Source organism: Pseudarthrobacter sp. DSP2-3-2b1 (genome assembly GCF_049895945.1).
Lineage (GTDB): Bacteria > Actinomycetota > Actinomycetes > Actinomycetales > Micrococcaceae > Arthrobacter.
Genome location: NZ_JAFCTI010000001.1, coordinates 346,029 through 449,104 on the forward strand (window position 1 = coordinate 346,029; position 103,076 = coordinate 449,104).

Sequence of the window (103,076 nt, forward strand, 5' to 3'; positions counted from 1 at the left end):
CACCCAACCTGCCGCCGCTCCTAGCAATGCCCATTATTGAAGACCCTGTCACAACCCATGTGGAGACCAGGACGGCTGCCCTTCACAACGCACTGGCCGTAATCAACTCCAACCAGGATCTGGTCCTGTGCATCCGCATCGGAGCCACGGACATGTCCGGCGCTTTCGGGCTCCGAAGGTCAAGGGACCTGACCATCTATCACGTCAACGTAGTCGCCAACGTCATCGGCGACGTCGTAAATGTCTTCGGCCGGACAGGCAGCAGCTGGGTCATCACCGGACCCGTTTGGGAGCACTTCTCCAACAAAGAGCGGGTCCTGCGGCCCCTCCTGCGCGCGACGCCGTTCAGCACCGTCAATGAGGAGGATTTGCGCCAGCGCCTGCTGCTGGAGAACCTCGATGGGCTGATCCGTGAAATCGAACTTGATCAGGCTAATGGGCTGCTGGGTAAGACCGTCATACACCCAAGCCATGTTCCTGTTGTTCACTCGATGTCGGTGGTCAGCCACGAGGAATACCTGGATGCCACAGACATCCTCGCTGGCCTGTCCGGCGGGGTCCAGTCCTCTTCCTACGGGAACAAGATGAACGAGCACAAGCCGCACCGTTCATGGGCTGAACGGACCCTGCTTCGCGCCAAAGCGTTCGGAGTGGCAAGCCCGGGAATCAGTTTTGCAGAGCTCTTGGAAGCGAGTATGAAATGACAACCACTGAATCCCTCCATACGAATCCCTCCGCAGGATTTGCTGCGTGGGGATTCGCCGTCTCGCCCGGCTCCCTGCCCAGCCTGTTGCCGGTCACGACGCTGGTGGATCTGGCGCTGCGCCGAAATCCCAGGCGGGCCCACCTGCTGGTATCGCGGGTACTGGCAAAACACGTACCCACCGAGCCGGGGATCGTGGCGGCGGCTGGCCTGTTGTTGGGGCTGCTGGTGCGCGACGCACTCAGCCCACTTGCGAAGACCCTCATCAGGGACGCGGCGTCCCGGTTCGAAGATCTGTTGGCCGAGGAACCAACGGCGATGGTGGCGACCGATCGGACAATGGCGATAGCTGATCTCTGCAGGGACTTGCGGGGGCAACCGGCCTGCCCGGACGTGGCCACTATCGGCTATGCCGAGACGGCAACGGGGCTTGGGCAGCTGGTGGCCGACTCCCTGGGCTCGTATTACATCCACTCCACCCGCCATGCGGTGGCTGGCGAAGATGCAGTGCGCCCTTACGCGTCTTTCGAGGAGTCCCACTCGCATGCCACGTCGCACCAGCTGTTCCCCACCCGGCATGCAGCCCTCAGCGGCGCCGAAACGATCATCCTGGTGGACGATGAACTCAGCACCGGGGCAACCATCATTAACACCATCGCAGCCCTTCATGAGGCTGCCCGTCATCGGCATTATGTCGTTGCCTCACTGATTGATCTGCGGCCGGCAGCGGACAGAAAGAGGCTGGACGATCTGGCTTCTGAACTGGATTGCCGGATCACCGTGGTTAGCCTTGCAAACGGCGAGATCGATTTGCCCGACGACCTGCCTGCCAAAGCAACCGCGTTTGTGGGCCAGTTCGCGGCTCCGTCGGTCTCCGCACGCGAAGCTGGGGACGTGTCCGTCATGGACCTCAACGGCATCGCCGGCGGAATCCGGAGTGCACGGTTCGGTAATTTCGCCAGCTTTCAGCCCGACGTGGTCGTTGGCCGGATTGTAGAAGAACTGGCCGCGGTGGTGCCGGCCACTGGCAGCCTGCTGATCTTGGCCACGGAGGAATTCATGGCCCTGCCGTTGGCAACGGCATTCGCTCTAGAGCAAACCCTGCCCGACGTTACCGTCCGATACTCCACGAGTACCCGGTCACCCATCGCCGTAATCGACCGCGAGGGGTATCCGGTTCGGTCAGCGGTGACGTTCAACAGCCATGATGCAACCGCCGATGGTCCCGGCCAGCGGTTTGCATATAACTTCAACCACGCCGGGATGCAGTTTGACAGGGTGGTTGTCATGGCCGAACCCGGAACTGCAGAACACGCATTGACGGGCCCTGGAAGCATTGCAGAAGCTGCGTCCTCGACCGGAGCCACCGTGCAGGTGGTTCTGCTGGGCGCGGAACGGCCCTTCCCCACACGCGGCGAAGGGCCCTCCTTTGGCTCCTACGCGGCGGGCGAAGTGCAGTGGTTGATCAAGGACCTCAGCTTCGCGGAGCTGGAAGCCCCCACAGCTCAACGTGAGGCTGATATCCAGTCAGGCCGGGCCAACTACGCAGAATCCTTGCCCCAGGAATATGAGCCTTCGCGCGAGTACCAGGACCTGTACAACGATGCCCTGTCCAGATCCGCAGCGCGGGTGGCCCACGCCGTCGGAACCGTAACCGAACAAGTGTTGGCGCTCCGGGATCGATCGCCGGTTCTCATATCGCTGGCCCGGGCAGGGACGCCGGTCGGGATACTGATGAAACGCTGGGCCAAGCAGGTTCACGGCCTAGACCTCCCCCATTACACAGCGAGCATCGTGCGGGGCATCGGCATTGACCGGACAGCCCTGAGCTACCTGGCCAGCAACTACCGGCCGGAACAGATCATGTTCGTGGATGGATGGACCGGCAAAGGCGCGATCGCGCGTGAGCTTGCGGCTGCCGTCGAGGACTTTGCCCGCACAGACGGAATACGATTCGGACCAGAGCTTGCGGTGCTGGCAGACCCCGGGCACTGCACGGAGATATTCGGCACCAGGGACGATTTCCTCATTCCTTCGGCCTGCCTGAACTCGACAGTTTCGGGGTTGGTTTCACGGACTGTCTTCAACCGGGACCTCATCTTCCCCAACGATTTCCACGGAGCCAAGTACTACCGGCAGTTGGCGGCAAAGGATGTTTCCACAGCTTTCCTTGACGCCGTGTCCGAGCAGTTCTTAGAGGTCCGCGACGGCGTCGTTACCAAGGCGGAAGAAGCCGCGCCGGACGACGCCGGCCGGCGTATAGCGGACTGGTCGGGGTGGGCTGCCGTGGAGCGAATCAGTAAGGAATTCGGGATCAACAACACAAATCTCGTGAAACCCGGAGTGGGCGAAACGACCCGAGTCCTGTTGCGTCGTGTCCCTTGGAAAGTTTTGGTGAGGTCATCTTCGAGGGAAGATGTGCAGCACGTGCTCCTGCTGGCCAGGCTTCGTGAGGTGCAGGTGGTTTACGTCGACGACCTGCCTTACACGTGCGTGGGTTTGATTCATCCTTTGCAAGGCATTGCGGTACCGGCGGGCATTGACCAGGAAGCGGTGGCACTGTGACAACGTCGGCTAACGGAACCGGGTATTCTGAGTTCACAGTTCCCGGCAGCCCTTCGGTGATGGTGGCGTGCGACCTTGACCGGACCATTATCTACTCTGCCAACTCCATGGCCCTTCAGTGTTCTGACAGTTCTGCGCCGGCACTGGTGGTGGCGGAAGTCTACGAGGGCGTGCCCCTGTCGTTCATGACGCGCGCGGCCTGGGATGTCCTCGAACGCCTCGTCCGCGAGGCCATCTTCGTCCCCGTGACCACACGCACCGTGCAACAGTTTCGCCGCGTGAACATCCCGGGCCGGGACAAGGGCTTCGCGGTAACGACGAACGGGGCAGTCCTCTTACACGACGGAGTCCAGGATCCGGAATGGACCGATCTCATCCAAGACTCTGTTCAGGCCAATTGCGCCCCCTTGCATGAGGTGCAAGATTACGTCCTTGGCGCCACCAAACCGTCGGCGATTCTGCGTGGCCGCGTGGCGGAAGACATCTTCGTGTACTGCATCGTGAATCGCGACGAACTATCCGCAGACTATTTGGAAGACGCATCTGGATGGTGCCAGGAACGCGGATGGACCATTTCGTTGCAGGGAAGAAAGCTCTACTTCGTACCGTCTCCGGTCACTAAAGAGGCTGCATTGGCGGAAATTCGACGCCGGCACCCCGTCGACATGTTGGTGGCGGCTGGAGATTCAAGGCTGGACGCAGGTATTCTGCAGCTCGCCGATTTAGCCATCAGACCGGCCCATGGCGAGTTGAATAATTCCACCTTTCACCTGCCGAATCTGAGGGTAACTTCCTCTTCGGGAATTGTGGCAGGCGAAGAGATCCTCCAGTTCGCCGCCTCAAGGATCCCGGTATGGCGCGAAGCCGTGGTTAGCTGACGACGCTTTATCTAATCCTGAACGGATTCTGCCGCGGATACCTCCTCGAAGATATCCGCGGCAGAACCCCAATTAAGTCGACTACTTCTCGCACGCCTTGCCGTCGGAATCGCCGTCAAGTCCAGGGCGGTAGCCTGGCTGCCCGGCGTAAAGCGGTGCGGCACCTGCTGCTTTGGCCGCTGCACAGTTGGCATAGTAGGCGGCCGCCGGTGCGGGGGCCACCGGTGCCGGGGCCGGGGCTACTTGTGCAGGTGCAGCGGGAACCGGCGTTTGCTTTGCAGCCTGCTGAGCGGCTGCCTGTTCGGCAGCCAACTGCGCGGCAGCCTGATCCGCTGCGGCTTTGTCGGCCGCAGCCTTCTCTGCCGCAGCTGCCTCTGCAGCTACTTTCTCTGCTGCGGCCTTGTCGGCGGCCGCCTTCTCCGCCACCACCCGTTTGGAATCAGCATCGGTCATCCATACGAGTTTCTGATCGCTGCCCGGAGTGCAAATGAAGGTCTTGTCTTTGTAATTTCGAGTCTCCGCTGCTTTAGCGCAGGTCGTGTTTGCAGGATTGCTTGCTGAGGGCGTTGGCGATGGTGTTGGCGTTGGAGTTGCCGAGATCGACTGCTGCGCCGGGCCCACCAACGCAACCTTATTGGCGCTACCTTCGGGTGCTGCAGTTGCACCAACCACCCCTGCGCCAACAATCAGCGCGATGACTCCTGCTGCGGCTACGATGCCTCCCGATTTCCGGTGCGGCAAACCAACCCATGAGCGGCGTTTGAACAGCAGGACATAGAGCCCGGTCAATATAGCGACCAGCCCAATAATGAAAACGGCCATCCCGACTCCGCCTGCGGCGACGAACGGGATCATTACCAGCAGCACCAGCGCAGCAACGATCCAGAAAGACACTGAAGGTTTCCATCGACGTTGTACGTGGTTTGTTGGCATTGCAGTTTTGATCATTTTTCCCCCTTGGAAAATATTTGACAAGGCAACGCAGTAAGCATGGTTGCTGTGCGCGATGGAATGCGGGCCTGAAGTAGACGCAATTCAACAATGAGAGCGCCTACGTCAGAAACGCTATTAAGGCTTCACTCAGTTCTCACAGGCGACACCATCTGAGTCCCGGTCCAACGGTGCTCGGTAGCCTGCCTGGCCTGCGTAGAGCGGTGCGGCGCCTGCGGCTTTGGCTGCTGAACAGTTGGCGTAATAAGCGCTCGCCGGAACTGCCGGAGCAGGAACAGGTACAACGGCAACGGGTGCCTGCACCACGGGTGCAGGAGAGGGCTGAGGTGCCACGGGCGCCGGAGAGGCAACCGCTGGTGCCTTCTCCTTTGTCGGTGCCAGCTGCCCTGAGCAGTCCGTCAGGATTCTGGCCATGGCATCGTTCTCTGCCTGGGTTACCCACAGCCTGTACGTCGCCTTCACCGAAATTTGGCGGGCAACATACTCACACCGGAAGCTCTTGTTCGGTGGCAGCCAGGTGGCGGCGTCGCCATCGCTCTTCTTCATATTGGTGGGACCGTCTGTCGCTTGAAGGTTCAGCGGGTCGTTGGCAAACGCGGTCCGCTCTTCCGTGGTCAGCTGCTGGGCACCTTTTTGCCAGGCATCGCTGAGCGCCACGACGTGGTCGATCTGCACAGCGCTGCTGGTGGCGGAACCGCGGACGAAGTTGATTCTCGCGCCCGTATACGGGTCCGCCAAGATGCCCGATTGCACCTTGCACGGGACGCTATTGGTGTGAATGATGCCTGTCAGATCGCGATTCAAAGTGTCGTTGCGGGTATCGCAGCCGTTGCGGTCCACATCGGCCCAAGCCTGGCCGAACAGCGCACGATCGTAACCGGTCTTCGGCGCCCGGCCCTTGATGGGCAGCGTTGATAGCAGGTCGATCGCCTTGGTAGCAACGGCGGACTGCGCTTCGGCCGCCGTTGGGCGGGCACTCTGTGCCGGGGAGATCGCGGCCTCAGTGACCAGCGGAGCGCCAGTCTCCAGGGCGGTTGGAGCAGACGTCGGCATAGCCGTGGCGGAAACATTTGTGGGGGCAGCCAAAACCGTGCTGTCCGACTGTGCCGGTTGTACGTCCGTCGATGAAGCCGGGGGCAGCGCCACAGCACCGGCGAAAAACAAGGCAAACGCCGTCGCAATCGCTAGCCCGCCGGCTTTCCGCTTCGCCGGCAGCAATGCCCACGACCGGCGCCCGGTTGCAAGAACGTAAAGGCCTGTAAGAGCGGCTGAGACCGCCAGCAACATGAGTGCGCCACCAAGGCCGCCTGTAAGCGCGCCAAAAACGACAAAGAGGACGGTTAGGCCACCGACAATATACGTGGAAGTTCGGGGTTTCCGCGGCGGTTTCGGAGCTGGTTCCGGATCATAAGGCATCGAGCCAAAAGCGCTTTGATAGCTCGAAATTTTTTTCCCCCAAAAAATAAAGGCCCGGCAACTATCCGGGCTTTCGCTCCGTCGACAATTGTTTACACTGACATTCTACTAAGAAAGAAGCCAATGGAATATCAGATTGAGTCCACCTTGGACAATCCTTAGCTTTCCTTGAGCTGATCTTGAGCGCGTCATCCTAGTAATCGCGTCGATGCTTCACAATTCGCTTATTTCGTGGAAAAGAGCGGCTGCTTCCAGTTCTGTGGCATTCTCCAGTCATGGACGCTTTGAACCCAGAACCCCCAGAACCCCTTGACCTCGGTCCTCAAGAGTGGGGGCTGCTTCGAGAATCACACGCTGCCTACACGGCAAAGACCTCACCTGCCTACGACGAAGTCCTTGACCAGGTGTCTGATCGAATTCGTGATCAGGGAAGCATCGGCAAGGCTGACATCGGAGCCCTGCTCTTCTGGAAGCGGCTCCGGGCGGACACGTCATGGGTGCGCGAGCTGATGGCTCTGCAGGATTCGGAAGTCAGAAGAGTCACAGAGCAGGCCGTACTCGCGGCCAACGACTCCTCCTTGCCTGTTCACCGCGCGGCTGCATCAGCCAGAGGTGCCCTGTCACCTCTGCCCGGATTCGCAAAGGGCGACGCCCTCGCTTCGGCTCTGCTGCTCGCAGCGGCACCTCAACGCATGGCAGTATACGACCGGCGCGCCCACAAGGGCTTGGACACATTGGGTTTGCCGCTTAAGAACTCGGCTGGAAGGTTCGGCCGATATATGGAGCTGGTCGAAGCTCTGCGGCAAACCGCCGCACGGCACGGTGACGTTTGGTCCGCCCGAGACGTCGACGTTGCACTCTACTGGCTCGGCGGTAAGCACTCAAAGTAGCTCACCTTAGAGTCAAGACTTCAGCAGCAATGCCCGTTTGTGGCGCTGGAGAACCACGACTACGCCCCGTGCCAGACAGGCCATGGCGGCGGACAGAATCACTGCCCCGCGGTCCCGCGCCGCTCAAGTACCCCTGTTGGGGCTGCCCGGCCCGGTCAAGCTGTTACAGGGATAGGAGCTCAACCTGCCCGAGGTCGAGGTTCCGCTCGAAGCCCGGGTGCGGCTGCCGTAGACAGCGGATGCTTTCCAATAGGGGCAGCCCCTACTCCGATGCTTCTGCAGGAGCCAAGAGCCCTCAATCCTGCGTGCATCGAGAGGGCGCGCCCGACCAAAACCGGACGCGCCCTCCGCATGCACGGAACCCACGAAGTGGGTCAAAGCACCATGTTCAGTCGATCAGCACCGGCTCCTTGGCACCGTCCGAAGCTTCAACAACCGGAGCAACCTTGCGGTTCCGGTGGTGCAGCCAGTTCGCCACCGCCAGAAGTGCCACCAATGCGAACGTGCTCAGGAGCTGGGGACGGGAATCCTCGCCGATGAAGCCCACCGTGAAGATCGCCGCGAGGATGACCAGACCAACCACCGTGAGCCACGGGAAGCCTGGCATCCGCAGGGGAAGTTCCGTTCCCTCGCGGTCGGCACGGAGCCGCAGCGCGAGCTGGGCCAGGAGCGCAGACGTCCACACCAGCAGGCAGGTCGAACCCACAATGTTGAGCAGGACGGGCAGGACCATCTCGGGGAAAGCCAGCTCCAGCACCACCGTGACAACGCCGAAAGCGACGCTGGCCAGGACCGCGACAACCGGGACACGTGCCTTGGACACGGAAGCGAGCAGGCGTGGAGCTTCACCACGCTCCGCGAGGGAGTAAGCCATCCGTGACGCACCGTAGAGGTTGGCGTTCAGGGCGGAGAGCAGCGCTGCCACGGCAACCAGGGTGATGGCGGTGGCTGCGCCGGGCATGCCAGCGGCCTCCAAAACTGCGGCGAACGGGCTCTTCAGCCCCGCCGAACCCACGGGAACAACAGCCGCGATGATGAAGATCGCACCGATGTAGAAGACCAGAATGCGCCACAGCACGGTCCGGACTGCCTTCTTCACGCTGCGGGCAGGCTCCGCGGTCTCAGCTGCCGCCACGGACACAATCTCGGTGCCGCCGAATGCGAACGCCACCACGAACAGTGCCGTGGCGATCCCGGCGAAGCCGTCAGGCGCGAATCCGGCGCCGGTGAAGTTGGAAAGACCCGGCGACTGCACGCCCGGCAGCCAGCCGAAGAGCAGGGCAGCGCCCACCAGAAGGAACGCGACGATTGCCGCCACCTTGAGCAGGGCGAACCAGAACTCGAACTCGCCGAAGTTCTTCACGCTGGTGAGGTTCACAGCGGTGAGCACCACGATGAACACGAAGGCCATCAGCCACACCGGGAGGGCCGGGAAGATGGTGGCCAGCAGGCCTGCGGCACCGAGGGCTTCGGCCGCGATGACCACCACGAGCTGCAGCCACCAGAGCCAGCCCACGGTGGCGCCGGCCACCGGTCCGTAGGCCTTGGCCGTGTAGACGGAGAAGGCGCCGCTGTCAGGATTGGCGGCGGCCATCTCGCCGAGGGCCCACATCACCAGGATGATGAGCGTGCCGGCCACGAGGTAGGAGATCAGCACCGCCGGACCCGCGGCCTGGATGCCAGCGCCGGAGCCGATGAAGAGGCCCGCGCCGATGGCGCTGCCGAGGCCCATCATCGTGAGCTGGCGTGGTTTGAGCGCGGCGCCGAGTGGGCGGGCAGACGTCTTTGTCTGTTGTTCCATGGGTATTCCTCTGGTTGTAGGTGGAACGGATTGGGGATTGAGGGTCAGTCGGTTGTCAGGCTGCGTGGACTTCCAAAACCCGGAGCACGCGGTCGTTGGAGGCGGGGCTGGCAACGGTGACCCGCACGCCATCGCCCGGGTAAGCCCGGACCATAATGCCGGCGCGGTCGAACGCGTCCACCAGGCTCGCCATGAGGTGGTCATCCGCGCGGATCCACAGGAAGTTGCCCTGGCTCGCCTGAAGTTTCCAGCCCTGGGCTTCCAGCTGCGCGGCCATCCGTGCGCGCTCCTGCTTGACGGCGCCAACCCGCGCGTCCATCTCCCCGCCGGCGTCCAGCGACGCGATAGCCGCTTTCTGGGCCAGCGCGCTCACGGCGAAGGGAAGGGCGGTCCGGCGCAGTCCCTCGGCAATGGCCGGCACCGCCACGGCGTATCCCACGCGCAGGCCGGCCAGCCCGTAGGCCTTCGAGAAAGTGCGCAGGATGCAGACATTCGGGTACTCGCGGTAGAGGGCCAGGGAATCGGGGCCGCTGCCTGCTTCGGCGTATTCCACGTAGGCCTCGTCGATCACCACGAGGATGTCGGAGCGGACGGACTGCAGGAATGCCTCGATGCGTTCGTGGCTGATCGGCACGCCGGTGGGGTTATTGGGGGTGCAGAGCAGGATCACCTTGGTGCGTTCGGTGACGGCCGCGGCCATGGCCTCGAGGTCGTGGCCCTCGGCGCTGTCCAGCGGGATGCGGACCGGCCGGGCGCCCGCAAGCTCAACCAGGATGGGGTACGCCTCGAAGGAGCGCCACGCGAAGATCACTTCATCCCCGGCGTCGCACAGCCCGGTGATGATCTGCTGGAGGACGCCCACGCTGCCGGGTCCCACCGCCACCTCACCGGCGGTGACGCCGAGGTGGCCGGCGAGCCGTTCGCGGAGTTCGACGGCGGCACTGTCCGGGTAGCGGTTCATGGTCCCGGCCGCTGCGGCCACCGCAGTGGCTGCAGCCGGAAGTGGCTCGTAGTGGCTTTCATTGCTGGCGAGGGCTGCAATGTCCACGCCGGCGCTGCGCCGGCCCGGGACGTAGGACGGAAGTCCGGCCACGGCGCCACGAAGGGTGGGAAGCGCGGTGTCCGGTGCGGTCAGGAGCTGATCACGGGTCATGAGCAACGATCATGATTGTGACCCGCCCCACAATGCAAGCTAGGCTCAACCCATTGGGACTTCTGCTCAACTTCTACTCTCTGTGGTGAAAATATGACCATCCCCAACCCGCGCACCCTGGATTCCCTCGACGGCAGGATCATCCTTGCCCTGGACAAGGATCCGGAAGCCAGCGCCCTGGCACTGTCCCGGACGCTCGGCGTCGCACGGAACACAGTCCACGCCCGGCTGGCACGGCTCGAACGCAGCGGTGCCCTCCGCTCCTTCAGCCGGCGGCTGGACCCCGCCGCACTCGGCTATGACCTGATGGCCTTCCTCTCACTCTCCATCAGCCAGACGCGCACCGGCGGGGTGGAGGACGGACTGGCCGCCATCCCTGAAGTCATCGAGGTGCACGCCACCACCGGGGACGCGGACCTCATGGCCAAAGTGGTGGCACGCGGCACGGCCGATCTCTACCGCATCACCAACCAGATCCTGGAAATCGCGGGGATCCAGCGGACCAGCACAGCCATTTCCGTACTGGAACTCATGCCGCCCCGCTACGACGGCCTCCTGAACCGGCTCTCGGAGCAGTAATCCCGCTTTTCAGCTAAAGACGGGTGACATGCGCCACAAGTGCGCATATTTTCACTCATGACTGCCTCCTTCTGCCAAATCTCCCAACCAACTTCGACTCTCTTGCCTATCTGCCAGCTGGCGCACAAGATTTCCGCATGACTACTCTCACTGTCTCCGGCCGCGTGGCACAGGTTCTCAGCAGCTACCTCACCGATGTCTTCGGTGTGATGGGCAACGGCAACGTCTACTTCCTGGACGCCGCGGAGCATCTGGGCCTCCGCTTCTCCCCCGTCCGCCACGAAGGCGCCGCCATCGCCGCGGCCGATGCCTACTACCGGACGTCGGGACGCCTCGCCGCGGGCACCACCACCTACGGCCCCGGCTACACCAACGCACTCACCGCCCTCGCCGAGGCAGTCCAGGCGCAGATCCCCGTGGTGCTGGTCACCGGGGACGCCCCGAGCAGCGGCGCCCGGCCACAGGACGTGGACCAGGCGGCCATCGCCTCAGGACTCGGCGCGGCCACCTTCACCGTCACCCGCGACGCCGCGGGCTCCATCACCCGGCAGGCGGTGGAGTATGCACTCACCCGGCGCACCGCCGTCGTGGTTGCCATCCCCTACGACCTCGCGGCCCTCGAGGCCGGGGACGAGGAACTTCCAGCACCGCACGCACCAAAGGTGACGGACGACGTCGACGGCGGCCTTGCGCAGGTAGCGCGCCTGCTCGCCGGGGCCAAGCGGCCGCTGATCCTCGCCGGCCGCGGTGCGCACCTCGCCGGCGCAGGCCCGGAGCTCCGCGAGCTCGCCGACCGCCTCGGCGCACTGACCGCCGGAACCGCCCTGGCGCTCAACCTCCTCAAAGGCGAGGGGTATTTGGGCGTCGCCGGCGGTTTCGGCACCGACACCGCGGCCGGGCTCATGGGCGAGGCCGATGTGGTCCTGGTGGCCGGGGCAAGCCTGAGCCCCTTCACCATGCGGTTCGGGCACCTGCTCGGCCCGGACAGCACCGTCATCCAGATCGATGCAGCCCTGCAGCCGACGCACCCCCGAGTGGACACGTTCGTCAGCGCGGACGTGAAGTCTGCTGCGGGACATCTCCTTCAGTTGCTGGGTGGCGGGGCCTCTCCCGACGCCGGACGCGGATCAGCGTGGCGCGCGGAAGCCCGCAAACGCCTCACCGAGGGGCCGGGCCACGAGGCTGGCTCCGTAGACACGGTGGACGGGCGGCTGGACCCGCGTTCCCTCGCCACGGCCCTGGACGCCGTCCTGCCGGAGCGCCGCACGGTGGTCCAGGACGGCGGGCACTTCGTGGGCTGGGCACCCATGTACTGGAACATCCCGCGGCCCCAGGACCTGGTCATGGTGGGGACCGCCTTCCAGTCCATCGGGCTGGGCCTTGCCAGCGCCGTCGGGGTGGCCCGCGCCGTGGAGGACGGCCGCACCCTGGTGCTGGCGTCCGGCGACGGCGGTTTCCTGATGGGCCTGTCCGACCTCGAATCACTGATCGGGGCGGCGAGCAGCGCCATCGTGGTGATCTACAACGATGCCGCCTACGGAGCCGAAATCCACCAGTACGGCTCCCAGGGCCTAACCGAAAAGCCCATGCTGATCCCGGAAGTGGACTTCAGCGGCGTGGCCCGCGCGCTCGGTGCCGAGTCGGCGATCATCCGCTCATTGGCGGACCTCTCCGCGCTCACGGACTGGATCGACGCCGGCGCCAGGGGAACCTTCGTTGCCGACTGCCGCATCACGTCGAGCGTCCGGGCCCGGTGGCTGAGCGAGTGGATGGAGGCCTCCCGGGCGGCGAAGGCGGCGGTGTCGGTAAGGTAGCTCTCGTCTCTGCTATCCCCTGCTGCGCGGAGCCTTGGGAACTATGTCGGGTCAGGTCCCTGAGAATCTTGGTGATTCCGACGTGACGAGTGATACTCGGCGCGAAGAGAGCTTAGGCGACGGCCGTCGGGTAGTTCCCAGAACGACCACCCGTTTGTGGCCCCTTTTCGTATGTGATGCCCGGCGCCTGAAGGGGTTGAAAACTTCTTTCCGTCATCGGTCAGCAACTCGCCTGTTGCCAAGACCTCGCAGCGACGGTCGGCCCACTGCCCATATCCTGCACGCAGCAGGGTCCCGGCAGGAAGAAGACCGGATGCCACCAACTCTCGCGTGGTGGTCTCGGGAAGCGGTATCGAAGTGCCCGTGCTCACAGTGCCGAGGTGGCCCGCTGGTACTCGCCAGGTGGCGATGAGCGCGTCCACAACATCGGATGTCCGCTCGTCGATTTGCTTCTCGGTCCATCCTGAGACGGACGATTCTCGGATCCTGCGATTCATCAGAAGAACATCATGGCGATCGAGTTTGGCTCTCTTCCCGTTCTCTCCCAGCCACGCTCCATTAGAGACCGCGGAGTTCAAAGACGTCGTTAGAAGCGTAAGGTTTCCCAGCCTGTGAATATGCGACTCACGCTCTAGTTCCTCCGCCAATCCGGCGACAGCCCAGTGCTGGGCCCAACTTTGAGGCATCAAGTGTTCAATGGGAAACCCCGAACGTGGAACGCGAGTTCCAGTCTGTGATGGAGTTGACCCCGTATATCCGCGGTAGTGGTCCTCGACTGCTTCGAGAAACATTCGAAGACGGCCGCGCTTGAAGCGTCGGTATGCGGCATCCGCAGCAAGAGTTGTTCGCAGTTCCTCATCACCGGGCCAGTACGTGCTGGTGGCATTCTGCTTGGTGAGATACCGTTCAATGCGCTGGACGAGCTCCGAGTCAGGAGCACGGCGGTGCATCCTAATAACATCGGCAATCACACGGCCCATGTCACCCAGGGAAAGTCTGAGCAATGCCCGCCTCATAAACCAGCTTTCCAGCATGGCAATGACATTGTCCCGGGTGCCTGGTGAGACCGACGATCCGGGCTCATGAAGCCAAAGCAGAACTGGCTTTAGGGCTTCAATCTCAGCCGCTTGGCTCCGATAGACACACATCTCCACGACGTCAAGGGCGGCATAAGGATCAGCTGCCCTTTCGGTCCAATCCTGATAGTGCCCCGCCTGCTCTTTCACATCCCTCAAGAGCGCGGCGATGGAGGTGCCTGCCTCATGCTCCACAAAGTGTTTGAATCGAGTAAACGTTGATTTGGGACCAATTTCCTCTCCTACTCTGGAGACAAGCCATTGGTTTAGGAATAACGAACTGCGTGAAATCGGATATCGCCCCACACTGATCTCTTTTTCCCAGAACTTCGTGTCAAACGGCCACAGGTCCCTGTACGCCATATGAGTGTCGACGCCTTCAGCTGCGAGACGCTGGAAGACAAAGTTCTTGATCAGATCGGCAGCAGTCAGCGGCGTGCCTCGCGCGTTTAGAGTCTCGAATATCTCTTGGGAATTCTCGTCAGCACGTAAGCCTATGACGACGATCTGCAGCGACTGCGTGAGGACGGTTGCGAGCGCGCCAGCCCTCAGGGCGGCTGCGTCGTCTCCAGCTTCGCCAGTCCATAAAGTAATTTGCTCAGCAAAGTATTGATGAGCCCGGGTGATCAATGACGAAGCATGGGTGAGAGTGCCGTATTCAACGGGAGGATCAGCTAGCATGATTTCGTCGTAGGATGCCCGATCCCGGTTCGTGTGACGCAGTTTGAGCGCAACGTCCTCTCCCTGGACAAATGCAACTGGATTCAGTGTCAGGGCCTCTAGCTGACCAGTGATTTGGTCCAGCCCTCGAGACTCAAAAACAGATGCAGCCGCATCGAACAACAGTTGCAGCGTCGTGAGCCTCTGCTGGCCGTCGATTATCGCCCAAGACTGCATCGAGCCCAGCTGACTGGGCATCGACTGCAACACAACCGCGCCAAGAAAGTGCGTTGGCGACGTGCCCGAGTTCGTAAGTCTCAGTTCGACTAGGCGCCGGACATCCTGCCAGAGCGGAACCCATTGATTCTCCTGCTCCCATACGTAGGGGCGCTGAAACAGGGGCACAACGAGGTGCTGTGGCATCGTGAACACCTCTAGGGGGGTTCGAACGGCGGTGTCCATTTGCGCATCTCCTGTCGCAAGACTTCGTGGGCTTCACACCGGCCGGATCACGCACCGGCCTCACGCCCAATGAGGACGAGCCTATTACCCCCGTGTATCGCGCCATGGCCCCGACACGTCATCCGGCAATCGTAGCCATGGTGATTGACTTATTGCCCAGCCGGGCTTATCCCGACGCAAGGCGAGGACAACCACCCAGCGACGAGCCTTAGGCTTAGGCCGGAGGCCGGCCGAACGAGCGGAGACACTACATGAATAGCGACCTATCTGCTGAACTCAAACTTGGTCACCTGTTTCAGGCTGCCGGGCTGGTGCAGGAGGAAATAATCGTCATCCGCCATACACTCAACGCCGGCGGGTTGGAAACCAGGGCTGATGCTCTGGGACCTGGCCTTCTGCCGTACACCCGCGAACAGGGTCAGAACAACAAGCTTGGTCGAACCCCGCCAAGGATCTGGCTCAACTTCCTTGCAACTTCCGGACGACGCGCGCGCTTCATTACTGCCTTTGAGAACAACGGTGAGGTTCAAGCGGAACGGACGAAGACCTTACGTTTCTTTGACCTGCGTCCTTCGCCGATCTTCTCTGCCATGGCGGACCGTCTCGTTATTGAATGGACCGCCGACACTGTGAACTGGGCGAAGGCTGGAAAGACCGCAAGTCTTATGCCTGTCGTCGAGATTGCCGACCCACAGACCGAACGGTTTCCCGGATTCGATTCACTCCTTATCAGCTACGACGAACTGCAGGCGGTGGTGGCTGATGACCGATACAGCCAATGGCGCACGGCCCTCAGTTCCGTTCAGGGCATTTACCTCATCTCTGATACAAAGACCGGCAAACTCTACGTCGGTAAGGCTGATGGCACGGAACGATTCCTGGGCCGCTGGAGCGAATATGCCCGGAATGGTCACGGCGGGAATGTGGCTCTACGGGAATTGGCCGGGACCGATGCCAGCCACGCGCGTCACTATCAGTTCAGCATCCTGCGGGTTTTCGCACCCAGCGCCATCGGCGCCCAAGTGGATGCCGCCGAAGCGCACTTCAAGAGGGCTCTACTGTCCCGCCAAACGGGCCATAATCGGAACTAGGTGGGTAGCCGTCCCCGGTTTAGTGGCGCAACCTCGAAATGAGCATTTCGCGATGGCGTAAATAGGCGGCAGCGCCGTTGTCGTCGAGAACTGGGATACGAATAACGGGTGGGTGGCTCATTGCAGGAATTACTAGGTCCCGCAATGCATCGTTGTAGGCACGCTGCCGTTGCCTGCCTCGTGGCCCAAAGCCAGTCGCGTCCTTTGCGGCGCGATACTTGTCGCAGTCGGCGCCAACTTGCGGGGAGACTTCGCCGTTGGTTCCCGTTCCGGGCGGCTGACCGGGACGCGTCGAGCGAAAGATCAACGCAAAATTGCCTCAAGAACGAATCGTTCCATCCCCTGAAGAAATAGCATCACGGCAATAGCCGCACTAACAATGGGGAAAAGAATGACTGCAATTGGTCTCGCTGAGGCAACGCACGGTCCCAACGATTCAGGGCCGTTCTACCACGGCACCAGGGCGAACCTGCAGGCCGGAAACCTGTTGGTCCCTGGCAACGCCTCAGGCTTCGAGGCACGGGAGGCGACCACCCATATCTTCGTCACGGCCTCCCTCGATGCGGCCCGGCGGCATGCTGAATTCAGCGCAGGCGAGGGAAGAGGACGGATCTACCGGGTGGAACCCACTGGCCCCTTCGAGAACCATCCCCACCTGAGCGACGAGGGGCTTTCCGGAAATCATGCCCGGTCCTATCGCACGCACGAACCCATCCGGGTGCTGGACGAAGTCCGGGGCTGGCAGACTCACTGCACCGAGGTGCGGGGCTTCGATCCATCCTTCGACTTCATGACCGACCAGCCAGCGAGGCGCAGCCAAGACCCGGACAGTGTCAGTCCGAAGCTCCGGTCGCTCCATCAGGTCCTGTGGACAAAGCGGCTGAACTCAGGTGTGCTTTTCGCCCCCACCATGCCGGCGAATCGTGGCGACGGCTACCTGATCTTCACCGACGCTTCCGGGGCCAGGCATTGGTACGGCAGCGACGCCATCACGAACTCCTACACCCGCTGGTTGCGCCCGAAGGCTCTCGTCGGCGCTATCGCCGGTCTCAACCAGGAGCAGCGGGCCCGTTACCTTAACCCGCCGTACACCATCGGCAGTGCGATGATTTGGCCCGTCAGGTCGAAGGACCGGCCCACCATCAACCAGGCCCGAGGGACCAGGCCGCGGATCGCCGACCGCATGGACCTCACCCTGGAGTGCACCCGGCGTCACTACGCAGGAGAGCCAGAAAGCCCCCTCGCCGATGTCCTCACCGCCTACGCGGACTTCTTCGCGCTCTTCGACGGATTCAAGGAGTTCGTGGACTTTTTCCACTTCCAAGACCTCGTGACGCCCGACTACAGCGAGGTTCTGTTCTTCCTGCCGTTCGACGGCTTCAAGCATCGCGGGACACCGGCCACAACCGAGGAGTACGTGATGTATCGCGAGGCCACGCTGGAGTTCATCGCGAAGCGGGGGCAGCGGATAGCAAAGTGGCTTGAGGACAACGACAACAACACCGACGACGACGGCGAGTAGCGCCGAGAAGAACGGCGACGGCGGCGCTCACGCAAGTGCCGCCGTCGTTCGTATTTGCGTCACATCACCGTCGGCTTCCCCGGCCGCCCCTTGTGCTCCGCACGGGCGCCCGTGGCAGAGCGAGTGGATGGCGCCTCGCGGGCGGCGAAGGCGGCGGTGGCGGCCTGATCCCACCCACGACCCAACACATTTCATATTCATAGCGATACCGCTACAATTTTGACATGCCTCTGAGTATCCCCGAATTGGCGAAGCGCCTCAATCTGAACGACAGCCGCGCCCGGCACCTAGTCCAGTCCGGTCGCATCCGGGGGCAGAGAGTTGGCGGACGATGGCTGGTTGATGAAGCGGACGCATCCCAATATCGGCCCGGGGCACCTGCCGGCCGGCCCCTTTCGCAGCGTAACGCGTGGCTGTTCGCCATGGCCGCCGGCAATGCCCGGGAAGGCGCGGAGTCCGACTTCCTTGTGCACGTTTCTCCAGTTGAAAGGTACCGCCTCAATCAGCGGCTGCAGCGGTGGGAGGACGCAGCCTTCTCCTTCCCACTCCTCCTGTCCTTACTCGCCAACCGGGCCGACAGACTTGAGTTTTCCGCCGGCCCGGGCGACATCCCAGAGTTGAAGCAGGATCCTCGTCTACGGCCATCCGGGGTTTCCCATCCCGAATCGGGCCTGCTCGCAAACTCCGAGCTCGAGGCCTATGTCAGCCGGCGTGACGTGGATGCCTTTGTGAGGGATTGGTTCCTGGTCCTGGCCAAGCCCGGGCAGCGGGCCAACGTTGTTCTGCACGTAGCTGACGAGGTCCCCCATAAGCTTCCGATACTGGTCGTAGCCGCGGATCTGGCTGAACGCCCAGGCGCCCGGGAACAGGAAGCCGCTCGAGAACTTGTCAGGAGCATCCGTGCCGATTGAACTCCCGGCAATGTACGCCGAGCAGCAGGAAGCCTGGCAGGCGGTATTCGAAATCCATTCGCGCATGTCACAAGGCTGGGTCCTGGTGGGCGGACAGGCCGTCTACCTGCACGCAGTTGAACGAAGTGCGCCGATTGTTAGGGCAACAACTGATGCCGATTTTACCCTCGACATCCGCGCCTACCCTAGGATGCTCCACGATTTCACCTCGCTCTTGAAAAAGCTTGACTTCGAATCGGCTGGCGAGTCTATGGAAGGCCACCAGCACCGATGGCTCCGGGGAAAAGCCGTTGTGGATGTCCTGATTCCACGCCATCTGGGGGAACGTGCAGCCGGGCGCATTGGCGTGACAGGCGGGACTACGATCGCGGCTCCTGCCACCCAGCATGCCCTAGACAGGGCGGAAACGGTCGATGTCATAGCAGGGGCGGTCACAGGTCAGGTGAACCGCCCGTCACTACGGCAGCCTGATCGGAAAAGCCGCCGCCCTGAAGATTGTGAATGATGAATTCCGAGAACGGCACATCACTGATTTCCTGACGTTGGCCGCCGTCGTGGGTGCGGGTGACCTGCGGGGCGTCACCTATCAGCCTGCAGAACGCGATCACCTCGCACACATGCTCGGCTACCTGAAAAACACCCCCGAGCATATGGACCTCGTGCCCGAAGGTGCAGACGGCGTGCAGCGCCTCCGGATGTCCCTGGGCTGATTCCGGCATACCCTCTCGAGTCGGCGATCATCCGCTCACTGGCGGACCTTTCCACGCTCACGGACTGGGTCGACGCCGGCGCCAAGGGAACCTTCGTGGCCGACTGCCGACTCACGTCGAGCGTCCGGGCCCGTGGCTGAGCGAATGGATGGAGGTCTCCCGGGCGGCGAAGGCGGCGAAGGCGGTGGCGGTGGCGGTGGCGGGCTAGCTTAGCGCCGGCGCGGAACATCAGCGCAGGTCCTGGCGTTGAAGTGGTATGAACAAACGCCTCCTCATGCCGGCCGTGCTGCTCGTGGCCGCCATGGTGGTGGCCACGGGACTCTACCTGTTCCAGCCGTGGCGGATCTTCACGAGCTCCACTGTGACCGAGGACGTTCCGGCCGCTAAGCAGACCACCACCCCGCCGCCGGGATCCTCGGCTGAGCCTTCCACTGTTGCCGTTCCCCGCGAGGTGGCAACAGGCCAACTCATCAGCCATGAACATGCCAGCAAGGGAAGCGTGAAGATCATCGAACTCGCCGACGGGACCCACATCCTCCGGTTCGAAGGCCTTGATACCTCCGATGGTCCGGACCTGCGGGTATGGCTCACCGATGCCCCGGTGATTGAGGGAATCGCGGGCTGGCACGTCTTCGACGACGGTGGACACCTGGATCTGGGAGCACTCAAAGCCAACAAGGGTGACCAGAACTACGAGATCCCTGCCGGGACGAAACTGGCTGACTACACTTCGGTCAGCATCTGGTGCGCGCGCTTCGCAGTATCGTTTGCCGCCGCAGAGCTAACTGCCTGAGTAGTACTGTCAAGGATGTTGCACCAGTACAGTTCCCAGAGCCTGACCGAAAAGCATCAGCTGTTCCCTGGCTCCCGGTGAACACCCTTGAGCACCACCCCTGAAAGGTATGCACCCATGCGGATACTCGTCGTCGGAGCCGGAGCCACAGGCGGGGCGTTCGGTACTCTTTTGCAGGAAGCCGGACGGGACGTCACGTATCTGGTGAGACCGCGCAAGCAGGAGGTCCTTCGCCGCGACGGGTTGCGCTTCATCTCCCCCACCGCTGACCGGACCCACGCGGTGCAAACCATTACCGCCCCGGATGGGTCGGAGCCCTTCGATCTAATCATCGTCACGGTAAAAGCCACCGCGTTCGAGGGCGTACTCGGTGAGCTGGGCGCTTTCGTCGGACCTGGAACCAGCATCGTTCCCATCCTCAACGGCATGGCCCATGTGGACCGGCTTGAGCAGCAGTACCCGGGACTGGTGCTGGGCGGCCTGGCCCGGATCGTCGCCACACTCGACGGCGATGTGGTCCGCCAGCAGGTGCCCCTCACTTCGCTCACGGTGGGCGGGCTGAACGGAAATTCTGTCCCCACGGAAGTTTCCAAGGCTCTGGACGTGTCCGCCGTCGGCTTCTCGGTAGTTGACGACGTCTTGGGCGCTCTGTGGGATAAATGGGCATTCATCGCTGCCGCGGGGATTGTCAATTGCCTGTTCCGGGCGCCGGTGGGACGGATCATCGAGGCCGGCGGTGAGTCCAGGATTCTGGAGGCCATCAGTGAAACCGAAGCGGTTGCGGCTGCGGCAGGACACCCCGTTTCCGACGCCGCTCATGCACAAGCGCTCGGCATACTCACCGAGCCGGGATCGGCCTTCACGTCCTCTTTGTACCGGGACTTAAGCGCGGGCCTGCCGTCGGAAGCCGAGCACATCCTTGGCGACCTCGCACGCAGGGCCCGGGAGCTCAACGTTCCCACTCCGCTGCTGGACCTCACCCTCATCCAGATCAGGGCCGGCCTGCCGCGCTAACCCGCACCATTGCTGACCGCGGCACTCACGCAAGTGCCGCCGTCGTGCCTCCCCGCCTCACATGACCGTCGGCTTCCCGGGCCGTCCCTTATGCTCTGCCCGCGCGATCTCGAAGCTGCTCTCGAACGGCAGCGAGTCCAGGTCCAGCAGCGGGTTGTTGTCCTGGGTTTCCACCAGCCTGCGGGCGGCTTCCTCCGATTCCACGCTGGGCATGGACCCGGGCAGGTGCCGCCGGGCTGATTCGGGCAGGAACCAGATGGCCACGGCGGCAACCGCGGCCACGGCCATGAGGTAGTACGCAATCGCCATGTCGTCCCCGGTCAGTTCGATGAGGGACGCAATGATGAACGGGGCCGTCCCGCCGAAGATGGCCACCGCCAGGTTGTAGGCGATCCCCATGGCGGAATAACGGTGCTCGGTGGGGAACAGCGCCGGCAGCGCCGAGGCGAGGTTCGGCACCGAGAACGCCACCGGGAAGGCGATCAGGGCCAGGCCCAGCAATGTCATTGGGACGCTGCCCACCGATATCGCCAGGAACGCCGGAACCGCGAGCACCACGGTGCTGGCGGCCCCGATCCACAGCACGGGACGGCGGCCGATCCGGTCCGAGAGCAGCCCGGTGAACGGGATGCACAACGCCATAGCCACCAGAACAGGGATGGTCAGCAGCGTCCCCTCTACCTCGCTGTACCCCTTGTTGCTGGTCAGATACGTGGGCATGTAGGACGTGAGGGCGTAGGCCACCGTGTTGGCGGCCGCCGCCAGGATCATGGCCAGCAGGATGGGCCGCCAGTGCGCCTTCAGGATCCCCACCGGGCCCACCGGCCGGAGATCCTCCCCGGTCTCCGGGTGCTTGGCCGCCACGGCTTCGGCTTCCAGCGTGGCCTTGAAGGCGGCCGACTCCTCGATCTTCATCCGGAAGTACACGGCCACGGCGCCCAGCGGACCGGCCACCAGGAACGGGATCCGCCAGCCCCACGCCTCCATCTGCTCCTGGCCCAGCGTCAGCTGCAGGGCGGACACCACGGCCGCGCCCGCCGCAAAGCCGAGGTAGCTGCCCATGTCCAGGAAGCTGACGTAGAAGCCCCGGCGGCGGTCCGGCGAATGCTCGCACACGAACGTGGTGGCACCCGAGTATTCGCCGCCGGTCGAAAAGCCCTGCACCAGCTTCAGGACCACCAGCAGCACCGCCGCCCAGATGCCCAGCACCGCATACCCCGGAAGGAGGCCGACGGCGAACGTGGCCACGGCCATGAGCATCAGCGTCATGGCCAGCACCTTCTGCCGGCCGATCTTGTCGCCCAGCCAGCCGAAGAAGATGCCACCCAGCGGCCGGGCGATGAACGTGGCGCCGAAGGTTCCCAGGAGGAACAGGTTCTGCACAGCCCTATCCGCTTCAGGCAGGAACACCGGCCCCATGGTGGTGATGAGGTAGCCGAACACGCCGACGTCGTACCACTCCATCGTGTTGCCCACGATGGTTCCGCCCAGCGCCTTCTTCAGCGTGCGGCGGTTGACCACATTGACGTCGGATACCTTCAGCCGCCGCTGCTGCCCTTTATGCTCTGTCATGGCCCGCTCACCGCCCGCATCGCTCGTCAGCTGGGCCGTCGCCGTTCGTTCTTCCGGCCCGGATGACCGGCTTCCGGCGCGCGTGGCCGGTAGGAGCCCAACACTCCGATCATCCTGCCGCTGCCGCGCCGTGGCAACAGGGAATCAGGAGTGGCCTCCGGCGGAACGCATAGTCGCTGTCAGCCGCGCACCTGCAAATGCACCCACACGAGACGGTGATCGCTGCTCGGGAACGGAAAGACGCCGGTCAGCCGCGAGAGCGGGTCAGCCTGCGTGGGCCAGAACACCCCGGAACCGAGCACCGTGGTCTTTCGTGAAGGCAGCACGTAGTCAGCCCGCAGGTTTCCAGGTGCGCCGTCGGCGAAGTCTGCAGTGTCATAGCGCGGGTCACCTTCGTGGGCGGCGTTGGCTCCGCCTTGCAGGGCCGCAGCCTCCACGGCACCATCGGAGGCCGGCAGCGGGTCGGTGATCTGCCTGGAATCCAGGAGCTGGTTGATCGCGGCGTCCACCGAGTCGCCGTCGAGCGGGTCAGCGTTCTGGTCCCCCACGATGACGAACGGTTCGCTCGGCAGGAGCCCGCGCCGCGTACCCTTATCGTCCACGATGTACGCCGATTTGCCCGGGGTGACGTAGTCGGCCCAGAACCGGATCTCGTCGTGGTTGCGGCGGCCATTCCGGTCCTCGGGGCCGTCAAAGGTCGGCGGTGTGGGGTGCGAGGCGAGCACGTGGAGCGTTTCGCGGCCCACCTTCACCGGAACGTCCCAGTGCGACTTGCTTGACAGGCGCACCACCTCGAGCTCCTCCGGGGAAAACCAGTCGGCCGGTTCGGGCGTCGCCGGGTTGTCCGGCAAAAGCGCACCCGGCATGTCCTTCCACAGGAAGTTCTGGAACGTCCTCACGTTCTCCGTGTCGATGGGGTACTTCGACAGGATGGCCATGCCGTACTGGCCATCGAAGGCACCAAAGCCGAAGGCGTCATCGCCGCCGGCCACCTGGCCGTTGTTGTTGAGGTCCAACCCGCTGGGGATCCCGGTGTTCGACGGCGCCACGTAGGCGTAGGGGTAGTCCACGGGATCCGCCCCGCCCTGACCGATGGCTAGGTAGTTCCCGCGGAACAGGTCAGCGGCACGCAGGTTGGGCACGTAGTCAAACTCGTTCAGCAGGACAACATCGGGGTTGGCACGCTGGATGACCTCGGCAACGGTCCGCGCCTGCTGGTCGTTCGGCGTGCCCAGATCGGCCTCAAGTTCGCCCGCGGAAGCACGGTTAAGCGACAGGTTGTAGGTGGCCACCCGCAGGTCAACCGTGTGGTCCTTGTTGGGCTCGGCGGCGGCCGGAGCCCCGCCGAAACCCACGGCGAGGCCGCCGAGAACGGCAGCGGTGGCGGCAGCGGTGAATGGGCGTCTCGTGGACATGGGACTCCTTGGCGGCGAAGCTGTGGCGGGACTGATGACGGTGCGTTCACCCTAAGCCGCCAAGGTGACCAACAGACGTACTCCACGCGAACGGAGAAGGCGCGGCGTACCGTTGGTCACTATGGTGGTGATCTTCCAGCGGCGCATCGTCGAAGGCCTCACCGCGGGCACCGGCAAATGAGCCCCCTCGAGGAAATTCCGCTCGCGCCCGCCGGGCAGTGGTGGCAGTCCGCCGTCATCTATCAGGTCTATCCGCGCTCGTTTGCCGACGGCGACGGGGACGGTGTGGGCGATCTCGCCGGGCTCGCCGCACGGCTGCCGTACATCGCCTCCCTCGGCGTGGACGGCATCTGGATGACCCCGTTCCAGCCCTCCCCCCAACTGGACCAGGGCTACGACGTCAGCGATTACTGCGGCGTGGACCCGCTGTCCGGCACCATGGCGGACTTCGACTCGCTCCTGGAACTCGCCCATTCACTGGGCCTGCGGATCCTGCTCGACGTCGTCCCCAACCACTGCTCCTCGGAGCACCCTTTGTTCCAGGCTGCCTTGGCGGCCGGGCCGGGCTCGCCGGAGCGGGACATGTTCCACTTTGTCCCGGGTCCAAACGGCGGCGTCCCGCCCAACAACTGGCAGAGCGTCTTCGGCGGGCCGGCATGGAGCCGCGCCAACCCCGGATCCTCAACCGACACGGACTGGTACCTGCACCTGTTCTCGGCCGGGCAGCCGGACTGGAACTGGCGCAACCCTGCCGTGGGCGACTACTTCGACGGCGTGCTGCGCTTCTGGTTCGACAAGGGCGTGGACGGTCTCCGGATCGACGTCGCCCACGCCCTGTTCAAGGCCGAGGGCTTGCCGGACTCCCCCTCCACAGGCGGGGTGGTGGACGGGCTGCGGTCCAACCCGCAGGTCTCGGACCAGGAGGAAGTCCACGAGGTCTACCGGAGGTGGCGCGCCCTGGCAGAGAAATATGAGCCGCACCGCCTGCTGGTTGGCGAGGTCAACTTGGAACCGGCCCGCGCCGCGCGCTACACCCGGGCGGACGAGATGCAGCAGGCGTTTGCCTTCGCGTTTGTGAAGCTCGGCTGGGACCCGGGCGCCTGGGCAGACACCGGAAACGAACTCGAGGCCGCCCGGCAGCTGCACGGTGCCACCCCCACCTGGGCGCTCGAGAACCACGACATCGTCCGTTCCGCGACAAGGTTCGGCGGCGGGCCGATCGGCGCCTTGCGTGCCCGCGCCGCCCTGGTGGCACTCCTGGGACTGCCCGGCCCGGCCTACCTGTACCAGGGGCAGGAGCTAACCCTGCCCGAGGTGGACGTTCCGCTTGAAGCCCGGGTGGATCCGATGTGGGCGCGCGGCGGGGTCTGCCGCGACGGCGCCCGCGTGCCGCTGCCGTGGACCGAGGACCCGGCGCTGAACCACGGATTCTCGCTGGCCGAGCCCGCCGCCCAGCCGTGGCTGCCGCAGCCGGCCGGCTGGGGCCGGTACGCCGTCGAACGCCAGCAGCAGGACCGGGAGTCAGGCCTGAACCTGACCAGGACAGCCCTGGAGCTGCGCCGCCAACTGTGGGAGAAGGGTGTTTTCACCGCGGACGACGGCGGCACCTGGCGCGTCGAGGCCGGCGGCCTCCTCCTCTGCGAGCGGAGCCCCCACTTCCTGGTGGCCGTGGCAATGGGAACCGAACCGGCCAGGCTCCCGCCCGGAGCGGTGCTGCTCAGCGCCTCACCATTGGCTGAGGACGGCTGGCTGCAGCCCGACAACGCGGCCTGGGTGCTGCGGGAGTCCTAGGGCTTGCGAACGCCAATCAGTAATTGCCACGACTGGACAGTTACTGAAATCGACAACGCCGGAGCGGAGTAAGTGCAGGTAGGCTGCCTGTGGGGGAATCGAGAGGAACAATCCGCATGACACAGGCAACCGTCACACACTACGAGGTGCTTGGGGTACCAACGACGGCAGACACAGCCGAAATCAAGAAGGCGTACCAGCGCAGGCTCAGGACGTCACACCCGGACACAGGCGGCAGCACAGGGTTATTCCGGCTCGTCCAGGAAGCCTACGATGTCCTCTCGGACCCGGACCGCAGGGCCGCATATGACAGCGCTCCAAAGGGCAGTAATTCCGGGAACGCTGGAGGCGCCAGCGAGGATCGGCCGCAACAGGAACGCCCGCGGTCAGGACAGGATTCCTCACAGCAGAAGCCGAAACCAGCGTTCGCTGATATGGAGCAGGCGCCCGCCCCGCCACGGTGGACGGGTCCGGCAGTGGAGTACCGGCCACCACTTGTTTCGCCGTCAGGCGAACCCCAGAAAATCCGCCGCCCCGCGCCTTCCTGGACACGAACGTGGCGCACCGTTTTGATCGTTTTTGGCAGTGTGGGCACTGTCCCGCCCCTGTTTAGTACCATTTTTTACTTCAGCACCACTCAGTCAAACCCCAACTGGTTGGTCATGGGGCTGACATGTCTTCTGGCCACTGTCCTATCTGCCGGATTTTGGTTCTCGCTCGCCATGCTCCCAAAGTGGTGGACAACCAGGAAGCGCGCTGCACCGCCCACCGTCCTAGCCAGCGAGTATATGAGTGAGGACATCATCAGCCGCACCGTCCATGGTGTACCCGGCCGCAGTCTGTCGGTTGGACGCTTCGGAGAGAGGGCCGAGATCGGCGCAGAAGGCGAACGGCGAACCGCGCAACTCATCACCGGCTCAGTCCTCCACGGAATCCCGGCAGCGCGGCTCATCAACGGCCTTCGCTGGCCGGGCTCTGAACATGCTGACCTCGATCATGCCGTGATTGCCGGAAACAGGATTGCACTGATCGATTCGAAGATGTGGGCGGACGGCGACTATTGGTGGGACAACAAGCAGCTGTTTCGCAATGGCCGCGAGCTTAAAGCCTTTGGGCTGGGAGCAGGTGTCGAGGCCATTCGTGCCGGTTACCAGGGATATGTCGTTGAAGGCTGGGTTGTACTGCACTCGCCATCGGGAAGCCTCACCCAGCCGTCGATCGAGCGTGCTGGCATGTATCCCCTTCCCGGCAGGGCCCCCGTCCGGCTGGTTACTCCACTTGAACTCGTCTCCGAGGTCCATGCCTTCCTGTTGCAGGGCGAAGCCCCCCATGCAGTAGAAGTCCCGGGTTTTGCCGCGCTCGTCCGCTCGATGTTGTAGGGCTTGGTGGGCGCTTAGCCCCAACCTCAGCCGGACCAACGTCGCGGCCCCCGAAGTAGGGCACTTCTCCCCTGTGCCCTGCCCGTCACCGCGACTAGCCTGATCGGCATCAGCGTCCACCGCAGTCAAGGAGCCGTCATGGCCTCTGCAAGTCCTGAACAGGAGGGCGCCGGACCGGGCCTGCTCGTTGACCTCCGCCAGATGGGGTCAGCGCCGCTGGCTGCGGTAGGCGGCAAAGCCCTCAACCTCGGCCGGCTTGCCGCCGCGGACTTCCCGGTGCCTCCGGGATTCTGCCTGACCACAGCCGGCTACCGGGCGGCCGCACCCGCGGAACTGGCCGCCATCGCCGTCCGCCTTGACGGCGGCGGAACGGACGCAGCGGCACTTCCGGACGACGAACGGAACGCCCTCGCACGGCGGGCCCGCGAGGCGATGGCGGCAGCGCCGGTACCGCCCGATGTCGAGGCCGCCCTCCGCGAGGCCTACGCCGCACTGGGCAGCGGGCCCGTGGCGGTACGTTCCTCCGCCACCGCCGAAGACCTGCCCTTCGCCAGCTTCGCCGGGCAGCAGGACTCCTTCATGGACGTGGTGGGCGCCCACGCCGTGGCGGACGCCGTCCGGCGCTGCTGGGCCTCGCTCTGGACAGACCGGGCCGTGGCCTACCGCACCGCGAACGGGATCAGCCACCGCGAGGTGGGCCTCGCCGTCGTCGTTCAACAAATGATCGGCGCCGGCACGGCCGGTGTGCTGTTCACCGCCAACCCGGTGACCGGCACCCGGACCCAGACAGTCATCGATGCCAGCCCCGGGCCAGGCCAGGCGGTGGTGTCCGGTGCCGTGAACCCGGACCATTTCGTGGTGGAGACGGCGTCGGGCCGGATCCTGCAACAGCCGCAGGACCGCGCGCCCAGCCTGACCGGGCCGCAGCTCCAAGAGCTGACCTCCCTGGGTGACGCCGCGCAACGGCTCTTCGGCGCACCCCAGGACGTGGAATGGGTGATCGACGGCGGCGGCAAGGCCTGGCTGACCCAGTCGCGGCCCATCACCACGCTGTACCCGCTGCCGGAGGACGATCCGCTCGGCGGGCAAGCCGGCACGGACAACGCGGGCGCAGGATCAGGCCCGGAAACCCGGATTTACCTCTGCGGCACCCTGCTCCAGGGCCTCACCCGCCCCATCACGCCGATGGGGCTCTCCGTCCTGGGCCGCATGAGGGGCAACAACCGGGGGCCGTGGAGATACGCGTACCCGGGGCTGCGGATGTACGTGGAGCTGACACCGATTCTCCGCAACAAGTCCGGCCGCCAACTACTGGAGAAGGTCCTGCCGCTCGCGGACGGACGGTCAGCAGCCCTCTTGCCTGCGCTGCTGGAAGACCCGCGGTTCAGCGTCGTCCGGCCGCCCCGCAAAAAATCCGGCCGCAACGGCAATACCGCCCCTGCCCGGACGCGGTCCAAGGGTGCTGAAGGCACCCAAGGCCTCGGCCAGTTCTTCGGGCTTCTTCCCGGCATGGCCCGGGCTCTGCTGTGGCCGGACCGGGAACTGAGGCGGGCGCGGCGCTATCAGGACAGCCTTGCAGCCCGGCTGGCCCTCCCCGTGCCGGCCACGGCGGCCAGACGGCTCCAGCACGCCGAGGACATCCTGACCAGCTCCATCAACGGGCTGATCCAGGCCACGCTGCCGGCTCCCGCCCTGGGATACCTGATGCTGGCCGCGGCCCGCGGGCTGCTCCGCGGAATCGTGAAGCCGCGCGAACTTGAGGCGGTCCTGCGCGGGCTCCCGCACAACGTGACCACCATTATGGACCTGGAGCTGTGGCACCTGGCCGTGTTCCTGGGCAAGGATCCGGCGGCCCGCCGGGCGTTCACGGAGCTGAAGCCCGCCGAGCTGACTGACCGCTACAGGGCGGGAACGCTGCCCGGCACCGCCCAGTCCGGGCTGCAGGAGTTCCTGGCAAAGTACGGCCACCGGGCGGTGGCGGAGATCGATCTGGGGATGCCGCGGTGGTCCGCTGAACCGGACCACATCCTCGGCATGATCTCCAACTACCTCCGCGTGGAAGATCCCGAACAGACCCCCGACCGCCAGTTCGCCACCGCCGCCGGCCATGCGGAGGCCAGGATCAGCGAGCTCGTGGAGCGGGCCGGGACAAAGAGCCGGTTACGGGGGCGCCTGGTGGGATTGTGCCTGCACCGGACACGGGAACTCGCCGGCCTCCGGGAACTGCCCAAGTTCTGCATTGTGATGGTGCTGGCGGAGATGCACCGGCAGCTCGAGGAGGTGGGTGCCGAACTGGTCAGGAACGGAACCCTCGACGCCGCCGGCGACGTGTTCTTCCTGGACTTCGACGAACTCCGTGTGGGCCTTCGCGGTGCGGACCTGAAAGGGATCGTCTCCCGCCGCCGTCGGCTGTACGACGTCGAACTCCGGCGGCGGCGCATTCCGCGCCTTCTGCTCTCGGACGGCACAGACGTTGAGGCTGCCGCGGCGCCCCCACCGGCTGCCGCGGACAGTCTGACGGGGACGCCGGCCTCCGCAGGCACCGCCACCGGGAAAGTCAGGGTGATCATGGATCCGGTGGGCGCCCACCTGGAACCAGGGGAAATCCTGGTGGCCCCCTCCACCGATCCCGGCTGGACGCCGCTTTTTATGACGGCGGGTGCACTGGTGATGGAGATGGGCGGCGTCATATCGCACGGAGCGGTGGTGGCCCGCGAATACGGCATCCCCGCAGTGGTGGGTGTTGCGGATGCCACCACAATGCTGCGCGATGGCCAGAGCATCACCGTGGACGGCGCCGCCGGAACCGTCACGTGGTGAGGCCCGCCGCCGTCATCACTGCGCACCGATTCAGGAATACCCCATCGACTGTGATAATCCGGTAGGTATGTCTTCCTTATCCGAATCTTCCACGACGGCATCAGCCGCGGAAGAACGCAGCGCCCGCGTTGCCGTCACCCTCTTTCCCCTACTGATCCTGGCGGGAGGAGCCGTAGCCCTCGCCGCCCCAACAGCCTTCACCGGGATGGCCGCCTGGATCAACCCCCTGCTGGGAATCATCATGTTCGGCATGGGCCTGACGCTGACGCCGCCTGACTTCGCCATTATCGCCAAACGCCCCATCCCGGTGGTGATCGGAGTGGTGGCGCAATATGCCATCATGCCGTTCCTGGGCTGGGCTATCGCCGCGGCGCTGCAGCTGCCGCCGGCACTGGCCGCGGGTGTCATCCTGGTGGGCTGCTGCCCGGGCGGGACGGCCTCCAACGTGGTGTCGTACCTGGCCAAGGGCGACGTCGCCCTGTCCGTGGCGATGACCTCCGTCTCAACGCTCATTGCTCCGTTGCTGACGCCGGTGCTGGCGCTGTGGCTCGCCGGTCAGTACATGCCGGTGGACGCCGGTTCCATGGCGTGGTCCATCGTCCAGATTGTGCTGTTCCCCGTCCTGCTGGGACTTGTCATCCGGCGCTTTGTGCCGGGCCTCGTGGCCAAGGCGCTGCCGGCCCTTCCGTGGATTTCGGTCATCGCCATCACCCTGGTGGTGGTTGCGGTGGTCTCCGGAAGCGCAAAGGCCATCTTCGCCGCGGGACTCCTGGTTCTCGCGGCCGTCATTCTGCACAACGGACTTGGCTACGCCCTCGGCTACGCCGCAGCCCGTCTGTTCAAACTCCCCATTCCAGCCAGGCGCACCACGGCCATTGAGGTGGGCATGCAGAACTCGGGCCTGGCAGCAGGCCTGGCACGGCAGTATCTGACTCCCGAAGCCGCACTTCCCGGCGCGATCTTCTCGGTCTGGCACAACGTCTCCGGTGCCGTCCTGGCCGCCTACTGGCGCCGCAGCAGCACCCCCGTTGCACGCAGCAGTGAGCCGGCTCCGGTAGCGATTACGGAGTAGGAACCCAGCCAGCAGTGGGCTGGAAGAGGCGTGGGGGGGGGGGGGGGGGGGGGGAGGGAGGCGCACCCGCGGGGGGGGCGGGGGACGGGGGTGGGTGTACGGGGGGGCCCGGGTGCGTTACCCCCCGCGGGCGCCACGCCCCTTTTGCGGGTCAACGGCCCTTAGTGCGCCCCCGCCACAGCTGCTGCCTCGACGTCAGCCTCGGCGGCGACGCCGGCGAGCCGGAGCCAGGTGTCCACCACGGTGTCCGGGTTCAGGGACACGGAGTCGATGCCCTGCTCCACCAGCCACTCGGCGAGGTCCGGGTGGTCGCTGGGGCCCTGGCCGCAGATGCCCACGTACTTGCCGCGTGCCTTGCAGGCCGTGATGGCCATGCTGAGGAGCTTCTTGACCGCGGGATCGCGCTCATCGAACCCTGCGGAGACGATCGCCGAGTCCCGGTCCAGGCCCAGAGCCAGCTGGGTCATGTCGTTGGAGCCGATCGAGAAGCCGTCAAAGTGGTCCAGGAACTCGTCGGCCAGCAGCGCGTTGGACGGCAGCTCGCACATCATGACCACTTCCAGGCCGTTCTCGCCGCGGCGCAGGCCGTTCTCGGCGAGGAGGTCAATGACGCCGCGGGCCTCATCCAGGGTCCGCACGAACGGGATCATCAGCTTGACGTTGGTCAGGCCCATCTCGTTGCGGACGAAGGACAGGGCCTCGCACTCGAGGTCGAAGCAGTCGCGGAAGGACGGCTCCAGGTAGCGTGCGGCGCCGCGGAAGCCCAGCATCGGGTTCTCCTCGTGCGGCTCGTACGCCGGCCCGCCCAGGAGGTTGGCGTACTCGTTGGACTTGAAATCGGACATGCGCACAATCACCGGATGCGGTGCGAAGGCCGCGGCGATGGTGGACACCCCTTCGGCCAGGCGCTTGATGTAGTAGTCCCGCGGGCTGGCGTAGGCGGCGATCCGCTCCCGGATCTGCTCCTGGACGTCCGCCGGCTCGGTGTCCAGGTTCAGCAGCGCCTTGGGGTGGATGCCGATCTGCCGGTTGATGATGAACTCGAGCCGGGCCAGCCCCACACCGTGGTTGGGCAGCTGGGCGAACGTGAACGCCTGCTCCGGGGTGCCCACGTTCATCATCACCTTCACGGGCGCATCGGGCATCTTGGTGATCCCGGTTTCCTCCACGGTGAAGTCCAGCAGGCCCGCGTAGATGGTGCCCGTCTCGCCGTCGGCGCAGGAGACTGTGACCTCCACCCCGTCGGACAGTGAGTCCGTGGCGGAGCCGGTACCGACGACGGCGGGGATCCCCAGTTCGCGGGCGATGATGGCCGCATGGCAGGTCCGTCCGCCGCGGTTGGTGACGATCGCGGAGGCGCGCTTCATGATCGGTTCCCAGTCGGGGTCGGTCATGTCGGCCACCAGGACGTCACCGGTCTGGAACGCGGCCATCTGGTCGATGGCGGTGAGGATGCGGACGCTGCCGGCGCCGATGCGCTGGCCGATCGCGCGGCCCTCGGCCAGGACCGGGCCGGTTTCGTTGAGGCGGAAGCGGGTCTGGCTGCCGGGGGCGCGGCGGGACTGCACCGTCTCCGGGCGTGCCTGCAGGATGTACAGGCCGCCGTCGATCCCGTCCTTGCCCCACTCGATGTCCATGGGACGGCCGTAGTGGTTCTCAATGGCCACGGCGTGCCGGGCCAGCTGCTCCACGTCCTCGTCGCTGAGGCTGAAACGGTTCCGCAGGGACGCCTCCACCGGGACGAAATCGATGGTGCGGCCGATCTCCCGGTTCTGTGTGTAGGTCATCTGCAGGGCCTTCTCCCCCAGTCCCCGCTTGAGGATGGCGGGACGGCCCGCCTGCAGCGCCGGCTTGTAGACGTAGAACTCATCCGGGTTCACCGCGCCCTGGACCACGGCCTCGCCGAGGCCGTAGGAGGAGGTGACGAACACGGCGTCCTGGAAGCCCGATTCGGTGTCCATGGTGAACATGACACCGGAGGCCCCGACGTCGGAGCGCACCATCCGCTGGATGCCGGCGGAGAGTGCCACCTCGGCGTGCTCGAACTTGTGGTGCACCCGGTAGGCGATGGCCCTGTCGTTGTACAGCGACGCGAACACGTCCTTGATGGCGGCCAGGATGTTCTCGATCCCGCGGACGTTCAGGAATGTTTCCTGCTGCCCGGCGAAGGACGCGTCCGGGAGGTCTTCCGCCGTCGCGCTGGAGCGGACGGCCCAGGAGAGGTCATCGGTGCCGCCGTGCTTTTCCACCAGTTCCCGGTAGGCGCTCCGGAGCTGCTGTTCGAAGTCCGGCAGGAAGGGCGTCTCGCGGATCAGGGTCCGGATCTCCTGCCCGGCAGCGGCCAGGGCAGTCACGTCGTCGGTGTCCAGGCCAACCAGCCTGTCGACGATCCGCTGGTCCAGACCGGAGTCAGCCAGGAAGCTGCGGTAGGCATCCGCGGTGGTGGCGAACCCGTCCGGGACCTGGACGCCGGCGGAGGTCAGGTTCTGCACCATCTCGCCGAGGGAGGCGTTCTTGCCGCCCACCCGGTCCAGGTCCTTGAGTCCGAGTTCCGAGAACCACAGGATGTCTGTTGCCATAGTTACTGCTCCTTTGCAGAGGGTGCGTGCAGGGGCCCTGCTCACGGCGGTGGCCGCGTGAGGGCACAAATCCCCTCTACATTGGCAGGCCTGAGAGAGGCGCGCCACATGATGTGCACCACACTCGGTTTGTGAAACTTTTCCCTAATGTTTGAGGTTCATCTTCTGCAGGATGGTGGCCGCCATCTCCTCCACCGACACGCTGGCCGAGTTGAGGTACGGAATCCCGTGGGATTCGTAGAGCCGCTCGGCACTGCGCAGCTCGAACCCGCACTGGCGCAGCGAGGCGTAGGGTGAGCCGCGGCGCCGCTCGGTGCGCACCTGGCTCAGCCGCAGCGGGTTGGTGGTCAGGCCGAAACATTTCGACACGAACGGTTTCAGCGACTTGGGCAGCCCTTCCCGTTCGAAGTCCTCCTCCACCAGCGGGAAGTTCGCGGCGAAGATCCCGTGCTGCAGCGCCAGGTACATGGTGGTGGGCGTCTTTCCGCAGCGGGACGGCGCCACCAGGATGACCTGGGCCTTCTCCAGCGCACGCAGGCTCTGGCCGTCGTCGTGCTCCATGGCATACTCGACGGCGGCCATCCGGGACTGGTAGCGCTCAGCGTTCCCCAGCCCGTGCGCCCGCCCGGGTTCCCCGCTGGCGTGGCTGCCCAGCGCCTGTTCCAGCTGGTCCACGTAGGTCCCGATCAGGTCCACGATGATGCCCTGGCAGGCCGAGAGGGTCTGCCGGATCTCGCTGCTGACCGCCGTGGAGAAGACCAGGGGCGTGGGGCCCGTGGCGGCGACGCCGTCGATGATCCCCACGACGGACCGGGCCTGGGCAACGGTGGTGATGAACGGGATGGTGATGCGGTCGAAATTGTTCCCGGGGAACTGCGTCAGCAACGTGTTGCCCAGCGTTTCCGCCGTGATGCCGGTGCTGTCCGAGAGGAAATAGACAGGCCGTAGAGCGTCAGTGGTCATTCCATGACTTTAGCGGGCGGTCCCGCACTGCGGCGCCCAGCCAGCGGGCCGCCGTCGTACTTCAACGCCCGGCTGGCCCGCTGGCCACGTACCCAACTGCTACTGTCCCGGCGCCCGGTAGGACGGCGTCTTCTTGGCGGCTTCGTCGAGGTCTTCGACCGTCAGGAGCGGCTTGAGGCGGACGTTGACGCTGCCCGTCGAGTTGATCAGCAGCGACAGTGCTGCAGCGCTTGCATCGTCCGGCGCTTCGAAAACGCCCAGGACATCGTAGTAGCCAAACGCGTAGTAGAAGCTCTCCAGCGATCCTCCGACGGATTTGAGGGCCTCCGTCAGAGCATCCCGCCGCTTGGTGCCGCCCTCCTGCATGAGCCCCTGGATGCCTTTGCCCACGTAGGTCGCTTCAAACAGATACTTCGGCATGGTCTTTCCCTCCTGTGTTCGTTCCATCCGGCACTCATCGCGCCGGGCGCCAGGATGACGCAGACACAGAATCCTCCCCACCTGGCTCCATCGCCATGCAGGAGCGGCCCAGATCCGGCCCCTCATTCCGTGGAAACGGGGTGTCCGAACCCCGTTAACGCAGAAACTATTCCTTTGGCTTCAGGCAGTCAATACAAAGCGGAACGCACCGCCGTCGGAAACGTTCGACGGCGGTGCGCTGGGTGTGGTGCCTTGGGCGTCAGCGGGGCGGCTGCTTATCGCGGGCCACGCCATAGGCGTCATATTTGACGGCGGCAATCCATGAGTGTCGCCGTTATATGATCGGGCCGTGCACCATCGCTCCAGTTGCGATTGTCGCCCACCAGACTTCGGCAAAATGGGAGACCTCCATGACAGCGAGTTCAATTACCGAGTACATCGACCAGTTCGACGGTGATGTCCGGGACCGGCTGCTGACCGTGTACGAAATGGTCCGCTCGGCCGTGCCGGCTGAAGCGGAGGAGTCGATCAGTTGGCGTATGCCGGCCTTCAAACTCGGCACCGAGCCGTTGTTCTTCTTCACCGGGACAAAGCGCCACATCGGGTTCTATCCCACTCCGGACGCGATCGCGCATTTCTCCGCAGAGCTGGCCGCCTATGGAACCACCGATCACATTGTCCAACTGCCCCATAGCGCCCCGCTCCCCACCGAGCTCATCCGCGAGATGATCACGTGGCGGCTACAGCAGCTGCCTTCAGACAAGGCCTGAGTCAGTCAGTCGCTGCTGCTGCTGCGTTGACTTGCCCCGTTCTCCCCCGCCTTCGACAGCGTGAATATCCCATAGCGCATCGCACCTGTGCGGTAGGCGAGGATTAGGCGGGGGATGCTCAGAACGAAGATGCGGTTGCGTGCGCCAAGGGCTAGGCGACGGGTCTCACGGTTGACGAGCAATGCCTTCAGGAGCCGACGGGCGCAGATCGTCCATGTGCGGGCAACCTGGCGGCTGACATCCTCATAGCTGTCGATCGCAAAGCCCGCCGCCGTTGCCATCGCCTCATATTCCTCGCGCGTGCCCATCGACGGCAGGCGCCCTTCGCGGCAGATCGGCTCGAGCAGGTGGCGGACCTTCCAACCGCTGGCATCAGCCTCGGCGAGCCACGCACAGACCACGAAACGGCCTCCGGGCGACAGCACGCGGTGCGCCTCGGCGAAGAACCTGGGTTTGTCCACCATGTGCTCGCTCGACTCGATCGCCCATGCGGCATGGGCCGAGGCATCGGGCAACCCGTTGACGAGCCAGTCGCGAACCTCGATGTCCACGTCGGGTACGGGATGCGCGGCGGCGTAGTGGGCCTGCTCAGCGGAAAGCGTGACGCCGGTGACGCTGACCTTGTGTGCCACCGCGAGCTGCCTTGCAGTGGAGCCGTAGCCGCAGCCAATGTCGACGCACGCCTCACCGGGCATAAGACGCAGCCGATCCCCCACCGTGTCGGCCAGCGCCTCCACGGCCTCAGCGGGTGTCTCGCGGCCCGTGGTCCATAGCCCGTGATGGACATGATCGCCCCATACCCGGCGATAAATCGGATCGAGTTCGTCGTAGTGGTCCGCGACAGCCACGGCGTTCTGGGGAATACTGGGGACGATCACGCCCTCACGTTATAACGCCGGTCGCTGCCCTGGTAAGGTCCCAGCCCAATAGCTCTGACGTACGGTGGCAGGGTCCTTTCCGGGCAGCTATATCTTTGGGGGGAGAATACGTGAGCGATAACCCGTACCGGCAGCCATTGCCCCGCAGGAAGAAAAACACTCGTCTCGTCCTGCTCTTGTGGGGAGGAATTCTGGTGGGCTTGGTCGCCGCAGCTGAGATGTTCTCTGTTTTCACCATGGGCGTCCACCTCAGCGGCAAGGAGGCTCCACCCTATATGCGGGACGTGGCAGAGCAACTCAAGACTGTGCCGGGGTGGAGGCTGGTCAGCGATTCCGAAACGCTGGACACAGGTTCTTACTGCCTCGTACCGGCATGCCCTGAGCTGAACCAGAAGTGGGACCTTGGGATGGATTCCATAAGCTGCCCTGAACTGCACCAGCTTCTTACAGATTCCGGATACAAGGTCATCACCCGCAGGTCCACCTTCACTGCTGAAGCAAATGAACAAGCAGAGACCTGCACGCAAAGGGTCATGAACGCCGTCTCATCGGATGCTGAGGCAGCGGGAGGGCTGATACGGATTGAAGTAGCCGTCTTCCCGCCCAGCGACCACCCGGCCTCAAAGCGCGAGCACTACGAACTTTCGCTTCGCGTTATCAAATAGGGGCCGGTCATCGGTTTCTCAGGAAACCATTTCCGCTAGTACCCGTGCCCCGGTCCCGGCACCATCGGCCTCCCGGATCCGGTGGCCCACCCCGGATGCGGCGGTGCGGAAGAGGGCCGAGTCCACCACAGTCTTCACTGCCCGGGCGATCTCCTCCGGGGACGACGACGCTTTGATCAGGAGCCCAGCGCCGGCGTCCTGCACTGCCTTGCCCACCATCCGCTGGTCAAGCAACGGATGCATCGGCGCGATCACCAGGGGCAGCCCGTGGCCCAGCGCCAGCATGGTGGTGGCATGGCCGCCGTGGCCGAGCACCGCGCTGCACTCCGGCATCACATCCCGGTGGGGAACATAGCGGTGAACGATCGTGTTCGGCGGCGCCGACAAGCCCGCCGGATCAATGGCGGGACCGGTGGTCACCACCACCTCGAGCGGCAGATCGGCCACCGCCTCCAGCGCCTTCTGAAGGAATGCCTCCTGCCCGGGGAACGCCGTGGTGCTCAGGCTCACCAGCACGCGGGTCCGTAACCCCGGCGGGGCAGGAGTTGCCGGATGCTCCACGTCCCCCACCGCACCGGTCCACACCACCTTGCCGTTGCCATTCTTTCGTCCGGCCGGATCCAGAAGCGGATCGGAGCACACCAGGATCCGGTCGGCACGCTTCATCACGCGCCGCGGTCCGAACCCGCGGCCTCTACCATGCCCGCCTGCTGCGGCTCCCCCAGGAAGCGGACACGGTGACCGGCCCGGACCAGTTCACGGGCGATGCCGAGGGCCGGCGGCAGGTTCCCGCCGGCGTCGAGCGTTGCGAAGAGAAAATCCTTCACTGGAACCTCCCGCTACTGACATGGCGCCGGCTGGAAGTAGTGCCTGCTGAGCCACGACGCCACCTTGTTGCCGATCTCGGCGCCCTGTACGTCGGCGGTGCGGAAGTGGATGCCGCCCCAGACGCGAGCATCAACGATCTCCTGTATCGCCGCTGAGAATCCCTCGAAGTGCCGTGGCGCGCCCGGGAAGCGGCTGGAGTTCACGTTGAAGGCGACCTCGTCCGTGCCGAAAAACTCCTGCGCCGCATGGAGAGAGGCGGCACTGACGCACCCGTGACCGGACGGGTGGTCCGGGAACGGCGGTGTGCCGAGCGGCGGGACGGTCGCTGTCGATGGATCGAAGAGCGGTTTCCAGCTTGGATCGGCTACCGTCTCCGGGTTGCCGTCGGTGTCGGCTTCGCGGATCGCCGCCATCGGACGCCAGAAGTTCCAGTGGTACTTGTCGTTCCAGCAAGCGACCGCGCCGTCAGCGGCGGCGAGGTTGGTCATCGCGAAAAGTCGGGCCGCCTCGGCCAGGTCGAGTCCGTGCTCCACGGCGAGGCTACGGTACACGCCGTTCCAGAGTGCCACAGGGGCGGCTTGCCAGAAGAGGGCAGCAGTGGTCTGGTCACTGGTTCGAGTGGTGCTCACGAGCGCACCGATCTCTTTAACCTCGTTGAAGTCCGCCGTGTACTCAGCACTCCCCAGCGGGTTGGGACCCTCTGAGGGGAATTGGTCGGGGCTCTCGATGATGAACGGTCGGAGATTGGCCACCCAGGCGTCCGGATCGAGCGCAGCGGGCGCGACGGGCCGCCAATCGCCGGGATCGGGTCCAATGTTGAACTCGAACGGAGCCATGAACCCGTCACCGGTGCGCGCGAGGATCATCGCCGCCGCGGCGGCCTCACCGGCGGCGACGCCTTCGTCTTTGCCCGGGCCGTCGGTGACGCCCGCGAGCGTTGCTTGGTACGCAGCGTCGACGCCAGCTACTTTGTCCGACGGGACCAGAGTGACGAGCACGTGGTGCGCGGCGGTGGAGATCGCCGCATCGAACGACGCCTCCGGTCCGACGCCGGCCGGGCCGCCGTCGAGCAGGTACGGCTGGTACCCGCGGTTGATGGCGTTCACTGCGTCGTACACCGCTCCTTGAACCATCGCCATGCCGCGTAGTTGGCCGTGAGCCGTGGGACGCAGTGGTGTGACGTGGTTTTGGGCGATGGTGTTCCACTCAATGAGGACGTCCGCGTCCACCGGCGCCGCGTTCCGAGCGTTCGAGGCGCCGGCGCTCGACACTCCCGGTACAACGAGTGCGGCGGTCAGTGCCGGGATCAAGCAGAGCGCCCACCGGCGGCGCACACCGTTCCTCGAAGTCCGCGGTGGCCGCCTGCGCTGATCGTAAGCGTCGTTGCTGTTCGTCATGTCGTCGGTCCTCCACTCGTCACGGAGCCATTCACGCGAACCCGACGGAGCCGACATCTCATGGGTGCCCGACACCTGCGGCACGCGACCGCCCGAGGTCAGCGCAATGCGCAGTAGGTGCGGTTACTTCAAGGGTGATCCTCTGCCACCGCGTTGTCCAGAGGATTTTGCTACGTGCCGACGGTGGCGTATTCGCCGTCCAGTTCCTTCGCCAGGCGTTCGATGTTCCGTGTCGACGGTTGGCCCGTTGCCATTTGAATGAAGTCAACAACCATCCAATTCTTCCCGTGGACGAGATGGACTTTGCCCTGATGCGTATCAGACAGGATCTGGTAGCTCTCCTGGAAAGCCTTCTGATCCGTGAAAAGGTCTATCTGCACATTTTCAAAGCACAGCCTCTGTGCTGACGCGAGCCGGACGCCATCCCCCATAGGAACAATCGGCTCACCGACCGGATCAGGCTCGCAGCCAAGAATGTTATCGACGGCGGCGTAGGCCTCATCCAGGGAGCCGAATTCACGTAAGTTTTCACCTCTGGATTGTTCTTGGGCCCCACATCCCATCAATGGGACTGCTGCAAGAAAAACGGCTACAGCGATGACTGGAAAACGTCTGCGTTTTGTCACTTCTAAACCCCCAATTCTTAATGGCACTATTCCACATGCCCGCGGACAGGCGGCAACTTGATGGCCAGTTTGTTCGATTCCATGGTCAAGGGGTGCTGGGCATCGGGGCGGGGGACGCGCTCCTCATTCTTTCGGAGGTCCATTCGCGCTCCTCGCCGTTAGGGCTCTGGGCCTGAGAACCCGCCGAATCCCCTTCCGAATTGGCTTCAGGGGAAGGCGGAGCTGATGGCAGTGGTGGATATTGGTTGATTTCTTGTGGGAAAAGAATCGTAATCTTCCCGCTGCTTAGGGCTTGATCAACGCAATTTGCGACGCGCACGGCGTCGGTCTCAGACGAGCCTGCATGCAGCCGTATACCCAGCCCGGAAGTAGGCATGTCGGCGGTCATGACGGACTGCTCCATACTCGGGTCATCGTCACAGTGGTCCAAGGATTCAAAAACGGGGAAGCTTACACCGACACCCCAGCGGTCATCGCCAGAGGCGGCACGCGGGTAGTCCGCTGTAGTGACCGGTGCACAAGCGGTCAGCAGCACCACGAGAAATGGGATAAGTCCCGATTTCCGCATGCAATCCCCCCTGACGTCCATAGCAAGCATGTCTATCTTTATGATTGCCGCTATTGCTGCGTTCTGATAGTCAATGTCGGGGATTGCAGGGAGTCGAAACTGATCTCCGTACAATTCGTCATTGTCACGGGTTCTGTGCCGGAGGAGACTTGAGGCGACGGCCTCCCATCTCTGGCCGCCCGCGGGGCCACCTGGCTGCGGGGCCCTCACGGCATCCTGTAGCGGCTTGGTGGATCGATGAGTTCCATGACACCCCTCGGAAAGGCCGTTCAGCGGTCGCGCCATCTCTTGCCCTTGGTGGCTATCGCACTGATTGGATGTCTCGGCGGGTGCGCGTATGAGTCCGGCGACGCCTCCCGCCCGTCCGCCAGTTCTCCGACTACGGAGGTCAGTGCCATCCCGCCCTTCCCGGAGAGCGGTGACATCGACGCCGGGACATACCTTGTCACCGACTTCACTGTGCCTTTCGAGATCACCGTCCCGGACGGCTGGTCGACCAATGAAGGCGATGGTTTGGGCAAGGACGACCCGGGTCACCCGGGTGAAGGCTCGGTCGACCTGACTTTTTGGGCCGACTACTATGTGCCGACGGACGCCTGCGCGTGGCAGGGCGCGCTCGTCAAGTCCGATGCGTCGGCTAAGGCCTTCGTGGACGCGATGACAGCGCAGACGTCGACGGCGAGCACCCCGCCCGTCGAGGTCGTGGTGGGCGATTACTCCGGCTTCGAGTTCGACCACTCCGTCGAGGGTGCCGTGGACATCACAGCCTGCGACGAGGACAAGATCTGCATCCGCTCAGTATCGTCGTACATATGCACACGCTGGTACTCGAGCGTCGTTGAGCGCGAAACCTACCGGGTGGTCGACTTGAACGGCAAACTCGCTGTGATCGGGTTGACCCATTTCCACGAATCGATCAATCCGGAGCTGACGAGAGAGGCTCGCGCCGTCTTCGACTCGATCGTGTTCAGGTCAGGCAAGTGACCAGCTGATGCGATGTGCGAGTGCGCTGAGACTTATAGCTTCAGTGTCGCCGTTGCAGGTGCCGGGCACGTGTTCGGTTTTTGAGGTGGATCCCAAGGGACCGGATTCAGCTCCGTCTCCGCAACAACCTCTTGGGAGCCCTTTTTGTATACGACGGCACGAACGGCCCTGACGCTTGGCTCAATGTAGACAGAGCTTTGGGTACCTAGGGCGAACCTCTTGCCCGTCGGCTCCATGGTGCACGAATCCGAGCCGGTACGGTCGGGACAACTAATCACCAGGTCGAGTGCTGCAGCAGGTTCCGGGAGCGAGGAGGCGTCCAGAACGAGGGTGTTGTAACGCATCATCGAATCACATGCCGGGCCGGAGCAGCCGGCGACGTTGAAGCCAATCAGGATAAGAGCACACGCGGCTAACAGACTTTTCCCCCGATCCATAAAGCCCACGATAGTCTCTTCCTTCAGCAGCCCGGTTTTCGCAACCAGGCTCCTTAATCTTCATGACCGCAGAGGGTTCCCCCCGACGCAGTATCTCGAACCTATTCGCATCGAAACCCCAGAGTTTCGAGGCGGCGAGTTTCCGAGACACAGAAAATGCGACGCTAGGACGTTTACCGGGTGTCCAGAAACCCTGTGAGCGCTTCTATCCACTGTTCAAATGCGTCAAGATGGGCGTCGTGTGACCCTCCGGCAAGGTCGATGCGTGTGACGTCGTTTCCCCTCTCGACAAACTGCGTTTTCTGTTCCTCCGTGAACATCCCGTCGGCAGCGTATACGACAAGCGTGGGTGCCTGGACGCGTGACCATTCCTGCCAGCCCGGTTCTGCCAGGGGTGCAAGCACCGCGACCATCACCTCCGGATCAAAGCGGGGACGCAGTCCGTCTTCTTGGTGCTCCATGTCCTCAACCCAGGCACGCTGCAGCGGACCGACGCCCAAGAACCCGGCCGCCGCCGCACAGTCTGGGAAGGGTACGGGCCAGGAGCGGAAGTAATCACCGAGAGCTGCATGCTCCGGGTCGTTGCCATCTCCTTCGCCGCATTCGAGGAGTACAAGAGTCCGGACCAGGTCCGGACGCGCCCCGGCAGCGAGCATAGCGGTGTGAGCGCCCATCGAGTGTCCGACTAGATGAACCGGGGCCGATGCTTCACGTTTAATAACTGAAACAACATCGGCAACGAATGCCGCACGGGAGGTATCAGACGGTACCCTCGTGCTCCCGCCGTGCCCCCGCTGGTCCACCAACACGATCTTGCGGCCCGACAAGGCGCCCGCGGTTGGAAGGAACTCCCGGCCACTACCGGCGAGGCCATGGAGGATCACGACGGCCGGCTCACACCCGGGCACGACGACATAGCTGATATCAGTCCCATCATCCGCGCGCAGGACATGCCATGTTTGATCCACCCAGCGATCCTACGCAACCAGTCGGCCGTCTTCAGAGCAACCCTGGGTCTGACGCGGAACACAACCGACTACAGCTACAGCTACAGCTACAGCTACGTCAACGGGCTGACAGAACCTCGGCGTGGTCACGGACACCTCCGGGTACTGCCAAGTCAGCTGGGGACCCGAAGCGTACCCGCGTGGAATTTCGGCGAAGAGTCACTCTTTTCAGGCCGCGCTACCTTGCGCTATTTCGCACGGAGTTGCGTCGTAGACTCACCTGAGCAACTACAAAATTGGGGGATGGATGTTCGATAAGAAACGGACGTGCGGGATGTGCGGGCAAGCTCTAGCGGCCCACGATAGAGATGTTCGGTTCCGTCTCCCGGATCCTGTGCTGGAGAGCCCTGAACAGCACCGGGTCGAGGACAGCTGGCTGAGCGACCCTGACCCCAACAAGGCCACACTCATGCAGATCCCGAATATCAGTCCTTTCGTCCGTGCCCTGCTTCCGATCAAGCTGCAGGGCGGCCACGAGTTCCGGTTTGGGGTCTGGATCGCCATCCACCCCGATGACCTCCAGCACGCCTGCAGGGTCTGGAACGCGCCTCAGTACGCCGACCTCAAACTCACCGGGTACCTGGCCAACAGGATCCAGCCCTGGGATCTGTTCGCCGTGCCAGTAGATTTGGCTGTCCTGAACGTGGACCAGACTCCTTACTGCGTGTCCAGCTCGAACGAGGAGCTGAACGAGGTGCTAACCAAGGAGTGGCCACATGACATCCTGACGTCACTACCCTGATTCAGCAACGGCCAGCCCGCAGCCATGGACGTTCGCCGCGGTCGACCCCGGCGGCGCGCGGCACTACGGGAAGGGCGGCTCAGCCGAACAGCGCGGCCACCCGCGTCAGGGTTTCGTAGACGCCGTACGCCAGCGGCACCCCCACGAGGGCCCAGGCCACGCCCAGCCGTCCGGTGGATACTTTCGCCGGCGCCGCCTGCGCGCCCGGGGTGTGTGTTGTGCTCATCTCAGGCCTCCATGGCTGGTTCGTGCGGCCGCTCGCGTTCGGGGCGGGGTTCGTGGAATCGTGCGTGGACCGGCTTGACCAGCAGGTTGGCCACGAAGCCGATCACCAGCAGCCCCACCATGGTCAGCAGCGCCGGCTGGTAGGACGCGGCGTCCAGCTGGCCGGGTTTGCCCTGGGCATCCAGGAACGCGTTGACGATCAGCGGCCCCGCGATGCCGGCGGCGGACCACGCCGTCAGCAGGCGGCCGTGGATGGCACCCACCTGGAAGGTCCCGAACAGGTCGCGCAGGTAGGCCGGGACGGTGGCGAAGCCGCCGCCGTAGAAGGAGATGATGACGAACGCCAGCGTTACGTAGAGGAACGTGCTGCTGGAACCGCCCAAAGCCAGCACCGTGTACAGCACCGCGCCGACACCCAGGTACACCATGTAGATGCGCTTCCGGCCGGTCACGTCAGAGGTGGCGGACCAGGCGAAGCGGCCGGACATGTTGCCGATCGAGAGCAGCCCCACGAAGCCGGAGGCCACCGCGGCACTGACCAGGGACACGCCGTCGGGCTGGCGGAAGAAGTCCTGGATCATCGGCGCCGCCTGTTCCAGGATGCCAATGCCGGCGGTGACGTTGCAGAACAGCGCGATCCAGACCAGCCAGAACTGTTTGGTCTTCACGGCGTTCCTGGCGGAGACGTTGTCCGTGGTCACCAGGGTGGCGGCCTTGACCTTGGCGGGATCGAACCCGGCCGGCTTCCAGCCGTCGGCGGGGACCCTGATGGTGAACGCGCCGAAGAGCATGTACGCGAGGTAGACGACGGCGAGGGTCAGGAAGAGCTTGCCCACGGCGTCGCCGCTGGCCACCCAGCCCTGGGCGCCGGAGTTCGGATCGTACATCTTCAGCAGCGCGGTGGAGACGGGGCTGGCGATCAGCGCGCCGCCGCCGAAGCCCATGATGGCCATGCCGGTGGCGAGGCCCGGCCGGTCCGGGAACCACTTGATCAGGGTGGACACCGGCGAGATGTAGCCGATCCCCAGGCCGATGCCGCCCACCACGCCGTAGCCGAGGTAGACGAGCCACAGCTGGCTGGTGAAGATGCCCAGCGAGCCGATCAGGAAGCCGCTGGCCCAGAACATGGCCGAGGTGAACATCGCCTTCCGCGGGCCGTTCTTGTCCACCCAGGTGCCCATGATCGCAGCGGAAAGGCCCAGCATCACGATGGCGATGGAGAAGATCACGCCGATCTCGGTCAGGCTGGCCCCGAAGTGCTTGACCAGTGCCGTCTTGTAGACACTGGTGGCGTAGGCCTGGCCGATGCAGAGGTGGACGGCGAGCGCCGCGGGCGGCACCAGCCAGCGGTTGAATCCCGGCGGGGCTACGGTTCGTTCACGGTCCAGCCAGCCCATATGTGCTCCCTCTTGCCTGTCGCTGTACGTCGGTGTCCAGCGATCTGGAGGCGAAAGACCCGCAACGGGTAAAACGCCTCCGGCAATCATGGTGCAGATACTAAGCAAACGTATGAATTAAGCGTCGGGCGGTAGGAGATTCACGACGAACGGTAACTCGGCGGCCCAGCGGAAGGCTCAGGATGCCCGCGTCAGGAACCCCACCCGGCCGGGGAGGGAACTGCTCCGTCCCACCAGTCCAGCACGCGGGCCCCTTGGAAGGTCAGCCATTTGGACGGTTCGCCCGGGGGTACGTCCACCTCGAACCAGACCCGCCCCGGATGGCGCCGTTCCTGCAGCCATGTCCCGTCCGCCTCCCGGCCTGACCGGATCGCCTCGATGGCTGCGGCCAGACGCGGATCCGGCCCGCCGCCGTCGTGCAGTGCAGCCGCCCGGAAGTAGTCCACCGCGCTGAGCGCGTTGTAGAACGCGCGGGACGGGTACACAAACCGGGCCACCCACGGTCCCACGAACTCCCCCGTGGACCGGCTATACAGCAGCTGGCGCTTGAGCAGGTACTCCTCGCCGGTGCGCCGGGCGGCATGCAGCTCAGTGCTGCCGCCTGCCGCCATCTCGTAGTAGAGCAGCCCCTTCAGTACATTGATGGTGGAATGGAAAGAGGACCGTCTGGACCCCTCCACCCACTCACAGTTCCAGCCGCCGTCGGCCATCTGGTGCTCCAGGAACCACTGGGCAATTCCGGCAACGTCCGCGCCTAGCCACACCCCGTTGGCAAGCGTGAACGCGTTGATGCAGCAGTCCACCTCGCCGCCCCAGTAGGGCAGGCCGTCATACTCCCAGCGGCTGTTGACCGCCAGGAGATCGGCGGTCCCGGTGAGGGCCGCGGCATCCAGGCCCCAGTCGCGCAGGGCGTTCAGGGACCAGGTGGTGGCGGTCCACGGCTGCCCGGCACCGTCAGCCGCTTCCGGGCCGTCGAAGTCGAAGTCCTTGGGGAAGTACGCCCCGCCCGCCCACTGCCCGTCCGGATCCTGCAGCGCGAGCAGCCGGGCACCGAACCCCTCGGTGGCGATCCGGGCGCGCGTTGCCTCCCACACCTCCGGGGGCTCACCGGCGAGGTCCCGCTGGACCTGCCAGCGCAGCGCGGGGTCGGAGTCAAGCATCCAGTCAAGAAGGGCGGGATCCACGGCCATAGCGGGGAGACTAGCACGGCACCGCCCGTTTGCCACCTGAAACCATGCGCACCCCTGTGCCGGCCTACCGTTGCCGTCCGGCCCGCCCTCGGGCACCATCGAGGCATGACCAAATACCTGATCTCCTTCCCCAGCGAAGCCATGGTGCTCACTGAAGAGGAGCTTCCCATTGTCACCGCCACGTCCCACGCCGTGATCGAGGAGGCGAAGGCTGCCGGCGTCTATGTCTTCGGCGGAGGGATCGAGGAGAACGTCGATCCCGTACTGGTCTCCGCCGACGGGTCAGTGAGCAGCGAGATTTATCCGGGCAGCACGCTCAACGGAGGGTTCCTTGTCCTGGAACTGCCTACACGCGAGGACGCGGTGGAGTGGGCCGGGAAGATCGCGGTGGCCTGCCGTTGCTCGCAGGAGCTCCGCGAGTTCGGGTACGACCCCGCCAGTTAGAGCTTGGGAATCAGCACAGGCGTACTGCTCTTGTAGGCCTCGTAATCGGCCTGGCCGCCCCACTTGGAATCGGCCTTCTTCTCCAGCAGCGGGATGCCGCTGCCCTTGATGAGGAGAAACGCCACGAAAACCGGGGACAGCAGCGCCACCCACTGCCAGCCTTCCAGCACCGGCACGGCGATCAGCAGCACGCCGATCCAGAGCACAATTTCGCCGAAGTAGTTGGGATGGCGGGATTTGGACCACAGGCCGGTGGAGATGAACCTGCCCTTGTTGGCCGGGTCCGCCTTGAACCGGCCCTTCTGGCTGTCCGCCACTGCTTCAATGCCGAAGCCAAAAGCCCACACCACCACGCCCACCAAGGCCCACCAGTCCAGCGCCACGCGGGTGGCGCTGGTGATGGCGATCCAGGCCGCCGCCGCGGTGAGGACAACCCAGAGCCCCTGCACGGTCCAGGTATTCAGGAACCTGACGAAGGAGGGCTTGATTTCGTCGAAACGATCGTCCTTGCCGTGCTTCCTGACCCGGCGGAACAGGAAGCTGCCCAGCCGCGCTGCCCAGGCCACCACCATGGCTGCCAGGAGAAGCCCCCGCGCATCCACTCCCGGGGTCAGCAGAACCAGGAGAACCGTGATGGAGATGTAGGTCAGGGCCCCGGTGAGGTCGTAGTACTTTTCGGTCTGCGCTTTGAAAGCCGGAATGAATGCCAGCCACTGGATCAGGAATGCGGCCGCCACCCCAATGCCGAACAGCGGGAAGCCGCCCACAGTGGCACCGCCCTGGCTGCCGGCCACGGCCACCAGCACGCCGATGACCACCACCACCGGGAGGATGATCAGCGCTTTACGGTCCGAATCCTTCATCAAGCTTCCTTTCGCAGAGCGGCGCGTTCGCCGGCAGGAACACCTAGGCAGGCTATCCACTAGTACAGCTATTATTCAATCCTGTTTGAACATCTAACAATATTGGGTAGGGTTGATCCATGCAAATGCAAGTAGGTGGAACCGCAGGTCCGCCCGTTCACCCAGCGGCGTTCACGCTCCAGAACATGTTCAATCTCGCCAACGAGACCGAGCGGGAAGTGGCCCGCAGGCTTGGACTGAACCTCACCGATTACCGTGCCCTGTCCGTGCTGGCCCAGCTGGGCCCGGTGACGGTGGGCAGGCTGGCCGGGGAACTAGGCGCGACGCCGGCCACCACAACCGCCATCATCAGCCGGCTTGAACCGCACGGCTACGTGGCCCGCCTTCGGGGCGCCGAGGACCGGCGCCAGGTCCACGTGAACGCCACCCCGGCCGCCACGAAGAAGATTCTTGACCTGATGCGGCCGCTGGTCACCGCCACCAGCACCTACCTCAACGCGCTCCCTGCAACCCACCAGGCCGCAGTGGCGGATTTCCTTGATGCCGCGCAGCACCAGATGCAGGACCACCTGCAGACACTTTCGGAGAAGGACGCCGGATGAGAGAGTTCACTTCCCCGCCGCTGGTTGCCACCTCCGGCCACCGCAACGCCACCGAACTGCTCATGCAGCGGGCCCGGTCCTCCCCGGGCCACGTCGCGTTCGAGGTGCGCGCCGCGGATGCCCCCATCACCGATCCCTGGCGGCAGGTGACCACCGGGCAGTTCGTCGATGAGGTCCGCGCCCTGGCCAAGGGCTTCATCGCCGCCGGCCTCCAGCCGGGCGAATCGCTGGCCATCATGTCCCCCACCCGCTACGAATGGGCGCTGGCCGACATGGCAGCATGGTTCGCCGGCGCCGTCGTGGTCCCCATCTACGAGACATCCGCCCTGCCCCAGGTGACGGCCATCCTTACCGATGCCGGCGTGCGGCTGGCGGTAGCCGGCAGCGCCGGGCAGGCCCTCCTGCTGGAGGAGGGATTCGGGCATGCCGGGATCAGCGCCCTGGGCGTCTGGACCATGGACGCCCGGCCCGGCGCAGATCTGGAGGCCCTGGTGCTGCTCGGCGCCGGAGTTCCGGACAGCGCCGTGGAGGAGCGGCGCCTGCTCGCGGACCTGGACTCGGTAGCAACCATCGTCTACACCTCCGGCACCACCGCCGCGCCGAAAGGTGCCCTGATCACCCACGGCAACTTCGTGGGCCAGGTGCTGAACGTGGCCGCCGCCTACACCGAAGTGGTCCGCGAGGGCGGCAACACCATCATCTTCCTGCCCATGGCCCACGTACTGGCCCGCGGGCTGCAGCTGATCTGCCTGGCCAACGGCATGCGCATCGCGCACCTGTCCGATCCCCGCGATGTGGTGCCCGCCCTCGGCGCCCTCAAGCCCACCTTCCTGGTGGTGGTCCCCCGCGTGTTGCAGAAGATCCAGGCGTCCGCCGCTGCCGCCGCAGCAAAGAAGCGCCTATGCCGGGTGTGGGCGGTGGCGCAGCGCACCGCGGTGGAGTGGGGCCGGTTCGCCGAAGCGCACGACGCCGGCACCGCCGTGCGTGCCCCGCTCGGCCTGCGTGCCAGGCACGCGCTGTTCGACCGCCTCTTCTACGCACGCCTCCGGACGCTGGTGGGCGGGCGCCTGGACTACCTGCTGTCCGGCGCCGCCGCGCTGGACGCCGAGCTGTCCTTGTTCTTCCGCGGCCTGGGCCTGCCGGTCATCGAGGGCTACGGCCTCACCGAGACCACCGCGCCGCTGACCGGGAACATGCCCGGGGCGATCAGCGCAGGGTCCGTGGGCGTCCCGATGCCCGGCACCACCGTGCGCCTCTCTGACCAGGGCGAGGTGCTGGCCCGCGGCGTGGGTGTGTTCGCCGGCTACCGAAGGGCGTCCGACAATGCGGATGCCTTCACTGACGGGTTCTTCCGCACCGGCGATCTCGGCGAGCTCGATGAGCTGGGACGGCTTACCCTCAAGGGCCGGATCAAGGATGTTATTGTCACTGCCGGCGGCAAAACCATCTCCCCCGCCATCTGGGAAGGCTACGTGGAGGGCGATCCGCTGGTGGCCCACGCCGTCATGGTGGGTGAAGGCAAGCCCTACCTCGGCGGGCTGGTGCTGCTGGATCCGGAGTCCGTCGCAGCCTGGGCGGAGCGGGAGGGCATCGCCGATCTCGCCGGGCTGCGGATCCCGGACGACGGCGGCGCCGTCCAGATCGAGGACGCGCGGCTCCTCCACGCCGTCGGCAAGGCGGTCAGTGCAGCCAACGCGAAGATCGCCCGTTCCGAGCAGGTGCGGCGGTTTGTGCTGCTGCTCGCCGATCTAAGCGAAACCAACGGAAACGTCACCCCCACCATGAAGCTCAAGCGCGGCGCCTTCACCGAACGCGCCCGCCACATCGTGGAGAACCTCTACGCCGAGACAAGGAGCCAAGCATGAGCACCAACGTCAAGAGGTGGCTGCTTTCCTACGCGGTGGCCGCCGTGGTTTTCGCCGTCCTCGACGTCGTCTGGATCACCACCGTGGCCAGCAGGCTGTATGAAAGCCAGATCGGCGTGCTGCTCGCGGACAGCCCCAATGTGGCGGGCGCCGTGGCTTTCTACGTCATCTTTGTGGCGGGGATGGTGCACTATGGCGTCCAGCCCAACAACCCTGACGCCACGCTGCGGCAACGGGTGACCGGAGCGGGGCTGTTCGGCTTTTTCACCTACGCCACGTGGGCGCTGACCGGGCTCGCCGTCCTGAAGGACTTCCCGGCGCTCGTTGCTTTGACCGACATCGCCTGGGGTGTCTTGGCCTGCAGTGTGGTTACCTGGCTCACGGCCACGCTGCTGCGGTCACGGCTTGCGAAGGAACGCGCCTCGGACTGAGTGCCCCGGCCTGAGCGCTGGCACCCAGGCCGGGCGCCGCCGTCGTACGTCCCTCCACTTCCAATCTATCCCCCACCCGGGGGCTTGCGGCAAGGCCCCGGCCATGCCGCACACTGGCTCAGACGCGCGCACAGGAAGCGCGCGCACAGGGCGTGAAAAGGCGGGGTTGGCGATGGTTGACGTGCTCATTGCGGGTGGCGGTCCCACCGGGATGATGCTGGCCGGCGAACTGGCGCTGGCCGGGGTGGAAGCAGTGATCGTGGAGCGCCGCCCGACGCCGGACCTGGTGGGCTCGCGTGCCGGCGGGTTCCACGCGCGGACCATCGAAATCCTCGATCAGCGCGGGATTGCCGGCCGGTTCCTCACCGAGGGCAAGCCCGTCCAGGCGGCGTTCTTCGGGACCACGATGCTGGACATGAGCGATTTTCCCACCCGGCATCCCTACACGCTGGGTCTGTGGCAGAACCGGATCGAGCGGATTTTGGCCGGCTGGATCGAGGAGCTGGGGGTGACGGTCCGCCGGGGGCAGGACGTGGCCGGCCTCACCCAGGACGACGGCGGGGTGGATGTGCAGCTCGCCGGCGGCGGATCGATGCGGGCACTGTACGTGGTGGGCGCCGACGGCGGGCGGAGTGCGGTCCGCAAGGCTGCAGGCATCGGATTTCCCGGCTGGGATGCGACCCGGAGCAGCCTGATCGCCGAGGTGCAGGTGACCGCGGAGACACCCGCCGGTATGCGCATCGACGAGGTGGGAGTCCACGGGCTGCACCTGATGGAGGACGGCCGGACCACGCGCGTGGTGGTGACCGAGAAGGACCTTCGACCGGCCACGGAGCCCGGCCTGGCGGACCTCAGCAAGGCGCTGACCGACATCTACGGCACCGATTTCGGGGTCCACTCCCCCACCTGGATTTCGCGGTTCACCGACGCCACGCGCCAGGCCGCTGCTTACCGGAGCGGCCGGGTGCTGCTGGCCGGGGACGCCGCGCACATCCATTCCCCGTCGGGCGGGCAAGGGATCGGGCTCGGCATCCAGGACGCGGTGAACCTGGGCTGGAAGCTCGCGGAGGTGGTCAACGGCACGGCACCGGACAGCCTGCTGGATACGTATCACGCCGAGCGGCACCCCGCCGGGGCCCGCGCGCTCAAACACACCATGGCGCAGGCGATCATGCAGAAGGCCGATCCTCGTGTGGGCGCGCTGGCCGAGACGGTGGCAGACCTGCTGACCATCGATGAGGCCCGGAAACGGGTGGCCGGGCTCATTTCCGGGCTGGACGTCCGCTACGACTTCGGCGAGGGGCACCCGCTGCTGGGGCGGCGGATGCCCGATCTCGACGTCGTCACCGCCAACGGTCCCGTCCGCTTATTCACCCTGCTGCACCGTGCCCGTGCGGTGCTGCTCAACCTCGGCGCGCCGGGCAGCATTGACGCGGGCGGCTGGGCGGACCGGGTGCAGCAGGTGGACGCAACGTACGACGGCGGGTGGGAGCTTCCGGTGATCGGTCCGGTCAGTGCCCCGGCGGCTGTGCTGATCCGGCCGGACGGGCACGTGGCGTGGACCGGAGACGGGACCCGGCAGGGGCTGACGGACGCACTCGTTAAGTGGTTCGGGCCCGCACGTCACTAGCACCGCCGTCGACCCTAGACATGTGACCAATCAGTCACCTATTCTTAAACCGTGGACGCCGTATTCAAGGCCCTCGCCGACCCCACCCGCAGGGAGCTCCTCGATGAGCTTTTCCGGGAAGACGGGCAGACCCTGCACGCACTCGAGGTGCACTTCGAGATGACCCGCTACGGGGTCATGAAGCACCTCAGGCTGCTGGAGGATGCCGGCCTGGTGGTGACCCGCCGTCGGGGACGGGAGAAACTCCATTTCCTGAATCCGGTGCCCATCCGGCTCGTCCACGACCGCTGGGTGAGCAAATATGCCGAACCATGGGCCGCTGGCCTCAGCGACCTCAAAACCAGATTGGAAAGTCCCATGGAAAAGATCTTCGAAATCTACATCAAGACCACCCCGGAACGGCTCTGGGAGGCCATCACGGACGGCGAGATCCGGAGCAAGTACCAGTTCGGCGCCGTCATCACCTCCGACTTCACACCCGGGTCACGTTTCGAGATGGCACCCCGGGGCGGGGAGCTGCTGGGCGAGGGCGAGAACATCGAAGTTGACCCGCCCCGGAAGCTGGTCCAAACCATGACGGCGCTCTGGGGCGAGGACGTCAAGGCCGAAGGCACCTCCCGCATCACGTGGGAGATCGAACCTGTGGGAGATTCCTGCCGCCTCACCGTCACGCACGACCAACTCCGCGAAGGCGCCAACGATCAGCTCTACGGCGGCTGGCCGATGATCCTCTCGGGCCTGAAGACCTGGCTGGAAACCGGCGAGCTCCTCACCACCCCGGGATCCCTGATGTACACCTGATGTGCACCTGGCGGCGGGCTTAGCGGGGAACAAGCCGCCATAAGGATGTGACCTCGGCCGCGCGCGCCTCGAACAGCGGATCGTCGCGGTCCGATGCCTTCGGGTGCGTTGGCTTGGTGTCCAGCCGGTCCACCACCTTCAGCCCTGCTGCTTCGATGGCGGCCAGGAGATCCTCACGCGAGCGCAGGCCAAGGTGCTCGGCGAGGTCGGAGAGGACGAGCCAGCCCTCGCCGCCCGGTTCAAGATGGTCGGGGAGTTCGTTCAGGAACCGGAACAGCATCTTGCTCCCGGGATCGTAGACGGCGCTGTCCAGGCTGGAGTGCGGCGTGGCCGGTATCCAGGGCGGGTTGCAGACGATCAGCGGCGCCCGGCCGGGCGGGAACATGTCGGTCAGGACGGCCTCGGCATGGTCCTGGAAACCGAGGTTCCGGAAATTCTCAGTGGCGCAGGCGATGGCACGCGGTTCGTTGTCCGTCGCCACCACGCGGTGAACGCCGCGGCGCGCCAGGACGGCAGCGAGCACCCCGGTCCCGGTTCCGACGTCGAACGCCAGCGTGTCAGCGGGCAGCGGTGCGGCAGCGACGAGATCCACATACTCACTCCGGGTGGGGAAGAACGTGCCGTAGTGCGGGTGGATGCGGCCCTGCAGGGCGTCGACATACACGCCGTTCCGCCGCCACTCGTGGGCGCCGATTGCCCCCACAAGCTCATGCAGGGACACCACGGAAGACTCGCCTATTTCGCCGTACGCTCCGGCGGCGGCCTCCCGGATGTCCGGTGCGCGGCGCAGCGGCACCACCGGGCCCGGATCAAGGGGAACCAGCAGAAGTCCGAGAATGCGTGCACGGTGCGAGCGGGACTGGCGGTGCCGGTAGAACTTCTCGGCCGGGGATTGTGCGGGCTTTTTCTTTCCGGCGCCGATCCGGCGGTCCAGGGCGTTGAGGATCTGCCGCGCGTTGTGGAAGTCACCGTGCCAGAGCATCGCGATGCCCTGTGACGCCATCCGGTTCGCCTCATCGGCCGTGAGGGAGTCGTCCACCACTTCGACGCGCGTCGGCGCAGGCCTGCCGTTGGCCGAACGCCAGCGCGCGGTCAGGCTCCCACCCGCCTCCACCCACGTCACGACGGCGGGATCGCCCGCCGCAGCTGTGCGCGCGTGGTCGTGGACCGGCGTCGGAGTTCCCACGGAAGCTGGCGTATCGGTGATGTGGATCCATTCCAAGAGTCGCGGGGGCCGCGGAAAGTGATGATGGCGGCGGGCCGATTGGCCATTCACCCTGCCTCGTCAGGATACAGGGGCGCCGTGTTGGGGACCGCCGCCAGCCGCCGTCCGCCCCGGGGCAGACCGCCCCGGGAGGACGCGGGCGGGCCGTACGCTGGAGGGACGAAACCACTCGGATGGGGGACCAGATATGAACCGGTTTACTGTGGGCGCTGCCTTGGCAATTACGGCTCTTTCCTTGGCGGCATGCACTGCTTCCGGCCCCACGCCGCCGGCTCCACCGGCGGATGGTGGAACGTTCGAGACGCTCGGCGACTTGAAGGAAGCTGTTACCTCCGCCGGCCTGCTGTGCCCGGAGCTGGTCCTTCATAACGACGCCAAGTACTCCGCCTCGTCCGGAAGCTGCAGCGAGGACCTATCGCTGGCGGTCTACAGCAACGACGTGTCCCTGGAGGCACAGGTGGATCTGTGGAAGCCGACCGACCGGGGTTCAATCAATGTCGGCAAGAACTGGACCGTCGTATCCCCTGACCCGAAACTCATCCAGCAAAAACTGGGTGGCACTGTCCTGCGAACGGGGCAGTAGCTCCTTGGCCTTGCGGGCGCAGGCCAAGGACGTTCGCCCCTAGCGGTGTTCCGGCAGCACGCGCAGGCTGGAAATGTAGGAGTCGGGGCGGACGCCCGCGGGTCCCGACGCCAGCTCCCGTCAGGCCGCGGACACTGAGGACATCCGGAAATGTCAATCGATAAGCATCGGGTTCCGCAGCTCAGGCGGACTGCCCGGCCCGGAAGCCAACGTGGTGACGCGCTCCGCAGGGGGCTGCTCGCCGCAGGGGCGCTGTCATCGCTGTCCTACGTGGTTGCCACGGACGGCCTGGCCGCAGCCCGGTGGGAGGGTTACCGCCGCACCGAGCAGATGGTGAGCGAGCTGTTCGCCGTCGGCCCCCCCGGCCGGGACGTCCTGGTCCCATTCACGTGGCTCTACACGCTGCTGTTCACGGCGTTCGGCGTCGGTGTCTGGATTTCAGCGCGCAGCAACCGTGCCCTGCGGATCGGCGGCGGCCTGCTCATCGGGTACGGGTTGTGGAACATCATGGGAGGCCTGTATCCACTGACGCTGGGTGACGAGGCGTCGGTCCCCATGCACATCGTTGCCACCAACGTGCAGCTTGCCCTCATGGTCGCGGCGATGTGCTTCGTGGCAGTGGGGTTCCACGGCCGGATGCGCGTCTACTCGTTCGTCTCGCTTGCTGTGTCTGCGGTCATGGGCATGGTGGCGTTCATGGCCGCTCCGGGACCGAACCTCGTGCTGGGCATCGGCGAAAGGATCAGCATCTGGGCTTTCCTGCTCTGGGTGGCGGTCCTCGCGGTGGTGTTGTGGAAGCGGCCGGCGGTGGTCAGCACGGAGCGGGCCTGACCTCATTGTGTTCCACCTGCCGAGGCCCTACCTTGAAAGGACTCTCGGCTGAAGTGCAGGTGCGGGCATGCGAGCTATTTCCTGGTCATCGCGATGCCTCCTGATGTGCCTTGTGGCCGCCTGCATCCTCGGCGGCACCACCCCACCGTCACCGGCCCCTGGCGTTCCGCCGGCCACAGAAACCGTGGCACCTGAACAGCCCTACCAGGCCGTGGACGCCTTCCTTCGCGAGCAGCTGGAGGTGCTGGGGATTCCGGGCGCCGCTGTCGCCGTCGTCCGTGACGGCGTCCAGGTTCACACCGCGGCGTTCGGTCATGCCGATGACTCCGGGCGGCCGATGACCGTCCAAACACCGGTGCTGCTTGCCTCCACCAGCAAGTCCCTTACTGCGATCGCCGTGATGCAGCAGGTCGAGGCCGGCAGGCTGCGGCTGGATGAGCCGGTCCAGACCTACCTGCCGTGGTTCACAATGGACGATCGCCGCTCGTGGGCCATCACGGTGCGGCACCTGCTCCACCAGACCAGCGGCATGTCGTCCCGTGACACAGCTTTCGAAGCGTCGGACACGCAGGACCCGGAGGCCCTCGAAGCAGGGGTCCGTGACTTGGCGGATTCCCCGCTGGCCGGAGCACCGGGCGAGCGTTTCCGCTACGCAAGCGCCAACTTCAACGTTCTGGGTCTCATGGTGCAGACAGTCTCCGGCCAGCCGTTCGGGGAGTACCTGGAAGAGCACGTTTTTGGGCCGCTGCGGATGGAGCACAGCCATCCGACCCGGGGTGACGCGCGGGCGGACGGCGCGGCCGCGGGCTACTCCCGCTGGTTCCGCTCGTTCTGGCGGCAGACAGATCTCCCGGCTCCCACCACTGGCATGCCGTCCAGCACCATGTACGCCTCGGCCGAGGATCTGGGCCATGTGCTGATGGCACTGCTCGACGGCGGCCGGTACGGGGACGCACGCATCCTCCGGCCCGAGAGCGTGGCGGCGATGTTCGAACCCAGGATGCGGGTGGATAACGACCAGCGGTACGCGATGGGGTGGTTTAGCCGGCGGCTGGTGGAGTCCGTTGATCCGGGGACGCAGACTGATCCCGGAGCACTCCCGCTGCTGCTGGAGCACCAGGGCGAATGGGGCAACAGCCACACCTACCTGGCTCTCGTTCCGTCCACGGGCTTGGGCGTTGCGCTGGTGATCAACGGCAACGACACGGCTGCCCCGTCGCGGCTAAAGGCTATCGACACCAACCTGCTGCGGATCCTCCACGGGCAGTCCCCCGCGCCCGCTGTGGTGCACGAGGACTGGCTGCAGCAGTACAGCTGGGCTGTTGCGTTGGCTCTGCTGCTCGCGGAACTGCTGAGCCTATGGGTGGCGGTGCGGTTCCTACTTCGCGGACCCGTGGCGACCGGGCGTCGGTGGACTCCCCTGGCGTTTGGCGCAGCGGCCCTCGCCCTTGACGCGTTCGCCCTGTGGCTGTGCTTCATCTACGCCCCCTCCCGGTTCGACACCCACCTGACAGTGATCATCCGCCAGTTTCCCGACGTGGGCATCTCGCTGGTGCCGGTGCTCGCACTGGCCATCATCTGTTCGATCCCACGCACGGTAGGGCTGCTCACCCGGAGCTGGGCCGGCACCACCCGCGGCACTCATTAAGAATTATTCCGTTTGATGGATAAACCCGTCTACGATGGACCCGGTGCCCGTCGCAGCCCGTCCTTTAGAGGGAAGCGGGTTATGCCGCGCGGACGCGCACCCACCACCAAAGCTTCACTCATCTACCCGGGGGACAATCATGACTTTCACACCGCAACAGCAGTATGCCCAGCCGGCCGGCGAGGTGCCGCTCTCGGCGCCACTGTACGGAGCATCTTTGCCGGACGCCGTCATCCGTTTCTTCAAGAAGTACGGAACGTTTTCGGGGCGGGCCAGCCGCAGCGAATACTGGTGGTGGGTTCTCGTCAACGGCATCTTCATCATCCTGTTTTACGCAGCGGCCGTTCTTGCCGGCATCAACCAGTCCGAGGTAGGGCTGATGATTGCGCTGAGCCTTGCGAGCTCCTGGCTGCTCGCCACGCTGGTTCCCGCCTGGGCCTTGACCGCCCGCCGGTTGCATGACATCAACCTCAGCGGCTGGCTGGGGCTCCTGGTTCTGATTCCGTTCTTCGGCGCCATCGTCCTCATTGTCTTCACCGTGATGGACGCCAAGCCCGAGGGACAACGGTTCGATCAGGTGGAGCACCACCGGTTCAACCAGCCGGTCTCTTTCTAATGGCACTTTCCGTTGCGGAAAGACTTGTCTTTCCGCAACGGAAAGTCTAGGTTTGGGGTATGGAAAGTAATCACGGTCCTCGGCCGTCCGCGCAGGAAGCCCAACGAGCACTTGATTCCATCTCCGATTCAAAGAAGGCCCTAGCGCCGTACGTCAGGTCGCCACACTGGCTTTACCCCGCGCAAGGCATAGGGATGGCACTGTTCATCATCGGGCTGGTCTTTTCCAAGGAGAACGGCTGGGGGCAGGCAGTACTGGTCGGCGCATGCATCATTTTCTGCCTTCTTCCCCTGATTCAATCAAGGGGACGCCGGGTGGTCATGGATGTGTATACGCACCGTGGAAGCCGGGGCCTGGGGCTGGTTTATCTGGTTTCCTTCGCGCTGATCACCGCCGCAGCACTGGCCTTTTATTCCCTTTACGGCTCCGTGTGGCTCGTGGTTGGGGCTGCCGTGGTGGCCCTGGTTCTGACGCTCGTGGCAGGACACGCCATGGATGCCCGCCTCGAGCGGGCGGTGCGGAACGGTCTCTGATGGCGGACGGCTTTAGCGAGGTCATCCACGTCCCCACCCGGTTGCGGGTCTGCTCAATCCTGGCTGAAGTGGGAGAAGCCGAGTTTGGAGTGCTTCGCGACGCCCTTGGCTTGAGCGACTCGGTCCTGAGCAAACATCTCAAAGTCCTGGATCAGGCAGGCTTCGTTGGAGTCCGCAAGGGCGCCGTCAACGGCAGGACCCGGACCTGGCTGTCGCTAACGAGGGCCGGTCAGGCTGCCTTCAAGGCTCACGTGCTGGAACTGCGGAAACTCGCGTCCACCGCAGACGATCTCACTCCCTAGGGCACGGCCCTCAGGAGACGCGGCGGAATTCCCCCGGCCGGTGCTGGACGAGGATGGGCAGCACCAGCTGGATATGGGTGTCGCCGATGGGCTTATCGAGCAGCTCGTTGATGGAGGTCTGCCCCTCCAGCTCGCTGTCCTGTTCCTTGCCCATGGATCGACAATAATGCGTGCGGCAGGCGCGCGAATCCTAAGACACGGATGGCGGGACGAGCCTGTACGCGAAGCGGCTGTCCAAGCCATCGCCTGGGCTCATCGTCAGGTCTACTCCTTCAGTGGGCAGCACGATTGGCGCCGTGAACACCTGGCCGTTGCAAGGGATCCGCACGGGAGCCAGGAGTTCAGCACCTGCCGAGGCGGCCACCGACAGCTCAGCCGTGGGCGGCCCTGCGCAGACGAAGTGCAGTTCGTACTGCCCAGGTTCGGCCAGGAGTGTGCCGCTTGTGGTTGTGTTCGAGCTGCCGGAACCGCGTAATTCGCCGGGCAGATACGGCTGCAGCTGCTGCTGTGACCACTCCGCCATGTCTTCCAGCTCCGAAGCCCTGCTGTCCGTGTTGGCCCGCACTTTCACGCCCGTTGCTGACGGCCTGCCCCTGGGCGGGACCGCGCTGATGGTGATGGGCCCGCCGGCGTGCCTGACGAAGCGGTCCAGCACAGCGTCGCATTCAAAGCTGGACGCCTCAGGCTCGCCGTCACCCTTTACGATGGTGAGTTTGGCCCCGTATACGCCGGCACAGGCGCCTGAAACAACATAGTCACCGGGTGCCAGAACCAGGGAAAGCTTCCCGGCCGGTTCCCCCTCGGATGGCATGCCGGGGTCCGAGGACGGGGCCCCCAGCATACGCACCACATCAGCGGCGTTTTGCTCGAAGGACCGGAGCTTCGGTTTTGATGCCACGGAAGATGCCGGGGCCGGCCGCTCTTCGAGGCCGCTGTACTCGCACCCTGAGAGCGCAATGACCAGCCCAGCCATCACCACCGGGACTGTTCCGCGCCCAGTCTGCATCCCCCAAAGAGCTGACATGGTTCCGAGTCTATGGCCTCTCGCAGGCCGCAGTGCCAGTATGTGGAGGATCAGGTTCGCTCAAACGCTCCAAAGGCGGGGCAGTGAGGACGCGGAATCATGACCTACGTCAACAACCTGGGCGAAGTGGGACCTGGCAGCATCGCCGTGGCCGGCGGCAAGGCCGTGGGACTGGGCGGACTCATCCAGGCCGGGCTGCCGGTACCGCCGGGGTTCGTGCTGAACACCGCCGCCTACACGCATTTCGTGGAATCCAACCACCTCGGGGACGGCATCCAGGAACTGGCCACGCTCCCGAAAGAGGCGCCGCCGCAAGCTTATGCGGACGCCTCGGAACGGATCCAGACCCTGTTCATCAGCGGCACCATGCCTGCCGACATCGCAGCGCAACTCGGAACCGCCTACCGGAGTCTCGGCGGCGGGAACACGGCCGTTGCGGTGCGCTCCTCTGCCACGGCCGAGGACCTCGCGGCGGCCAGCTTCGCCGGGCAGCAGGAGTCCTACCTGAACGTCCGCGGGTCCGAGGCGCTGTCCGCCGCCGTCATCGATTGCTGGGCTTCCCTGTGGACGGCCCGGGCCATGGCGTACCGCGCCCGGGAAGGGATCGCACCGGACTCGGTGCGACTCGCGGTGGTGGTCCAGCAGATGATCGACGCCGAGGCCGCCGGGGTGATGTTCACCGCCAACCCGGCCAACGGGCGCCGCGACCAGACAGCCATCAGTGCCGCCTGGGGCCTCGGCGAGTCAGTGGTGGGCGGAACGGTCACCACTGATGACCTCGTTGTCGCGGCCGGGACGGGCGCTGTGCTGTCGCGGCTGACTGCCGACAAGGCAACCATGACTGTCTATTCCGAGCACGGCACCAGGGAGGAACCGGTGCCGGCGGACCGCCGTCGTGCGCCTGTTCTTGATGACAAAGCGGCAGCGGAGCTGGCCGGCTTCGGAACCCGGATCGCGGACCATTTCGGTGCGCCGCAGGACATCGAGTGGGCCCGTGCCGGCGGCAGGTTCTTCCTGCTGCAGTCCCGGCCCATCACCGCGCTCCCCGAACCGGCGGCCGACACCCCGGACACCTGGCCCGTGCCGTATCCCAAGGGTCTGTATTTCCGGGCCAGCATCGTGGAACAGCTCCCGGACCCGCTCTCGCCGCTTTTCGCCGACCTCATCGACGGCTCGGTGTCCCGCTCGCTGAGGGCTTTGCTGGCCGACGCCCTGGGCAGGAACATCATCCGCGAGGGCGACATCAAGATGCCCACCATCAACGGCTACGCCTATTACTACTACCGGACTGCGGGAATGGTCCGGATGCTGGGCAAAACGCTGACGGCGGTCCGCGCGCTGGCCCGCGGCCAGGCGCACATGGGGGTGGCCGGCTGGCGCGACTACTCGCATCCCAACTACGAACGGGTCATCAAGAACTGGCAGGCGAAACCCGTCACCGAACTCTCCGGCGAGGAGCTGTTGGAGGGTGCCCAGACGCTGCTGGACGCCGGCACCGTGTACTACACCGCCGTGCAATCCATCATTCCGCTCGCCGCCAGCAGCGAACTCTCCTTCCGGGCCTTCTACGACAAGCTGGTCCGGCGCGATGGTGATCCCCCGGCGGAGACCTTCATCCTCGGCTACGACAGCGAACCCATCCGGGCGGAGAAATCGCTGTACGACCTCGCCGTCTGGGCCCGCGGCGTGCCCGGACTGGACGCGGCGCTCCTGAATCAACCGACGACGGCGCTGGCGGAGTCCCAGCGCACCGGAACCCCGCCTGCGGGGTTTGAGGAGTCGGTGTGGGGGCAGTGGCATGTCCGCCTTCAGGCCCACCTGGACCGGTTCGGCCATACGGTCTACAACCTGGACTTCGCCAACCCGGTGCCGGCGGACGATCCGTCAGCGCTGCTGGGAACGGTGAAGTTCTATCTGAGGGGGCAGGGAACTGATCCGCATGAACGGCAGCGTCGCTCCGCCGAGCGCAGGGAAAACCAGACCGAGCTGGTCAGCAGCCGCCTCGGGCCCCGCCGCCGTGCCGCGTTCCTCCGGCTGCTCCGGTGGGCACAGACCACCGCGCCGATCCGCGAGGATGCACTGGCCGACGTTGGCCTGGCCTGGCCGCGGCTGCGGCGGATGCTGCTCGAACTCGGACGGCGGCTGGTGGACTCAGGCATCATCGCCGAGGCCGCCGACGTGTTCTGGCTGCGGTACCAGGAGCTGCGCAGTGCCGTCGAGTTCGGCCTGGCAGCGGCGGACCCGACGGCGGCCGTGGCCATCACCGGAGCGGACCGGCCCGTCCGCGCCGCCGCCGTCGAGGAACGGAAAATGCTCTGGCGGGGCCAACTGAAGGCCGCTGCCCCGCAGATGCTGCCCGAGAGCCGCTGGATGGAAACCTCGCTGAGGTCCATGATGCCCGCGGGCTCGCAGCACCAGCTCGGCGACGTCATCAAGGGCACGGGTGCCAGCTCAGGACGGGTCACGGCTCCGGCCCGCGTGCTGAGGGGGCCCCAGGATTTCGCCCTGATGGAGCCCGGCGAGGCCCTGGTGGCAAGGAACACGACGCCGGCCTGGACCCCGCTGTTTGCGATGGCCTCGGCCGTGGTCACCGATGTGGGCGGCCCGTTGAGCCACAGCTCCATCGTGGCCCGGGAGTACGGCATCCCTGCGGTGCTCGGTACCGGGGTGGCCACCCAGCGTCTCGCCAGCGGCCAGCAGATCCGCGTGGATGGCGACGCCGGCACCGTCACGCTCGAGCAATCCGGCCCTACTCAGGGCCATAACCGGGTGGCATGATGTGCGCATGAGCCGAGTCACGTGCGATCTGACCATCTCCCTCGACGGCTACCTCGCCGGCCCGAACCAAAGCATGGCCGAACCGTTGGGCGAGGGGGGCGAGAGCCTCCACCGGTGGCAGTTCGAAGAACCTGAAGCCCATGCAGCCGAAAGGGAAGGCATCCTCGCAGCTGGAGCCTTCATCATGGGCCGGAACATGTTCGCCGGGCCCGGTCCCGGGCCGTGGGCTGAGGACTGGCGGGGCTGGTGGGGAGAGGAGCCGCCTTATCATGCACCGGTCTTTGTACTCACCCACCATGAACGCGGGCCCCTGAAGATGGAGGGCGGCACCACGTTCAACTTCGTCACCGGCGGGATCGACACCGCGCTGGCCCAGGCCAGGGAGGCCGCCGGCAGCAAGGACGTGGCCATTGCCGGCGGAGCCCAGACCGCCCGGCAGTTCCTATCAGCGGGTCTGATCGACGAGCTGCGGCTCCACATCGCGCCCATGATCCTGGGAGGTGGCGAGCGGCTGCTCGACGGCGTCGGGAGCCTCAACCTTGAGCCGACGGAAGTTCGCAGCACCAGCCTGGTCACCCATATCCGGTACCGGGTGCTCCACTAAGCAACGCTCCGGCGCAAACTCAGTGCTCCTGAATATATCCCGGGGAAGCTTCGAGTGGGCTTCTGAGGAACGCTCTGTCACATCCCGTCGGTTTTTGTACGACGCTCTTGCAGTTGCGGACCCGGCGGACGATCGAACTGCCAGGGCGTTCCCCAAAATCCTGCAGGAAGTGCCAGAGGGTGTCAGGCCGGGTGCGCCAGGAGCATCCCGGGAAGAACATTTTCCAGCCAGGCCATGATCTGCTCGTGGCTCCACCCGTGCTCGGCCGAAAGCTTGTGGTACGTACCGTCGCCGTAAACGGTTAGGAACACGTCGGTAAGTTCGTCCAAGGACTGCCCAGCCCGCAGAGTTCCCTTGTCCGCCAGCATGTGCAGAACCTCGCCGAACCCGGCGCGGCGAAGATTCTCATGGTATTCGTACGTTCGTCGCACTTCGCTGTCCGTCAGGGCAGCGGCGCGGAGCACCTCGGAAACGGCTGCGGCGCGCGCAAAAACATCACCGGCGCCCCGGATGAAGATCCGCAGGGCTTCCGCCGCATTGGGCTCCGCCACCATTTCCGCCCACCATTCCCGGGCCTGCGGCGGGCGGGGATCCTCGTCCCCAAGGACCGCGGCGTCGATCACGGCGCTGATCAGCTCGGGCTTGGTGTGGAAAACGAAGTACACGGTCTGGGAAGCCACCTTGGCATGGCTCGCGATCCCGGCCATGGTGGCGCCGTGGAATCCCCGCTCAATGAATTCCTGGTGCGCGGCTTGGACGATCCTGCGCCTGGTGGCGTCGGCTTTTTGCCTGCGAACGTTATTGACGGGTGGTGTCTGCGGGGCCATATTTAGATTGTCACACTAGAGCGTTACTCTAGCAAAATTTTCCGAGAAGGAACTGTCATGACTTTGCAGAACGAACACCGCTTATCCACCATCCGGACCGCTGGCCTGCTTTGCTTCTGGACAGCGGTTCTGGGTGCGGCGTCCGGTGTCTTTTTGGCCTTCATTGAGCCCGTGGTACCCGAAAGCCAATGGAGTTATCCCCTGGATGTCGGTGCCTTCACCGTTATCCAGGTGTGGTTCGCGGTGCAGCATCTGGGCCTCCTGTTGGGCCTTATGGCCCTCCGCTGGACCGGAGCGCTGGGCCTGGGGACTCCTGGACGCATCGCCCAAATCGTCGCCGTAGCGTGCATGGCTGCTTTCGCGGCAGCGGAACTCGCGGCCATAGCCGCCGCCGCAGACTCCCAGGAGTCGGCTCTCGCCGGTCTTCTGGGCGTCGCGTACGGCATTATCAGCGTGGTGCTCGGTGCCGCCCTGATCGTGGCGGGCATGGCGGTGCTGCGTGCCCGGGTGTGGAAGGGCTGGCGGCGCTTGATTCCGCTTGCACTGGGCCTCTGGGTCTTCGTGCCCATGCTTCCGGCGCTGGCGCTATCCTTCACTGGCGCCAGGTTCGCCATCGCCGGCTGGATGCTTCTCTTCGCTGCCTTGGGCTGGGCACTGGTGAGGCCCTCCGCAGCACCCGAGCGGGTACAAGCCGGCTCCGGGCAGCCTAGCCGAAGCCGTCACCCCTCTTGGCCTAACCCGGCGCCTTAGGTCAGGGGAACCCCATGAAAACGCAACCCCTCGCCGCGCACCCTACGGCGCTCATCGCGATCGGTGCCGTCGGCGGACTCGCATGGGCCGCCGGCTTCCGCGCCTACATGGTGGAACTGGCCGGCCCGGCATCCACATTCGGCTGGTGGGGGACGTTCGGGGCTGTCCTCGTGCCAGGCGCTGTCGTTGGCGGATTGCTGGCGTGGGCGGAGGCCCTCCGGCACGACGGCGGCCGGCAGCACTGGCGCTGGCTCGCACTTGCACCCCTTGTTTTCGCCATCGCGCCGATGCTCATGCCGGGCGCTGTCACCGCCCTCCTGACGGAAGGCCTCGGCGGCGGGGCGATCGCCGTCGCCCTGATTGCGATCGGCGGGGGCTTCGGGCTGTCCCGCCGCGGCCCGCTTTGGGCGAGGCTGCTCTGCGGCCTCGCCAGTGCAGCCCTGGCTGCGGGGGTCGTCCTGGCCGGGCCCGGAATCGCTGGCGCTCGGCTCGCCCTGACGGAACCGCGCGGCGCGTGGGTGGCACTCCTGGCTGCGACGTTCTTAGTTGTCCTCGCCCTCGCCTCGTCCATCCCCCACCGGCCAACTCAAGACCCGGCCCACAGCGAGGCGGCAATCGATGCCAAGTCCCGCCGTTGATATCGGGGGGATTCCTAAACGCCGGCGGCCCCGCCCAGCACCACGTTGACCGGTTCCTGTCCGGCCTGCAGCAGCCCGATCTGCTTCCGGATCAGCCGCGCCATCCGCGGCAGCATGGCTGAGCTTGCCCCGCCCACGTGCGGCGTGATCAGCACACCCGGCACGTTCCAGAGCGGATGGTCCTGCGGCAGCGGTTCCGGATCCGTCACGTCCAAGGCCGCCCGCAGCCGGCCGGAGGAGGTCTCGTGCAGCAGGGCTTCGGTGTCCGCCACGGGCCCGCGGGCCACGTTCACCAGCAGCGCGCCGTCGGCCATCGCCGCCAGGAACTGGGCGTCCACCAGGTGGCGGGTCTGTTCGCTCAGGGGAACACTGACCACCACGATGTCGTGCAGCGGCAGCTGCTCGTACAGTGCATCAATCCCATGGATCCTGCCCCGCTCATCGTCGCGGCCGCGGCTGGCCAGCCGGGTCACCTCAGTTTCGAACGGCAGCAGCCGCGCCTCAATCGCCTTCCCCACGCCGCCGTAGCCCACCAGCAGCACGCGTCTGTCCGCCAGGCTGGCACGCTGCGAGTTGTCCCAGGTGCCCGTCGCCGCATTCCGCACAAAGTCCGGGATGCCCCGCTGGCTGGCGATGATCATGCCCACCGCAAGTTCCGCCGTCGACGTCTCATGGACGCCGGCGGCATTCGCGAAACGGCACCCCGGCGGCAGAACGGCGGCCACGCCGTCGTACCCGATCGACTGGCTCTGCACCAGCCCCACGTCCACGGAATCCAGCGCCGTGAGCGGCCCTGTGCCGCCCATGTACGGCGGCACCACCAGGTCCAGCCGCTCCGCCGGGGCAGGACCGGTCAGGTCCCACAGCAGAAGTTCGACGCCGGCAGACGGCTCAAGCGCCGCCAGCAGTTTCTGATCGGGCAGGCTTACCCGCAGTCTCCGTGACGCGGCCAGATCGGGCATGGATGGCTCCTTCTCTCAGTTCACCTGACAGTTAACCAGTCGGCCGGCCTTCCGTGCGCGTCCGCCGGGTGCAAGAGTTGGACAATGACTGAGCAAACCGGCGGACTGGTCCTGAATCTGGAGTGCACCCTCACCGCTCCCCCGGAACGCACTTTCAAAATGCTGACCGAAGCCTCGGAATTGGTGAAGTGGTGGGGGCCGCACGGTTTCATCATCCCCGCCGCCGACGTGAACCTGGTGGTGGGCGGACGCTACCGGTTCCGCATGACGCCGCCGGACGGCGAGCCCTTCCACCTCTCGGGGGAGTACCTGGAGATCGATCCGCCCTGGCGCCTGGTCTACACCTTCAACTGGGAGGAACCCACCCCGGACGACGGCGAGACAGTGGTGGACCTTTCGCTCGGGAGCGCCGGGCCCGGCACCCGCCTGGTGCTCTCGCAGGGGCCTTTCCTGACGGAGGAGCGGCTGGCCCTGCACCGGGACGGCTGGACGGAATCCTTCGAGAAGCTGAAGACGGTCACTGACCCTGACTGAGCGTCCACGCCGGAACGTCCGGCTGGACCTTCCGCCGGCGCCGCGCCACCGCGATCAGGGCACCGGCGCCGCCAAGGAGCACCACTGCTGCCGCGGCGGCAATTACCGGAAGACCCGGTGTCATGGGAGCGCCGGAGGAGCCGCCGTCGGACCCCTGGGCCTCCGCCCCCGGCCCGCCGGCGTCGGGCACCACGGCAGGAGACGGCACAGGGCCGGGCCCCTCCGGTGCGGTACCAATCACCGTCAGGGACCTGCCGCCCCGGTTGACCACCACCACTGATCCGTCGGCCCGGACCGCCATCCGGCCCGGGTCCTCGCCGGTGGGGATTGTTTCCGCGACGGCGTCTGCGCCGGGCGGGATGACCGAGACTGTATTGTTCGAACTGTTGGACACGTAGACGGTGCCGTCGGGGGCGGCCACCACCTCCTGCGGCGCGCCGCCCACGGGGATCCGCCGGGCCACTTCAGTTCCGTCTTTTTCGATGACCGCGACGTCGTTGGTCAGGATGTTTGTGACATACACGGTTCCGTCCGGGGCCGCCGCGATGCCGTGCGGGTGTGCCTTCGCGCCCACGCTGATGGTGTGCGACGGGCTGGGCGAACCCGCGGGGACCACGGTCACTGTGCCTTCATACTCATTGGCCGCATAAAGCGTGCCATCATTGGCCACCGTCACCTCCACCGGATACGGCCCTGCCTGGATGGTGCGCTCGGTCCACGTCCGGCCGGGCGGGACCACCGAGACGCTCCCTTCAGCAGGGTTGGCCACGAACAGCGATCCGTCCGGTCCTGCCGTGAGCCAGTGGTTGCCCGGGGTGACGGCGATGGCAAAGTCCGTTGTGGCTTTACCGGCGGAAACCACGCCGATCTGGGCCTGGCCCGAGTCCGTCGTCTGCAGCACGTAAAGCGTCCCGTCCTTCGTCATCGCCAGGGATGAGGGAAAGCGCCCCACTGTGATGGTGCGGGATGCCCGGGTTTTTCCCGGCTCGAAGACGGCGACGCCGCCAGCCCAGTGGTAATCGCTGACGTACAGCGTCCCGTCCGGCGCGGACACCACGCCCAGGGGCTGGAGGCCGATACCCACCTCGGCTGCGTCATGCGCCGTTGCGTCGTTGGCCAGCGCCGGAAGCGCGACGACGGCGGGTCCCAGCAGGAGCCCGGCCGCCGCCAGCAGTGCCGTGGTGGCGCGGAATGCGCGGCGCAGTAGCAAAGTATTCATCATTTCCCCCAAACCGCCGCTGACCTGCGGCAACGCCTTCGATCCTAGCCGTCCCCCGAGGGCCGGACCATCCGGACTTCGGGGAGTTCTTCCCATTCGGGCGGCAGCAGGCCGCGCTTCCCGTCGGGGCGGAAACCGTGCTTGCGGTAGAAGGAGAGCGCACGCGGGTTGTCCTCCAGCACCCAAAGGTAGGCCGGGCCTTCACCGATGGCGGCACCCAGCAAAGCCGTGCCCAGACCGCTGCCGTGCGTCCGCCTGAGCGTGTACAACGAATACAGCTCCAACGCTTCAGGGCCGTCATCATCCCGTCCCGGCCCGGCGTCGGCAAACCCCACCAGTTCACCGTCTGCATCGAAGGCGATGATCCGCGGATCAGCGCTTGCCAGGGACGGCCGGCGGCGCTCCACCCGTTCGGGAATCGCGGCACGCCGGGCGCGGAAAAACTCCGCCGACAACCGCTCTCCGTACGCCTCCTCGTGGGCAAGGGTGTGCATGAGCACCAGCGCCTCGGCGTCCTCCGGGGTGGCCTGCCGGATGTGAAAGTCCATCAGCCCAGCCTAACCAGCATCTTCATCCGGGCCGCCTTCACCCGGCCCGGGCAAGCCACTCAGGCCGGCAGCCCTCATGCCAGGCTCCCTCGGCGACGTTGTGCCGGCCCTGCTGGCGCTGATTGCCCTGCCGTTTTAAGGGAGGGTAGTCCCGTTCGTTGACACTCCCGGGCGGCGGGCATGTACTTAAATTGGCTCCCTCAGGAGAGCCAAAACCAGGAAGCGGCCCACGCTTCCGTGCGGCCGCCCTTAACCAAATGGAGGTCGAAAATGGGACAGGCACGCGAGGTCATGGACCGGTTTACCGCGGCCATGGATACACAGGACAGGGACATGTTGGCGCGGAGCTTCGCCGATGAGGCCGTCATCTTCACCCCGGATGAAGGCAAGATCACCGGGCGGGACAAGATCACCAACTATCTGTACCAGTTCTGGGATGCATTCCCGGACATCAAGTATGAGTACACAGCCAAGCACGAGGCCGGGGATGTGGCAATCGATGAGGGCTACGTCGTCGCCACGAACACCGGACCCATCAGGTTGCCCTCCGGCGAAACCGTGCAGCCCACCGGCAAGAAGATCAGGGTCAGGAGCTGCGATATCGCCGAGGTGGAAGGGGGACAGATCAAGTCCCACCACTTCTACTTCGACCAGCTCGAATACATGGGACAGCTGGGACTGCTCCCTGAATCGCTGAGCAGGCAACTGTCCAGCCACTAGAAGGATGCTGTTGGCGGCTGGCGGGCAACCTGCCCGCCAGCCGCCTTCAATTACAAGGAGGTCGAAAATGGGACAGGCACGCGAGGTTATGGACCGGATAACCGCGGCCATGAATGCAAAAGATAAAGACATGATGGCGCGGTGCTACGCCGACGAAGCCGTCCTCGTCACCCCTGACCGGGGTGAGATTACCGGGCGTGACAAGATCACCAGCTATCTTTTCCAGCAGTGGGATGCCATGCCGGACGTTCACTACGAGTCAGTGCGGCAGTATGAGTCCGGGAATACGGCGATCGATGAGGGCATCGTCACCGGGACAAACACCGGGGAGCTCAAGCTGGCAAGCGGACAAAGCCTGGCGCCCACCGGCAAGAAGATCAGGGTCCAAAGCTGTGACGTGGGCCGGGTCGAAGACGGAGCCTGCGTCTATCACCGCTTCTATTTCGACCAGCTGGAGTTCATGGCACAGGTTGGAATGCTGCCGGAATCCATGACCCAGCAACTGTCCAGCCACTGAATTACCGTGCGCGGCTGGCGGGCAGCGCGGACTCGCCCGCCAGCCGTCGCTCCATGCTGGCTGCCCGTGGCATCTAGCCGTGGGTCACTGCCGCACCAACCAGCCCGAACAGTGTCCCGGCCGCCACGGCAATCAGGGCGCGTCTCCGGGCGGGATACAGCCAGCGCACGGCAAAAACTGCACCCGCGAATATGAGGCCGTTGACCACGCTCAGGATGACCGCCACCCATTCGCCCCCGGTGGACACCCCGAATCCCCCGCCGCTGCATCCGCTGACCCCGCACCACATAAAGCCGGCAACGAGCCATTGCGGCAGAGTTAGCCCCACAGCCAACGGGACTGCCCACCACAGTTGCTTTACGTTCCCGTTGACACCCCGGGGCTGCACTGCCTTGGGAGTGCTCGTGGCAGCCTCTCGCCGGGGTTTGCCCTTCCTGCTGAGGACAATCCACCGGAACACCGCTGCGTTGACCACCGCCAGGGCGAGATAGCCCAGGTAGAAGAGCAGCGCCGTCGGGCTTAACCCGCCGAAACTGAACTCCCGCGGCCACGGCGGACGCGGCAGATCCAGCAGGATGCCCACCACCGAGTACGCCGCCGAAACGGGCAACGTCAGCAGCATCAGCGCCCGCAGCAGCCACAGATGGTCCAGCCCCAGACTGAGCGCGCTGTTCAGAAGGGCCACGGCAACAGCGGCAGCTGTCACCGACAGATAGATTACGACGGCGGCACTTGCCCAGCGGGGCAGTGACCTTTTGTCCGGCCTGGATTCCCTATGCACAACGTCCCCCTGATCGCCGTTCCGGCTCGGGCAGACTCCGCCGGCACTCTGATGGTCGCACGCTGTATGCCTTGCACCGGGGACGTCAGCACAGAGCAACAAGGTCCGGCTTACTTCACCCAGCCAGATTTCTGCAGCCAGTCGGTGAGGATGGGCATGACAACAGAGCTGTGCATGGCTCCCAGGTGGTCCAGGCCCGGCAGGACTCTGACGTCCCACCCCGCTTTGGTCAGTGTCCCCTGGTGCCGGGCCAAGGGCTCCCCGATTCTCACGAGGACGCCACCCCACAACGGCTTGTAGTCGATGCTGTCCTCGGCGCCGGCGAACGCGAGCCGCGGCAGGTCTGCAGGGAGGACGGCGGCAATATCGTCAAAGTCCTGAAGCGCTTCGTACAGGGTGACAAACTGTTGCGTCTGCTCCTCCGTGGTCTGCACGGACACGGAGTCCCAGTCCCCCGGCTCGGGCTCCGGGACCGTCGCGGCCCGCGCGCCGGCCGCCTTCCCCGACATCACATGGGCTGCCCGGGTGACCGTCAGCATGCTCTGGTACGGGCCGTCCAGCGGCGGGAAGCCGCCCATGGCGAGCGCCCGGAGCCGGTCTGTGCGCAGTGCGAGCTGCAGGCCGCTCAAGGCCAGCCAGGAATAGCCGTAATAGGCGAAGGTTTCGGCGCCTGCGGCGTCCGCGATGGCCAGCAGGTCCGCCGCGATGTTCTCCGGGGTCAGCGTCGCCGGTGCCGGGTGCGCCATCCTGTGGGCCTCGTAGTCGGCCGCGATCACCAGGTTCGTCTTGGCCAGTCCGTTGATGAGGTTGGGCCCCAGGTCCGGGTCTCCTCCCCACTGCCGCAGCGTCTCCGCTTCCGCCGCCGTGTGCGGCGCCAGGCTGACCGGCAGCAGGATGGCCGGTCCTCCTCCGCGGATGGTGAGCAGAATAGTGGTGCCGTCGTGCAGGACAGCCTCAGCTTTTCCCGTTATGGGCATGCCGTTTCGTTCGGGCTTCAGGCCCTTGGCGTACGCCGCCTGGCCCACGTGCTGGAGGCAGTCAGCCACGGTGCTGACCAGCCGCACGCCCAGGGTCACCGGAGGATCCCAGCTCTCGTCGACCACGCGGTCCAGGTCCTCGGCGCCAAGGGTTTCAAGGAATCCGGCCGTCTGCCGGTGGACGGCGCCGTAGTACTCGAGCAATAGGTCCGGTTGTGCCCGGACCGCGTCCACCTGATCAGTCGTATGGCCGTAGCCGGTGTCCCGTTTGGAACGTGGAAGGCCGAACCGGTCCACAAATCCTTGGGCGGTCCAGACCTGTTTCAGGCCGGCGGCGGAAGCCACCTGTGCGTCCTCTACGCGGCCGAGGTGCCAGATCAGCCAGGCGATGGAATTCCCGGTGCCGCCCGGCCGGCGGGTCAGGGCTTCGTCGTCGAGCCCTTCCAAGACGGCTTCGACCGCCTCGCGGATCCGGCCGAAGGCGTCCAGCAGCAGTTCGTTCGATTCCATGGCATCCCCTCACTGCGCGTGGCCGCCGCGTGCAACACTGCACATTGTCGGTGAGGCCCATGCTAGCCCCGGGGCGCGCCGATTGCGCCCCCTGCGCCAAACCTTCTCAGTGCTGCCGGCGGGCCGGGGGCTTCCCGGCCTCCCGCTCCACAATGGCCTTGAGGTTCGCGAGTTCCTTCCGGGCTTCCGATCCGCTGAGGATGGCGCGCTCCACGAGCCGGCCCACCAGGCCAAGCCCGCGGGGCCAGTGCGTCTCGACCCGAAGGCGAAGCAGCGTGCCGTTCCGTTCGGGCAGTAGCCGGCTGTCGACGTCGAACGTCAGCCCGAAGTAGGCCACGCTCCGGGTGACCAACCGGTGCGGCGGGTCCGCCGAGAGCACCGTGGTGCGGGCGGTACCGGGGCCCCGGGTGGAGGTATAGATGGAGCCGGGTTGATCTCCGGCGCCCTCGATACGAACGATAACGGGCGAGCCGGTCTGCCACTCGGGCAAGCGGGACGGGTCGGCATAGACCCGCCAGACATCCTCCGGCGAAGCCTTGATCCACTCCGAGTATTCAAGGGCGCCCATATGTTGCCCTGTTTCCTGATGGGGCCCAGAGCCAGCGCGGGCTCTGGGCCTCATCAGGGCTTATGGCTGGTGCCTAGGTACGCTGCGAAAGGCTGAGGATGTTCCCTTCGCTGTCCAGGAACCAGGCGCCCTTTCCCCATTCATTATCGACAACGCCGTTTTCCGTCTTCAGCCCGGGCATGTCGTACTCCTCGAAGACGACGCCCTTGGCCCGCAGCTCCTCCATCTCGCGTTCAAGGTTGTCCGTTTCCCAGCCCATCTGGGTGTTCTTGGCCGTCCCCGCATTTTCCGTCTGGTAGATCAGGAAGCGCGTTCCGTCGCCGCCACGGTAGACGAGGCTGTCCTGTACGGTTTCGGAAGGTTCCATTCCCAGCTTGTCCCGGTAGAAATCCTTTGCCCTGTTGATGTCCTTCGCGGGAAGGACAGCTATAAGTGCTGAATCCTTGAGCATGGTGAGTTCCTTCTGTGCATCAATGTGTGGCGATGATGGCGATGCTCTCCCCCTGGTGCTGGTCCCGGAACTGCCCGGTCGCGGGTCCGCGTGGCCGCCCGTTGCGCCAAGTGCCGGGGCGGCCGCCTGGGACTCTGCAACGCCCCGCCAGCCATCATTGGCGCGAGGGTCCCCGAAGGTTATGTGGCCATTATGGAACGTTCCGGGGCAGACCGAAATAGGGGATTGCTGGCGCTTGCCAGGAGGGGTTGCGGAGCCCTACTTAAGGATCTCGGCCCGCCGCAGCCTGACAATTTCCGTCACCACGTCCTCCGGCAGGGGATGCTCGGCGGTGAAGCGGATGGTCCCCTTGGAGAGCGAGTACCCCTCCAACCGGTCCGCGACGGCGTCGATCACCGCCGGGGAAAAGGGAAACACCGAGAGGTGCTTCGCGGCCGCCGTGACGCCGAGGAGCGGTTTGCCCTCAAACCGGAGGGCAGGCATTCCGTAACTCATGCCCTCCTCAGCTTCAGGGACCACGGTCCGGGCGATCTCGATCACCCGTTGCAGGCAGCCGCGGTTGGGTTCAGGCAGTTCGGCCAAGGAATCGTCAACGGTGCCCATTCAGCGATTTTATTCCTGCCGGTCCGGCGGGAGTAGGCGCACCTGCGACCTGGCGCTGCGCTCCCCGGGCGTGTACCGCCGTCGCAATTCCCGCCGCTGTAATTCCCGACGGCGGCACCCGGCAGGCTGAGCCGCTACCGGTCGGTCTTGACCACCGTGAAGAGGACGGCCGAGTCCTCTTCCGCCTCGAGGCTGTGCAGCCCGTTCGGCACGATCAGCAGGTCCCCCGCCTTGCCCTGCCAGGACTCGCTGCCCGCCTTCAGCCAAACGGAGCCCTGCAGCACAAAGACCGTGGCTTCGCCCGGATTCTGATGTTCGCTGAGCTGCGTGCCGGCCCGGAAAGCCATCACGGTCTGGCGGAGCCTCTTCTCGTGCCCGCCGAAGGCGGTATCTGCGGCGCGGCCGCTGGGGGCTGCCACTGCGGCTGTGATCTGCTGGCGGGCCAGGGCTTGGATCGATATCTTTTGCATGTGGCCACCGTACCGCGCGGCCGCAGGTCCAGTCCTCTAGCCACCCGCGGGATAATGGAACCATGACCTATCAGGATCAGGACCGGGACCCCTGGGAGGAGTTCGATCGGCTCAAGCCCGCCGCCCCGGACCGTGTTGAGGGCTACCCCGGAGGCGAGCCGGTGGGATTCGGCTTCCGGACCGGCGTGCGCAGCGCCAAGGTGGCCATCGGGTTCGCCGTCTACGCGCTGGTCCTGGGCACCACACTTGTCCTCACCGGCACTGTGGTGTTCATCGCGCAGGGCGACTGGCTGCTGCTGGCCCTCATGGCCGTCATCGAGGCCATCTTCATCTACGCGTTCATCCGCCTGGTGCGGCAGGCCCGCACGCGCCGCACCTCAAGGTAAGACGGCGTCGATCCCGGCACACGGTCCGCCTGGTGTTGGAGCCCTAACCCTCCTGGTCGATAGCGGACATGTCGCCGACGCCGGGCGTGCCGTCGGCGAGCGTATAGCGCTGCAGCACCGCACCATTCGGCGAAGCAATGACGGGTTCGATGAGCCGCAGGTTGGTCGGAACCACACCGCCGTCGAAGACCTTCTTCCCGTTGCCGAGGAGGATCGGGTACACCCACAGCGTGAGCCGGTCAAAGAGCCGCTCGGCGAGCAGGGTCTGCACGAAGTTGAGACTGCCGATGACGTGGGTGTTCTCATGCCGGTCGCGCAGTTCGCGGACAGCAGCGGCGACATCCGGACCGAGCAGCGTGGATCCGGCCCACTCAAGGGTTGGATTCGTGCGTGAAGCCACGTATTTCGGAAGCCGGTTGAACAGCTCTGCAATATCCCCTCCGGCGTGCGGCCAGTACCCGGCGAAGATGTCGTAGGTCTTGCGGCCAAGCAGCAGGGCGTCCATCCCCTCCATTCCGGCGTCAATCTGCCCGCCGACCACTTCGTCGATGAGGGGCGCCTGCCAGCCGCCGAACGAAAAACCGCCTTCAGTATCCTCGTTGGGTCCGCCGGGTGCCTGCGCGACCCCGTCGAGCGTGGTGAACAGGTCAATGTGGATGAGTCCCATGCCGTGCTCCTTCTCTGCAGCCCGCCGTCGGCTCTGACAGCGGGGTCAGTTCCTGCCTAGGACCGTGCGGCGCGGATGGACCGGCGGACCGCGGAGCCGATCACCGAAAGGACCGGCACCAGGCACACCAGCGCGACGATGGTGTTGGGACGGAATACCGCCTGCCCGCCGACGTTCCGGTAGACACCCAGCGGCAGCACCATGCCGCCACCGCCGCCGCCGGACGAACCGCCCTCGGCATCATTGCCGCCCCCGAAACCGTAGGAAACGAGGGCAACGGGGATGACTTCCTCCCCGCCGATCTGGAGGGGTTGGCCGTAGGCCTTGGACACGCCGACATTCTTCATAGCGTCCACCAGGAACGAAAATGTATCAGCCATGGATCCACCATAGGCGCGGGTCACGGCGATAACTATGGGGATTATGGCCCTTCAAAGTCCCAGAGAAAGGCCCACCGGGAGGTCTGTGAGGCCCGCCGACCGACCACAGGCGTCAGGCTTTGTTGGCCTTCGCCGCTGCCGCGAGGGACGCCAGCCCGCGCTCGAAGTCTGAACCGACCAACTTGTCCATGTTCATGAACAGGGCAAAGACCTTTGCCAGCCCCTTGTTCTCACCGGTCATCCGCCACGTGACCCGGGTGCCGCCGTCGGCCGGTGTGAACGTGAACGTGGTGGGGTTGACGGCTTTAAAGGGTTTGGTGAATTCCAGCCTGACCTTGATGCTCCGGGGTGCATCCGACTCGATGATTTCCATGTTGCCGCTGCCTGCTTTGCGGTTGCCGCTCCATTTGTACTTCGCGCCGACGCCGGCATCGTTGCCCGAGTAGGAGCGGTCCATGGTGGGGTCCACGGCCTCCCACGGTGACCATTTGGTCCACTCGTGAAAGCTGTTGACCAGCGGAAAGACCGATTCCGCAGGGGCGGGAATGAGGGCGCTGCGCGTAACTTCGTATGAGGACATGCGGCCATCATAGGCGCCCACGGTGCGGGCGCAAGGTGTGCTGCACGCGACGTTCACCGGAAGTTTCAGGGAGGGATGCTTCCCCCTTCTACGCTCACCTGAGCGGCGGCCTGAACCAGGGCCGCCACAGTGACGAGAGGCAGTAATGAACACCGGAATCCACCAGGCCAAACTGAGCAGGCGAGCGGCCCTGGCCGCCGCCGGAACGCTAGGAGCGCTGGGACTGACCGTCGCCTCCGGAGTTGCGAGTAACGCAGCACCGGGCACAAAAGCACCCAAGCCCACCCTTGCCTTTCGCCCGGATGGCCGGTTCAAGGTAGTCCAGTTCAACGACACCCAAGACGACGAACAGACCGACCGCCGCACCATCGAACTCATGGACAAAACCCTGGAAGCGGAACAGCCCGACTTCGTGGTGATCAATGGGGACGTCATCAACGGTGACTGCAATACCGAACTGGACGTCAAGCAGGCACTGAACCACGTGGTCCAGCCCATGGAAAGCAGGAAAATTCCGTGGGCCATTACGTTCGGCAACCACGACGAGGATTCAGTGTCCCGGACCGGCATGTCCGAGGCCAGGATGCTGCAGTTCCTGCAGACCTACGAGTTCAACGTCAACGGCGATTCCACCGACGGTCTGACCGGCACTTCGAACTCTCTACTGCTGGTGCAGTCCGCCAAGACCAAAGCGCCCGCTTTCGGCCTCTGGCTCATCGATACCGGACGCTACGCTCCGGACACCATCGACGGTCAAGACTTCCAAGGCTACCCGGACTGGGACTGGGTACGCATGGACCAGGTCACCTGGTACCGGAACATGTCCATCGCCACGGAGCAAAAGTACGGCAAGAAGATCCCGTCCCTCATGTGGGGCCACATTGCCCTTCACGAGCACCGCAACATGTGGTTCGCCAGCCTGGACTCACGCACCGACGCCGACCACGCCCGTGCACTGACAAGGCACAGCATTGTGGGCGAAAGGAACGAGGATGAGTGCCCGGGTCCCATCAACTCCGGACTCTTCAGCGCCTTCTTGGAGCGCGGAGACGTCAAGGGCTACTTCGTGGGCCACGACCACGTGAACACCTACGTGGGCAACTACTACGGCGTGCAACTCGGCTATGCACCCGGAACCGGGTTCGGCGCCTACGGCCTGTCCGGCGCTGAGCGAAACCGCCTCCGCGGTGCACGTGTTTTTGACCTGGACGAGAACCACCCGGGCATCTACAAGGACACGCGACTTGTCCTCGCCAAGGACCTGGGCATCGACCTGACCGCCAACGACCAGCCGATCGTTCCCCAGCCGCTCAACCCCGCGCAGCTCTAGCTTTCAGCTTGCGCAGGAGGTGGGGGCGGCGGAGGAACGTTAGTCCGTCCGCTCCCGCCACAGCAGGGTCACGCCGAACACCACCGCGCTGAGCACCAGCATGGCGAGCACCATCTGCCCCCAGCTCTCCTGGTCCACACCGCCGCCCGCGAAGACGCCAATAAGGACGGTGGCGGTAATCGCCCCCACATAGCGGCACGTTTGGAAGATCCCCGCGGCCACACCGCGCTCCTGCGGCTGCGTGGACACGAACATGCCCTGGTTCGAGGCGATGCTCACCACGCCATACGGAATGCCGATCAGCGCCGTCAGCGCCAGGACCAGCGGAATGGCCAGTGACGCGGTGAGGAGCCACATGAGGCCTGCCGCCCCGGTAAGAAGTACGACGCCGGCAATCATCACCCGCCGCACGCCGAACCGGCCCATGGCCCGGACAGCCCACGGCGTCGCCAGAACGGACAGGGTGGCCATTGGCAGCATCAGCAGGCCCACCAGCCCGGGATCGTAGCCGCCGGCTTCCTGCAGGAGCTGGGGCAGGCCAAAAAACACGAAGTAGTACACGCCGTTGAACACCGCAAAGCCCACGTACACGAGCATGAGGGGGCGGTTGCGGCCCAGCAGGCGAAGGTCCAGGAACGGCGGCCTGAAGCGCAGCTCCCGCCAGGCAAAGAGGGCGGCCACCACGGTGCCGGCCCCCAGCAGGTACCAGCGGTAGCCCGGGGCGACGTCCAGCAGTGCCATCATCACCAGGAGCAGGGAGCTGACAAAGGCCAGGATGCCCGGGATGTCCGAGTCGCGCAGCAGTTCCGCGAGGCTCCCGCGTTCCCTTGCCGCGTCTGCCGGCGCTGTCTGCCGCACGATCAGCAACGCCGCCAGTGCCAGCGGAACGTTGACCAGGAACAGCGCCTCCCAGCCCACGAAGCCCACCAGCAGTCCGCCAAGCACCGGCCCCACCGCTGCCGCCGAGGTGTTGGCCATCTGGATCCGGCCCAGCGGGCGTGCGGACTCCAGCCTGGCGCGGTGCGCTATGTCACCCACCATCACCACGGCGCTGGGGTACGCGGTCGCAGTTCCAAGCGCCATCACAGCCCGCGCCACGCACAGCAACGCGAAGTTCGGCGAAAAGGGCGCCAGCGCACAAGTGACGGCCACCAGGGCCATGCCCAGCATAAACATCCGCCGCGGCCCGAACCTGTCAGCGAGCCGCCCCATCAGCGGCTGGCCAGCGGCCGAACTCAGGTAAAAGGAGGTGACCACCCAGGTGACCGTGGCGACGTCGAGCCCGAAATCCGCCCGCAGCACCACCAGGGCCACGGCGATCATGGACGAGTTCAGCGGGTTCAGCGCCGTGCCCAGGCTGAGGCCGGCCACCGCCAGGCCGGTCCGGGGTTTGTTGCTCACGGAAACAGTCTGGTGCACGAGGCCGCTGAACTGCGACTTCGTGAACCTCCGCGGCCCTTAGGCCTTGGCGGCTCTGGCGGCCAAAGCGTCCTCCAGGAACTGCAGGTGCGCCGGAGTGATGGCAACCTTGCTGCCCGCATATTCCGGGTGCTTGGTCAGGAACTTCTTGATGTACGGGCACACCGGCACGATCCCCAGGCCGGCTGCCACGGTGTCGTCGAGAGCGAACGTGGCGAGTTTCCCGGCGAGGCCCTGGCCGCCGTATTCCTCGTTGATCACCGTGTGGTAGAAAATCCGCTGCGGTGCGCCGCCGCCGTCGTACTTCTTGTACGCCGCCTTGCCGATCGCGTTTCCGGCCACGAGCACTTCAAAGCGCTCACGCTCAGGGTTGTGGCGGACGGTGAATTCAGTCATCGGGATCTCCTGGGTAGCTGCTCATGCCAGCGTAACCGGTGACTTAGCCAGTCATCACTTGTAGTGTCGGGGACAGCGGTGCAGGACGCCCAGCGGCCCGAGCATCAGTGATCCCGAGCACCAGAACTTAGGAGTAAACATGGCTGTCACCGACGACGAAGCACAGGTCCTGGACCAGTGGACCCACCGGCTGGCCCAGGCGCTTCAGGTCCTGGACCTGGACGTGGACCAGGAACTCCTGCTTGACCTGGCCAGGAAGTCAGCCGGTTCCGTGATCCACGCGGCCGCCCCCGTGACCACGTTCCTGGTGGGCTATGCGGCCGGGCTGGAAGCCGGAACCGGGAGCGCCGGCTCGAAAGACTCCTCCACTGCCGCTGTTTCCAAAGCGGCCGACGTCGCGTTTCAGCTGTGCGGGGACGGTCACGACGGCGGCCCGGCGGCTCAGGGCTGGGCCGACACGGGCCAATAAATCAGGGCTCCCCCGGCTGGCGGTCCTAGGAACGCTGCCGGCGGGTCCTGTCCTGCCGGGCACGCCGTTTCCGCTCCCGCTCCCCGGCTGCGTATTGCTTGCGTTCCAGTTCCCGGCCGGATGGCTTTTCCGGGCCGGGTCTGCGGGTCACCGGCGTGGCCTGTCCGGTGGTCCGGGGCAGCTGCAGCGGGATCCAGCCGGCCAGGACGCAGAGTCCGGCCAAGGCAAAGGCGTGCGGTCCCCACCAGAACATGGTGGCCACCGCTGCGGCGCCGAGCACACCGGTGAGCCAGTGACCCATCACCCCATGGTGAAAGTCAGTGAGCCATCCGGTTTCGATGCCGATCGCGTAGAACCACGCCACGGAGGCAGCCAGCAGGGTGTAGGCGGCAACATCCCAGCCAGGTTCGCGTGCCAATGCCGAAAAACACAGTGCGCCGAACCCGGCGGCGAGCAGCAGACCGGCCGGTACGCCCTTCCAGCCGCCCACGATCGCGGCCCCCGCCACGCCGGAAATCAGGATGGCGAGGAATATCAGCCCCGCGAAGGCAGCCACAAACAGGTCCCCGGCCCGGTCCCAGCTGCCGGGCATGAAATCCTCGAACGGGGCAAGCCCGGCCATCAGTGCAGCGAGGCCCACCAGGACGAAGGCCAGGGACATGGCAACGCGCATCGCCAGCTGCGTGCCCGTGGGACGGAACCATTCGCCGTTCGGATCAAGCCAGTGCGTAGCGGCCCGGGAGAACATGGAGAGGAAGAAAGGGATCAGCAGGCCGGGCGCCAGGATGTACAGGATGGAGCCCGCCCAAGGGTTACCCGGCGCCCAGCCGAGGGCCGGGATGGTGAGCAGGCAGCCAATCGTCGCCAGGACGGCCAGGCCCGCAATGATCCAGGACGCAGTGAACAGACCCGTGAGCATTGCGCTGCCGCGCCCTATGAGGACGGGCGGGCCGCCCTCAGGCACCGGCGACCGGCTCCAGCCGCACGATGATGGCCTTGGACACCGGCGTCTGGCTACCCTCGGCGACGCTCTCCAGCGGGACCAGCACGTTGGCCTCCGGGTAGTAGGCCGCCGCGCAGCCAACCGCCGTGGGGTAGGAAACCACCCGGAAGTTCCGCAAGACGCGCGCCACGTTGTCCTTGTACACGCCGTGGATGTCCACGTGCTGCCCGTCGTTGAGGCCCAGTTCGGCCAGGTCTTCCGGACTGACGAACACCACTTCGCGGCCCTTTTTGATGCCCCTGTAGCGGTCGTTGTTGCCATAGATGGTGGTGTTGAACTGATCGTGCGAGCGCATGCTCTGCAGGATCAGGGTCCCCGCGGGCCGTTCCACATGCTCCAGTTCGTTCACCGTCAGCATCGCCTTGCCCGTGGGCGTGTTGAACGTCCGGGAGTCCCGCGGCCCGTTGGGCAGGACAAAGCCGCCGTCCTGCCGGATCTTCCGGTTGTAGTCCTCGCAGCCACTGACCACCTGGGAGATGTGCTCCCGGACCAGGTCGTAGTTCTTCTCGAACCCGGCCCAATCCGCCTGGACCGAATCACCCACCACCTTGTTGGCCAGCCTGCTGACAATGGCCACCTCTGACAGGAGGCCAGGCGCTACCGGCTCAACCGTTCCGTGCGAGGCGTGGACGGCGCAGACAGTGTCCTCGACCGAGACGAACTGGGGACCGGATTCCTGCAGGTCGATCTCCGTGCGTCCCATCGTGGGCAGGATCAGCGCCTCGGCGCCGGTGACGGTGTGGGAACGGTTCAGCTTGGTGGAAATCTGGACCGACAGCTCGGTGTTCTCCATGGCGGCGATGCCGGCGTCGGTGTCGGACATGGCGCCCACGAAGTTTCCGCCAAGGCCGAGAAAGACCTTGATGCCGCCGTCGCGCATTTGCCGGATGGTTTCGACGGCGTCAATGCCGTGTTCACGCGGCGGTTCGAACTTGAACTCTTTGCCCAAGGCGTCCAGGAAGGCCGGCGGCATCTGTTCCCAGATGCCCATTGTCCTGTCACCCTGGACGTTGCTGTGGCCGCGGATGGGGGACGCGCCGGCGCCAGGTTTGCCGATGTTGCCGCGGAGCAGCAGCAGGTTGATGATCTCCTTGATGGTGGCCACGCCCTTTTTGTGCTGCGTAATTCCCATGGCCCAGGTGATGATCACCTTTTCGGCCCTGAGGTAGCGCTGGGCCAGTTCGTCGATCTCCTCGACCCGCAGCCCGGTGGCTTCTTGCACTGCTGCCTCGTCCAGCCCGGCCAGGTGCTCGCCCAACTCCTCAAGCCCCTGGCAGTGCTCGGCCAGGAAAGCGTGGTCCAGCACGGACCCGGGATTCGCGGCCTCGGCGTCCAGGACCCGTTTGGAGACCGCCTGCATCAGAGCCATGTCCCCGCCGATGCGGACCTGCAGGAACTGGTCTGCAATCTGCGTGCCGCGGCCCACAATTCCCTTCACCTTCTGCGGATTCTTGTAGCGCATCAGCCCGGCCTCCGGCAGCGGGTTGATTGCCACAATGTCCGCGCCCGCTTCCTTGGCCTCTTCCAGCGCCGTGAGCATCCGGGGATGGTTGGTGCCGGGGTTCTGGCCCATGACGATGATCAGGTCCGCCTTGGCGAAGTCATCGTAGGAGATGGTCGCTTTGCCGATCCCGATGGTCTGCCCCATCGCCCAGCCCGAGGATTCGTGGCACATGTTGGAGCAGTCTGGCAGGTTGTTGGTGCCGTAGGAACGGACGAACAGCTGGTACAGGAACGCAGCCTCATTGGAGGTCCGGCCGCTGGTGTAGAAGGTGGCCTGGTCCGGGCTGGGCAGGGACTTGAGCTTGTCCGCGATGATGGTGAAGGCCTGCTCCCAGCTGACCGGCCGGTAGTGGTCCTCCCCCGCCGGCTTGTGGACAGGCTCGGTCAGACGCCCCTGCATTCCCAGCCAGTACTCGGACCGCTCACGCAGCGCGCTCACCGGGTGCTCGGCCCAGAATTCGGAGCCGATAACCACCGGGGTGGCTTCCCACGTGACCGCCTTGGCGCCGTTCTCGCAGAACTCGAAGGTTTTCCGGTGGCCGGGGTCCGGCCACGCACAGCTCATGCAGTCGAAGCCGTCTTTCTGGTTCAGCGCCAGGAGCGTCTTCCCGGCACGGCCAGGTCCCATGTGCTTGATAGCAGGCTCAAGGGAGTGGTAGACGCCCGGGACGCCGGCGGCCCACGTCTTCGGATGGCCGGTGACCTCAATGTCAGCCTCGTTGGCCTCTTCAACCTGCGGGTTCTTGCGCGTCACGCTGGATCTCCTTGGTTCTTGCCGGGACCGCAGGCACGCCGGGACCACCGGCGGAACGGTCGCTTTCCACACTTGTTCAGGGGACCCCGTAAGTCAAGGAAGACGCCCCCGACGGCGGTGGGCGCCGCCGTCGGAGACGGACATTCATTGGAGCGCACGACGGCGGCAGTCACCGCACGCTAGGCTTGTCACCACGGCTGAAGCAAGCGGCCGCAGGACCCATCCCCCGGAGCCATTAATATGTCCGCGAATCCTGCGCTCGAAGCGCTTGCCTCCTCCTCTTTTTCCCTGCCGCAGCTGCGCGACGGCCAACTCGCCGGCATGAGCGCCCTTGCCGGCGGCCGCGACGTCCTTGCAGTGATGCCCACCGGCTACGGGAAGTCCGCGATCTACCAGGTTGCGGCCGTCCACCTCAATCAGCAGACGGGACGCCCCGCCGTCGTGGTTTCACCTCTTATTGCCCTGCAGGAGGACCAGCTGGACCGGCTGAACGAACAGCTTGGTCCGGACACGGCCGTGGCCATTAACTCCACGCGCAGCGACGCTGAAGTGGAAGAAGCCTGGCAAAGTGCGGAGGCCGGCCGTGCCACGTTCCTCTTCCTCGCACCGGAACAGCTGGCCAAAGAGGAAACCGTGGAGCGGCTCGCTGCGCTGGATGTTCCGTTGTTTGTGGTGGACGAGGCACACTGCGTCTCTTCCTGGGGCCATGATTTCCGGCCTGACTACCTGACGCTCGGCGCTGTCCGGGAACGGCTGGGCAACCCTCCGGTAGTGGCCCTGACAGCCACCGCTTCGCCGCCGGTGCGCGAGGAGATCGTGAAACGGCTGGGCATGAAGGACCCCTTGGTGCTGGTCCGCGGCTTCGACCGGCCCAACATCAGCCTGGACGTGGTGCGCCACCATGAGGACAAAGGCAAGCTCACAGCCGTCCTGGAGCAGGTCACGGCCCTCGCCGCGGAAGGCCCGGGCCTGCTGTACGCTGCCACCCGCAAGGACACTGAAAAGTATGCGGCGAAGCTGGTGAAGAACGGGCTCCGCGCGGAGGCCTATCACGCAGGCCGTCCAGCAGCGGACCGTGAGCGCATCCACGAACAGTTCCTGGCCGACCAGCTGGACGTGGTGGTTGCCACCACTGCCTTCGGGATGGGGATCGACAAGCCGAACGTCCGCTTCGTGGTCCACGCGGACATCCCCGAGTCACTGGACGCGTACTACCAGGAGATCGGCCGGTCCGGCCGGGACGGGCAGCCGGCCTCCGCCATCCTCCATTACCGCTCCGAGGACCTCGGGCTGAGGAAGTTCTTCGGCACCCGCTCCGCCGATCCGGATTCGCTGCTGGCCGTGCTGAAGGTCCTTCGGGCGGCCGGCGCTCCCGCGCCCAAATCGGCCGTGGCCGAGTTGACTGGATTCCCGGCCCGCCGTGTCACAGCCCTGGTGAACCAGCTCGAGGAGGTTGGCGCTGTCAGCACCGGCAAGCGCGGCATCCGGCTCAGCTCCAAAGCCAAGCTGCCCGCGTTGGTGCGCGCCGCCGTCGAACGTTCCGAAGAACGGCAGCGCGTGGACCAGTCCCGGCTGAACATGATGCGCGGCTACGCCGAGACGGACGGCTGCCGCCGGCAGTACCTGCTGGGCTACTTCGGAGAGGACCTCCCTGAGCCCTGCGGCAACTGCGATGTGTGCGCCGAAGCTGCCTCCCGGGAGGTTGCCGTTCAGGAGTCCCCCAACGGCAAGTACGACGACGGCGTGGCGGCCTTGGTGCCGGACGGCGGGGAGGTGTTCCCGCTCCAGACAGCCGTGGTCCACAAGGATTGGGGGCCGGGGCTGGTGATGCGGCACGAGGACGACGTCATCACAGTCCTCTTCGAACGGGAGGGCTACAAGACCCTCTCCCGGACCGCCGTCCTGGAGCATGAACTCCTCCGGCCTGCTTAGGTAGTCTGGAAGGAGACTCCAACGAAAGGCCCGCCGCGTGGAAGTACCTTCTTATGTCTGGACCCTGACCATCATCGGAATCGTAGGCCTGCTGGCCTTCGACTTCTTCTTCCATGTGCGCAAGGCCCACACGCCTTCGCTGAAGGAATCCGCAACCTGGTCAGCCATCTATGTGGGCATCGCCCTGCTCTTCGGCCTCGGCGTGCTGTGGTTCGGCGGACCCACCATGGGCACCGAATACTTCGCCGGCTACGTCACGGAGAAGGCCCTGTCAGTGGACAACCTTTTCGTCTTCCTGATCATCATGGCCAGCTTCAAGGTTCCCCGCGCCGACCAGCAGAAGGTGCTCCTGTTCGGCATCATCTTCTCCCTGATAGCCCGCACCGCCTTTATTTTCCTGGGCGCCGCGCTGATCAACAGCTTCGCCTGGATCTTCTACATTTTCGGCCTGATCCTGCTGGTCACCGCAGGCAACCTGCTCAAGCCTGACAGCCACGACGACGACTCCGAAGGCCTGGTGGTCCGGCTGGCCAAGAAGTACCTCCCGGCGTCGCAGCACTACGACGGCGACAAACTCTTCACCATGGAGGACGGCAAGCGCGTGCTCACGCCGATGCTCCTGGTCATGGTGGCCATCGGCGGAACGGACATCCTCTTTGCCCTTGATTCCATTCCCGCGATCTTCGGGCTGACGCAGAACGTCTTCATCGTCTTCACGGCCACCGCTTTCTCGCTGATGGGCCTGCGCCAGCTGTTCTTCCTCATCGACGGGCTGCTGGACCGGCTCATCTTCCTCGCCTACGGGCTGGCAGCGATCCTCGGCTTCATCGGGGTCAAGCTCATCCTGCACGCGCTCCACGAGAACACCCTGAGGTTCATCAACGACGGCCAGAAGGTCAACGTGGTGGAGGTCAGCACAGAAGTCTCCCTGAGCGTGATCCTCGGCGTCCTGGCTGTCACCGTCCTGGCCTCGATCTTCAGCCCCAAGGGTAAGGCCAAGAATGCAGTGTCCGGGGCCAAGAGGCACGCCACCGAATACCTGGACCTCAACTACGAAACCGACATGAACGAGCGGGACAAGATCTTCTCCAGCATGGTTCGCGAGGAAGAACAGATCCGCAAACTGCCGGAGAAGTACAAGCGGCTCATCCGCAACGAGACAGAGTTTCTGGAACTCATCCGCAGCGCGCACATCGAACACGACAAAGCCCAGGTCCGGGCGGCGCAGGACTAACAGCCGGCCGCACCTACCACCCAGGACTACAGCAACGCGGGGGTACTATTGCCCTCCCGGAGGCCCCGGGGAGCATCCTGTGCCCCGCGTTGTCAGTGGCTGTTGGTAGATTCGAAACATGGCCCCGGAACTGTTCCTGGCCAGGCTCTTAATGGGGAGGCCCCGTGTTTCTGCTCGATCCGGCCAGCGTTGATCCTGGCCGCGGCGCCGCCGCCGTGGGTGCCGGCGCACAGCAGGACCTGCTGTTTTCCGCCAGCGATCTGGTGGCCGCCAGCGAATGTGAGTACCGCACGCTGCGCATCCTCGATGAGAAACTGGGCCGCTCCCCCAAAGCGGAATTTCCCGACGACGAGATGCAGCGCCGTGCGGGGGCGCTTGGTGACAGGCATGAGGCCAAAGTCCTGGCCGGTTTGATCGCGGAGTACGGCGCATGGGACGCCGGCCGCGGCGCCGGGGTGTACTCGCTCGAGCGGGGCGCGAATACCCGCAACGCCCTGTTGGCCAAGCACGCCGAAACCGAACTCGCGCTCCGCGCCGGGGCCGACGTCGTCTTCCAGGCAACTTTCTTTGACGGCGAGTTCCTGGGCTACGCCGATTTCATCGTCAACGAGGCAGCTGGCACCGGCGCGCCGGGGCGCTACGAGGTGTGGGACACCAAGCTCGCACGCCATGCGAAAGTGGGCGCGCTGCTGCAATTGGCTGCCTACGGCGACCAACTCATCGGCATGGGCCTGGAGCCGTCGCCCCGGGTCACGCTGGTGCTCGGGGCTGTGGTGGAGGGCGAGTACGTCCGCAGCCACCATTCCCTGCCGGACCTGCTCCCGGTCTTCCGCGAGCGCCGCGACCACTTCCGCGCGCTGACCGCCGCCCACCGCGAGGCTGGGGAGGCGGTGCAGTGGCAACAGCCCGGCGTCGGGTACTGCGGGCGGTGCAATTACTGCGCGGAGCAGGTCCAGTCCCACCGTGATCTCCTGATGGTGGGCGGCATGACCATGGTCCGGCGGAAGAAACTCACTGCCGATCGCATCACCACCATCGACGCCCTGGCCGATCTCCCGCGGGGCAAAGCCACCGGCCCGGTGGTCCGGCTCCGCGATCAGGCCCGGATGCAGTTGGGCAGGGACGTGCCGGACGGTTCCCGCACCTTCGCCAAGGACGGCGCGGAGCACACCGTCGCGTTCAAGGTGCTGCCGGAGAATGCCCTCGCCGGCATTCCGGCACCGAGCCCCGGCGACATCTTCTTCGACTTCGAGGGCGATCCCTTGTGGCAGGATCCCGCCACCGGCAAGTGGGGCCTGGAGTACCTGTTCGGCGTGATCGAGGCGCCGGCTGCTGACGCCGGCGCCACTGACAAGCCGGTGTTCCGGCCCCTCTGGGCGCATTCCCGCCATGAGGAGCGGCAGGCCTTCCTGGACTTCCTCGCCTACGTGGAGGATCGCCGCTCCCGGTACCCGGACATGCACGTCTACCATTACGCCGCCTACGAGAAATCGGCGCTCCGGAACCTGTCGGTCACACACCTGGCCGGCGAGGACATCGTGGACAACTGGCTGCGCGAAGGCGTCCTGGTGGACCTCTACGCCACGGCCCGGCATTCGCTGCGGATCTCCGAGCCGTCCTACTCCATCAAAAAACTCGAGCCCCTCTATATGGGAGACAACCTCCGCTCAGGCGACGTCAAGGACGCCGGCGCGTCCGTGGTGGCGTACGCCGCCTACTGCGCAGCCCGGGACGGCGGCAACGCGGCAGAGGCCGCTGACGTCCTCGCCTCGATCTCCGACTACAACGAATACGACTGCCTCTCCACGCTCCGCCTCCGCGACTGGCTGCTTGAGCTGCGCGGCACGCGCGCCGCCAGCGCGGTCAGAAGGGACGCCTCTGGAACGCCCGACGACGGCGGGCAGCTGCCGCGTGAGGGTGCGGTGCCGGAGGTGGCGGCCGGGGCCCTGGAAGCGGAGCCCTCGCCGGAGGAACGGCGCCTCCAGGAATACCTTGCAGATCTGCCGGACCACCGGCCCTGGACTGACGATGAACGCGCCATCGCCATGGTGGCTGCAGCAGTGGGCTACCACCGCCGCGAACGGAAGCAGTTCTGGTGGGAGCATTTCGACCGGACAGAGGCCGAGCTCGACACCTGGTCAGACCACCGCAACGTGTTTGTGGTGGACACTGCCGAGATCCTCACGGACTGGGTCCTCGCCAAGCCCCGGGAGCGGATGCGCACCCGCACCCTCAGGCTCGCCGGGACCATGAGCGAGGGCTCGGATTTCAAACCCGGAAGCACCTGGTGCCGGCTGTACGACGCACCGGTCCCGGACGGACTGGAGAATCCCAACGGTGGCACCCGGGGACGCGGCTTCACCTTTGGCACGCTGGTCACCGCCGTGGAGGACCACCCCGGCGTCCCCGGCCGGACAAGCATCACCATCGAGGAAAGGGAAACGGGGAAGGTCCCGGCGTACCCGCACCTGCCTGTTGCGCTCACCGAGGACCAACCTGTGGGCACCGCCAGCATCGAAGCCGCCCTGGCCGAACTGGCCCAGTCCGTCGGCGGTTCACTGCCCTCCCTGCCCGCACACGCCGGCATCGACATCCTCCGCAAGGCCCCGCCGCGTTTCCGGACGTTGCCTGCCCCCGCTCCAGTAACGGATGACAGTTCGGGAGCGGCTGACTACGTCACGGCGATCACCGCCTCGCTGCTGGACCTGGACCTCTCCTACCTTGCGGTACAGGGCCCTCCCGGGACGGGCAAGACGTACGTGGGCTCCCACGTCATCGCCCGGCTGGTGGCGGAGGGCTGGAAGATCGGCGTGGTGGGGCAGTCCCATGCCGTGGTGGAGAACATGCTCTGCACTGCGATCGAAACCGCAGGCGTGGATCCGGCCCGGGTGGCCAAGAAGCTCGTCACTGCCCATGACGTCCCGTGGGCGCACGTCAAGGACACTGACGTTGCCACACTCCTGGCCTCCCCCGGCGGCTGCCTGGTGGGCGGGACAGCATGGACCATGACCGGGAAATCTGTGCCGGCCGGGTCCCTGGACCTGCTGGTGATTGATGAGGCCGGCCAGTTCTCGCTGGCCAACACCCTGGCTGTTGCCCGGTCCGCCAAGCGGCTCCTGCTCCTCGGTGACCCGCAGCAGCTGCCGCAGGTAACCCAGGGTTCACACCCGGAGCCCGTGGACGAATCGGCCCTGGGCTGGCTCGCCGCCGGCCACGCCACACTGCCCGAAAGCCTTGGCTACTTCCTGGCTGACAGCTGGCGGATGCATCCTGACCTGTGCCGTGCCGTGTCCGTCCTCAGCTATGAAGGCAAGCTCGAGTCAGCGCCCGCCGCCTCCCTCCGCAGCCTGGCCGAGCTTCCCGCCGGGGTGGAGACCATCCTGGTGGAGCACAGCGGGAACACCACCTCCTCCGCTGAAGAGGCAGCCGAAGTGGTCCGGCAGGCCAACCGGCACATCGGGTTGAAGTGGCTCCCCGGCGGAGACAAACCGGCCCGTGCGCTGGCCCCGGAGGACATCCTGGTGGTGGCTGCCTACAACGCCCAGGTCCAGCTGATCCGGCTCACCCTGCAGGAGGCCGGGCTGGGAGGTGTCCGGGTAGGCACAGTGGACAAGTTCCAGGGCCAGGAAGCACCCGTGGTGCTGGTCTCGATGGCCTGCTCGGCGGTTCCCGAGGCGCCCCGCGGGGCGGAGTTCCTGCTGAACCGGAACCGGATCAACGTCGCAGTGTCCAGGGGCCAATGGCGTGCCGTGGTGGTCCGTTCGCCCGAACTCACCAACTACATGCCCCACAAACCAGCTGTGCTCGAGGAGCTCGGGGCGTTCATCGGCCTCAGCCCCAGGCGCCCGGTTGGCGGCCCGGCCCGCAACCGGTCCGGCCACCAGGAATCCGGGTCCTGACCTCAAAAGCCAATCGCGAAACAGGGTAAATTCAGGGAGTGACATCCCAGAACACCAAGCTGCCCGTCGGCGCCCTCGTAGTGCTCGCCGCCATCGGTTTCACCGCCATCACCACCGAACTCCTGCCTTCCGGGCTGTTGCCCCAGATCAGCGCGGACTTCCGGGTTTCGGAGGCAACAGCCGGCTACCTCACGGCAGGCTATGCGGCCATCATCGTGCTCACCGTCATCCCGTTGTCGCTGCTGCTCTCCCGGATCCCACGGCATTTCCTGCTCATCGCGCTGGTCATCACCTTCGCAGCAAGCAACGCCTTGGTGGCCGTGGTCTCCGATTTCGGCGCCGCCATGGGCTCACGCGTGGTGGGCGGCATCGCCCACGGCCTGCTCTGGTCCGCCATGGCCCCGTTCGTGGCACGGATCGTTCCCGCCCATAAAGTAGGCAAGGCGCTGGCCATCGTGTTCAGCGGCAACAGTCTGGGCCTGGCCATCGGCACCCCGGTGGGTACCGCTTTGGGCAGCCTGGTCGGCTGGCGCGCGGCGTTCCTGGTCCTGGCCGCGTCCGGTGTTCTGCTGGCCATCCTGGCCATTTGGTTGCTGCCGCCGGTCCGGCGCATCCCCGACGCTCCGCACCCCTCCGTCCGCCAGGCGATGAGCCAGCCCGGCGTCAAAGTGGTCGCCATGGGCTGGCCCCTGATGCTCATGGCCCACTTCGCTTTGTTCACCTACATCGCGCCGTTCCTGCGCGAGGCCAGTCTCCCCGATTTCAGCATCCCGCTCTCCATCAGCGTCCTCGGGGTGGCCGGGCTGGTAGGCATCTGGATCGCCGGCATCACCGTGGATTCGCGGCCGCGGCGCTGGCTCCTGATCACGATTGCCGGGGTGGCGGTGTCCATGCTCCTGCTGCCGCTCGCCGGCCTCGCCCTCCCCGGCCTGGCGTTGGTCATCACCCTGGTCCTGATGTTTTTCTGGGGCACGGGAATCGGTGCCATGGGAATCTATAACCAGTCCGCCATCCTCCGGGCCGGCGGCGAGTACCGGGACGCCGCCAACGGGCTCACCGTTCTCACTATCCAGGTCGGGATCATGATCGGCGCGATGTTCGGAGCCGCTGCGCTGACCTTCGCCGGGCCTCTGCTTGTTCCGGTGGCGGCAGCAATTCCAGCCGTCCTCGCGTTCGTGATCACCTTGGCCGGGCGGCGGCACGCGTACCCGCCCGGCCCCAAGGAACGTCCCCTCGACCAATCAGGCAAACGGACCAGGGCACGCGCCGGAGTGGCCGGTACCGATGCCCTCAGCGGGCCCTGAAGTCCCGGAACGAGTTCTCGGCGGCGGCCATGGACGCCTCCACCCGTTCCACCCGGCCAGGAGCATTCGCTGACCTCAGCCAGTCCAGCAGCGTCTGAACCTGCTGATCCGGGCCTTCGGCAACGATGGAGACCGAGCCGTCGTCGAGGTTTTTCACTTCACCTTTGAGGGCCAGTTCGTCGGCCTTGCCCATCGTCCAGAAACGGAACCCAACCCCCTGCACCACGCCGAAGACGCGGGCAGAGAGCCGGACATCACCGGTGTGGGCATCTCCGGAGGGGGAATCTCCTGAGGGGGAATCTCCAGATTGCGGATTTCCAGAAGCCATGGGGACCTGAATCAGCCCTGCTTGACCAAGGCCGCGTCGACGTTGATCTTCACTTTGTCGCTGACCAGCAGGCCGCCGGCCTCGAGCGCTGCGTTCCAGGTGAGGCCAAACTCCTTGCGGCTGATCTCGGTCTCAGCGGAGAAGCCGGCGCGGGTGGCACCGAACGGGTCCACGGCCACCCCGGTGAATTCGACTTCCAGCTCCACCGGCTTGGTAATGCCCCGGATGGTGAGGTCGCCGGTGAGGGTGTAGTCCTCGCCGTCGCCCTCTACCGAGGTGGCGCGGAATTTCATCTCGGGGAACTCTTCGACGTCGAAGAAATCAGGTCCTTTGACGTGGCCGTCGCGGTTGGCATCACCGGACTCGAAGCTGGCCGTATTGACCGTGGCGTGGAGGGAGGCGTCGGCCAGCGATTCGCCAACGCGGGCCTCGGCCTGCGCGTCCGTGAACCGGCCCCGGACTTTGCTGATCCCTGCATGCCGGACCGTGAAGCCGATCTCGCTGTGCGACATATCCAGAGTCCATACGCCTGGGGTCAGGCCGGAAGGAAGGGTCATTTCAGCATCTCCTTAAAGTGTGGAAACCGGTCAGGATGACCGGTTTCCACACTGCTTCACTGAGGAGTTTTTGTCCAGAGACCGGGGATCAGTTGATGGTGATGTCCCGGGTGCGGTGGTCGTAGCTGATGGTGACAGTGCCGCCGTCGTGGTGCAGTTCATGGTTAGGGCCATCGAACGTGCCGAACGCGCCGTAGTTCTCTTCCCACGACCGGTTCAGGGCGATCTTGAAGGTGTAGTAACCGGCCGGCAGGGCGGCGCTGATCTTCCACAGCTGGTCCAGGGTGTCCAGGGTGAGCTGGGCTTCGTCGTACTGCGGGGCCCAGTTCTCCGGCGCGCCGAGGAGGGTGTTGAAGTCACCGGCAACAGCCACAGTCTCCGGCTGGGGGAAGGTCTCAGCTGCATTGCCCACGGTGTGCGTTCCGTTCGATGACGGTCCGGCAGCAACCGCGGCCTCGTTCTTCGGCGCTGACTTTCGCGAGCGGACGGCCTTGACCACCGGTTCCACTGCGTCCTCGATGACCTTCGCGGCCTTGCCCACTGCATCCGCTGCTTTCTTGGCAGGGGTCCGCTTGGCGGGTGCCTTCTTGGCGGGCGTCTTCGTCACGGTGTCCTCCTGGGCTGCGGTGGCTTCCACACCGGCTGCTGCGGTTTCCTGGACAGCCGGCTTGCCTGCTGTGCGCGCGGCGGCGGTCCGGGCCGCGGCACGGGCCGGCTTGACTGCCGGGGCCGCTGGAACGGCGACGTCGGCCGGAACCGGAGTGCCGGCGTCGAGCGCTGCAGCGAAGGACGCCGCATCGGGGAACGCAACAGTGGCGCGCATGCCGTCTTCGGTGATGGTCCAGCCGGAACGGCCTTTGACCAGCCAGCCTGCCTTGACCAGTTTGGCCGTGGCGGACGTGAGCGCCTTGTGGCCGCGGGGAATGCCGCCGGTCAGCAACGCCGCTTCGTGGTCACTGAACGGTACGCGGGCGGTGGCTTCCGCCAGAACCTCGCCGGCGTTCAACGTGTCGCCGGACCACACACCTTCGGTCAGGACGCTCAGTACGGTCTTGAGTCGGAGGTCGGTGTTATCTGCGGTGGACTTGGCCATGATTCCCCTTGAGTAATGCGATCGGTCTCTAGGCATCCTGCCAACAGCTTGTTAATCGCGCGACTTGAAATGGTTAACTCTGCGTGTCGTGACCATCTATGACGCGGATTAAGCCGGAACTGAGGCAGGGGTCTCGGAAAGGGGCTGTTTGCTCAACCCTGCGCGTGGTAACTGGGTACCACCGGACTCTTCCCGGACACGCCTGCGCACCAGTGTAAGCGAGCAGGCGGCCAGTAGCTATATGCCGTTCAGTTCATTCAGGAGTTCGGTTTTACGCTCTTCGGAAGCGAAGGACGAGTGGATGGAATTGGCGGCGAGCCGCGCCACATCGAACTCGGACAGTTCGAATACGGCTCTGAGCTGGGCAAAGTTCTCGTCCACGTACCCGCCGAAGTAGGCCGGATCATCCGAGTTCACCGATACGTTCAGCCCCGCGGCGAGCATTGCCGGCAGCGGGTGGTCCGCCAGGGTGTCCACGGCCCGCAGCCTGACGTTGGAGAGCGGGCATACGGTCAGCGGGGTCCGCTCGTCCACGAGGCGCTCCACCAGTTCGGGATCGTCCATGCACCGGATGCCGTGATCGATCCGCTCCACGCCCAGGATGTCCAGCGCTTCAATGATGTACGACGGCGGCGCCTCCTCGCCCGCGTGCGCGGTCAGCCGCAGGCCCGCTTCCCTGGCCTTGGCGAACAGCCGTTCAAACTTCGACGGCGGGTTGCCCACCTCGGCCGAGTCCAGCCCGATGGCAGCGATCGGGGCGTTCATGGCCAGCAGTGCGTCCAGGACCTCCAGCGCGGATTCCTCGGACAGGTCCCGCAGGAAAGCCGCAATCAGCAGGGTGGAGATGCCAAAGTCTTCCTCCGACGTCGCCAGGGCCGATGCCACGCCGTTGACGCATGTTTCCAGCGGGATGCCGCGGGACAGGTGTGCCTGCGGGTCCATCATGATCTCGGCGTGCCGGACTCCCGCCGCGGCTGCCCGGGACAGGTACGCGCGGGTCATGTCGGCGAAGTCCCGTTCGGTCTGCAGCACCGCCATGTTGGCGTAGTACAGGTTCAGGAAGGACTGCAGGTCGGTGAACTCGTACAGTGCGCGGAGCTCGTCCAGCCCCGAATACGGGAGGGTGATGCCGTTGCGGGCGGCGAGTTCAAAGATCAGCTCCGGCTCCAGGGTGCCCTCGATGTGCAGGTGGAGCTCGGCGACGGTCAGGGGCCGCAGCACCTCGGCCGTTTGCTCTTCGGCCAACGCCTCTTCGGTCAACGCTTCTTCGGGAGCTATGGTCACGGGCGCGGCAGTAGCGTCGGCAAAGGTGTTCATCCGGTCAGGATATCGCCCGCCGGCCCCATCGCGGCTAGAGTCGGACCGATGCGGAAACCCCAGCAGGCTGACCAGTCATCACTTTCCACCTCGGACCACCTCGCGGATGGCTTTGTCCGTGTCCGGGGCGCGCGGGAAAACAACCTGCGGAATGTGGACGTGGACGTGCCGCGCGACTCCATCGTGGCGTTCACGGGCGTCTCCGGCTCCGGGAAGTCCTCGCTCGCCTTTGGCACCATCTACGCGGAAGCCCAGCGGCGCTACTTCGAATCCGTGGCCCCCTACGCCCGCCGCCTCATCCAGCAGGGCCACAATCCCAAGGTGGAGATGATCTCGGGGCTGCCTCCCGCCGTCGCGCTTCAGCAGCGCCGCGGCGCACCCAGCAGCCGCTCCACCGTAGGCACGGTGACCACGCTCTCCAACTCGCTCCGCATGCTGTTCTCACGCGCCGGAACCTACCCGGCAGGCGCCGGTCAGCTGGACTCAGACGCATTTTCGCCAAATACTGCCGCGGGCGCGTGCCGGGAATGCCACGGGCTGGGGGTCGCGCACACGGTCAGCGAGGAATCCCTGGTTCCGGACCCGGCATTGACCATCCGTGACGGGGCCATCGCCGCGTGGCCGGGCGCCTGGCAGGGCAAGAACCTCCGCGACATCCTCAGCCACCTGGGCTACGACGTCGACGTGCCCTGGCGGAAGCTGCCGAAGAAGCAGCGCGACTGGATCCTGTTTACCGAGGAACAGCCGGTGGTGGAAGTCACCCCGGAGCGCGACCGCGTGGCCAAGCCATACAAGGGCCGCTTCTGGAGCGCCAAAAGCTACGTCCTGCACACCCTGGCCGATTCCCAGAGCGCCTCCATGCGCGAGCGCGTCCTGGCATTCATGGAGTCCGGGCCGTGCCCTCTCTGCGGCGGCACCGGACTCAGGGCCGAAGCCCTCGCCGTGTCTTTCGACGGGCGCACCATCGCCGAGCTCAACGCAACACCGATGGTGGAACTGGCCGAGATCATCCGCCCCACCGCCGGGCTGAAGGAAGCCGGAACCGCGTCCCGCAAGCAGACCTCCGGAGAGGAGAACGAGGTGGCGGTGGCCATCACCGCGGACCTCCTGAACCGGGTCACCGTGCTCCTGGACCTTGGCCTGGGATACCTCGCCCTGGGCCGTGCCACCCCCACCCTCTCCCCCGGCGAGATGCAGCGGCTCAGGATCGCCACGCAGCTCCGGTCCGGCCTGTTCGGCGTGATCTACGTGCTGGACGAGCCCTCCGCAGGCCTTCACCCCGCCGACGCCGAGCCGCTCCTGGCGGTCCTTGACCAGCTGAAAGCCTCCGGCAACTCCGTCTTCGTGGTGGAACACAACATGGACGTGGTCCGCCGCGCCGACTGGCTGGTGGATGTAGGTCCCCGCGCCGGCGAGGGCGGCGGCGAGGTGCTCTACAGCGGGCCGGTTGCCGGGCTGGCGGCGATCGAGGAATCGGTCACGCGTCCGTTCCTGTTCAGCGGCGGGACGCCCGACGGCGGCGCTCCCCACGCGAGCCGCGCACCCCTTGGGAACAGCGAACGTTCTAGGAACACCACCAGGGAGCCCGACGGCTGGCTGAAGCTGACCGGCATCAGCCGCCACAACCTCAAGGACGTTGATGCGGCCTTCCCGCTGGGCGTCCTGACGGCCGTCACGGGAGTGTCCGGCTCAGGCAAGTCCACGCTGGTCAGCCATGTCCTGGGGGAAGTGGTGGGATCCGGGCTGAAGGACCACGCGGCTGCCCAGCCTGCAGCAGATGCACCCTCGGCAAAGGCTGCACCATCGGGCAAGGCCACGCAGCCGGCGGATCCAGATGAGGCCGGCCCGGCTACGCCGTTGTCTGTGGGGCCGGTCAGTGGCGCGGAGCGGATCGACAGGCTGGTGACCGTGGACCAAAAGCCCATCGGGCGTACGCCCCGCTCGAACCTGGCCACCTATACAGGCCTGTTCGACGCCGTACGCAAGGAATTCGCCGCCACCGACGAGGCGCGCGCCAGGCGGTTCGGGGCCGGGAGGTTCTCCTTCAACGTGGCCGGCGGGCGGTGCGAGACCTGCCTGGGTGAGGGCTTTGTGGCCGTGGAGCTACTGTTCCTTCCGGGCAGCTACGGTCCGTGTCCGGAGTGCGATGGTTCCCGCTACAACCCGGAAACCCTGGACGTGACCTACCGCGGCAAGAACGTGGCCGAGGTGCTCCGGCTGACAGTTAACGATGCAGCCGGGTTCCTGGCCGATATTCCTGCCGCCGCCCGCAGCCTCAAGAGCCTCCGGGACGTTGGGCTCGGCTACCTTCGGCTGGGCCAGCCCGCCACTGAACTGTCCGGCGGCGAGGCGCAGCGCATCAAGCTCGCCACCGAACTGCAGCGCGCCCAGCGGGGCCACACCCTCTACCTCCTGGACGAACCCACCACCGGCCTCCACCCGGCCGACGTCGAACTGCTGATGGCCCAGCTCCACGGCCTGGTGGACAGCGGCAACACCGTAGTGGTGGTCGAACACGAGATGGCAGTGGTGGCCGCCGCGGACTGGGTCATTGATTTGGGGCCGTCGGGCGGGGACGCCGGCGGCAGAATCGTCGCCGCCGGAACCGCGGCCGACGTCGCGCGTTCACCGCACAGCCGCACCGCGCCCTACCTGGCGGCGGCGCTTCCACAGCCTGCCACCAGCTAACACTCAGAAAACATCTCGGTTTGATAACGGCGGCGCAATGTTTTAGCGTGGAGCAGGCCCACCAGACGGGCCGATGAATGCCCGGTGCTGCCTCCACCAGAACTGCCCGGCCGGCAGCCACCGAAGTTGACCTCTATTCGTCAGAGGCGGGCAGTGGCGCGATAACGTCCGGGGACGGACCGAGCGCTGGTGGCCTTCAGGAGCATCAAAACCATGACAAACACCACCATCCGTACTGTCGCGCGCCGTGGAGCCACCGTTGCAGCCATTTCCATGGCGGGGATTGCACTGTCCGCCACGGGAGCAAATGCAGCGAGCACCTCAACCTGGGACGCCCTGGCACAGTGTGAAAGCGGCGGCAACTGGGCCACCAACACCGGCAACGGCTACACCGGCGGCCTGCAGTTCAGCCCCACCACCTGGGCGGCCTATGGCGGCACCGGTTCCGCGGCCGATGCCAGCCGCGAACAGCAGATCGCCGTGGCAGAACAGGTACAGGCCGCGCAGGGCTGGGGAGCCTGGCCGTCCTGCGCCGCGCAGCTCGGTTTGAGCGGCGGCGGAGGCGCGACGGCGGTGGCTCCCCAGAGCGTGCCGGTCCAGAGTGTGCCCGTCCAGGCCGCACCGGCCGCCCCGGTACAGGCCGCGCCCGTCCAGGCCGCACCGGTAACGGTTCCGCAGCACGCTGCACCGGTAGCCCTCAGCGGCGAGACCTACACCCTCGTAGCCGGCGACACCTTGAGCACCGTGGCTGAGAAGCTGGGCGTCGTTGGCGGCTGGCAGCAGCTGGCCGACGCCAACCTGGACACCATCGCCGATCCCAATCTGGTGTTCGAGGGACAGGTCATCCAGCTTCCCGCCTAAGGGCTTCAGGGATGCCCGGTTCTTGACCCAGCCGGGAATGGACTGCGCCGGGAACGGACTGCCTCCCAACACGCGACGCCGGCGCTCCCCCACAAGGGGAGCGCCGGCGTCGTGCGTTGTTGCGAAAGAGCTGGACTACTGAAAATCCGTTAGACGGCGACCTTGATTTCCCGGACGATGCGCACCTTCCAGGCGGCGTCGTCGCTGGTGTCCAGCAGCGCCACGGTCCCGTGGGCGAGGTTCAGAGCCACACGCTTGGCTGCCAGCAATTCTAGGTAGAGGTGCTCGTTCATGCGGCTGGGGGTGTCGATCATGTACTTCACGGCGTCGCGGACCTTGCGGTAGTTGGCGCTGCGCTCACGGTGCATGTGCAGTTCGAGCATCTGGCGCTGGCGGACCTTGGGCTCGTGGCGGTTCAGCCAGGAGACCGCCAGGTGGACGGCCACAACGAGGGTCAGGGAGACGGCGTAGATCCACCAGCCGCTGGAGAGCAGGAACAAGGGCAGATTCCCGATCGCCACCAGGGCAATCACCACCCGCAGAGCCACGATCCGGCGCAGCGTGAGCGCCACCGAGGCCAACGCCGCACGGAAGCCATGCTGCTCCTTGCGCGCGGCGGCCGGATCGAGGGTAAATTCATCAAGGACCAGGATGCCCTTGGCCTCCGGACTGAGCATCTGCCCGAAACGGGGCACAAAAGAACTCGTTTTTCCGGGGGTCACATCAGCAGAAATTGTCATGAGGGGGCTTCCGGGACGGTGGGACGTTTCGGCGATCTTAGTGGATAGCGATATCCACTGTATGTATCGGTCCACTATGTGAACATTTGCCCGTGCGGGGTAGCGGCGCGTGTGTGGTGGCGGGCACTGCAATTGGCACATCCGCCCGGTGCCGTCAGACTGAAAGAATGCAAACTTTCCTCCCGTACCCCGATTTCCGGCAGAGCGCCGCAGCACTGGACACCGCCAGGCTTGGCAAACAGCGTGTCGAAGCGCTGCAGACCCTCCGTGCGCTGGTGATCCCCGAGTACGGCTGGCAGACCCACCCTGCCGTCCGCATGTGGATGGGCCACGTGCCGGCCCTCACCATGTACGGCTTGGCGATGGTGGACGAATGGACCGCCCGCGGCCACGCCGACAACACCCGCGGCAACATCACCGAGTTCGCGCCGCAGGCAGCCCACCCAGACTACGCCGCCAAGATCCCTATGCCGGAATGGCTCGGGAATCCCGATTTCCACCTGAGCCACCGGGCCAAGCTGGTCCACAAGGAACCGAAGTTCTACAAGGAAGTCTTCCCGGACGCTGACGTGGACCTCGATTACCTCTGGCCCGAGCCCAAGCACGAGTTCTATCCCGCGGAACCCGAGGGCGATGTCCTCTGGATCCTCCGAGACCCGCACGCCGAGATCGATCCGCAAACGCTGGACACTGTGGCTCTGCCGCCGGTCCGCGGCCACGCTGTGGCTCCCGCCGCGGTGGATCCGGACGGCTACTCCCCCGTCTATGTCGACGACGGTTCGCGCCGGCCGTCCAAGCAGCCCCGCAAGCTTCCCCCGAAGCAGCTGGTCAAGAAGCCCACGCGGAAGCGCCAGGCCCAGGAGAGCGCCTTCGCCACCCTGCCGGGCAAGACCGCGGTGGCAGTGATGTTCGAGGACGGCGCCAAGTTCGCTGTGGGCCAGGTGGTGGGCCGGCCCATCACGCTCGACGACGGCCGCTTCGGCCGCAACTTCACGCTCACCGAGGTGATTGACCGGTCCGCCTTCGACTACCCGGCGCTCCTGCAGGATCCCCGCGTGTTCTTCCCGGTCCAGGCACCCTGACCACGTGAAAATCCTCCTGGCCGGCTGCGGCGATTTAGGCACCGAGGCGGGCCTGCGCTTTGCCGCCCTCGGCCATCACGTGGTTGGCTGGCGCCGCTCCCCCGGGAAGCTGCCGGCCGCCATCGAAGGTGTAGCGGCTGACTTGAGTTCCGCCGATCTGCCGGCCATTCCGGCGGACACAACCGCCGTCGTCGTCGCCGTAGCTGCCGACTCACCCACGGAGGCGGCCTACCGGGCCGCCTACGTGGACGGGCTTTCGCACGTCCTGGACGCCTTCGCGCGCGATGGCGTGACCCCGCGGCGGGTGCTGTTTGTGTCCTCCACGGCCGTCTACGGCGATGCCGCCGGCGGCTGGGTTGATGAAAGCACGACGCCGGCACCTGGCGGTTTCTCGGGGCGTATCATCCGTGAGGCGGAGGATCTCCTGCTCTCGCGGTTGCGCGGCACTGGGTCTTCCCCGATCATTCTCCGGCTGGGCGGGATCTACGGTCCCGGGCGGACCCGGCTCATCGATCAGGTCCGCGACGGCGCTGCGGTGATTCCCGATGAACCGCGCTACACCAACCGGATCCACCGGGATGACGCCGCAGCGGCGATCGTCCACCTGACCACCATGGAGCCCATGCCTGCGCCGGCATACTTAGGGGTGGACAGCGATCCCGCAGACATGGGCGAGGTACTTCGTTTCCTGGCTGCCGAGATGGGCTTTCCGGAACCTCCCGTTGGTCCAGCCGGTGAGGCCCGTGGCGGCAACAAGCGCGTCAGCAACGCCCTGCTCCGCGGGACCGGCTTCAAGTTCGCCTACCCATCCTTCCGCGAAGGCTACCGGGAAGTCCTGGCCGGGGCGGGCGTCCGCCACCCGTAGGCTGGGGCAAGGCAGAGTACTGACCCTGGTACTGACCCCCTGCGGACGAGGAGCACGGTGGATTTCCAGCACATCATTGAGGCCGTAGGCGAATACATGGACTTCGCCGGGGTGGCCGTGATGGTCATCGGCGCTATTGTCTCCATTCCCATGGCCCTGCGCGGCTACCAGCCACGGAAGCTCCCCGCCGGAGCTGAGAAGCTGACCGTCTACCGCGCCTATCGGCAACTGCTGGGCCGGTCTATTCTCTTGGGCCTTGAGCTTCTCGTGGCCGCCGACATCATCCGCACCGTGGCCGTGACACCCACGTTCGAGAGTGTGGGCGTGCTGGCAATTATCGTGCTGATCCGAACCTTCCTGAGCTTCTCACTGGAGCTTGAAATCACCGGCCGCTGGCCGTGGCAGAAGGAGTCTGACACCGGAGCCGGGTCAGACTCAGGAGAATCTGCCGAGCCGGCGCGGGCGGGTGCCTAAGGTTATTTCGCGTGGACGCTGGGTTATCCACATAGGCCTGTAGCTTCGCGGTTCTTGTCGGTACCCCGCGGGATGATGTGGGTATGGGAATCAAGGCAGCGGTGGAGGCGGCGGAGGCTGTTTATGCCTCCGCCGCGTTGCTGCTCGCTGCGGCTCAGCGCGGGATTCACTCTGCGGACGTGCCCGGGCTGGCTGGGCCCGCGGGGTTCACGGGGAACGCAGACTTTGCCGGGCTAGCTGAGTCTGCTGGGCCGGCTGGGCGTGCTGCTGATGATGATCCGTTGCGCCGTGAAGCTGATGGCTGGCTGGATACGTTGGCTCTGGCTACCCGGATCAATGCGCAGGTCGCCGCGGTGATGGTCCATGCGGCCGCCGGCTACGCAGCCACGGCCCAGGCCCTGGCGTCACCTGTGATGTCTGATGGGGCCCACGAGATGGCGGTCGTGGCTGAGGTCGCCTGTGTCCTGACGATCAGCGAACGGACCGCCGGTGCACTGCTGGCCGAATCCCTGGAACTAACCACCGCTTTGCCGTTGACCCTGTCGGCATTGCAGGACGGGACCATTTCCTGGCAGCATGCCCGGGTGATGGTGGACGAGACCACCAACCTCGACCCCACCGGCGCGGCTGCACTGGAGGCGCATTTCCTGGACCCTGAGGCGCCCAACCCGGCGCGCGGGTGTCCCGCCGGGGAACTGATCCCTTCCCGGTTCCGGCAGAAGGCCCGGACCTGGCGGGAACGCCACCACCCGGTGAGCATCGAAAAACGCCACCTGAGGTCTGTGGCTGACCGGCGGCTGGAATACCGGCCGGACCGGGACGGGATGGCCTGGCTTTCGGCGTATCTGCCCGCTGACCAGGCCGTGGGGATCTGGAACCGGGCCACGGCGGCGGCGCGGGCGTTGCAGGGCCCGGATGAGGACCGCACCATGACCCAGCTGCGGGCCGACGCCGCCGCGGCCTGGCTCCTGGGCGGCTCTGAGGACAGTCTCACCGCGGGTGTCCCTTCCCCTCGGGCGCAGGTCCTGGTCACCGTCCCCATCATGTCCCTCCTCGGAATCACGGATGAGCCTGCAGACTTGGACGGGTTCGGGCCGATCCCCATCACCATGGCCCGCAGGCTCATCGCCGAAGGTGCCGAGTCCTTCCACCGGGTGCTCATCGATCCGAGGGATGGTGCGCCGTTGGAGATCGGCCGGACCAGCTACCGGGTCACCAAAGCCCAGCGCCAATGGCTCAGGATGCG

The 103,076-nt window shown here is 65.5% G+C and carries 97 protein-coding genes and 2 pseudogenes (1 of these 99 only partly in view); 54 read left to right on the top strand and 45 right to left on the bottom strand.

From position 1 onward, the window contains the following. The 3 genes in view from ACP7AX_RS01415 to ACP7AX_RS01425 are tightly spaced (each overlapping or abutting the next) and all read left to right on the top strand, a layout consistent with a single transcriptional unit that may run on beyond the window. Window positions 1-704: the 3' portion of an HpcH/HpaI aldolase/citrate lyase family protein gene (locus ACP7AX_RS01415; protein ID WP_426225110.1), read on the top strand. The gene continues 484 nt to the left of window position 1, outside the view; only the last 704 of its 1,188 coding nucleotides appear in the window; its start codon lies beyond the left edge, outside the window; it ends in the stop codon at window positions 702-704. After that, on the top strand, window positions 701-3,268 hold the full coding sequence (locus ACP7AX_RS01420; RefSeq protein ID WP_426225111.1) for a phosphoribosyltransferase domain-containing protein: 2,568 nt from the start codon (window positions 701-703) through the stop codon (window positions 3,266-3,268). Before ACP7AX_RS01415 ends, ACP7AX_RS01420 begins: the two co-directional genes overlap by 4 nt. Next, on the top strand, window positions 3,265-4,146 hold the full coding sequence (locus tag ACP7AX_RS01425) for an HAD family hydrolase (protein WP_426225112.1): 882 nt from the start codon (window positions 3,265-3,267) through the stop codon (window positions 4,144-4,146). Before ACP7AX_RS01420 ends, ACP7AX_RS01425 begins: the two co-directional genes overlap by 4 nt. Window positions 4,147-4,227: 81 nt before the next feature. Here the strand turns inward: ACP7AX_RS01425 and ACP7AX_RS01430 are convergent, their stop codons facing one another. Then, window positions 4,228-5,121 (bottom strand): excalibur calcium-binding domain-containing protein, encoded by an 894-nt coding sequence (locus ACP7AX_RS01430; protein WP_426225113.1) that lies wholly within the window; start codon window positions 5,119-5,121, stop codon window positions 4,228-4,230. Between the two features lie 105 nt (window positions 5,122-5,226). Beyond that, window positions 5,227-6,150 carry a GmrSD restriction endonuclease domain-containing protein gene (locus ACP7AX_RS01435; protein ID WP_426225114.1) on the bottom strand — a complete coding sequence of 308 codons (924 nt, stop codon included), beginning with the start codon at window positions 6,148-6,150 and terminating at the stop codon, window positions 5,227-5,229. Window positions 6,151-6,788: 638 nt separating this feature from the next. On the opposite strand from ACP7AX_RS01435, the gene ACP7AX_RS01440 reads away from it, so the two are divergent. Then, the gene (locus ACP7AX_RS01440) at window positions 6,789-7,403 is read left to right on the top strand and encodes a hypothetical protein (protein ID WP_426225115.1); all 615 of its coding nucleotides are present in this window, start codon (window positions 6,789-6,791) and stop codon (window positions 7,401-7,403) included. A gap of 388 nt (window positions 7,404-7,791) precedes the next feature. Here ACP7AX_RS01440 and ACP7AX_RS01445 read toward each other — a convergent pair whose 3' ends face one another. Further along, window positions 7,792-9,204 (bottom strand): amino acid permease, encoded by a 1,413-nt coding sequence (locus ACP7AX_RS01445; protein ID WP_426225116.1) that lies wholly within the window; start codon window positions 9,202-9,204, stop codon window positions 7,792-7,794. A gap of 55 nt (window positions 9,205-9,259) precedes the next feature. Next, window positions 9,260-10,357: a histidinol-phosphate transaminase gene (gene hisC, locus ACP7AX_RS01450; protein WP_426225117.1), complete on the bottom strand. Its 1,098-nt coding sequence runs from the start codon at window positions 10,355-10,357 to the stop codon at window positions 9,260-9,262. A 93-nt stretch (window positions 10,358-10,450) separates the two neighbouring features. On the opposite strand from hisC, the gene ACP7AX_RS01455 reads away from it, so the two are divergent. Continuing rightward, window positions 10,451-10,936: an Lrp/AsnC family transcriptional regulator gene (locus ACP7AX_RS01455; protein WP_426225118.1), complete on the top strand. Its 486-nt coding sequence runs from the start codon at window positions 10,451-10,453 to the stop codon at window positions 10,934-10,936. A 137-nt stretch (window positions 10,937-11,073) separates the two neighbouring features. Continuing rightward, window positions 11,074-12,750, top strand: coding sequence for a thiamine pyrophosphate-binding protein (locus ACP7AX_RS01460; RefSeq protein ID WP_426225119.1), 1,677 nt, complete (start codon window positions 11,074-11,076; stop codon window positions 12,748-12,750). A gap of 41 nt (window positions 12,751-12,791) precedes the next feature. On the opposite strand, the gene ACP7AX_RS01465 is transcribed toward ACP7AX_RS01460, so the two are convergent. Next, window positions 12,792-14,948 carry a GmrSD restriction endonuclease domain-containing protein gene (locus tag ACP7AX_RS01465; RefSeq protein ID WP_426225120.1) on the bottom strand — a complete coding sequence of 719 codons (2,157 nt, stop codon included), beginning with the start codon at window positions 14,946-14,948 and terminating at the stop codon, window positions 12,792-12,794. A gap of 251 nt (window positions 14,949-15,199) precedes the next feature. Here ACP7AX_RS01465 and ACP7AX_RS01470 point away from each other — a divergent pair, with 251 nt between their 5' ends. The 7 genes from ACP7AX_RS01470 to ACP7AX_RS01500 all read left to right on the top strand — a co-directional run bounded on the left by ACP7AX_RS01470 (window position 15,200) and on the right by ACP7AX_RS01500 (window position 20,989). After that, complete coding sequence (locus ACP7AX_RS01470; RefSeq protein ID WP_426225121.1) at window positions 15,200-16,039, top strand: GIY-YIG nuclease family protein; 840 nt, start codon at window positions 15,200-15,202, stop codon at window positions 16,037-16,039. 391 nt (window positions 16,040-16,430) lie between these two features. After that, window positions 16,431-17,561 (top strand): NAD(+)--rifampin ADP-ribosyltransferase, encoded by a 1,131-nt coding sequence (locus tag ACP7AX_RS01475; protein WP_426225122.1) that lies wholly within the window; start codon window positions 16,431-16,433, stop codon window positions 17,559-17,561. Between the two features lie 224 nt (window positions 17,562-17,785). Further along, a complete protein-coding gene (locus ACP7AX_RS01480; RefSeq protein ID WP_426225123.1) occupies window positions 17,786-18,472 on the top strand; it encodes a helix-turn-helix domain-containing protein in 687 nt (228 codons plus the stop codon). Next, a complete protein-coding gene (locus ACP7AX_RS01485) occupies window positions 18,462-18,977 on the top strand; it encodes a hypothetical protein (protein ID WP_426225124.1) in 516 nt (171 codons plus the stop codon). Before ACP7AX_RS01480 ends, ACP7AX_RS01485 begins: the two co-directional genes overlap by 11 nt. Then, window positions 18,970-19,182: a hypothetical protein gene (locus ACP7AX_RS01490; RefSeq protein WP_426225125.1), complete on the top strand. Its 213-nt coding sequence runs from the start codon at window positions 18,970-18,972 to the stop codon at window positions 19,180-19,182. Before ACP7AX_RS01485 ends, ACP7AX_RS01490 begins: the two co-directional genes overlap by 8 nt. 256 nt (window positions 19,183-19,438) lie before the next feature. Further along, window positions 19,439-19,975 carry a DM13 domain-containing protein gene (locus ACP7AX_RS01495; protein ID WP_426225126.1) on the top strand — a complete coding sequence of 179 codons (537 nt, stop codon included), beginning with the start codon at window positions 19,439-19,441 and terminating at the stop codon, window positions 19,973-19,975. A gap of 117 nt (window positions 19,976-20,092) precedes the next feature. Next, window positions 20,093-20,989, top strand: a complete 897-nt coding sequence (locus ACP7AX_RS01500; protein WP_426225127.1) for a 2-dehydropantoate 2-reductase — start codon at window positions 20,093-20,095, stop codon at window positions 20,987-20,989. 57 nt (window positions 20,990-21,046) lie between these two features. On the opposite strand, the gene ACP7AX_RS01505 is transcribed toward ACP7AX_RS01500, so the two are convergent. Both ACP7AX_RS01505 and ACP7AX_RS01510 read right to left on the bottom strand, forming a co-directional pair. After that, entirely contained in the window at window positions 21,047-22,561 is a 1,515-nt protein-coding gene (locus ACP7AX_RS01505) for an MFS transporter (protein ID WP_426225128.1), read from the bottom strand. A 179-nt stretch (window positions 22,562-22,740) separates the two neighbouring features. Further along, window positions 22,741-23,976 (bottom strand): endonuclease/exonuclease/phosphatase family protein, encoded by a 1,236-nt coding sequence (locus ACP7AX_RS01510; protein WP_426225129.1) that lies wholly within the window; start codon window positions 23,974-23,976, stop codon window positions 22,741-22,743. A gap of 177 nt (window positions 23,977-24,153) precedes the next feature. Between ACP7AX_RS01510 and ACP7AX_RS01515 the strand changes: the two genes are divergently transcribed. The 5 genes and pseudogenes from ACP7AX_RS01515 to ACP7AX_RS01535 all read left to right on the top strand — a co-directional run bounded on the left by ACP7AX_RS01515 (window position 24,154) and on the right by ACP7AX_RS01535 (window position 31,038). Next, window positions 24,154-25,767 carry an alpha-amylase family glycosyl hydrolase gene (locus tag ACP7AX_RS01515; RefSeq protein WP_426225130.1) on the top strand — a complete coding sequence of 538 codons (1,614 nt, stop codon included), beginning with the start codon at window positions 24,154-24,156 and terminating at the stop codon, window positions 25,765-25,767. A 116-nt stretch (window positions 25,768-25,883) separates the two neighbouring features. Beyond that, window positions 25,884-26,066 (top strand): annotated as a pseudogene (locus ACP7AX_RS01520) (J domain-containing protein); the annotation flags it as partial. 489 nt (window positions 26,067-26,555) lie between these two features. Then, window positions 26,556-27,146: a nuclease-related domain-containing protein gene (locus ACP7AX_RS01525; protein WP_426225295.1), complete on the top strand. Its 591-nt coding sequence runs from the start codon at window positions 26,556-26,558 to the stop codon at window positions 27,144-27,146. Between the two features lie 138 nt (window positions 27,147-27,284). Continuing rightward, entirely contained in the window at window positions 27,285-29,966 is a 2,682-nt protein-coding gene (locus ACP7AX_RS01530; protein WP_426225131.1) for a PEP/pyruvate-binding domain-containing protein, read from the top strand. Between the two features lie 67 nt (window positions 29,967-30,033). Then, window positions 30,034-31,038 carry a bile acid:sodium symporter family protein gene (locus tag ACP7AX_RS01535; RefSeq protein WP_426225132.1) on the top strand — a complete coding sequence of 335 codons (1,005 nt, stop codon included), beginning with the start codon at window positions 30,034-30,036 and terminating at the stop codon, window positions 31,036-31,038. A 161-nt stretch (window positions 31,039-31,199) separates the two neighbouring features. Here the strand turns inward: ACP7AX_RS01535 and ppsA are convergent, their stop codons facing one another. The 3 genes from ppsA to ACP7AX_RS01550 all read right to left on the bottom strand — a co-directional run bounded on the left by ppsA (window position 31,200) and on the right by ACP7AX_RS01550 (window position 35,027). Then, on the bottom strand, window positions 31,200-33,617 hold the full coding sequence (gene ppsA / locus ACP7AX_RS01540; protein WP_426225133.1) for a phosphoenolpyruvate synthase: 2,418 nt from the start codon (window positions 33,615-33,617) through the stop codon (window positions 31,200-31,202). A 144-nt stretch (window positions 33,618-33,761) separates the two neighbouring features. Beyond that, window positions 33,762-34,580 (bottom strand): pyruvate, water dikinase regulatory protein, encoded by an 819-nt coding sequence (locus tag ACP7AX_RS01545; RefSeq protein ID WP_426225134.1) that lies wholly within the window; start codon window positions 34,578-34,580, stop codon window positions 33,762-33,764. A gap of 99 nt (window positions 34,581-34,679) precedes the next feature. Next, entirely contained in the window at window positions 34,680-35,027 is a 348-nt protein-coding gene (locus ACP7AX_RS01550; RefSeq protein WP_426225135.1) for a GYD domain-containing protein, read from the bottom strand. Between the two features lie 383 nt (window positions 35,028-35,410). On the opposite strand from ACP7AX_RS01550, the gene ACP7AX_RS01555 reads away from it, so the two are divergent. After that, window positions 35,411-35,770, top strand: a complete 360-nt coding sequence (locus ACP7AX_RS01555; RefSeq protein WP_426225136.1) for an iron chaperone — start codon at window positions 35,411-35,413, stop codon at window positions 35,768-35,770. Window positions 35,771-35,775: 5 nt separating this feature from the next. Here the strand turns inward: ACP7AX_RS01555 and ACP7AX_RS01560 are convergent, their stop codons facing one another. Further along, complete coding sequence (locus ACP7AX_RS01560; protein ID WP_426225137.1) at window positions 35,776-36,648, bottom strand: SAM-dependent methyltransferase; 873 nt, start codon at window positions 36,646-36,648, stop codon at window positions 35,776-35,778. Between the two features lie 110 nt (window positions 36,649-36,758). Here ACP7AX_RS01560 and ACP7AX_RS01565 point away from each other — a divergent pair, with 110 nt between their 5' ends. After that, window positions 36,759-37,313, top strand: a complete 555-nt coding sequence (locus tag ACP7AX_RS01565) for a hypothetical protein (RefSeq protein WP_426225138.1) — start codon at window positions 36,759-36,761, stop codon at window positions 37,311-37,313. Window positions 37,314-37,331: 18 nt separating this feature from the next. On the opposite strand, the gene ACP7AX_RS01570 is transcribed toward ACP7AX_RS01565, so the two are convergent. The 4 genes from ACP7AX_RS01570 to ACP7AX_RS01585 form a co-directional block, all read right to left on the bottom strand. Continuing rightward, window positions 37,332-37,979 carry a glycosyltransferase gene (locus tag ACP7AX_RS01570; RefSeq protein ID WP_426225139.1) on the bottom strand — a complete coding sequence of 216 codons (648 nt, stop codon included), beginning with the start codon at window positions 37,977-37,979 and terminating at the stop codon, window positions 37,332-37,334. Then, window positions 37,979-38,140: a hypothetical protein gene (locus ACP7AX_RS01575; RefSeq protein WP_426225140.1), complete on the bottom strand. Its 162-nt coding sequence runs from the start codon at window positions 38,138-38,140 to the stop codon at window positions 37,979-37,981. Before ACP7AX_RS01575 ends, ACP7AX_RS01570 begins: the two co-directional genes overlap by 1 nt. Before the next feature lie 12 nt (window positions 38,141-38,152). Then, window positions 38,153-39,538, bottom strand: coding sequence for a vanadium-dependent haloperoxidase (locus ACP7AX_RS01580; protein ID WP_426225141.1), 1,386 nt, complete (start codon window positions 39,536-39,538; stop codon window positions 38,153-38,155). 170 nt (window positions 39,539-39,708) lie between these two features. Beyond that, window positions 39,709-40,164 (bottom strand): hypothetical protein, encoded by a 456-nt coding sequence (locus tag ACP7AX_RS01585; protein ID WP_426225142.1) that lies wholly within the window; start codon window positions 40,162-40,164, stop codon window positions 39,709-39,711. A gap of 814 nt (window positions 40,165-40,978) precedes the next feature. On the opposite strand from ACP7AX_RS01585, the gene ACP7AX_RS01590 reads away from it, so the two are divergent. Continuing rightward, window positions 40,979-41,716: a hypothetical protein gene (locus tag ACP7AX_RS01590; RefSeq protein ID WP_426225143.1), complete on the top strand. Its 738-nt coding sequence runs from the start codon at window positions 40,979-40,981 to the stop codon at window positions 41,714-41,716. Window positions 41,717-42,326: 610 nt separating this feature from the next. Here the strand turns inward: ACP7AX_RS01590 and ACP7AX_RS01595 are convergent. Continuing rightward, complete coding sequence (locus ACP7AX_RS01595) at window positions 42,327-43,121, bottom strand: alpha/beta fold hydrolase (protein WP_426225144.1); 795 nt, start codon at window positions 43,119-43,121, stop codon at window positions 42,327-42,329. A 313-nt stretch (window positions 43,122-43,434) separates the two neighbouring features. Here ACP7AX_RS01595 and ACP7AX_RS01600 point away from each other — a divergent pair, with 313 nt between their 5' ends. Further along, on the top strand, window positions 43,435-43,902 hold the full coding sequence (locus ACP7AX_RS01600) for a DUF2199 domain-containing protein (RefSeq protein ID WP_426225296.1): 468 nt from the start codon (window positions 43,435-43,437) through the stop codon (window positions 43,900-43,902). Between the two features lie 79 nt (window positions 43,903-43,981). On the opposite strand, the gene ACP7AX_RS01605 is transcribed toward ACP7AX_RS01600, so the two are convergent. The 3 genes from ACP7AX_RS01605 to ACP7AX_RS01615 all read right to left on the bottom strand — a co-directional run bounded on the left by ACP7AX_RS01605 (window position 43,982) and on the right by ACP7AX_RS01615 (window position 46,714). After that, entirely contained in the window at window positions 43,982-44,128 is a 147-nt protein-coding gene (locus tag ACP7AX_RS01605; RefSeq protein ID WP_426225145.1) for an MFS transporter small subunit, read from the bottom strand. A gap of 1 nt (window position 44,129) precedes the next feature. Next, the gene (locus ACP7AX_RS01610; RefSeq protein WP_426225146.1) at window positions 44,130-45,524 is read right to left on the bottom strand and encodes an OFA family MFS transporter; all 1,395 of its coding nucleotides are present in this window, start codon (window positions 45,522-45,524) and stop codon (window positions 44,130-44,132) included. A 191-nt stretch (window positions 45,525-45,715) separates the two neighbouring features. Beyond that, on the bottom strand, window positions 45,716-46,714 hold the full coding sequence (locus tag ACP7AX_RS01615) for a squalene cyclase (RefSeq protein WP_426225147.1): 999 nt from the start codon (window positions 46,712-46,714) through the stop codon (window positions 45,716-45,718). 105 nt (window positions 46,715-46,819) lie between these two features. On the opposite strand from ACP7AX_RS01615, the gene ACP7AX_RS01620 reads away from it, so the two are divergent. Next, complete coding sequence (locus tag ACP7AX_RS01620) at window positions 46,820-47,158, top strand: YciI family protein (RefSeq protein ID WP_426225148.1); 339 nt, start codon at window positions 46,820-46,822, stop codon at window positions 47,156-47,158. On the opposite strand, the gene ACP7AX_RS01625 is transcribed toward ACP7AX_RS01620, so the two are convergent. Then, entirely contained in the window at window positions 47,155-48,021 is an 867-nt protein-coding gene (locus tag ACP7AX_RS01625) for a DUF1295 domain-containing protein (protein ID WP_426225149.1), read from the bottom strand. The genes ACP7AX_RS01620 and ACP7AX_RS01625 overlap by 4 nt on opposite strands. A 119-nt stretch (window positions 48,022-48,140) precedes the next feature. Here ACP7AX_RS01625 and ACP7AX_RS01630 point away from each other — a divergent pair, with 119 nt between their 5' ends. The 5 genes from ACP7AX_RS01630 (at window position 48,141) to ACP7AX_RS01650 (ending at window position 53,350) form a co-directional block, all read left to right on the top strand. Continuing rightward, window positions 48,141-48,623 (top strand): MarR family winged helix-turn-helix transcriptional regulator, encoded by a 483-nt coding sequence (locus ACP7AX_RS01630; RefSeq protein ID WP_426225150.1) that lies wholly within the window; start codon window positions 48,141-48,143, stop codon window positions 48,621-48,623. Further along, the gene (locus ACP7AX_RS01635; protein WP_426225151.1) at window positions 48,620-50,488 is read left to right on the top strand and encodes an AMP-dependent synthetase/ligase; all 1,869 of its coding nucleotides are present in this window, start codon (window positions 48,620-48,622) and stop codon (window positions 50,486-50,488) included. The genes ACP7AX_RS01630 and ACP7AX_RS01635 overlap by 4 nt, the downstream gene beginning before the upstream one ends. After that, window positions 50,485-50,919, top strand: a complete 435-nt coding sequence (locus ACP7AX_RS01640; protein ID WP_426225152.1) for a DUF2177 family protein — start codon at window positions 50,485-50,487, stop codon at window positions 50,917-50,919. The genes ACP7AX_RS01635 and ACP7AX_RS01640 overlap by 4 nt, the downstream gene beginning before the upstream one ends. Window positions 50,920-51,091: 172 nt before the next feature. Next, a complete protein-coding gene (locus ACP7AX_RS01645) occupies window positions 51,092-52,549 on the top strand; it encodes an FAD-dependent monooxygenase (RefSeq protein WP_426225153.1) in 1,458 nt (485 codons plus the stop codon). 51 nt (window positions 52,550-52,600) lie between these two features. Then, a complete protein-coding gene (locus tag ACP7AX_RS01650) occupies window positions 52,601-53,350 on the top strand; it encodes an ArsR/SmtB family transcription factor (RefSeq protein WP_426225154.1) in 750 nt (249 codons plus the stop codon). A gap of 19 nt (window positions 53,351-53,369) precedes the next feature. Here ACP7AX_RS01650 and ACP7AX_RS01655 read toward each other — a convergent pair whose 3' ends face one another. Beyond that, window positions 53,370-54,473 carry a methyltransferase gene (locus ACP7AX_RS01655; RefSeq protein ID WP_426225297.1) on the bottom strand — a complete coding sequence of 368 codons (1,104 nt, stop codon included), beginning with the start codon at window positions 54,471-54,473 and terminating at the stop codon, window positions 53,370-53,372. Window positions 54,474-54,762: 289 nt separating this feature from the next. Between ACP7AX_RS01655 and ACP7AX_RS01660 the strand changes: the two genes are divergently transcribed. The 6 genes from ACP7AX_RS01660 (at window position 54,763) to ACP7AX_RS01685 (ending at window position 59,088) form a co-directional block, all read left to right on the top strand. Beyond that, window positions 54,763-55,158 (top strand): hypothetical protein, encoded by a 396-nt coding sequence (locus ACP7AX_RS01660; RefSeq protein ID WP_426225155.1) that lies wholly within the window; start codon window positions 54,763-54,765, stop codon window positions 55,156-55,158. 150 nt (window positions 55,159-55,308) lie between these two features. Further along, entirely contained in the window at window positions 55,309-55,989 is a 681-nt protein-coding gene (locus ACP7AX_RS01665) for a DUF998 domain-containing protein (RefSeq protein WP_426225156.1), read from the top strand. 67 nt (window positions 55,990-56,056) lie between these two features. Next, entirely contained in the window at window positions 56,057-57,637 is a 1,581-nt protein-coding gene (locus tag ACP7AX_RS01670; RefSeq protein ID WP_426225157.1) for a serine hydrolase domain-containing protein, read from the top strand. Window positions 57,638-57,776: 139 nt separating this feature from the next. Continuing rightward, the gene (locus ACP7AX_RS01675; protein WP_426225158.1) at window positions 57,777-58,253 is read left to right on the top strand and encodes a DUF805 domain-containing protein; all 477 of its coding nucleotides are present in this window, start codon (window positions 57,777-57,779) and stop codon (window positions 58,251-58,253) included. 194 nt (window positions 58,254-58,447) lie between these two features. Beyond that, window positions 58,448-58,786 (top strand): hypothetical protein, encoded by a 339-nt coding sequence (locus ACP7AX_RS01680; RefSeq protein ID WP_426225159.1) that lies wholly within the window; start codon window positions 58,448-58,450, stop codon window positions 58,784-58,786. Continuing rightward, window positions 58,786-59,088: a transcriptional regulator gene (locus tag ACP7AX_RS01685; RefSeq protein ID WP_131682284.1), complete on the top strand. Its 303-nt coding sequence runs from the start codon at window positions 58,786-58,788 to the stop codon at window positions 59,086-59,088. The genes ACP7AX_RS01680 and ACP7AX_RS01685 overlap by 1 nt, the downstream gene beginning before the upstream one ends. A gap of 10 nt (window positions 59,089-59,098) precedes the next feature. Here ACP7AX_RS01685 and ACP7AX_RS01690 read toward each other — a convergent pair whose 3' ends face one another. Next, the gene (locus ACP7AX_RS01690; RefSeq protein WP_426225160.1) at window positions 59,099-59,242 is read right to left on the bottom strand and encodes a hypothetical protein; all 144 of its coding nucleotides are present in this window, start codon (window positions 59,240-59,242) and stop codon (window positions 59,099-59,101) included. Window positions 59,243-59,278: 36 nt separating this feature from the next. After that, window positions 59,279-60,112 carry a hypothetical protein gene (locus tag ACP7AX_RS01695; RefSeq protein WP_131682285.1) on the bottom strand — a complete coding sequence of 278 codons (834 nt, stop codon included), beginning with the start codon at window positions 60,110-60,112 and terminating at the stop codon, window positions 59,279-59,281. A gap of 99 nt (window positions 60,113-60,211) precedes the next feature. On the opposite strand from ACP7AX_RS01695, the gene ACP7AX_RS01700 reads away from it, so the two are divergent. Further along, entirely contained in the window at window positions 60,212-62,890 is a 2,679-nt protein-coding gene (locus ACP7AX_RS01700; RefSeq protein ID WP_426225161.1) for a PEP/pyruvate-binding domain-containing protein, read from the top strand. Between the two features lie 7 nt (window positions 62,891-62,897). Further along, window positions 62,898-63,494 (top strand): dihydrofolate reductase family protein, encoded by a 597-nt coding sequence (locus ACP7AX_RS01705; protein WP_426225162.1) that lies wholly within the window; start codon window positions 62,898-62,900, stop codon window positions 63,492-63,494. Window positions 63,495-63,676: 182 nt separating this feature from the next. On the opposite strand, the gene ACP7AX_RS01710 is transcribed toward ACP7AX_RS01705, so the two are convergent. Beyond that, window positions 63,677-64,321 (bottom strand): TetR/AcrR family transcriptional regulator, encoded by a 645-nt coding sequence (locus ACP7AX_RS01710; RefSeq protein ID WP_426225163.1) that lies wholly within the window; start codon window positions 64,319-64,321, stop codon window positions 63,677-63,679. A gap of 57 nt (window positions 64,322-64,378) precedes the next feature. Here ACP7AX_RS01710 and ACP7AX_RS01715 point away from each other — a divergent pair, with 57 nt between their 5' ends. Continuing rightward, window positions 64,379-65,071: a hypothetical protein gene (locus tag ACP7AX_RS01715; protein ID WP_426225164.1), complete on the top strand. Its 693-nt coding sequence runs from the start codon at window positions 64,379-64,381 to the stop codon at window positions 65,069-65,071. A gap of 14 nt (window positions 65,072-65,085) precedes the next feature. Beyond that, window positions 65,086-65,709 carry a hypothetical protein gene (locus ACP7AX_RS01720; RefSeq protein WP_426225165.1) on the top strand — a complete coding sequence of 208 codons (624 nt, stop codon included), beginning with the start codon at window positions 65,086-65,088 and terminating at the stop codon, window positions 65,707-65,709. 14 nt (window positions 65,710-65,723) lie between these two features. Here the strand turns inward: ACP7AX_RS01720 and ACP7AX_RS01725 are convergent, their stop codons facing one another. Next, window positions 65,724-66,671 (bottom strand): 2-hydroxyacid dehydrogenase, encoded by a 948-nt coding sequence (locus ACP7AX_RS01725; protein ID WP_426225166.1) that lies wholly within the window; start codon window positions 66,669-66,671, stop codon window positions 65,724-65,726. 84 nt (window positions 66,672-66,755) lie between these two features. Here ACP7AX_RS01725 and ACP7AX_RS01730 point away from each other — a divergent pair, with 84 nt between their 5' ends. Then, on the top strand, window positions 66,756-67,205 hold the full coding sequence (locus tag ACP7AX_RS01730; protein ID WP_426225167.1) for an SRPBCC family protein: 450 nt from the start codon (window positions 66,756-66,758) through the stop codon (window positions 67,203-67,205). On the opposite strand, the gene ACP7AX_RS01735 is transcribed toward ACP7AX_RS01730, so the two are convergent. Then, window positions 67,189-68,424, bottom strand: a complete 1,236-nt coding sequence (locus ACP7AX_RS01735; RefSeq protein ID WP_426225168.1) for a YncE family protein — start codon at window positions 68,422-68,424, stop codon at window positions 67,189-67,191. The genes ACP7AX_RS01730 and ACP7AX_RS01735 overlap by 17 nt on opposite strands. 44 nt (window positions 68,425-68,468) lie before the next feature. Further along, complete coding sequence (locus ACP7AX_RS01740) at window positions 68,469-68,972, bottom strand: GNAT family N-acetyltransferase (protein WP_426225169.1); 504 nt, start codon at window positions 68,970-68,972, stop codon at window positions 68,469-68,471. 270 nt (window positions 68,973-69,242) lie between these two features. Here ACP7AX_RS01740 and ACP7AX_RS01745 point away from each other — a divergent pair, with 270 nt between their 5' ends. Beyond that, window positions 69,243-69,692: a nuclear transport factor 2 family protein gene (locus tag ACP7AX_RS01745; RefSeq protein WP_131682295.1), complete on the top strand. Its 450-nt coding sequence runs from the start codon at window positions 69,243-69,245 to the stop codon at window positions 69,690-69,692. Between the two features lie 67 nt (window positions 69,693-69,759). Next, window positions 69,760-70,209, top strand: coding sequence for a nuclear transport factor 2 family protein (locus ACP7AX_RS01750; RefSeq protein ID WP_131682296.1), 450 nt, complete (start codon window positions 69,760-69,762; stop codon window positions 70,207-70,209). Between the two features lie 73 nt (window positions 70,210-70,282). Here ACP7AX_RS01750 and ACP7AX_RS01755 read toward each other — a convergent pair whose 3' ends face one another. The 6 genes and pseudogenes from ACP7AX_RS01755 to ACP7AX_RS01780 all read right to left on the bottom strand — a co-directional run bounded on the left by ACP7AX_RS01755 (window position 70,283) and on the right by ACP7AX_RS01780 (window position 74,569). Continuing rightward, on the bottom strand, window positions 70,283-70,915 hold the full coding sequence (locus ACP7AX_RS01755) for a hypothetical protein (protein WP_426225170.1): 633 nt from the start codon (window positions 70,913-70,915) through the stop codon (window positions 70,283-70,285). Window positions 70,916-71,982: 1,067 nt separating this feature from the next. Beyond that, window positions 71,983-72,477 (bottom strand): annotated as a pseudogene (locus tag ACP7AX_RS01760) (mycothiol transferase); the annotation flags it as partial. 106 nt (window positions 72,478-72,583) lie between these two features. After that, entirely contained in the window at window positions 72,584-73,045 is a 462-nt protein-coding gene (locus ACP7AX_RS01765) for an SRPBCC family protein (RefSeq protein ID WP_426225171.1), read from the bottom strand. A gap of 73 nt (window positions 73,046-73,118) precedes the next feature. Then, the gene (locus ACP7AX_RS01770) at window positions 73,119-73,496 is read right to left on the bottom strand and encodes a VOC family protein (RefSeq protein WP_426225172.1); all 378 of its coding nucleotides are present in this window, start codon (window positions 73,494-73,496) and stop codon (window positions 73,119-73,121) included. A gap of 258 nt (window positions 73,497-73,754) precedes the next feature. Next, the gene (locus ACP7AX_RS01775) at window positions 73,755-74,099 is read right to left on the bottom strand and encodes a DUF1801 domain-containing protein (RefSeq protein ID WP_131682300.1); all 345 of its coding nucleotides are present in this window, start codon (window positions 74,097-74,099) and stop codon (window positions 73,755-73,757) included. A 134-nt stretch (window positions 74,100-74,233) separates the two neighbouring features. Beyond that, entirely contained in the window at window positions 74,234-74,569 is a 336-nt protein-coding gene (locus ACP7AX_RS01780) for a cupin domain-containing protein (protein ID WP_426225173.1), read from the bottom strand. A 62-nt stretch (window positions 74,570-74,631) separates the two neighbouring features. Between ACP7AX_RS01780 and ACP7AX_RS01785 the strand changes: the two genes are divergently transcribed. Continuing rightward, on the top strand, window positions 74,632-74,955 hold the full coding sequence (locus tag ACP7AX_RS01785; protein ID WP_426225174.1) for a hypothetical protein: 324 nt from the start codon (window positions 74,632-74,634) through the stop codon (window positions 74,953-74,955). A 43-nt stretch (window positions 74,956-74,998) separates the two neighbouring features. On the opposite strand, the gene ACP7AX_RS01790 is transcribed toward ACP7AX_RS01785, so the two are convergent. The 3 genes from ACP7AX_RS01790 to ACP7AX_RS01800 all read right to left on the bottom strand — a co-directional run bounded on the left by ACP7AX_RS01790 (window position 74,999) and on the right by ACP7AX_RS01800 (window position 76,582). Further along, complete coding sequence (locus ACP7AX_RS01790) at window positions 74,999-75,622, bottom strand: dihydrofolate reductase family protein (protein WP_426225175.1); 624 nt, start codon at window positions 75,620-75,622, stop codon at window positions 74,999-75,001. Window positions 75,623-75,678: 56 nt separating this feature from the next. Continuing rightward, entirely contained in the window at window positions 75,679-76,002 is a 324-nt protein-coding gene (locus ACP7AX_RS01795; protein ID WP_426225176.1) for a hypothetical protein, read from the bottom strand. Between the two features lie 112 nt (window positions 76,003-76,114). Then, window positions 76,115-76,582 carry an SRPBCC family protein gene (locus tag ACP7AX_RS01800; RefSeq protein WP_426225177.1) on the bottom strand — a complete coding sequence of 156 codons (468 nt, stop codon included), beginning with the start codon at window positions 76,580-76,582 and terminating at the stop codon, window positions 76,115-76,117. Window positions 76,583-76,727: 145 nt separating this feature from the next. On the opposite strand from ACP7AX_RS01800, the gene ACP7AX_RS01805 reads away from it, so the two are divergent. Next, complete coding sequence (locus ACP7AX_RS01805; RefSeq protein ID WP_426225178.1) at window positions 76,728-77,912, top strand: metallophosphoesterase family protein; 1,185 nt, start codon at window positions 76,728-76,730, stop codon at window positions 77,910-77,912. Window positions 77,913-77,951: 39 nt separating this feature from the next. Here ACP7AX_RS01805 and ACP7AX_RS01810 read toward each other — a convergent pair whose 3' ends face one another. Then, window positions 77,952-79,313 (bottom strand): MFS transporter, encoded by a 1,362-nt coding sequence (locus ACP7AX_RS01810; protein ID WP_426225179.1) that lies wholly within the window; start codon window positions 79,311-79,313, stop codon window positions 77,952-77,954. Between the two features lie 57 nt (window positions 79,314-79,370). Then, window positions 79,371-79,727: a GNAT family N-acetyltransferase gene (locus ACP7AX_RS01815; protein ID WP_426225180.1), complete on the bottom strand. Its 357-nt coding sequence runs from the start codon at window positions 79,725-79,727 to the stop codon at window positions 79,371-79,373. A 139-nt stretch (window positions 79,728-79,866) separates the two neighbouring features. On the opposite strand from ACP7AX_RS01815, the gene ACP7AX_RS01820 reads away from it, so the two are divergent. Then, window positions 79,867-80,196 carry a DUF6457 domain-containing protein gene (locus ACP7AX_RS01820; RefSeq protein ID WP_426225181.1) on the top strand — a complete coding sequence of 110 codons (330 nt, stop codon included), beginning with the start codon at window positions 79,867-79,869 and terminating at the stop codon, window positions 80,194-80,196. 25 nt (window positions 80,197-80,221) lie between these two features. Here the strand turns inward: ACP7AX_RS01820 and ACP7AX_RS01825 are convergent, their stop codons facing one another. After that, window positions 80,222-81,115, bottom strand: coding sequence for a hypothetical protein (locus tag ACP7AX_RS01825; protein WP_426225182.1), 894 nt, complete (start codon window positions 81,113-81,115; stop codon window positions 80,222-80,224). 37 nt (window positions 81,116-81,152) lie between these two features. Further along, entirely contained in the window at window positions 81,153-83,456 is a 2,304-nt protein-coding gene (locus ACP7AX_RS01830) for an FdhF/YdeP family oxidoreductase (RefSeq protein ID WP_426225183.1), read from the bottom strand. 240 nt (window positions 83,457-83,696) lie between these two features. Here ACP7AX_RS01830 and ACP7AX_RS01835 point away from each other — a divergent pair, with 240 nt between their 5' ends. From ACP7AX_RS01835 to ACP7AX_RS01850, 4 genes are all read left to right on the top strand, one after another. Beyond that, window positions 83,697-85,388 carry a RecQ family ATP-dependent DNA helicase gene (locus tag ACP7AX_RS01835; protein ID WP_426225184.1) on the top strand — a complete coding sequence of 564 codons (1,692 nt, stop codon included), beginning with the start codon at window positions 83,697-83,699 and terminating at the stop codon, window positions 85,386-85,388. A gap of 37 nt (window positions 85,389-85,425) precedes the next feature. Beyond that, window positions 85,426-86,622, top strand: a complete 1,197-nt coding sequence (locus tag ACP7AX_RS01840) for a TerC family protein (protein WP_426225185.1) — start codon at window positions 85,426-85,428, stop codon at window positions 86,620-86,622. 164 nt (window positions 86,623-86,786) lie between these two features. Continuing rightward, window positions 86,787-90,521 carry a TM0106 family RecB-like putative nuclease gene (locus tag ACP7AX_RS01845; protein ID WP_426225186.1) on the top strand — a complete coding sequence of 1,245 codons (3,735 nt, stop codon included), beginning with the start codon at window positions 86,787-86,789 and terminating at the stop codon, window positions 90,519-90,521. Window positions 90,522-90,559: 38 nt separating this feature from the next. Then, window positions 90,560-91,825: an MFS transporter gene (locus ACP7AX_RS01850; RefSeq protein ID WP_426225187.1), complete on the top strand. Its 1,266-nt coding sequence runs from the start codon at window positions 90,560-90,562 to the stop codon at window positions 91,823-91,825. Here ACP7AX_RS01850 and ACP7AX_RS01855 read toward each other — a convergent pair. From ACP7AX_RS01855 to ACP7AX_RS01870, 4 genes are all read right to left on the bottom strand, one after another. Continuing rightward, window positions 91,812-92,153, bottom strand: a complete 342-nt coding sequence (locus ACP7AX_RS01855) for an acylphosphatase (protein WP_426225188.1) — start codon at window positions 92,151-92,153, stop codon at window positions 91,812-91,814. The genes ACP7AX_RS01850 and ACP7AX_RS01855 overlap by 14 nt on opposite strands. An 11-nt stretch (window positions 92,154-92,164) precedes the next feature. Continuing rightward, complete coding sequence (locus tag ACP7AX_RS01860) at window positions 92,165-92,710, bottom strand: YceI family protein (RefSeq protein ID WP_131682316.1); 546 nt, start codon at window positions 92,708-92,710, stop codon at window positions 92,165-92,167. Between the two features lie 88 nt (window positions 92,711-92,798). Continuing rightward, entirely contained in the window at window positions 92,799-93,803 is a 1,005-nt protein-coding gene (locus ACP7AX_RS01865; RefSeq protein WP_426225189.1) for a glycosidase, read from the bottom strand. Between the two features lie 237 nt (window positions 93,804-94,040). Continuing rightward, window positions 94,041-95,120 (bottom strand): adenosine deaminase, encoded by a 1,080-nt coding sequence (locus ACP7AX_RS01870; RefSeq protein ID WP_426225190.1) that lies wholly within the window; start codon window positions 95,118-95,120, stop codon window positions 94,041-94,043. A 48-nt stretch (window positions 95,121-95,168) separates the two neighbouring features. Here ACP7AX_RS01870 and ACP7AX_RS01875 point away from each other — a divergent pair, with 48 nt between their 5' ends. Further along, complete coding sequence (locus tag ACP7AX_RS01875) at window positions 95,169-97,808, top strand: ABC transporter (protein ID WP_426225191.1); 2,640 nt, start codon at window positions 95,169-95,171, stop codon at window positions 97,806-97,808. A 213-nt stretch (window positions 97,809-98,021) separates the two neighbouring features. Further along, window positions 98,022-98,669: a transglycosylase family protein gene (locus tag ACP7AX_RS01880; RefSeq protein ID WP_131682320.1), complete on the top strand. Its 648-nt coding sequence runs from the start codon at window positions 98,022-98,024 to the stop codon at window positions 98,667-98,669. 149 nt (window positions 98,670-98,818) lie between these two features. Here the strand turns inward: ACP7AX_RS01880 and ACP7AX_RS01885 are convergent, their stop codons facing one another. Continuing rightward, window positions 98,819-99,409, bottom strand: coding sequence for a hypothetical protein (locus tag ACP7AX_RS01885; RefSeq protein ID WP_426225192.1), 591 nt, complete (start codon window positions 99,407-99,409; stop codon window positions 98,819-98,821). Between the two features lie 167 nt (window positions 99,410-99,576). Here ACP7AX_RS01885 and ACP7AX_RS01890 point away from each other — a divergent pair, with 167 nt between their 5' ends. The 4 genes from ACP7AX_RS01890 to ACP7AX_RS01905 form a co-directional block, all read left to right on the top strand. Then, window positions 99,577-100,491: an MSMEG_6728 family protein gene (locus ACP7AX_RS01890; protein WP_426225193.1), complete on the top strand. Its 915-nt coding sequence runs from the start codon at window positions 99,577-99,579 to the stop codon at window positions 100,489-100,491. A gap of 4 nt (window positions 100,492-100,495) precedes the next feature. Further along, the gene (locus ACP7AX_RS01895; RefSeq protein ID WP_426225194.1) at window positions 100,496-101,356 is read left to right on the top strand and encodes an NAD-dependent epimerase/dehydratase family protein; all 861 of its coding nucleotides are present in this window, start codon (window positions 100,496-100,498) and stop codon (window positions 101,354-101,356) included. A gap of 57 nt (window positions 101,357-101,413) precedes the next feature. Beyond that, entirely contained in the window at window positions 101,414-101,830 is a 417-nt protein-coding gene (locus ACP7AX_RS01900; protein WP_131682324.1) for a DUF1622 domain-containing protein, read from the top strand. Window positions 101,831-101,913: 83 nt separating this feature from the next. Next, window positions 101,914-103,076: DUF222 domain-containing protein (locus ACP7AX_RS01905; protein ID WP_426225195.1), on the top strand; the 1,163-nt coding region annotated here is incomplete at its 3' end.

Bases quoted from the DNA above. Each gene is read 5' to 3' on its own strand.
- ACP7AX_RS01825 (WP_426225182.1), bottom strand. From the start codon at position 81,115: ATGCTCACGGGTCTGTTCACTGCGTCCTGGATCATTGCGGGCCTGGCC.
- ACP7AX_RS01435 (WP_426225114.1), bottom strand. From the start codon at position 6,150: ATGCCGACGTCTGCTCCAACCGCCCTGGAGACTGGCGCTCCGCTGGTC.
- ACP7AX_RS01765 (WP_426225171.1), bottom strand. From the start codon at position 73,045: ATGGGCGCCCTTGAATACTCGGAGTGGATCAAGGCTTCGCCGGAGGAT.
- ACP7AX_RS01625 (WP_426225149.1), bottom strand. From the start codon at position 48,021: ATGAAGGATTCGGACCGTAAAGCGCTGATCATCCTCCCGGTGGTGGTG.
- ACP7AX_RS01700 (WP_426225161.1), top strand. From the start codon at position 60,212: ATGACCTACGTCAACAACCTGGGCGAAGTGGGACCTGGCAGCATCGCC.
- ACP7AX_RS01675 (WP_426225158.1), top strand. From the start codon at position 57,777: ATGACTTTCACACCGCAACAGCAGTATGCCCAGCCGGCCGGCGAGGTG.
- hisC (WP_426225117.1), bottom strand. From the start codon at position 10,357: ATGACCCGTGATCAGCTCCTGACCGCACCGGACACCGCGCTTCCCACC.
- ACP7AX_RS01545 (WP_426225134.1), bottom strand. From the start codon at position 34,580: ATGACCACTGACGCTCTACGGCCTGTCTATTTCCTCTCGGACAGCACC.
- ACP7AX_RS01505 (WP_426225128.1), bottom strand. From the start codon at position 22,561: ATGACAGAGCATAAAGGGCAGCAGCGGCGGCTGAAGGTATCCGACGTC.
- ACP7AX_RS01645 (WP_426225153.1), top strand. From the start codon at position 51,092: ATGGTTGACGTGCTCATTGCGGGTGGCGGTCCCACCGGGATGATGCTG.
- ACP7AX_RS01865 (WP_426225189.1), bottom strand. From the start codon at position 93,803: ATGGCCAAGTCCACCGCAGATAACACCGACCTCCGACTCAAGACCGTA.
- ACP7AX_RS01455 (WP_426225118.1), top strand. From the start codon at position 10,451: ATGACCATCCCCAACCCGCGCACCCTGGATTCCCTCGACGGCAGGATC.
- ACP7AX_RS01465 (WP_426225120.1), bottom strand. From the start codon at position 14,948: ATGGACACCGCCGTTCGAACCCCCCTAGAGGTGTTCACGATGCCACAG.
- ACP7AX_RS01420 (WP_426225111.1), top strand. From the start codon at position 701: ATGACAACCACTGAATCCCTCCATACGAATCCCTCCGCAGGATTTGCT.
- ACP7AX_RS01535 (WP_426225132.1), top strand. From the start codon at position 30,034: ATGTCTTCCTTATCCGAATCTTCCACGACGGCATCAGCCGCGGAAGAA.
- ACP7AX_RS01800 (WP_426225177.1), bottom strand. From the start codon at position 76,582: ATGTCCTCATACGAAGTTACGCGCAGCGCCCTCATTCCCGCCCCTGCG.
- ACP7AX_RS01635 (WP_426225151.1), top strand. From the start codon at position 48,620: ATGAGAGAGTTCACTTCCCCGCCGCTGGTTGCCACCTCCGGCCACCGC.
- ACP7AX_RS01885 (WP_426225192.1), bottom strand. From the start codon at position 99,409: ATGACAATTTCTGCTGATGTGACCCCCGGAAAAACGAGTTCTTTTGTG.
- ACP7AX_RS01870 (WP_426225190.1), bottom strand. From the start codon at position 95,120: ATGAACACCTTTGCCGACGCTACTGCCGCGCCCGTGACCATAGCTCCC.
- ACP7AX_RS01580 (WP_426225141.1), bottom strand. From the start codon at position 39,538: ATGACGAACAGCAACGACGCTTACGATCAGCGCAGGCGGCCACCGCGG.
- ACP7AX_RS01815 (WP_426225180.1), bottom strand. From the start codon at position 79,727: ATGACTGAATTCACCGTCCGCCACAACCCTGAGCGTGAGCGCTTTGAA.
- ACP7AX_RS01875 (WP_426225191.1), top strand. From the start codon at position 95,169: ATGCGGAAACCCCAGCAGGCTGACCAGTCATCACTTTCCACCTCGGAC.
- ACP7AX_RS01605 (WP_426225145.1), bottom strand. From the start codon at position 44,128: ATGAGCACAACACACACCCCGGGCGCGCAGGCGGCGCCGGCGAAAGTA.
- ACP7AX_RS01880 (WP_131682320.1), top strand. From the start codon at position 98,022: ATGACAAACACCACCATCCGTACTGTCGCGCGCCGTGGAGCCACCGTT.
- ACP7AX_RS01480 (WP_426225123.1), top strand. From the start codon at position 17,786: ATGCCTCTGAGTATCCCCGAATTGGCGAAGCGCCTCAATCTGAACGAC.
- ACP7AX_RS01610 (WP_426225146.1), bottom strand. From the start codon at position 45,524: ATGGGCTGGCTGGACCGTGAACGAACCGTAGCCCCGCCGGGATTCAAC.
- ACP7AX_RS01515 (WP_426225130.1), top strand. From the start codon at position 24,154: ATGAGCCCCCTCGAGGAAATTCCGCTCGCGCCCGCCGGGCAGTGGTGG.
- ACP7AX_RS01620 (WP_426225148.1), top strand. From the start codon at position 46,820: ATGACCAAATACCTGATCTCCTTCCCCAGCGAAGCCATGGTGCTCACT.
- ACP7AX_RS01590 (WP_426225143.1), top strand. From the start codon at position 40,979: ATGACACCCCTCGGAAAGGCCGTTCAGCGGTCGCGCCATCTCTTGCCC.
- ACP7AX_RS01690 (WP_426225160.1), bottom strand. From the start codon at position 59,242: ATGGGCAAGGAACAGGACAGCGAGCTGGAGGGGCAGACCTCCATCAAC.
- ACP7AX_RS01695 (WP_131682285.1), bottom strand. From the start codon at position 60,112: ATGTCAGCTCTTTGGGGGATGCAGACTGGGCGCGGAACAGTCCCGGTG.
- ACP7AX_RS01770 (WP_426225172.1), bottom strand. From the start codon at position 73,496: ATGCTCAAGGATTCAGCACTTATAGCTGTCCTTCCCGCGAAGGACATC.
- ACP7AX_RS01470 (WP_426225121.1), top strand. From the start codon at position 15,200: ATGAATAGCGACCTATCTGCTGAACTCAAACTTGGTCACCTGTTTCAG.
- ACP7AX_RS01720 (WP_426225165.1), top strand. From the start codon at position 65,086: ATGAAAACGCAACCCCTCGCCGCGCACCCTACGGCGCTCATCGCGATC.
- ACP7AX_RS01740 (WP_426225169.1), bottom strand. From the start codon at position 68,972: ATGGACTTTCACATCCGGCAGGCCACCCCGGAGGACGCCGAGGCGCTG.
- ACP7AX_RS01835 (WP_426225184.1), top strand. From the start codon at position 83,697: ATGTCCGCGAATCCTGCGCTCGAAGCGCTTGCCTCCTCCTCTTTTTCC.
- ACP7AX_RS01790 (WP_426225175.1), bottom strand. From the start codon at position 75,622: ATGGGACTCATCCACATTGACCTGTTCACCACGCTCGACGGGGTCGCG.
- ACP7AX_RS01785 (WP_426225174.1), top strand. From the start codon at position 74,632: ATGACCTATCAGGATCAGGACCGGGACCCCTGGGAGGAGTTCGATCGG.
- ACP7AX_RS01500 (WP_426225127.1), top strand. From the start codon at position 20,093: ATGCGGATACTCGTCGTCGGAGCCGGAGCCACAGGCGGGGCGTTCGGT.
- ACP7AX_RS01725 (WP_426225166.1), bottom strand. From the start codon at position 66,671: ATGCCCGATCTGGCCGCGTCACGGAGACTGCGGGTAAGCCTGCCCGAT.
- ACP7AX_RS01820 (WP_426225181.1), top strand. From the start codon at position 79,867: ATGGCTGTCACCGACGACGAAGCACAGGTCCTGGACCAGTGGACCCAC.
- ACP7AX_RS01460 (WP_426225119.1), top strand. From the start codon at position 11,074: ATGACTACTCTCACTGTCTCCGGCCGCGTGGCACAGGTTCTCAGCAGC.
- ACP7AX_RS01530 (WP_426225131.1), top strand. From the start codon at position 27,285: ATGGCCTCTGCAAGTCCTGAACAGGAGGGCGCCGGACCGGGCCTGCTC.
- ACP7AX_RS01730 (WP_426225167.1), top strand. From the start codon at position 66,756: ATGACTGAGCAAACCGGCGGACTGGTCCTGAATCTGGAGTGCACCCTC.
- ACP7AX_RS01555 (WP_426225136.1), top strand. From the start codon at position 35,411: ATGACAGCGAGTTCAATTACCGAGTACATCGACCAGTTCGACGGTGAT.
- ACP7AX_RS01735 (WP_426225168.1), bottom strand. From the start codon at position 68,424: ATGAATACTTTGCTACTGCGCCGCGCATTCCGCGCCACCACGGCACTG.
- ACP7AX_RS01685 (WP_131682284.1), top strand. From the start codon at position 58,786: ATGGCGGACGGCTTTAGCGAGGTCATCCACGTCCCCACCCGGTTGCGG.
- ACP7AX_RS01630 (WP_426225150.1), top strand. From the start codon at position 48,141: ATGCAAATGCAAGTAGGTGGAACCGCAGGTCCGCCCGTTCACCCAGCG.
- ppsA (WP_426225133.1), bottom strand. From the start codon at position 33,617: ATGGCAACAGACATCCTGTGGTTCTCGGAACTCGGACTCAAGGACCTG.
- ACP7AX_RS01750 (WP_131682296.1), top strand. From the start codon at position 69,760: ATGGGACAGGCACGCGAGGTTATGGACCGGATAACCGCGGCCATGAAT.
- ACP7AX_RS01445 (WP_426225116.1), bottom strand. From the start codon at position 9,204: ATGGAACAACAGACAAAGACGTCTGCCCGCCCACTCGGCGCCGCGCTC.
- ACP7AX_RS01440 (WP_426225115.1), top strand. From the start codon at position 6,789: ATGGACGCTTTGAACCCAGAACCCCCAGAACCCCTTGACCTCGGTCCT.
- ACP7AX_RS01805 (WP_426225178.1), top strand. From the start codon at position 76,728: ATGAACACCGGAATCCACCAGGCCAAACTGAGCAGGCGAGCGGCCCTG.
- ACP7AX_RS01525 (WP_426225295.1), top strand. From the start codon at position 26,556: ATGAGTGAGGACATCATCAGCCGCACCGTCCATGGTGTACCCGGCCGC.
- ACP7AX_RS01705 (WP_426225162.1), top strand. From the start codon at position 62,898: ATGAGCCGAGTCACGTGCGATCTGACCATCTCCCTCGACGGCTACCTC.
- ACP7AX_RS01475 (WP_426225122.1), top strand. From the start codon at position 16,431: ATGACTGCAATTGGTCTCGCTGAGGCAACGCACGGTCCCAACGATTCA.
- ACP7AX_RS01710 (WP_426225163.1), bottom strand. From the start codon at position 64,321: ATGGCCCCGCAGACACCACCCGTCAATAACGTTCGCAGGCAAAAAGCC.
- ACP7AX_RS01615 (WP_426225147.1), bottom strand. From the start codon at position 46,714: ATGGCCGTGGATCCCGCCCTTCTTGACTGGATGCTTGACTCCGACCCC.
- ACP7AX_RS01640 (WP_426225152.1), top strand. From the start codon at position 50,485: ATGAGCACCAACGTCAAGAGGTGGCTGCTTTCCTACGCGGTGGCCGCC.
- ACP7AX_RS01600 (WP_426225296.1), top strand. From the start codon at position 43,435: ATGTGCGGGCAAGCTCTAGCGGCCCACGATAGAGATGTTCGGTTCCGT.
- ACP7AX_RS01780 (WP_426225173.1), bottom strand. From the start codon at position 74,569: ATGCAAAAGATATCGATCCAAGCCCTGGCCCGCCAGCAGATCACAGCC.
- ACP7AX_RS01855 (WP_426225188.1), bottom strand. From the start codon at position 92,153: ATGGCTTCTGGAAATCCGCAATCTGGAGATTCCCCCTCAGGAGATTCC.
- ACP7AX_RS01510 (WP_426225129.1), bottom strand. From the start codon at position 23,976: ATGTCCACGAGACGCCCATTCACCGCTGCCGCCACCGCTGCCGTTCTC.
- ACP7AX_RS01670 (WP_426225157.1), top strand. From the start codon at position 56,057: ATGCGAGCTATTTCCTGGTCATCGCGATGCCTCCTGATGTGCCTTGTG.
- ACP7AX_RS01715 (WP_426225164.1), top strand. From the start codon at position 64,379: ATGACTTTGCAGAACGAACACCGCTTATCCACCATCCGGACCGCTGGC.
- ACP7AX_RS01665 (WP_426225156.1), top strand. From the start codon at position 55,309: ATGTCAATCGATAAGCATCGGGTTCCGCAGCTCAGGCGGACTGCCCGG.
- ACP7AX_RS01890 (WP_426225193.1), top strand. From the start codon at position 99,577: ATGCAAACTTTCCTCCCGTACCCCGATTTCCGGCAGAGCGCCGCAGCA.
- ACP7AX_RS01795 (WP_426225176.1), bottom strand. From the start codon at position 76,002: ATGGCTGATACATTTTCGTTCCTGGTGGACGCTATGAAGAATGTCGGC.
- ACP7AX_RS01860 (WP_131682316.1), bottom strand. From the start codon at position 92,710: ATGACCCTTCCTTCCGGCCTGACCCCAGGCGTATGGACTCTGGATATG.
- ACP7AX_RS01775 (WP_131682300.1), bottom strand. From the start codon at position 74,099: ATGGGCACCGTTGACGATTCCTTGGCCGAACTGCCTGAACCCAACCGC.
- ACP7AX_RS01495 (WP_426225126.1), top strand. From the start codon at position 19,439: ATGAACAAACGCCTCCTCATGCCGGCCGTGCTGCTCGTGGCCGCCATG.
- ACP7AX_RS01745 (WP_131682295.1), top strand. From the start codon at position 69,243: ATGGGACAGGCACGCGAGGTCATGGACCGGTTTACCGCGGCCATGGAT.
- ACP7AX_RS01660 (WP_426225155.1), top strand. From the start codon at position 54,763: ATGAACCGGTTTACTGTGGGCGCTGCCTTGGCAATTACGGCTCTTTCC.
- ACP7AX_RS01570 (WP_426225139.1), bottom strand. From the start codon at position 37,979: ATGAAGCGTGCCGACCGGATCCTGGTGTGCTCCGATCCGCTTCTGGAT.
- ACP7AX_RS01550 (WP_426225135.1), bottom strand. From the start codon at position 35,027: ATGGAACGAACACAGGAGGGAAAGACCATGCCGAAGTATCTGTTTGAA.
- ACP7AX_RS01680 (WP_426225159.1), top strand. From the start codon at position 58,448: ATGGCACTGTTCATCATCGGGCTGGTCTTTTCCAAGGAGAACGGCTGG.